The following is a 114,157-nucleotide window of genomic DNA, read 5'->3' as shown; positions in this document are numbered from 1 at the left end:
TTCCCCAGGTCGGTGACCTGCGGCTGGAGCAGGCCATACCGCATCTCCGGTCCGGTCCACTCCAGACGCCGCGACACCGACGTCACGTAGTTCGCCAACGCACCGTGCGTGACCGCGACACCCTTCGGCACACCCGTCGAACCCGACGTGTAGATCACATACGCGAGCCGCGACGGGTGAATCGGTGACGTCGCGAACGCCGCGCCGCCGGAGGCGGGCTCCTCGGTCACGACCAGGCGGGCTCCGCTGTCGGCGACCAGGAACGCCAGCCGCTCGGCGGGAAGCTGCGGATCCAGCGGCAGATAGGCGCCACCGGCCCGCCACACTCCCAGGATCGCCGCGACCATCGGCGCGCCCGGCGGCAGGCACAGCCCGACGACGGACTCCGCCCCCACACCCGACGCGACCAGGGAACCGGCGAACCGGTCCGCCCGCGCCGAAAGCTCCGCATAGGTGAGCGTCTCGCCGCCGGCGACCAGCGCGACCGCGTCCGGGACGGCCGCCACCTGAGCGTCGAACAGCTCCAGGACCCCGGAGACCGGCACGTCCGCCGCGGAGTCGTTCCAGCCGTGCACGACCAGATCACGCTCGGCCGGGCCGAGCACCGGCACCGAGCGGACCCAGACGTCCGGTTCCGCCGCGACCGCCTCGAGCACCCGGGTCAGCCGCTCGCCGAGGATCCGGACGGAACCGGCGTCGAAGAGGTCGGCGCTCGCGGTCAGCAGCCCCCGCAGGCCGGCCGGGCGCCCGTCGGCGTCGAACTCCTCGGTGAGCATGGTGTGCAGGTCGTACCGGGCGGGCGCAGGAAGCACCTCGCCGGAGCCGCTGATCGCGGCCCCGGGCAGGTCCAGGACGGCCCGCTCGGTGTTCTGCATGTTCAGCATCACCTGGAACAGGGGGTGGCGGCCCAGCGATCGGGACGGCGCCAGCTCCTCGACCAGCCGCTCGAACGGCACGTCCTGGTGGGCCAGCGCGCCGAGCGTGGTCTCCCGCACCCGGGACAGGACCTGCCGGAACTCCGGGTCGCCGGACAGGTCCGTCCGGATGACCAGCGTGTTGATGAAGAACCCGACGAGGTCGTCCAGCGCCTCGTCGGACCGTCCGGCGACCGGCACGCCGATCGGGACGTCCGGCCCGGCGCCGAGCCGCGACAGCATGACGGCCAGCGCCGACTGCACGACCATGAACAGGGTGACGTTCTCACCGCGGGCGAGATCCAGAAGCCGCCGGTGGGTCTCGGCGGGCACCGCCAGCGGGACCCGGCGGCCGTCCTTGCTCGCGATCTCGGGACGCGGCCGGTCCAGCGGCAGCGTCAGCTCGTCCGGCGCTCCCGCCAGCTCCCGCCGCCAGTAGGCGACCTGCCGCGACAGCACGCTGTCCGGATCGTCGCCGTCGCCGAGCAGCTCACGCTGCCAGAGGGTGTAGTCGGCGTACTGGACGGGCAGCGGCGCCCAGCCGGGGGCCTCGCCACGGGCCCTGGCCGCGTAGGCGGTGGAGACGTCCCGGGTGAGCCGCGCCGCCGACCAGCCGTCGGTCGCGATGTGGTGCATGACCAGCACCAGGACGTGCTCGTCCGGAGCGGAGCCGGGCGACTCGACGCGCAGCAGCAGCGCGCGGAACGGGATCTCGGTGGCCAGGTCGAACGGCTCCCTGACGGCCTCGGCCGTCACCGCCGGCAGCTCCTCGGCCCGGACGGTGGCGACCCGCAGGGCCCAGTCCAGCCCGTCCGGGTCCAGCACCCGCTGGTGAGGTTCTCCGTCCGCGACGGGGAACACCGTGCGCAGCGACTCATGCCGGAAGATCACGTCGCGGAGGGCGGCGTTCAGCGCGGCGGCGTCCAGATCGCCGCCGAGCCGGACGAGCCCGGGGACGTTGTAGGCCGGGCTCGGGCCCTCGAGCTGGGCCAGGAACCACAGGCGGCGCTGGGCGAACGACAGCGGAATCCGCTCCGGACGCTCCGCGGCGCGCAGCGCGATCGCGGGCCGGTCCGCGGCCGATTCCAGCCGCCGGGCCAGGACCGCGACGGTCGGCGCCTCGAACACCACCCGCACCGGCAGCTCGACGCCCAGCACGGTCCGCACCCGGGAGGCCAGCCGGACGGCCAGCAGCGAATGCCCGCCCAGCTCGAAGAAGCCGTCGTCGACCCCGACCGACTCCACGCCGAGCACCTCGGCGAAGATCCGGCAGAGGATCTCCTCCCGCACCGTCGAGGGCGCCCGGCCCGCGGTGCCGGTGAACTCCGGATCGGGTAAGGCGGCCCGGTCGAGCTTGCCGTTGGCCGTCAGCGGCAGCGCCGCCAGGTCCACGAACGCGGCCGGGACCATGTACTCGGGCAGGCTCAGAGCCGTGTGGGAGCGCAGTTCGGCCGCGGGCACGGGCCCGCCGGCCGCCACCACGTAGGCGACCAGCCGGTCCTCACGCGCGATCACCGCGGCCTGTGTCACCGCGGGATGCGCGGCCAGGACCGCCTCGACCTCGCCCGGTTCCACCCGGAACCCGCGGATCTTCACCTGCTCGTCGGCCCGGCCCGCGAAGACGAGCTGCCCGTCGGGGGTCCATTTCGCCAGGTCACCGGTGCGGTACATCCGCTCGCCCGAGCCGTACGGGCAGGCCACGAACCGTTCGCCCGTCAGCCCCGGACGGCCGACGTACCCGCGCGCCACCTGGACGCCCGCCGCGTACAGCTCGCCCGTCACGCCCACCGGGACCGGCCGCAGCGCCTCGTCCAGCACGAACAGCCGGGTGTTGGCGATCGGACGCCCGAACGGCACCGGGCCGGGACGCCCGGGGTCCACCACGCCCGCGGTCACCGTCACCGTGGTCTCGGTGGGCCCGTAGGTGTTGACCAGCTCACGCCCCTGCGCCCACACCCGCGCGGTCGCCTCGTCGATCGCCTCGCCGCCGACGAGCAGCCGGGTCACCCCGGACAGCACCGAGGGATCGACGACCCGCAGCAGCGAGGGCACCACCCATGCGGTGTCCACGGGGAGATCGGCCAGGGAGCCGGGCTCCCTCCGCTCCCCGTCCCCCGCCACCACCAGCGTGGCGCCGCAGGTCAGCGCGACCGCGACGTCGAGCACCGAGACGTCGAAGTTGAACGAGGCGAACTGGAGCACGCGCACGCCCGGCTCGACGGCGAACACCGAGGCAGCGTTCATCAGCGCACCGTGCGAGACCGCGACGCCCTTCGGCAGCCCCGTCGATCCCGAGGTGTAGAGCAGATAGGCGAGCCCGGCGGGCGGCACGGCCGCCGACGCCACGGGCTCGGCGCCCAGGGCCTCGCCGAGATCGGTCAGGACCGGACGGGCACCGCTGTCGGCGACCATGAACTCCAGCCGCTCGTCCGGAAGCTCCGGGTCCAGCGGGAGATAGGCCGCCCCCGCCTTCCACACGCCCAGGATCGCCGTGACCATGTCCGCCCCGCGAGGCAGGCGCAGGCCCACGACGGACTCCGCGCCCACGCCCGCCGCGACGAGATGGCCGGCGACGCGGCCCGCCCGGTCCGCGAGCTCGGCGTAGGTGAGCGAGACGCCGCCGGCGACCACCGCGACCTCGTCCGGCCGGGTCTGGACCTGGCGGTCGAACAGCTCCACGGCGCTCTCGGGCGCGATCTCGGCCGCGGTGTCGTTCCATCCGTGCAGGAGCAGGTCGCGCTCGTCGTCGTCCAGGACGGGCACCGCGAGCAGCCGGAGTTCCGGATCCGCGGTCACCGCGTCCAGGACCCGGCCGAACCGCCGCGCCAGGGACTCGGCCGTCGCGACGTCGAACAGGTCCGCGGCGGCGGTGATCCGGCCGCGCAGCCCGGCCGGGGCTCCGTCGGCGCCGAAGGTCTCGGTGAACCACGCGTCGAGGTCGAACTTCGCCGCCGGGCTCGCGTTGGGGATCAGCTCGACGGTGAGGCCAGGCAGCTCCAGGGCCGAACCGGCGGTGTTGTCCAGGGTGAGCATCACCTGGAACAGCGGATGCCGGGACAGCGACCGCGCCGGTGCCAGCTCCTCGACCAGGCGCTCGAACGGCACGTCCTGGTGGGCCATCGCGTTCAGGCTGGTCTCGCGGACGCGCGCGAGGACGTCCCGGAAGGTCGGGTCACCGGTCAGGTCGGCGCGGATGACGAGGTCGTTGACGAAGAAGCCGATCAGGTCGTACATCGCCTCGTCGGTGCGGCCGGCGATCGACGAGCCGAGGGGGATGTCGGTGCCCGCGCCGAGCCGGGACAGCAGCACCGCAAAGGCGCTCTGCAGGACCATGAACGGGGTGACGCCGCTCTCGCGGGCGAGGTCGGCGAGGCGTCCGTGCACGTCGGCCGGGACGTCCATCAGCACGGGATGCCCGAGGTGGCCCGAGGCCGCCGGGCGGGGCCTGTCGGCGGGGAGCGTCAGCTCCTCCGGGACGCCGTCGAGGGCCGACCGCCAGTAGCCGACCTGCCGTGCCATCCGGCTGTCCGGGTCGCCGCCGTCGCCGAGCAGTTCCCGCTGCCAGAGCGTGTAGTCGATGTACTGGACGGGCAGCGGCGCCCAGCCGGGAGCGGCGCCGTCCAGCCGGGCGGCGTAGGCCTCGGCGAGGTCCCGGCCCAGGGGCGCGTTCGACCAGGCGTCACTGGCGATGTGGTGCAGCAGCAGGACCAGCACATGCCGGTTCCCGGTGCCCGCGGTGTCGTCGATCCGGAGCAGCCGGGCGCGGACGGGGAGGTCGCGGGACAGGTCGAAGGCGTGCCGGCCCGCCCGCTCCACGGCCTCGGCGACCTCGCCGGGCTCGATCCGCTCGGTCTCCAGCCGCCACTCGAACTCGTCGCCGCCCAGGACGTGCTGGTGGGGTTCGCCGTCGACGGCCGGGAAGACGGTCCGCAGCGACTCGTGCCGGAGGATGACGTCCCGCAGCGCCGCCTCGAGCGCCAGCGGGTCGAGCTCACCGTTCAGGCGGGCCGCGATGACGTGGTTGTAGGTCGGGCTCGGACCTTCCAGTTCCGCCAGAAACCACAACCGGCGCTGCGCGAACGACAACGGAATCATCATGGCAATCCCCCTAAGCACGCTGAACGCCCCGTTGCCGCTGGGAACGGGCACCAAGATTCGCCGGCATCGAAATTCCAGCGCATCACCAGCGGCAGAACAAGGCGAGCAGTCGAACAGGGGGCGGCGGGCGTTCAACCGCCGGGCCGGGGCAGTTGAACGGCGCACTGTCCAGGGGGACGGGCAGTGCGCCGTTCGGCCGAGGCGGCCGGGTCAGGTCGTCGCGAGTGCTTCCGTCGGCTCCAGCCGGGAGGCCCGGATCGCCGGATAGAGGCCGGCGATGGCGCCGATCAGCACGGTCGCGCCGACACCACCGGCCAGGACCCACAGGGGGACGACCGTGGGCCACTTCTGTGTCATGGCATAGGTTCCGGTGACCAGATAGCCCAGGAGCGCGCCGGCCGCCCCTCCGATCATCGACAGCAGCAGTGACTCCCCGACGAACTGCGTGCGGATCTGGCCCTTCGTGGCGCCGAGCGACCGGCGCAGGCCGATCTCCGAGCGGCGTTCCAGGACCGAGATGACCATCGTGTTCGCGACGCCGATCCCGCCCACGAGGAGCGCGACCGATCCGAGTCCGAGCAGCAGCGAGGTGAAGGTCGCGTTCGTCGCGCGGCGCAGGCTCAGCACGTCGGACGGCCTCGACACGTCGACCTCGGTCGACGCCGACGGGTTGGCCGTGGCCGCGAGGACCTTGCGCACCGCCTCGACCTGCGACTCCACCGACCGCGTGTAGACGGTCGTCGGGTGCCCGTCGAAGGCGAGGTACTTCGTCGCCGCCGGCCAGCCCATGATCACCGAGGTGTCGAGTTCCGAGGCGAGCGCGGCGTTCTGCAGGACTCCGACGACGGCCCAGGTCCGGCCGCCGATGTAGACGGTGGGACCGCCGCCCAGCCGCTGGGCCGTGGTCGCTCCGAGCACCACCGCCGGGTACTTCTCGGTCGCCTCGTTGAGCCAGACCCCCCGGTCGAGCTCCACGCCGACCGCGGTGAGCAGGTCGAGCTTGGCGGCGACCACGGACAGGCCGTTGGTCTGCGCGACCGGGATCCGGTCGTTGCGGTAGGCGTGCACGGTGCCGACCGTTCCGATGGCCGTGGCCGACTGCACCGGGGCGATTCGCTTGATCATCGCGAGGGAGTCGTCGGGCAGCGTGGACTGCTTGCCGAACATCGTCTTGCCGGGTGAGACGGTCAGCATGTTGGTGCCGAGCTTCGCCAGCTTCCGGTCGAGGTCGGCGTGGCTGGAGGCGGAGATCCCGACCACCGAGATCATCGCCGCGATGCCGATCGCGATGCCCAGCGCCGAGAGCACGGCGCGCAGCGGACGCGAGCGCAGCCCGTAGCCGCCCAGCCGGATCAGGTCGGGCACCCGCAGCCGGGCGGGCCGCAGCTCCCTGTCGGCCCGTTCGCGGTCGGCCTGCGGAACGCTCCGCGGACGCTCTCCGACCAGGTTCGGGGAACCGGGAGGATCGGTCGTGGGCGCCATTTCAGACCACCTGCCCATCGCGCATCTGGACCTGGCGGGGCAGGCTGTCGGCGATCTCCCGGTCATGCGTGATGACCAGGATCGTCGTGCCGGCCGCGTTCAGCTCGTGGATCAGTTCCATCACCCCGGCACCGGACACGGAGTCCAGGTTGCCGGTCGGTTCGTCGGCGAGCAGCAGCGGCGGGTCGCCCGCGACGGCCCGCGCGATCGCGACCCGCTGCCGCTCGCCGCCGGAGAGCTGGTAGGGCCGGTGACCCAGCCGCTTGCCCAGCCCGACCCGGATCAGCGCCGCCTCGGCCCGCTGTTCGCGGTCCCGCTTGGCGGCACCGGTGTAGAGCAGGCCGTCGGCGACGTTCCCGAGCGCGTCCCGGCCGGCCGCCAGGTGGAACTGCTGGAACACGAAGCCGATGCGCCGCGAGCGCAGCGCCGAGAGCTGCCGGTCCGACAGCGCCGACACGTCGTACCCGTCGATGCGCACGGTGCCCGAGGACGGGCGGTCGAGCGTGCCGATCAGGTTCAGCATCGTGGACTTGCCCGACCCGGACGGCCCGACGATCGCCAGCAGCTCGCCGTAGTCGACGGCCATGTCCACCGACCGCAGCGCGGCGACCCCGCCGGGGTAGCTCTTGCTGACCCCGGCCAGCTCCACGACCGGGTGGCCGGCGACGCCGTTCGAGGAGGTCATGACGGCCTCGAGAGGGTTCACGACGGCATCACCACCTTCAGCCCGGCCTTGAGCCCCGTACCGGTGATCTCCACCTTGCCGTCGGCGAACAGGCCGGTCTCCACCGCCACGAACCGCTTCGTGGTGCCGTCGACCAGCTCCACGCCGTACCCGCCCTCGGTGAGGGCGACCAGCGCCGCCACCGGAACGGTCAGCACGTCGGGACGCTGCCCGGCGGTGAAGGCGACGCTGACGGCCGCCACGCCCTGGCTCTTCACGTCCTTGTCGAAGCTGATCGTCACCTGGAACTTCGTGGTGCTCGACTGGCCGTCCTCGGCCTTGGCGACCAGGGTCGTCACCTTCTTGATCTTGCCAGAGACGATCTTGCCGTCCGAGAGCTTGATCTGGACCGCGGAGCCCAGCTTGGCCAGCGGACCCGAAGTGGCGTCCAGGACGACCGTGGCCAGCGGCGACGTGCCGGTGATCTTCTCGATCTCGGTGCCCGGCGCGACCACGGCTCCGCGCTGGAGGCTGAGCGAGTCCACCCGGACCGTGCCGTCGGCGTAGACGATCTGGGACGGCTCGACCGAGCCCGTCTCCTTGAGGCCGAGGTCGTCCTGCCACTCCTCCACCGCGTAGGCCGTCGCCCAGCTGTAGCTGGAGTCCGGGGTGAAGCCGCGGTAGCCGAGCGCCCACAGGTTGAGCTCGAACTGCTTGACGTCGCTGCCCTTCACGCCCGTCTCGAGCGTGCGGTAGGGCGGCAGCGAGCCGTAGAGCAGGGTGACCGGCTTGTTGTCGAGGCGGTAGATCGACTTCCCGCGGGAGATCGTCGAGCCCTCCACGGGCAGCGCGGTGATCGTGCCGCCGACCCGCGCCGAGATCGTCGTGCTGTCGCCGTGGGCCAGGGTGCCGTCGTGGCTCTCCCGGTCGACGAGCGTCTGCTGCGTGATCTCGGCGGTGGGCGTCGCCTTGGTGCCGGACGGGCTGGGGCTGTCATCGGGATCCGACAGGCTGAAGACCGTGATCGCGGTGGCGACCGCACCGACCGCCAGCACACTGGACGCCACGGCCGCCGTGCGCCGAGTTCTCATTTTACTTTTCCTGACCGGTCGGGAAGTACTTCTGGCACTCCTGCTGGGCCTTCTTGACGGTGGGGTCGTCGTCGTTGATCCCGAGCTTCTCGTCGATGTGCAGGTTGCCGTTCGCGTCGGGGTCGGGGTAGTTCGCGACACCGTGCTCGCGCATGCACTTCGCGGCCTGCTGGACCTTGGCGATGTCCTCGGCGGGCGCCTTGCCCTTCGCGCCGCCGCCGGGGAAGTACTTCTTGCACGCCGTCTCGGCGGCTTCGACCTTCTTGGGGTCGGTGCCCTCGGGCTCGCTGACCACCAGGCCGCCGTCCGGCTGCGGGTCGGGGTACCACGTGAGGCCCTGCTCGCGCATGCACCGGGAGTACTTGATGGGCGAGGCCTCGCTGTCGCCCGCGGGGGCGGCGCTGCTCGAGGCTCCGGGATCAGCGCTGGCGACCTTGGGGTCCTCGTCCTTGCCGCAACCCATCGCTCCCAGGGAGAGCGTCAGGCCGAGAGCGGCGATCATCACCAGCGGGCGCCTTTTCCTGGTCGTTGTCTTCATGCTTCTTTTCTACGCATCGACCGGTCACACCACGGGCACAAAAGTGCTCGGCCGGCGGCCCCCGGCGCCCCGGGAAACGGCGAAGACGCCGCCGGGCGTCTCGACGGGTCGTGCTCCGTCGAGACGCCCGGCGGCGTCGCTGGTTCCGGTCGGTCAGGTTCCGGTCGGTCAGGTTCCGGTCGGTCAGGGACGGGCGTCCAGCCAGGCGCTGATGGCGTCCCAGGCCTGCTGGAGCATGGCGGGCTGCATCATGTCGACGTGGCGGCAGGGCAGTTCGACCTCGGTGACCTCACCGGCCACGTGGGGCCGCCAGCGGTCCCCTCGGGCGCCGGGGCGTTCGTCGTCCTCCGGGGCCTCCGGGTCGCTGCCGTGCCCGGCGGCCAGCAGCAGGACGTCGCCGTCGTAGACGCCGAGCGGGTGGGACTCCCGGAGATCCCCGTTGTTCTGGATCACCTGGGCCAGGACGGCCAGCTCCTCCTCGGTGAAGCCGCTGAACACCTCGCCGAACTCCTCCTGGAGCTGGGCGGTGATCCGGTCGAGGCGTTCGGCCGGCGACGTCTCCTGGTGTTCGGCGGGCCGGTCGGGGGCCGGTTCCGGTGGCCGCTGCCCGGATTCGGCGGCGGCGCGGGACAGATGGTGTCCCTCGCCGCCCCTGTTCGGGTAGGCGTCCATGATGACCAGGGCGCCGACCTCCTGCCCGGCGGCGCGGAGCTGCACGGCGATCTCGTGTACCGGGATGCCGCCGAAGGAGTAGCCGAGCAGGTGGTAGGGGCCGGACGGCTGGATCTCCCTGATCTGTTCGACGTAGGCCGCCGCCATTTCCTGGACGGAGCCGCTCAGCGCCGTCTCGCCGTCCAGGCCGGGTGCCTGGAGGCCGTAGAGCGGGACGTCTTCGGGGGCGAACCGGGCCAGCGGCATGTAGCACCAGCTCAGCCCGCCGGCGGGATGGACGCAGAAGAACGGCGGCCGGTCTCCCTGGGTACGGATCGGCAGGAGGGTGCGGAGGGAGCCGCTGACCGACGACAGGCTGATCCGGCTGATCAGACCGGCGGGGGTCGGGGCGGCGAACACGTTGCGGATGGAGGTGGAGAAGCCCTTCTCCTTGAGCCGTCCGACGAGCTGGACGGCCAGCATGGAGTGGCCGCCGAGGGTGAAGAAGTCGTCGTCGGACCGGACCGCCGCCACGCCGAGGATCTCGGCGAACGTCTCGCAGACCAGGTCTTCGAGTGCGGTCGCGGAGCCGCCGCGCCGGTCGTCGGGCTCGTGGGCGGGGTCGCCGAAGGTGGGTGCGGGCAGGGCCTTGCGGTCGAGTTTGCCGTTGGCGGTCAGCGGCAGGGTGGGCAGGGGGACGACGGCGGCCGGGACCATGTATTCGGGCAGCCGGGCGGCGGTCTGCTCCCGCACCTGCTCCAGGGGCAGATCCTCGCCGTCGACGGGGACGGCGTAGGCGATCAGCCTCTCCTCACGGACGATCACGGCGGCCTGGGCCACCTTCGGATGCGAGGTGAGAACGGCTTCGATCTCGCCCGGTTCGATCCGGTATCCACGGACCTTCACCTGGTCATCGGCACGCCCCAGGAACTCCAGCACCCCTTCGGCGGTCCACTTCGCCAGGTCCCCGGTGCGGTACATCCGCTCACCCGGGCCGAACGGATTCGCCACGAACCGCTCACCCGTCAAACCGGAACGGCCGACATAGCCCCGGGCCAGCTGAGCACCCGCGATGTACAGCTCCCCCGCCACACCCGGAGGAACAGGGTTCAAGCCCTCGTCCAGCACGAACAGACGCGTGTTGGCGATCGGACGGCCGATCGGCACCGAAGCACCCACCACCTGACCCGCCGACACCTCGAACACACAACAACCGACCACGGTCTCCGTCGGACCATACTCGTTCACGACCGTCGAACCCGGCGCCCGCTCCAACCACGAAGCCACGAGCGAACCCGGCAACGCCTCACCACCCACGACCCAGGTGCGAGCGGCGTTCGCCACCTCGTCATCGGTCAGGGACTCCGCCAGCAGCGCCAGGTGTCCGGGGACCGCCTTCACCAGGCTGAACCCGCCGCCGTCGCGCAGGACGTCCGCCAGGCCCTCGACGTCGCCGGAGACGCCGACCACGACCGCCGCACCCGAGATCAGCGGCACCACGACACTGGTGACCGTCAGGTCGAACGCGATCGAGGAGTGCAGCGGTGCGCTGCCGCCGGTCGTCGTCCGGTAGGCCTCGGCGGCCCAGGAGACGTAGTTGGCCAGGCCTCCATGGGTGACCGCGACGCCCTTCGGCGTCCCCGTCGAACCCGACGTGTAGATCACATACGCCAGGCCGTCCGGGTCGGCGGGCGCGGCCTCCGGTGCCGTCGCGGGCTCCGCTTCCACCTGCATCGCGGTCAGCGGGTCGTCGAGCAGGACCATCCGGGTCAGTCCCGAGACGGGAAGGTCCCCTGAGGTCTCCTCATCGGTCAGCAGCAGGACCGCGCCGCTGTCGGCCAGCATGAACGAGATCCGCTCGGCCGGGTACCCGGGATCGACGGGCACGTAGCCCGCGCCCGCCTTCCAGACCGCCAGGATCCCCGTCACCAGGTCCCGGCCCGCGGGCAAACAGAGCCCGACGACCGACTCAGCACCCACACCCTGACCCACCAGGAAACGGGCCAGCCGGTCGGAAGCCTCATCCAGCTCCCGATACGACATCTCGACACCCTCGGCGACCACCGCGACCGCGTCCGGAACCTCCACCGCACACGCCGCGAACAGTTCCACCGCGTTCCCCGGCGGAAGCTCGGCCGCCGTGTCGTTCCACTCCTCCAGCACCTGACGGCGCCGCGGAGCGTCGAGCAGATCGACGGCGTGCAGCCGGGTGTCCGCGGCGGCGGTCACGGTGTCCAGGACCCTCGCGTACCAGGCGGCCATCTGCCGCGCGGTCGCCTCGTCGAACAGGTCCTCGGCCACACCGACGAAGCCGCGCAGGCCCGCCGGACGGCCGTGGTCGTCGACCACCTCGCCGATCGAGACCTCGACGTCGAACTTCGCCGCCGCCGGCTCCGCGGGCGGTTCCCCGCCGGGCGCGTCGCCCGGCGGGGAGTGCTCGGTGTCCTGAAGGGTCATCATCACCTGGAACAGCGGATGCTGGGCCAGCGACCGGGCCGGTGCCAGCTCCTCCACCAGGCGCTCGAACGGCACGTCCTGGTGGGCGAGCGCGCCGAGGGCCCGCTCTCGCACCCGGGCGAGCACCTGGCGGAACTCGGGGTCGTCCGACAGGTCCGTGCGGATGACCAGCGTGTTGACGAAGAACCCGACGAGATCGTTCAGCGCCTCGTCGGAGCGGCCCTCGACCGCGAATCCGGTCGGGATGTCGGTTCCGGCTCCGGCCCGCGACAGCATGACCGCCAGCGCGGCCTGGAGCACCATGAACACGGTGGCGCCCTCTTCACGGGCGAGCGTCACGAGCCTCTGGTGCACCTCGGCCGGTACCTGGATCGGGACGCGCAGGCCGCGGTGGCCCGACTCGGCCGGGCGGGGCCGGTCGGCGGGGAGCGTCAGTTCCTCCGGCGCCCCGGCCAGGACGTCCCGCCAGTACGCCACCTGCCGGGACAGGAGGCCGTCGGGGTCGTCGGGGTCGCCGAGCAGGTCGTGCTGCCAGATCGCGTAGTCGGCGTACTGGACGGGCAGCGGCTCCCATCCCGGTGCCCGGCCGTTCCTGCGGGCCTCGTAGGCCGTCGCCAGGTCGCGGCGCAGCGGCTCCATCGACGAGCCGTCGGTCGCGATGTGGTGCAGCAGGAGCACCAGCAGGGCGTCGCCCTCGGCCGGGCGGAGCAGCCAGGCCCGGACGGGAACCTCGCGTTCCAGATCGAACATGTGCCCCGACACCTCGGCCACCCGTGCCCGCAGCTCGCCGGGGCCGGTCTCGACGATCTCGAGACGCCAGTCCAGCTCTCCCGGTTCCATGATCCGCTGGACGGGTTCGCCCTCGGCGGCCGACGGGAACGTCGTCCGCAGCGACTCGTGGCGGACGAGGACGTCCCGCAGCGCGGCGTCCAGCGCCTCGAGGTCCGCGTCGGCGGGCACCGGGACGGTGAGCGGGCTGTTGTAGGTCGCGTTCGGGCCTTCGAGCTGGGCCAGGAACCACAGGCGGCGCTGCGCGTACGACAGCGGGATCCGGTCCGGACGGGCGGCGGCCCGCACGGCCGGCCGGGTCCCTGCGGTGGTGCCCTCGTTCAGCCGTGCGGCCAGCCCCGCGACGGTCGGAGCCTCGAACAGGGTGCGGATCTCCACCTCGACGCCGAGGGAGGCGCGGATCCTCGACACCAGCCGGGCCGCGAGCAGGGAGTGCCCGCCGAGGTCGAAGAAGCTGTCGTCGACGCCGACCGTCTCCACGCCGAGGATCTGGGCGAACGCCAGGCAGAGGAGTTCCTCCAGCACCGACGCCGGTCCCCTGCCCCGGCCGGTGGCGGTCTCGGGGTCGGGCAGCGCGTCGCGGTCGAGTTTGCCGTTCGCGGTGAGCGGCAGTTCGGGCAGGGTGACGAACGCCGACGGCACCATGTACTCGGGCAGCAGCCGTCCGGCGTGCTCGCGGACGGCGTCGGCGGGGGGCTCGTCACCCACGAGGTAGGCGATCAGCCTCTCCCCGCGGACGATCACCGCGGCCCGGGTGACCGCCGGATGCGAGGTGAGAACGGCTTCGATCTCGCCCGGTTCGATCCGGTATCCACGCACCTTCACCTGGTCATCGGCACGCCCCAGGAACTCCAGCACCCCTTCGGCGGTCCACTTCGCCAGGTCCCCGGTGCGGTACATCCGCTCACCCGGGCCGAACGGATTCGCCACGAACCGCTCACCCGTCAAACCGGAACGGCCGACATAGCCCCGGGCCAGCTGAGCACCCGCGATGTACAGCTCCCCCGCCACACCCGGAGGAACCGGCCGCAGACCCTCGTCCAGCACGAACAGACGCGTGTTGGCGATCGGACGGCCGATCGGCACCGAAGCACCCACCACCTGACCCGCCGACACCTCGAACACACAACAACCGACCACGGTCTCCGTCGGACCATACTCGTTCACGACCGTCGAACCCGGCGCCCGCCCCAACCACGAGGCCACGAGCGAACCCGGCAACGCCTCTCCGCCCACGACCCAGGTCCTGGCGGCGTTCGCCGCCTGCTCATCGGTCAGGGACTCCGACAACAACGCCAGGTGCGCGGGGACGGCCTTCACCAGGCCGAAGCCTCCGCCGTCCCGCAGCAGGTCGGCGAGACCGTCGGCGTCTCCCGGGGTTCCGGCCACGACCGCCGAGCCCGAGATCAGCGGCACCACGACACTGGTCACCGTCAGGTCGAACGCGATCGAGGAGTGCAGCGGAGATCCACCGCCTGCCGCCATGCCGTAGGCATCAGCAGCCCAAGAGACGTAGTTCGCCAGGCCACCGTGGGTGACCGCGACTCCCTTCGGCGTCCCCGTCGAACCCGACGTGTAGATCACATATGCCAGACCGTCCGGGCGCGCCTCGATCTCGAGGGCCGTCGCAGGTTCCGCGGCCACCTGCATCGCGGTCAGCGGGTCATCGAGCAGGATCATCCGGGTCGCTCCCGAGACGGGAAGATCCCCCGACGTCTCCTCGTCGGTCAGCAGCAGGACCGCACCGCTGTCGGCCAGCATGAACGAGATCCGCTCCGCGGGGTAGGCCGGGTCGATCGGCGCGTATCCGGCGCCCGCCTTCCAGACCGCCAGGATCGCGGTGACCAGATCGGCCCCCGCGGGCAGGCACAGGCCCACCACCGACTCGGTGCCCACACCCTGGCCCACCAGGAAACGGGCCAGCCGGTCGGAGGCCTCGTCCAGCTCCCGATACGACACCTCGGCACCGTCCGCGACCACCGCGACCGCCTCCGGAGCCTCCGCCGCACGCGCCGTGAACAGCTCCACCGCGTTCCCCGGAGGAAGAACGACCGCCGTGTCGTTCCACTCCTCCAGCACCTGGCGGCGGCCGGTCTCGTCCAGGAGCGGCACCGTGTGCACGGAGGCGCCGGGGTCGGCCGCCAGCGCGGCGAGGACCCGTTCCAGCCAGACCGAGAACCGCCGCGCCGTCATCGGGTCGAACAGGTCGTCGGCGACGGTGATCGAGCCTTCCAGCCCGGCCGGACGGCCCTGGCCGTCGAAGAGCTCACCGGCCATCACGTCCACGTCGAATCGCGACGCCACCGGCACCGCGCCGGACTCCCGGGGACGTTCCCGCGATCCCTCCAGCACGATCCGCTCGTGGTTCTGGAAGGTCAGCATCACCTGGAACAGCGGATGCCGGGCCAGGGAGCGGACCGGGGCCAGCTCCTCCACCAGCCGTTCGAACGGCACGTCCTGGTGGGCGAACGCGCCCAGGGACGCCTCTCGCACCCGGGACAGCACCTGGCGGAAGTCCGGTTCGCCCGACAGGTCGGTGCGGATCACCAGCGAGTTCACGAAGAACCCGACGAGATCGTTCAGCGCCTCGTCCGACCGGCCGGCGACCGCGGCGCCCACCGGGACGTCGCGGCCCGCGCCCAGCCGCGACAGCAGTACCGCGACGGCCGCCTGCATCACCATGAACATGGTGACGCCCTCGTCCCCGGCGATCTCGGTGAGGCGGCCGTGCACGTCGGCCGGGACGCGCATCGGTGACAGATGGCCCCGGTGCGAGGCCTCCGCCGGGCGGATCCGGTCCACCGGCAGCGCCAGTTCCTCCGGGGCTCCCGCCAGCGTCTCGCGCCAGTAGGCCACCTGCCGGGACAGCAGGCTCGCGGGATCGGTCTCGTCGCCGAGGAGTTCGCGCTGCCAGATCGCGTAGTCGGCGTACTGGACGGGTAGCGGCTCCCATCCCGGTGCCCGGCCGTTCCTGCGGGCCTCGTAGGCCGTCGCCAGGTCGCGTCGCAGCGGCTCCATCGACCAGCCGTCGGTCACGATGTGGTGCAGCAACAGCACCAGGACCTGCTCTTCGTCGCCCGCGCGGAACAGCCATGCCTTGACCGGTGCCTCGCGGGACAGGTCGAAGCCGTGCTCGGAGGTCTCGTCGATCCTGCGGGACATGTCGCCGGCGGCGACGTCGGCGATCTCGAGGGTCCAGTCGAGTTCGTCCATGGTGAGAATGCGCTGGTGGGGCTCGCCGTCGACGGCCGGGAAGACCGTGCGGAGCGACTCGTGGCGGCCGATGACGTCGCGCAGGGCGGCGTTGAGGACGGGGACGTCCGCGGGGCCGGACAGGCGCATCGCGTTCGGGTTGTTGTAGGTGCCGCTCGGGCCGTCGAGCTGGGCGAGGAACCACAGGCGGCGCTGGGCGAACGACAGCGGGATCCGCTCGGGACGTTCTCCCGCGGTGATCGCCGCCCGGCCCGTTCCGGCCTCCGCCAGACGGGCGGCGAGCTCGGCCACGGTGGGCGCCTCGAAGATCGTCCGGATGTCGACATCGACACCCAGGACCGCACGGATCCGCGAGACGAGACGGACGGCCAGGAGGGAGTGACCACCGAGGTCGAAGAAGTCGTCGTCGACGCCGACGGTCTCGACGCCGAGGATCTGGGCGAAGGCGTCGCAGAGGAGGGCCTGTTCGGCGGTGGCCGGGGGGCGCCCGGCTCCGCCGCCGGACTGGTCCGGTGCCGGGAGGGCCTTGCGGTCGAGCTTGCCGTTGCCGGTCAGCGGCAGGGCGTCGAGGAGGACGATCGTGGCCGGGACCATGTACTCCGGCAGCCTCTCGGCGGCATGGGCTCGGATCGCCTCGACCGGCAGGTCGTCGGCGGGCACCACGTAGGCGACCAGCCGGTCGTCCAGGGCGATCACAGCGGCCTGGGCCACCGAGGGATGACCGGTCAGGACCGACGCGACCTCTCCCGGCTCGATCCGGTAGCCGCGGACCTTCACCTGGTCGTCGGCGCGTCCGGCGAAGACGAGCCTGCCGTCGGCGGTCCATCTCACCAGGTCGCCCGTTCGGTACATCCGCTCCCCGGAGCCGAACGGGCAGGCCACGAACCGCTGGCCGGTCAGGGCCGCCCGGCCCACATAACCCCGGGCGAGCTGCGCGCCCGCGACATAGAGCTCGCCGACCACGCCCGGCGCCACCGGAAGCAGCCCGTCATCGAGCACGTAGAAGCGGGTGTTACCGACCGGACGGCCGATCGTCACGGTGCCGCCGGTCAGCTCGGTCGTCGCCACACCGACCGTGGTCTCGGTGGGACCGTAGTGGTTGAACACCCGCAACCCGGCCGCAAGCGCCTCCTCCACCCATTCGGGACGGGCGGCCTCCCCGCCCAGGACCAGGGAGTGGCCCAGGGGCAGGCGCCCGGCCTCGATCGCCATCGCGTGCGAGGGCACCAGCTTCACCGCGTCGATCCGCTCCCGCCGCACATAGTCGGCGACGGCCTCCGCGTCCACGACGGCGTCCGGATCAAGAATGTGCACCTGGCCACCGGTCGCCAGCGCGGAGAACAGAACCGTGTTCCCCAGGTCGGTGACCTGCGGCTGGAGCAGGCCATAACGCATCTCCGGTCCGGTCCACTCCAGACGCCGCGACACCGACGTCACGTAGTTCGCCAGTGCTCCCTGGCCGACGGCGACGCCCTTCGGCACACCCGTCGAACCCGACGTGTAGATCACGTAGGCGAGTCCGTCCGCGACGAGCGCGGGAGCCATCAGCGGGGCATCCGTGCCCGCGAGGATCATCGGGTCGTCGATGGCGACCATCGGGATCCGGCCGACGGGAAGATCGTCCAGAACCTCTTCGGCGCCCAGCAGCAGCGAAGCACCACTGTCGGCCAGCACGAACGCCAGCCGCTCCACGGGGAGCTTCGCGTCGACCGGCAGGTAGGCGGCACCCGCCTTCCACACACCCAGAATCGCCGCGACCATCTCCTCACCCCGCGGCAGACAGAGCCCGACCACCGACTCCGCACCCACACCCTGGCCGATCAGATACCGGGCCAGCCTGCTCGCCCGGGCGTCCAGCTCGGCGTAGGTCACCGGCGAACCACCGGCCACCAGCGCCATCGCCTCCGGACGGAGCCCGGCCTGGCGCTCGAACAGCTCCACCACGCTCGCGTCCGGGCCCGGCACCGCCGTGTCGTTCCAGGCCCGGACGACCAGATCGCGGTCCGCGGCGTCCTCCAGCCGCACCCGGCTCAGCCGCAGCGCCGGGTCCTCGGTCACGGTCTCCAGCACGCGGACGAACCAGCCCGCCACCCGCTCGGCGGTGGCGGCGTCGAACAGGTCGACGGCGACCGTCACCGTGCCGTCGATCCCGGCCGGACGGTCGTCCTCGTCGAAGGACTCCGCGACGGGTACCCAGAGGTCGAACTTGACCATCGTCTGGGCGGCGCTGTCCCGTTCGGACGGGTCGCCGTCCTCGGACCCGGCCCGCCGGGTGCGGCCGGTGTCCGTCATGACCACCTGGACGAGCGGGTGCCGGGCCATCGACCGGGCCGGTGCCAGCTCCTCCACCAGGCGCTCGAACGGCACGTCCTGGTGGGCCATCGCCCCCAGGCTCGCCTCCCGCACCCGGGCCAGCACCTCACGGAACTCCGGATCGCCCGACAGGTCCGCGCGGATGACCAGGGTGTTGACGAAGCAGCCGACCAGGCCGTCCAGGGCCTCGTCGGTGCGGCCGGCGGTCGGCGAACCGATCGGGACGTCGGTCCCCGCACCGAACCGCGACAGCACCACGGTCAACGCGGCCTGCAACACCATGAACGCGGTCACGCCCTCGGCCCGGGCCAGTTCCACGATCCGCTGGTGCAGTTCCGCCGGCACCCGCCACGCGACCGTGTGGCCGCGGTGGCTCGCCACCGCCGGACGGGGCCGGTCCATCGGCAGCGCCAGTTCCTCCGGCGCTCCCGCCAGTGCCTCCCGCCAGTAGGCGATCTGCCGCGACATCAGGCTGCCGGGGTCGTCCTCCTCGCCCAGCAGGTCGCGCTGCCAGAGCGCGTAGTCGGCGTACTGCACCGGCAGCGGCTCCCAGGCGGGGGCCTCGCCGCGCGTCCGCGCCTTGTAGGCCGCCGACAGGTCGCGCAGGAGCGGCGCCTCCGACCAGCCGTCTCCGGCGATGTGGTGGATCGCCAGCACCAGCACGCGCTCGCCGGAGTCCGCCCGGAACAGCCAGGCGCGGATCGGCACCTCACGGGACACGTCGAAGGCGTGGTCGGACGCCTCGGCCACCGACCGGGCCAGGTCTCCGGCGGTGACGTCGACGGCGTCGACGCTCCAGTCCAGCTCGTCCAGGTCGAGGATGTGCTGGTAGGGATCTCCGTCGACGGCGGGGAAGACGGTCCTGAGCGCCTCGTGCCGGCCGAGGACGTCGCGCAGGGCCGCGTTCAGCGCCGGGACGTCGACCTCGCCGGGCAGCCGGACGGCGGTCGGCATCGTGTAGGTCGCGCTGGGGCCCTCGAGCTGCGCCAGGAACCACAGGCGCCGCTGGGCGAACGACAGCGGGATCCGTTCCGGGCGGTCCCCGGCGCGCAGGGCGATCCGGGTCCGTCCGGTGGTCTCGGCCAGCCGGGACGCCAGCAGCGCCACGGTCGGCGCCTCGAACAGGGTCCGCAGCGGCATCTCGACGCCGAGCAGGGTCCGGATCCTCGAGATCAGCCGTACGGCGAGCAGGGAGTGGCCGCCGAGGTCGAAGAAGCTGTCGTCGACGCCGACGGAATCGACGCGCAGGATCTGCGCGAACGCCGCGCACAGCAGCTCCTCCTGGACGGTCGCGGCGGCCCGGCCGGTGCCCGCCGTGTACTCGGGCGCGGGCAGCGCACGCCGGTCCAGCTTCCCGTTGACGGTCAGCGGCAGCGCGGGCAGGAACACCACGGCCGAGGGCACCATGTACTCCGGCAGCCGTCCTCCCACGGCGGTCTTCAGTTGCTGGGCGTCGATTTCGCCGGCGGTCACGACATAGGCGACGAGGCGCTTGTCTCCCGGCACGTCCTCCCGGACGATCACCGCGGCCTGCGTCACCGACGGATGACCCGAAAGAACCGCCTCGATCTCACCCGGCTCGATCCGGAAACCACGCACCTTCACCTGGTCATCCGCACGACCCAGGAACACCAGCTGACCCTCGGAGGTCCACTTCACCAGGTCACCGGTGCGGTACATGCGGCCGCCGGTGAAGGGCGAGGCGACGAAACGCTCTCCAGTGAGTCCCGGCCGTCCGACGTAGCCTCGGGCGACGCCGGTCCCGGCCAGGTAGAGCTCTCCTGGGACCCCGGCCGGGACCGGCCGGAGGCCGTCGTCGAGGACGTAGGCCATGGTGTTGCGCAGCGGCCGGCCGATGACCGGAACCCGTCCTCGCACCGGGGCCGAGAGCGCGTCGATCGTGCATTCGGTCGGGCCGTAGAAGTTGAAGCCGATCGTGCCGGACTCGGCGAACTCACGCCACAGCGACTCCTCGATCGCCTCGCCGCCCAGCATCACCACCTGCGGCCTGCCCTCGGTGAGCAGCCCCGCCGCCACCAGCTGCTGGGCGTAAGACGGCGTCACGTCCAGGAAACCGATCCCCCGCTCCGCGACATAGTCCACGAACGCCCTCGGGTCCAGCCTCACCACGTCCTCGAGGACATGCACCTCATGGCCGTCCGCCAGGAGCAGCACACCCTCCAGAGAGGTGTCGAAGGAGAACGAGGCGCTCAGCGCCACCCGCAGACGGCCACCGGCCGCGGCCACGAATCCGTCGCGGTGATGGGCCAGCAGGTTCACCACGCTGCGGTGCTCCACCACGACGCCCTTCGGCACCCCGGTCGAACCCGACGTGTAGACCACATAGGCCGCGCCGCTCTCGCGCAGGGCGTCCCGCCGCTCGTCATCGGAGACATCCGCCACGGGCATCCCGGCCAGAGCCGCCGTGGTCTCCGGCGAATCCAGCACCAAAGACAGCACACCTGTGGGCGGGACCACCGATCCCGCGGACACGACCAGCACCGGCGCGGCATCCCTGACAAGGAAGTCGATGCGGTCCTGGGGCAGCCCCGGATCGATCGACAGGAAGGCACCGCCCGCCTTCCAGACCGCCAGCATCGCCACCACCGTGCCAGCCGAACGAGGCAACACCAACGCCACCACCGACTCCGGCCCCACACCCGCCCCTATCAGCACCCGGGCCAGACGATTCGCCGCCGCATTCAGCTCCCCGAACGAGGCAGCGAACCCACCGAACACCAACGCGGTCGCCTCCGGCGTCCGCGCCACCTGCTCCTCGAACAGCACAGGGAACGTCTTCGCCGAAAGCTCCTCCGCCGTGTCATTCCAGACCCGCACGACCCGGTCCCGCTCCGCCGCGTCCAGAACGTCGACCGCGCTCAGCGGGGTCTCGGGAGCGGCCGCGACGGCCTCCAGCACCCGTGCCAGCCAGACGGCGATCCGTCCTGCGGACTCCGCCTCGAACAGGTCGGCCGCCACGGTGACCGAGCCCGAGAGCCCCGCCGGACGGTCTTCTTCGTCGACCTCCTCGACGATCGTCACATCGAGGTCGTACTGGACGGTCACGGCCTTCGGACCGGTGTTCTCCGGGCCCCGATCGTCGGCGTCCCGCACTACGCGCTCGTTGTTCTGCAGGGTCAGCATCACCTGGAACAGCGGATGCCGCGACAGCGAACGGACCGGAGCCAGCTCCTCGACGAGCCGCTCGAACGGCACGTCCTGGTGGGCCATGGCGCCCAGGCTCGCCTCGCGGACCCGGGCCAGGATCTGCCGGAAGTCCGGGTCACCGGACAGGTCGGTGCGGATGACCAGCGAGTTCACGAAGAACCCGACGAGGTCGTTGAGCGCCTCGTCCGCGCGGCCCGCCATCGGCGATCCGACCGGGATGTCCCTGCCGCCGCCGATCCGGGAGATCAGCACCGCGAGCGCGGCCTGCACCACCATGAACATGGTGACGCCTTCGGCGCGGGCCAGGTCGGTGAGCCGCTGGTGCACCTCGGCCGGGACGCGCAGCCGCATCGAGTGGCCCTCGTAGGAGGAGACCGCCGGACGCTGCCGGTCGACCGGCAGCGCGAGTTCCTCCGGGGCGCCCGCGAGGGCGTCCCGCCAGTAGGCGACCTGCCGGGACAGCAGGCTCTCCGGGTCGTCCGGGTCGCCGAGCAGGTCGCGCTGCCAGATGGCGTAGTCGGCGTACTGGACGGGCAGCGGCTCCCAGACCGGGGCCGCACCGCGCTTGCGCGCCTCGTACGCCGTCGACACGTCGCGGGTGAGCGGGGTCATCGACCAGCCGTCGGTCGCGACGTGGTGGAGCAGCAGCACCAGGGTCAGGTCCTCGGGGCCGGACCGCAGCAGCCAGGCCCGGATCGGTACCTCGGCCGAGAGGTCGAAGGCGTGCCGCGACACCTCGTCGACCCTCGCCCGGAGGTCCTCCGCGGGCACGTCGTCCTGCTGGACGGCCCAGTCCAGCTCCTCCGGTTCGAGGATGCGCTGGTAGGGCTCGCCGTCGACCGAGGGGAAGATCGTCCGCAGGGACTCGTGGCGGCCGATCACGTCCCGCAGGGCGGCGTTGAGCGCGGCCACGTCGGTGTCACCGGGCAGCCGCAGGGTGATCGGGCCGTTGTAGTCGCCGTTGGGGCCTTCGAGCTGGGCCAGGAACCACAGGCGGCGCTGGGCGAAGGACAGCGGGATCCGGTCCGGGCGTTCCGCCGCGCGCAGGGCGATCCGTGCCTGTTCGGTGCTGCCGGCGATCCTGGCGGCGAGCTGGGCGACGGTCGGCGCCTCGAACAGGGTCCGCAGGGGCAGTTCGACGCCGAAGACGGTCCGCACCCGGGAGATGAGCCGCACGGCCAGCAGGGAGTGTCCGCCCAGCTCGAAGAAGCCGTCGTCGATGCCCACGGTGGCGACGCCGAGGATCTGCGCGAAGACTCCGCACAGCAGCTCCTCCTGGACCGTCGCCGGTTCCCGGCCGTCGCCGCCGGAGTACTCGGGTGCGGGGAGGGCCCGCCGGTCCAGCTTTCCGTTGACGGTCAGCGGCAGCGCCGGGACGGTGACGACCGCGGACGGCACCATGTACTCGGGCAGGCGTCCGGCGACGAGGGCGCGCAGTTCGGCGCCGGTGATCGTGCCGTCGGCGGGCACCACGTAGCCGACGAGGCGCTTGTCCCCCGGCACGTCCTCCCGGACGATCACCGCGGCCTGCGTCACCGACGGATGACCCGACAGAACCGCCTCGATCTCACCCGGCTCGATCCGGAAACCACGCACCTTCACCTGATCATCCGCACGACCCAGGAACACCAGCTGACCCTCGGAGGTCCACTTCACCAGGTCACCGGTGCGGTACATGCGCTGCCCTGCCGCGTAGGGGCAGGCCACGAAGCGTTCGCCGGTGAGGCCGGCGCGGCCGGCATAGCCGCGGGCGAGCAGCGCTCCGGAGAGGTAGAGCTCTCCGGGGACTCCGACCGGGGCCGGTCGGAGGCCGTCGTCGAGGACGTAGGCGCCGGTGTTGCGCAGCGGGCCGCCCACGACCACGGCCGTTCCCTGGATCCGGGCGGACAGTGCGTCGATCGTGCATTCGGTCGGCCCGTAGAAGTTGAAGCCGATCGTGCCGGACTCGGCGATCTCCCGCCAGAGCGGTTCTTCGAGGGCCTCGCCGCCCAGCATCAGCACCCGCGGCCTGCCCTCGGTGAGCAGCCCCGCCGCCACCAGCTGCTGGGCGGAGGACGGCGTCACGTCCAGGAAACCGATCCCCTGCTCGGCGACGTAGTCCACGAACGCCCTCGGGTCCAGCCTCACCTCGTCCTCGAGCACGTGCACCTCATGGCCGTCCGCCAGGAGCAGCACGCCCTCCAGAGAGGTGTCGAAGGAGAACGACGCGCTCAGGGCGGCCTTCAGCCGCTCTCCGGCCGCCGCCACGAATCCGTCACGGTGATGGGCCAGCAGGTTCACGACGCTGCGGTGCTCCACCACGACGCCCTTCGGCACCCCGGTCGAACCCGACGTGTAGACGACGTAAGCCGCGCCGCTCTGTTCCAGACGGCCCCGCCGCTCGTCATCGGAGACATCCTCCACGGACAACGCGGCCAGAGCCGCCGTGGTCTCCCGCGAATCCAGCACCAAAGACAGCACACCCGCGGGCGGAGCCACCGATCCCGCGGACACGACCAGGACCGGCGCCGCATCCCCGATGAGGAAGTCGATGCGCTCCCGGGGCAGCGCCGGATCGATCGACAGGAAAGCACCGCCCGCCTTCCAGACCGCCAGCATCGCCACCACCGTGCCAGCCGAACGAGGCAACACCAACGCCACCACCGACTCCGGCCCCACACCCGCCCCTATCAGCACCCGGGCCAGACGATTCGCCGCCGCATTCAGCTCCGCAAACGAGGCACTGAACCCGCCGAACACCAACGCGGTCGCCTCCGGCGTCCGCGCCACCTGCTCCTCGAACAACACGGGGAACGTCTTCCCGGAAAGCTCCTCCGCCGTGTCGTTCCAGACCCGCACGACCCGGTCCCGCTCCGCCGCGTCCAGGACGTCGACGGTGCTGACGGGGGTCTCCGGCGTGGCCGACACGGCCTCCAGCACGCGGGGCAGCCATTCGGCGAACCGCTCGGCGAAGACCGGTGCGAACAGGTCGGCCGCCACGGTCACCACGCCCGACAGGCCCGCCGGACGGTCTTCTTCGTCGACCTCTTCGACGATCGTCACATCGAGGTCGTACTGGGCGGCGACGACCATCGGGGCGGCGGACTCCCGGCCGCGGCCGCCGCCCTCCCGGACCATGCGCTCGTTGTTCTGCAGGGTCAGCATCACCTGGAACAGCGGATGCCGCGACAGTGAACGGACCGGAGCCAGCTCCTCCACCAGCCGCTCGAACGGCACGTCCTGGTGGGCGAAGGCCGCCAGGGTCGTCTCGCGGACCCGCGAGAGCACCTCACGGAAGTCCGGATCGCCGGACAGGTCGGTGCGGATCACCAGCGAGTTCACGAAGAACCCGACGAGGTCGTTGAGCGCCTCGTCCGCGCGGCCCGCCACCGGTGAGCCGATCGGGATGTCCCTGCCGCCGCCGATCCGGGAGATCAGCACCGCGAGGGCCGCCTGGAGCATCATGAAGGTGGTGACGCCCTCGGTGCGGGCCAGGTCGGTGAGCCGCTGGTGCACCTCGGCCGGGACCCGGAGCCGCACCGAGTAGCCCTCGTAGGAGGAGACCGCCGGACGCTGCCGGTCCGCGGGCAGGGTCAGTTCCTCCGGGGCGCCCGCGAGCGCCTCCCGCCAGTAGGCGACCTGGCGCGACAGCAGGCTCTGCGGATCGGTCTCCTCACCGAGGAGTTCGCGCTGCCAGATGGCGTAGTCGGCGTACTGGACGGGCAGGGGCTCCCAGACCGGGGCCTGGCCGCGCCTGCGGGCCGAGTAGGCCGTCGAGACGTCCTGGGTGAGGGGCGTCATCGACCAGCCGTCGGTGGCGATGTGGTGCAGGAGGAGCACCAGGGTCGGGTCCTCGTCGCCGGTCCGGAGCAGCCAGGCCCGGATCGGCACGTGGACGGAGAAGTCGAAGGCGGATCGCGACACCTCGGCGACCGCCGCGCGCAGCCCGTCCGCGGGGACCTCGATCTCTTCGACGGCCCAGTCCAGCTCGTCCATCCCGAGGATGCGCTGGTAGGGCTCGCCGTCGACCGCCGGGAAGATCGTCCGCAGGGACTCGTGGCGGCCGATCACGTCCCGCAGGGCGGCGTTCAGCGCGGGGACGTCGAGGTCGCCGGGGAGCCGCAGAGTGATCGGGCTGTTGTAGTTGCCGTTGGGGCCTTCGAGCTGGGCCAGGAACCACAGGCGGCGCTGGGCGAAGGACAGCGGGATCCGGTCCGGACGCTCCACCGCCGCCAGAGCGACCCTGGCCTGCGCCGTGCTGTCCGCGATCCTCGCGGCGAGCTGAGCGACCGTCGGCGCCTCGAACAGAGTCCGGATCTCCACCTCGACACCGAGCGCCGCACGAATCCTCGACACCAGACGCGCCGCCAGCAGAGAGTGACCACCCAGGTCGAAGAAACCATCGTCCACGCCAACCGAGTCCAAGCCGAGGACCTGGGCGAAGGCATCACACAGCAGCTCCTCCTGCACCGTGGCCGGGGCCCTGCTCTCGCCCGCGCTACCGGCGCCCGCGTAGTCAGGGTCGGGCAGCGCCTTGCGGTCGATCTTTCCGCTGCTGGTCAGGGGCAAGGCTGACAGGACGACGAACACCGACGGAATCATGTACTCGGGCAGCCGCCGGCCGACGTGCTCCCGCACCAGATCGACCGGAAGATCCTCTCCGACCAGATAGGCGACCAGCCGCTCATCACGGACGACCACAGCCGCCTGAACCACACCCGGGTAAGCCGACAGGACCGACTCGACCTCACCCAGCTCGATCCGGAACCCACGCACCTTCACCTGATCATCCACCCGCCCGGCGAACACCAACTGGCCCTCAGCGGTCCACTTCACCAAGTCACCGGTCCGGTACATCCGCTCACCCGTGCCGAACGGAGACGCCACGAAACGCTCAGCCGTCAGACCCACACGACCCACATAACCGCGAGCCAGCAGAACACCGGAGACGTACAGATCACCCGGCACCCCAACCGGAACCGGCTGCAACGCCTCATCCAGCACGAACACCCGGCCATTGGCGATCGGGTGGCCGATCACGGGGGCGTCCCCCGCCGCCAGCGGCAGCGACATCGACGCACACACCGTCGTCTCCGTCGGACCATAGGCGTTGATCAGACGCCTGCCCTCAGACCACGGCCCCACCAGGCCTGGATCAAGAGCTTCACCGGCGGACACCAGGGTCCGCACCGAACTTAGATCCGCCGGGTCGAGCACGGCCAAAGCCGCAGGCGGCAGCGTCACATGGGAGACCTCGAAACCGGCTAGCACCTCGACCAGACCATTGCCCGGCAACAGCCTGTCCGCGTCCGCGACCACCAGGGCCGCACCCGAACACCACGTGACCAGGACCTCGGAGACGGCGGCGTCGAAGCTGGGTGAGGCGAACTGCAACACCCGATCCCCCACACCAACCGCGAACCGATCAGCCTGAGCCGTCACGAGGTTCACCGCACTGCGATGAGAAACCGCCACACCCTTCGGCACACCCGTCGAACCCGACGTATAGATCACATACGCCAAGGCGTCAGGGCGAACGGACACCGCGACGGGCTCCGACGGGCCGGACACATCGGCGACATCGACCGTCAGCACACCGGCCGACGGCAGATCGTCCAGCAGATCACCCGAGCTCACCACCACGATCGCCCCACTGTCCGCGATCATGAACCCGACCCGTTCGGCGGGCAGCGTCACATCGATCGGCAGATAAGCGGCACCCGCCTTGAGCACGCCCAGCAGCGCCACCGCCAGATCCACACCACGCGGCAGCAGCACCGCCACCAGCGACTCCGCGCCCACACCCAGACGATGCAGGTATCCGGCGAGCCGGTTCGCCCGGGCGTCCAGCTCGCCGAAGGACAGCGTCAGCCCGTCCGCGAGCACGGCGGCCGCGTCCGGATCCGCCGCCACCCGGGCGTCGAACAGGTCCAGCGCGGTTTCCGCGGCGATCTCGGCCGCCGTGTCGTTCCAGCTCTCCAGGAGGAGCCGCCGCTCGTCCGCGTCCACGACCGGGATCGAGCCGACCGGGAGGGCCGGGGTCTCCGTGACCGTCGCGAGCACGCGGGCGAGCCAGGCCGAGAACCGCTGTGCCATCGGGGCCTCGAACAGATCCGCCGCGACGGTGATCGAGCCGCGCAGCCCGGCCGGACGGCCTTCGGCGTCGAAGACCTCGCCGACCATCACGTCCACGTCGCAGCGGACCACGGCTTCATGCGTCGAGGTGGCGCTGGGCTGGGCGACCGGGAGGTCGACGGCGACGCGGTCGGTGTTCTGCAGGGTCAGCACGACCTGGTAGATCGGATGCCGGGACAGCGACCGCGACGGCGCCAGCTCCTCGACCAGGCGCTCGAACGGCACGTCCTGATGGGCGAGGGCGCCGAGCGTCGTCTCACGGACCCGCGACAACACCTCACGGAAGTCCGGATCACCCGACAGATCGGTCCGGACCACCAGCGAGTTCACAAAGAACCCGACCAGATCGTTCAACGCCTCGTCCGAACGCCCCGCCACACCCGAACCGATCGGAACATCCGTGCCCGCGCCAAGCCTCGACAGCGTCACCGCCAGAGCAGCCTGCACCACCATGAACATCGTGACACCCTCGGCACGGGCCAGCTCGGCCAGCCGCTGATGCACCTCCGGCGACACCCACAGCGGAGCCAGGTGCCCGCGGTGGCTCGCCACCGCCGGGCGCGGCCGGTCCACCGGCAGCGCCAGTTCCTCCGGAGCTCCCGCCAGGGCCTCGCGCCAGTAGGCGACCTGCCGCGACAGGAGGCTGCCGGGGTCGGACTCCTCGCCGAGCAGCTCACGCTGCCAGATCGCGTAGTCCGCGTACTGGACGGGCAGCGGCTCCCACACCGGGGCCAGGCCGCGCCTGCGCGCCGAATACGCCGTCGAGACGTCCTGGGTGAGAGGCGCCATCGACCAGCCGTCGGTCGCGATGTGGTGCAGGAGGAGCACCAGCATCGGGTCCTCGTCGCCGGGCCGGAACAGCCAGGCCCGGATCGGCACCTCGACGGAGAAGTCGAAGGCGTACCGCGACACCTCGGCCGCCGCCTCGGACAGGCCCTCCGCGGGCACCTCGACCTGCTGGAGGGCCCAGTCCAGCCCGTCCAGGTCCAGAATGTGCTGGTAGGGCTCGCCGTCGACCGCCGGGAAGATCGTCCGCAGGGACTCGTGGCGGCCGATCACGTCGCGCAGCGCTGCGTTCAGCGCCGCCACGTCGACGTCGCGGGGCAGCCTCAGGGTGATCGGGCCGTTGTAGTTCGCGTTCGGGCCCTCGAGCTGGGCGAGGAACCACAGGCGGCGCTGGGCGAACGACAGCGGGATCCGCTCCGGACGCTCCACCGCGGCCAGGGCCACCCGGGCCCGCTCCGTGGTGCCGGCCAGCCGGGCCGCCAGACCGGCCACGGTCGGGGCTTCGAACAGGGTGCGGATCTCGACCTCGACACCGAGCGTGGCGCGGATCCGCGACACCAGCCGGGTGGCGAGCAGCGAGTGCCCGCCGAGCTCGAAGAAGCTGTCATCGACGCCGACGGAGTCCAGGCCGAGGACCTGGGCGAAGGCGTCGCAGAGCAGCTCTTCCTGGACGGTGATCGGGCCCCGGCGCGCACCGGCACCTCCCGTGCCCGGGTAGTCCGGGGCGGGCAGGGCCTTGCGGTCGATCTTCCCGCTGCTCGTCAGCGGCAGGGCGGGCAGGACGACGAACGCCGACGGGATCATGTACTCGGGCAGGCGGCGGGCGGCGTCCTCCCGCACCAGGTCGACCGGAAGGTCGTCGCCGACGAGGTAGGCGACCAGCCGCTCGTCACGGACGACCACGACCGCCTGAACGACGCCGGGATGCCCGGACAGGACCGACTCGACCTCACCGAGTTCGATCCGGAAGCCGCGCACCTTGACCTGATCGTCCGCGCGGCCGGCGAACACGAGCTGCCCGTCGGGGGTCCACTTCGCCACGTCGCCCGTGCGGTACATGCGGCCGCCCGCCGCGTAGGGGGACGCCACGAACCGCTCGCCCGTCAGGCCGGCCCGTCCGACGTAGCCGCGCGCCAGCAGGACACCGGAGACGTAGAGGTCTCCGGGCACTCCGACGGGTACCGGGCGCAGCGCCTCGTCCAGCACGAACACCCGGCTGTTGGCGATCGGGAAGCCGATCACTGGGGCGTCCCCCGCCGCCAGCGGCAGCGACATCGACGCGCACACCGTCGTCTCCGTCGGACCGTAGGCGTTGATCAGGCGCCTGCCCTCAGACCACGGCTCCACCAGACTGGGATCCAGGGCCTCACCAGCGGACACCAGAGTCCGCACCGAACCCAGCTCAGCCGGTTCCAGCACCGCCAGTACCGCGGGCGGCAGCGTCACATGGGAGACCTCGAAACCGGCGAGCACCCCGACCAGACCGTTGCCCGGCAACAGCCGATCGGCCTCCGCGACCACCAGGGCCGCACCCGAACACCACGTCACCAGAACCTCGGACACGGCGGCATCGAAGCTCGGAGAAGCGAACTGCAACACCCGATCCCCCACACCGACCGCGAACCGATCAGCCTGAGCCACCACGAGGTTCACCGCACTGCGATGAGAAACCGCCACACCCTTCGGCACACCCGTCGAACCCGACGTGTAGATCACATACGCCAGGCCATCGGGACGCACCGCCGGGGACAGCGCGTCCGAAGGGCCGGACACCTCCTCGACGTCCACCGTCAGCACACCCGCCAACGGAAGATCATCCAGCAGGTCACCCGTGCTCAGAACGACGATCGCCCGACTGTCCGCGATCATGAACCCGACCCGCTCGGCGGGCAGCGTCACATCGATCGGCAGATAGGCCGCTCCCGCCTTGAGCACGCCCAGCATCGCCACCGCGAGCTCCACCCCACGCGGCAGCACGACCGCGACGAGCGATTCCGCACCCACGCCCAGACGGCTCAGATGACCGGCGAGCCGGTTCGCCCGGGCGTCCAGCTCTGCGTAGGACAGCGACAGCCCGTCCGCGAGCACGGCGGCCGCGTCCGGATCCGCCGCCACCCGGGCGTCGAACAACTCCAGGACGTTCCCCGCCGGAACCTCGGTCTCCGTGGCGTTCCCGCCGGTGAGCAGCCGGTTCCGCTCCTCCTCGTCCAGCACGGCGACGGTGTCCAGGGCGGCGTCCGGGGTCAGCCGCAGCGCGGTGACGAGGTGCTCGGTCGCCGTCAGGAGCATCCGGCCGATGGCCTGCGGGTCGATCGGGTCGATCGCCTCGACGGTGAAGCTGAGCCTGTCGCCGCCGAGGTCGTTGACCGCGATCGCGACGGGATAGCTCGTATAGGCACGGGCGAAGACCTTGCGGATCCCGCCGGCGGCACCGCGCGGCTCGGCCTCGTTCGTCTCGGCGCGGCTGCTGTAGCGGTAGTTGAACAGGGCCGAGAACAGCGGCAGCTCACCGCTCATCCCCGACGCCGCCTGCGCGACCGCGAGGGGCGCGTGCTCGTGCTCCAACAGCGCCGCGAGCTGGGCCCGCATCCCCTCCACCGCGTCCCGGACGCTCACCCGCGTCCCCGCCCGCACCGGCAGCGTATTGATGAACGGACCCATCACCCGGTCGGCACCCGCACCCGCGTTCATCCGCCCGAACAACACCGTCCCGAACACGACGTCGTCACGGCCCGCGAGGACGCCCAGGACGCGTGCCCACACGACGTGCAGCACGGTCGCGGGGCTGACTCCCATCAGCCGCGACACCTCGCGCAGTTCGGCCACCAGGTCGACCGGGATCTGGAGGCCGGTCGCCTCCACGCTGAGGCCGTCGCCGAGGATGTCGGTCAGCCCGAACGGCGCCGTCGCCTCGCTCACGTCGCCCAGCAGCTCGGCGAAATAGCGCTCGTGCTCCTCGCGGGCCACGCCGCCGCGCGCCTGCGCGACGAAGTTCCGGAACGGCATCGCCCGGGTCAGTTCCGAGGCCCGGCCGGACAGCACCGCGCGCAGCTCGCCCAGGAGGACGTCCATGCCCAGGTGGTCCTGGATCATGTGGTGCATCCGCATGAGGGCCAGGCAGCGTCCGCCGCCGATCTCGGTGACGGTCAGGTCGAGCAGCGGAGCGCGGCCGAGGTCCATCGACGAGCCCACCGCGGCGATCAACCGGGACACGAGCTCGTCACCGTCCGCGGGCCGGTCGTCCAGCACCTGGACGGAGTCCACCCGGACCCGCGCCCGCCGCCACACGACCTGGACGGGCTCCGGAAGCCCCTCCCACACCACGGCGGAGCGCAGGATGTCGTGCCGGTCCACGACCTGCTGGAGCCCGGCCGCGAAGGCGTCGAACCGCTCCCGCGAGTCGAACTCCAGCACCTGCAACGTCGCGTACGCGTCATCGCCGCCGGCGGCCAGCAGGTGGTGGAACAGCAGGCCCTCCTGCAGCGGAGCCAGCGGATAGACGTCCGCCACGTTCGCGGCACCGCCGTCGACGGACGCCGCGATCCGGTCGATCTCCGGCTGGGACAGCGTCACCAGCGGCAGCATCTCCGGCGTGATGTGGAGGGCGTCCTCAGGGATCAGGTTGTCGGGCACCTCCACCGACACCGAGCCCGCCGCGGCGGCGAGGCCCGCGGGGGTCGGCGCCTCGAACAGCGCCCGCACCGACACCGAGACGCCGGCCGACCGCAGCCGTTCCACCAGCGAGACCGCGAGCAGCGAGTGCCCGCCCAGCTCGAAGAAGTTGCCGTCGACCCCGACCGACTCCACCCCGAGGACCTCGGCGAAGACCCGGCAGAGGACCTCCTCCCGCACCGTCGCCGGGCCCCGGCCCTCGCCCGTGGAGAACTCCGGTTCGGGCAGGGCGGCCCGGTCGAGCTTGCCGTTCGTGGTCAGCGGCAGCACCGCCAGCTCCACGAAGGCGGCGGGGACCATGTACTCCGGCAGTCGCCGCGCCGCGTGCTCGCGGACCTCGTCGAGGGGGATCCCCTCCCCCACCAGGTAGGCGACCAGCCTGTCGTCCCGGACGAGCACCGCTGCCTGCGTCACGTCCGGGTGCCCGGTCAGGACGGCTTCGATCTCGCCCGGCTCGATCCGGAACCCGCGGATCTTCACCTGCTGATCCGAACGCCCCGCGAACACCAGCTGCCCGTCCGACGTCCACTTCGCCAGGTCACCCGTACGGTACATCCGCTCACCCGAACCGAACGGACACGCCACGAACCGCTCACCCGTCAGGGCGGCCCGGCCCACATAGCCGCGCGCCACCTGGACACCCGCGACATACAGATCACCCGCCACTCCGGCCGGGACCGGCTGCAACGCCTCGTCCAGCACATACAGCCGGGTGTTGGCGATCGGACGCCCGAACGGCACCACACCGGGACGCTCAACGTCCACCGGCGCCGCAGCCACCATCACCGTCGCCTCAGTAGGCCCATAGGTGTTGATCAGTTCGCGACCCTCGGCCCAGGCCTGCGCGGTCGCCTCGTCGATCGCCTCGGCACCCACCAACAGCCGCGACACCTCCGGCAGCGCCCCGGGTTCGAGGACCCGCAACAGCGACGGCACGACACTCGCCGCCTGCACCGGAAGATCCGCCAGCAGAGCGGGTTCCTGCCGCTCCTGATCGCTCGCCACCACCACCGTCGCACCGCTGCTCAGCGCCACCGCGACATCCAGGACGGAGGCGTCGAAACTGAACGACGCGAACTGCAGCACACCCACCCCGGGCTCCACCGCGAACACCGCCGCCAGGTTCGCCAGCGAACCATGCGACACCCCGACACCCTTCGGCACACCCGTCGAACCCGACGTATAGATCACATACGCCAGCCGACCAGGCAACACCGCAACGGGCGCCGCAGGATCGGACGCCAACGCCTCATCAAGATCGGTCAGGACCAGACCGGCCCCGCTGTCGGCCACCAGGAAGTCGAAACGCTCGGCAGGAAGCTGCGGATCCAACGGCACATACGCCGCCCCCGCCCTCCACACACCCATGATCGCCGCGACCATCCCCGCGCCACGCGGCAGACGCAAACCCACCACCGACTCGGCACCGACACCCGCCGCACCCAGCCACCCGGCGATCCGATCCGCCTGATCGGCAAGCTCCGCATACGTCAGCGAAACCCCATCAGCGACCACCGCCACCGCGTCAGGCCGCTCCACCACATGACGCCCGAACGCCTCCACGACACCGCCACTGGAGAACTCCGCAGCCGTGTCGTTCCACCCGTGCAGAAGAAGATCACGCTCGGCCTCCTCCAGCACCGGCACCGCCAGCACCCGCAGCTCCGGAGCAGCCGTCACCTCGGTGAGCACCCGCTCCAGCCGCTCGGCGACGGCCCTGACCGTGGCGGGATCGAACAGCTCGACCCCGGCCACCAGCATGCCGCGCAGCCCCGCCGGACGCCCCTGCTCGTCGAACACCTCCCCGACCGTCACCTCCAGGTCGAAGCGCGCCGCGACCGTGCCGTCGCCGGTCGTCACCGCGGGATCGGCGGCACGCGACCTGGGCAGCTGCGCGACGGCGCGCTCGTTGTTCTGCACCGTGAGCATCACCTGGAACAGCGGATGCCGCGACAGCGACCGCGACGGAGCCAGCTCCTCCACCAGGCGCTCGAACGGCACGTCCTGGTGAACGAGGGCGCCCAGAGTCGCCCCCCGCACCCTGGACAGCACCTCACGGAAGTCCGGGTCCCCCGCGAGGTCGGTGCGGATGACCAGCGAGTTCACGAAGAACCCGACCAGATCGTTCAACGCCTCGTCCGAACGCCCCGCCACCGCCGAACCGATCGGAACGTCCGTCCCCGCACCGAGCCGCGACAACGTCACCGCCAACGCGGCCTGCAACACCATGAACGTCGTGACACCCTCGGCACGAGCCAGATCCACCAGCCGCCGATGCACCTCCACCGGCAGGTCCAGCGGGGCGCGGTGGCCGCGGTGGCTCAGCACCGCGGGTCGCTGTCGGTCGGCCGGCAGCACCAGTTCCTCCGGGGCACCCGCCAGCGTCTCCCGCCAGTACGCCACCTGACGTGACAGCAGGCTCTCCGGATCGGTCTCCTCGCCGAGGAGCTCGCGCTGCCAGATCGCGTAGTCGGCGTACTGGACCGGCAGCGGTTCCCACGCCGGAGCCTCACCGCGCGAGCGGGCCTCGTAAGCCGTCAGCAGGTCGCGGGCCAGCGGCGCCATCGACCAGCCGTCGGTCGCGATGTGGTGCAGCAGCAGCACCAGCGTCGACTCCTCGGAACCCGAGCGGAACAACCACGCCCGGACCGGAACCTCGACGGAGAAGTCGAACGCGTACCGCAGCACCTCGGCCACCGAGGAGCGCAGCTCGTCCGGGGACACCTCGGCCTGCTCGACGGCCCAGTCCAGCTCGTCCAGTCCGAGGACGTGCTGGTAGGGCTCGCCGTCGACCGCCGGGAAGATCGTCCTGAGCGATTCGTGGCGGCCCAGCACGTCGCGCAGGGCGGCGTTCAGCACGGTGACGTCCACATCGCCGGGCAGCCGCATCGGGATCGGGCTGTTGTAGGTCGTGCTCGGCCCTTCGAGCTGGGCCAGGAACCACAGGCGGCGCTGGGCGAACGACAACGGCACCCGTGCCGGGCGCACCACCGCGGACAGGGGTGCCCGCGCCCGTTCCGTGCCCTCGGCGATCCGCGCGGCGAGCTGCGCCACCGTCGGCGCCTCGAAGAGGGTCGGGAGGTCCACTTCGACGCCGAGCGCCGCCCGGATCCGGGACGCCAGCCGCACGGCCAGCAGGGAGTGCCCGCCCAGGTTGAAGAAGCTGTCGTCGACCCCGACCGAGTCCAGGCCGAGGACCAGGGCGAAGGCGTCGCAGAGCAGTTCCTCCTGCACCGTGACCGGCCCCCGGCCCGCGCCGGCGCGCCCGGGTTCCGGCAGCGCCCTGCGGTCGATCTTCCCGCTGCTCGTCAGCGGCAGCGCGGGCAGCACGACGAACGCCGACGGGACCATGTACTCCGGCAGGAGCCGCGCGGCGTGCTCACGCGCCGCGGCGACGGAGGGATCGTCGCCCACGAGGTAGGCGACCAGCCGCTCGTCACGGACGACCACGACCGCCCGCGCGACACCGGGACGCCCGGACAGGACGGCCTCGATCTCGCCGAGCTCGATCCGGAACCCGCGGAGCTTCACCTGGTCGTCGACGCGGCCGGCGAAGACGAGCCGGCCGTCGGCGGTCCACTTCACCAGGTCGCCGGTGCGGTACATCCGCTCGGCCGCGCCGAACGGGCAGGCCACGAAGCGCTCGCTCGTCAGCCCCGCCCGGCCGACATAGCCGCGGGCGAGGGGCACCCCGGCCACGTACAGGTCGCCCGGCACCCCGACGGGGACCGGCTGCAACCGCTCGTCCAGCACGTACACCCGGCCGTTGGCGATCGGCAGGCCGATCACCGGCGCGTCGCCCGCCGCCAGCGGCAGGGACATCGAGGTGCACACGGTCGTCTCGGTCGGACCGTAGGCGTTGATCAGGCGCCTGCCCGCGGACCAGGGCTCCACCAGGCCCGGATCCAGGGCCTCGCCCGCGGACACGAGGGTCCGCACGGAGCCCAGGTCCGCCGGGTCGAGGACCGCCAGCACGGCGGGCGGCAGCGTCACGTGCGAGACACCGAAGCCGGAGAGCACCTCGACGAGGCCTCCGCCGGGCTTCAGCCGGTCGGCGTCCGCCACGACCAGGGCGGCGCCGGAGCACCAGGTCACCAGGACCTCGGAGACGGCCGCGTCGAAGCTCGGCGACGCGAACTGCAGCACCCGGTCCCCCGCACCGACCGCGAACCGATCGGCCTGGGCGACCACGAGGTTCACCGCACTGCGATGGGTGACCGCGACGCCCTTCGGCACACCCGTCGACCCTGACGTGTAGATCACATAGGCCAGCCCGTCGGGACGCACCACCACGGGCGGTGCCTGCGACGGGCCGGAGACGTCCGCGACGTCCAGCGACGGCACGCCGGCCAGGGACAGCCCGTCGAGAAGGTCCGCCGTGCCGAGGACCACGGCCGCCGCACTGTCAGCGATCATGAACCCGACGCGCTCGGCGGGCAGGGTCACATCGATCGGCAGATACGCCGCCCCCGCCTTCAGCACGCCCAGCAGCGCCACCGCCAGATCGACGCCGCGCGGCAGAACCACCGCCACCAGCGACTCCGCACCCACACCCAGACGGCCCAGATGACCGGCGAGCCGATCGGCCCGCGCGTCCAGCTCGGCGAAGCTCAGGGAGACACCGTCGGCGAGCACGGCCGCGGCGCCCGGATCCGCCGCCACCCGCGCGGCGAACAGGTCCAGCACGGTCCCGGCCGGAATCTCGGCGGCCGTGGCGTTCCAGTCCTCCAGCACCAGGCGCCGCTCGGCGGCGTCCACCACCGGCACCGCGTGGACGGGCAGTTCCGGAGACTCCGTCACCGCCGCCAGCACCCCGGTCAGCCAGCCGGCGAACCGCTGCGCCATCGGCGCCTCGAACAGGTCGGCCGCCACCACCAGCATCCCGCGCAGACCCGCCGGACGGCCCTGGGCGTCGAAGGTCTCCCCGGCCATCACCTCCACGTCGCACCGGCCGGCGACCTCGAGCATCGAGGAGGCGTCATCGTCCCGCTCCCCGGGCAGTCCCACGACGACCCGGTCGACGTTCTGCAACGTCAGGACGACCTGGAACAGCGGGTGCCGCGCCAGCGACCGCTCCGGTGCCAGCACCTCCACGAGCCGTTCGAAGGGCACGTCCTGGTGGGCGAGGGCCCCCAGGGTCGTCTCCCGCACCCGCGCGAGCACCTGCCGGAAGTCCGGGTCCCCGGCGAGGTCGGTGCGGATGACCAGCGAGTTCACGAAGAACCCGACCAGATCGTTCAACGCCTCGTCCGAACGCCCCGCCACCGCCGAACCGATCGGAACGTCCGTCCCCGCACCGAGCCGCGACAACGTCACCGCCAACGCGGCCTGCAACACCATGAACGTCGTGACACCCTCGGCACGAGCCAGATCCACCAGCCGTTCGTGCACGTCGGCGGGCACCCGCAACGGCGCCACATGGCCCCGGTGGCTGGCCGCCGCCGGACGCGGACGGTCGGCGGGAAGGTTCAGCTCCTCGGGCGAGCCCGCCAGCGCCTCCTGCCAGTAGGCGACCTGCCGCGACAGCAGGCTCCGCGGGTCGGTCTCCTCGCCGAGCAGCTCGCGCTGCCAGATCGCGTAGTCGGCGTACTGGACCGGCAGCGGCTCCCACACCGGGGCCTCGCCGCGCCTGCGCGCCGCGTAGGCCGTCGAGACGTCCCTGGTCAAAGGCGCCATGGACCAGCCGTCGGTCGCGATGTGGTGCAGCAGCAGCACCAGCGTCGACTCACCGGCGTCCGAGCGGAACAGCCACGCCCGGACCGGAACCTCGGCGGAGAAGTCGAACGCGTGGCGGGAAGCGGCGGAGACGGCCGCCGGGAGTTCCTCCGCGGGCACCTCGGCCTGCTGGAGGGCCCAGTCCAGCTCGTCCGGCCTGAGAATGTGCTGGTAGGGCTCGCCGTCGACGGCAGGGAAGATCGTCCGCAGGGACTCGTGGCGGCCGATCACGTCCCGCAGGGCGGCGTTCAGCGCGGCCACGTCGACCTCACCGGACAGCCGCAGGGTGATCGGGCTGTTGTAGGTGGCGTTCGGGCCCTCCAGCTGGGCGAGGAACCACAGGCGGCGCTGGGCGAACGACAACGGGATCCGCTCCGGACGCTCCACCGCACTCAACGCCACCCGGGCCCGCTCCACATCGGCACCCTCCAGACGCACCGCCAACCGCGCCACCGTCGGAGCCTCGAACAACGTCCGCAACGGCAACTCCACACCGAAAACCGTCCGCACCCGCGAAATCAACCGCACCGCCAACAGCGAATGCCCACCCAACTCGAAGAAACCGTCATCCACGCCCACCGAATCCAGACCGAGGATCTGCGCGAACACCCCGCACAGCAACTCCTCCTGGACCGTCGCCGGTTCCCTGCTCTCGCCGCCGGAGTACTCCGGCGCCGGGAGGGCCCGCCGGTCGAGCTTCCCGTTGACGGTCAGCGGCAGCACCGGCACCACGACGATCGCCGAGGGAACCATGTACTCCGGCAGCAGCCGCGCCGCGTGAACGCGCAGGTCGGCGCCGGTGACCGTGCCGCCGGCGAGGACCACGTAGCCGACCAGGCGCTTGTCGCCCGGCGCGTCCTCCCGGACGATCACCGCGGCCTGCGCCACGTCCGGATGCCCGGCCAGGACCGTCTCGACCTCGCCCGGCTCGATCCGGAAGCCGCGCAGCTTCACCTGGGCGTCGGCCCGCCCCACGAACACCAGCTGACCGTCGTTGGACCATTTCGCCAGGTCACCCGAGCGGTACATCCGCTCCCCTGCCGAACCGTAGGGGTGGGCGACGAACCGTTCCCCGGTCAGTCCCGCACGTCCCAGATATCCGCGCGACACCTGCGCCCCGGCGACGTAGAGCTCACCGGTCACGCCCGGTGCGACGGGCCGTAGCCGCTCGTCGAGGACCAGCATCGACGTGCCCGGCAGGCCGCGCCCCACCACGCTCCCGGACTCCTCCCCCGTCACCTGCCAGTGCGTGGAGTGGACCGTCGTCTCGGTGATCCCGTACATGTTCACCAGGCGCGGGCCGCCCGTGACCGACCAGCCGGCCACGCGCGCGGGGTCCAGGGCCTCACCGGCGAACACGACCAGGCGCAGGTGTTCCGGAGGCAGCTCCCGCACCGCCGAGAGCTGGTAGAACGCCGACGGCGTCTGGCTGAGGACCGTCACCCCCTCCCGCTCGATCAGCCCGGCGAACTCCTCCGGGCTGCGCGACACCTCGTAGGGCACCACCACGAGACGGGCACCGTGCAGCAGCGCCCCCCACATCTCCCACACCGACACGTCGAACCCGAACGAGTGGAAGCAGCTCCACACGTCCGCAGAATCCAGCGACAGCAGATCACCGGCGGCCTCCAGCAGGCCGACCACGTTGCGGTGCGTGACCACCACGCCCTTCGGCGTCCCCGTCGAACCCGACGTGTAGATCACATAGGCGGCCGCGTCCGGCGACACCGGGACGTGATCCGGCAGGCCGTCCACCCCGGCCGCCGCCTCCGGACCGTCCACCACGATCATGGGCACCGGCCCCGGCACCAGCGACGCGCACGACCGCGACGTCACGACCGCGGCGACCCGGGCGTCCGACAGCACGACGCCCACCCGCTCCGCCGGCGACCGCGGGTCGACCGGCACGTACGCCGCACCCGCCTTCACCACCGCGAGCAGCGACACCACCACGTCGAGCCCGCGTTCCAGCACGACCCCCACCATCGAGCCCACGCCGACGCCGGACGCGCGCAGATGACCGGCGAGCCGATGCGCCCGGGCGTCCAGCTCGCCGTAGGTGAGCGTCGTCCCGTCCGCCGAGACGGCGATCGCGCCCGGATCGGCCGCCACCCGGCGGGCGAACAGCTCGGTGAGCGTGATCTCGGGAACGGAGGCCGCCGTGTTCCAGCCCGACAGCAGCAGCTCGCGCTCGGCGGCGTCCACCACCGGCACGGTGCCGACCGGCGCGTCCGGCGCCTCCGTCACCGCTTCCAGGACCCGCGCGAAACGCCGCGCGAACACCCCGGCCGAGCCCTCGTCGAACAGGTCGGCGCTGACCGCCACCGACCCGCGGAGCCCCTCGGGGCGGCCCTCGTCGCCGAACACCTCGGTGACGTTGACGTCCACGTCGAACCGGGCCGCGCCGGTGATCGTGCCCTCGGGCGCGGCCCGGCCCCCGGCGGGGTCCAGGGCGGACTGCTGGTTGTTCTGCACCGTCAGCATCACCTGGAACAGCGGATGCCGGGCCAGCGACCGGGACGGCGCAAGGTCCTCCACGAGGCGTTCGAACGGGACGTCCTGATGGGCCAGCGCCCCCAGTGTCGTCTCCCGCACCCGCGCCAGGACCTGCCGGAAGTCCGGGTCTCCGGACAGGTCCGTGCGGATGACCAGGGTGTTGACGAAGAAGCCGACGAGATCGTTCAGGGCCTCGTCGGAGCGGCCCGCGATCGCCGATCCGATCGGGACGTCGGTGCCCGCGCCGAGCCGCGACAGCGTGACCGCCAGGGCGGCCTGCATGACCATGAACGTCGTGACGCCCTCGGTCCTGGCCAGGTCCACGAGCCGCCGGTGCACCTCGCCGGGCACCTGGACGGCCACCCGGTGTCCCCGGTGGCTCGCCACCGCCGGGCGCGGCCGGTCCACGGGCAGGGTCAGTTCCTCCGGCGCGCCGGCCAGGGCGTCGCGCCAGTACCCGACCTGCCGCGACAGCAGGCTGCCGGGGTCGGACTCCTCGCCGAGGAGTTCACGCTGCCAGATCGCGTAGTCGGCGTACTGGACGGGCAGCGGCTCCCACGCCGGGGCCTCACCGCGCCTGCGCGCCTCATAGGCGGTCGAGACGTCCCTGGTCAGGGGCGCCATCGACCAGCCGTCGGTCGCGATGTGGTGCAGCAGCAGCACGAGCACGCATTCCTCGGCGCCCGACCGGAACAGCCAGGCCCGGACCGGCACCCGCACGGCGAAGTCGAAGCCGTGCCGGGAGGCCTCGGCCACCGCGGCCTGTGTCCCGCCTTCCGGGACCTCGACGACCTCGAGGTTCCAGTCCAGCTCCGACGGGTCGAGGACGTGCTGGTAGGGCTCGCCGTCCACCGAGGGGAAGATCGTCCGCAGGGACTCGTGGCGGCCGATCACGTCCCGCAGGGCGGCGCCCAGGGCGGGGACGTCCACGTCGGCGGGGAGGCGCAGGGTGATCGGGTTGTTGTAGGTCGGGTTCGGTCCTTCGAGCTGGGCGAGGAACCACAGGCGGCGCTGGGCGAACGACAACGGGATCCGCTCCGGACGCTCCACCGCACTCAACGCCACCCGGGCCCGCTCCACATCGGCACCCTCCAGACGCACCGCCAACCGCGCCACCGTCGGAGCCTCGAACAACGTCCGCAACGGCAACTCCACACCGAAAACCGTCCGCACCCGCGAAATCAACCGCACCGCCAACAGCGAATGCCCACCCAACTCGAAGAAACCGTCATCCACGCCCACCGAATCCAGACCGAGGATCTGCGCGAAAACGCTGCGCAGCAGTTCCTCCTGGACGGATGCGGGCCCCCGGCCGTCGGCGCTGGAGTACTGCGGGTCGGGCAGCGCGGCCCGGTCGAGCTTGCCGTTGGCCGTCAGCGGAAGGGCGGGCAGCACCACGAACGCGGCCGGGATCATGTACTCCGGCAGCCTCCGCGCCGCGTAGGCGCGCAGCTCGGACACGTCTCCCACGGCATAGGCGACCAGCCGGTCCTCCCGGACGATCACCGCGACCTGTTCCACCGACGGATGCCCCGACAGCACCGCCTCGATCTCGCCCGGCTCCACCCGGAACCCGCGGATCTTCACCTGCTGGTCCGACCGCCCGGCGAACACGAGCTGACCGTCAAGGGTCCATCGCGCCAGGTCACCGGTGCGGTACATCCGCTCCCCGGAGCCGAACGGATCCGCCACGAACCGCTCACCGGTCAGGGCGGCCCGGCCCACGTACCCACGCGCCACCTGCACGCCCGCGACATAGAGCTCGCCCACCACCCCGGCCGGGACCGGCTCCAGATTCTGGTCGAGCACGTAGAGCCGTGTGTTGGCGATCGGCCGCCCGAACGGCACCACGCCGGGACGGTCCACGTCCACCGCGCCCGAGGCCACCATCACGGTCGTCTCGGTCGGCCCATAGGTGTTGACCAGCTCACGGCCCTCACCCCAGGCGCGGGCCGTGGCCTCGTCGATCGCCTCGGCACCCACCAGCAGCCGCGACACCTCCGGCAGCGCCCCGGGTTCGAGGACCCGCAACAGCGAAGGAACAACGCTCGCCGCCTGCACCGGGAGCCCGGCCAGCAGACCAGGTTCCTGACGCTCCCTGTCCCCCGCGATCACCAGCGACGCACCGCTGCTCAGCGCCACCGCGACGTCCAGCACGGAGGCGTCGAAACTGAACGACGCGAACTGCAGCACACCCACCCCGGGCTCCACCGCGAACACCGCCGCCAGGTTCGCCAGCGAACCATGCGACACCGCGACGCCCTTCGGCACACCCGTCGACCCCGACGTGTAGATCACATACGCGAGCTGTGCCGGAAGCACCGGAGCCACCGGCCCCGGCTTCCCGGTCAGCGCCTCCTCGACGGTCGCCACCGCCACCGGCAGGAACCCGCTTCCCTCGGTCAGCACCAGATGGGCACCGCTGTCGGCGACCAGGAACTCCAGCCGCTCGGCGGGAAGCTGCGGATCCAGCGGCACATACGCCGCCCCCGCCCTCCACACACCCAGGATCGCCGCGACCATCCCCGCGCCACGCGGCAGGCACAACCCGACGACCGACTCCGCACCCACCCCAGCCGCACCCAGCCACCCGGCGATCCGATCCGCACGGTCGGCGAGCTCCGCATACGTCACCGACACCCCATCAGCGACCACCGCCACCGCGTCAGGCCGCTCCACCACATGACGCCCGAACGCCTCCACGACGCCGTCACCGGAGAACTCCGCGGCCGTGTCGTTCCAGCCGCGCAGAAGCAGGTCCCGGTCGGTCTCGTCCAGCACGGCGACCGTGTCCAGGGCTGTGTCGGGCGTCAGCCGCAGCGCCGTGACGAGGTGCCCGGTCGCGGTCAGCAGCATCCGGCCGATCGCCTGCGGGTCGATCGATCCGACCGTCTCGACCCCGAACCCCATCCGGTCGCCGCCGAGATCGTTGACCGCGATCGCCACCGGGTAGCTGGTGTTCGCCCGCTTGTACACGGTGCGGATGCCGCCCACGTCGTCGCGCGGCTCCTCGGGCTCGCCCGACCGGCCGCGGCTGTTGTAGCGGTAGTTGAACAGGGCGGAGAACAGCGGCATGTCGCCGCTCATCCCCGACGCCTGCTGCGCGACCGCGAGGGGCGCGTGCTCGTGCTCCAACAGCGCCGCGAGCTGGGCCCGCATCCCCTCCACCGCGTCCCGGACGCTCACCCGCGTCCCCGCCCGCACCGGCAGCGTATTGATGAACGGACCCATCACCCGGTCGGCACCCGCACCCGCGTTCATCCGCCCGAACAACACCGTCCCGAACACGACATCATCACGCCCCGCGAGGACGCCCAAGACGCGCGCCCACACCACATGCAGGACCGTCGCCGGGCTCACCCCCAGCAACCGCGACACCTCCCGCAGCTCCGTCACCAGGGCGTGCGGGATCGGCAGGACCGCGGACACCACGCTGAGGCCGTCGCCGCGGACGTCGGTCAGTCCGAACGGCGCCGTCGCCTCGCTCACGTCGCCCAGCAACTCCGCGAAATAGCGCTCGTGCTCCTCGCGGGCCACGCCGCCGCGCGCCTGCGCGACGAAGTTCCGGAACGGCATGGCGGGAGCGAGTTCGTCCACGCGGCCGTTCAGCACCTTGCGCAGCTCGTCCAGGAGGACGTCCATGCCGAGGTGGTCCTGGATCATGTGGTGCATCCGGAACAGCGCCAGGACGCGTCCGTCGCCGGCCTCGGTGACGTGCAGGTCGAGCAGCGGCGCGCGGCTCAGATCCATGATCGAGCCGACGGCGGCCGTCAGCGCGGCGGCCCGGTCGGCGCCGGGATCCCCGGCCGTCTCGACCGCCTCCACCGGCACCCGCGCCCACCGCCGGACGACCTGGACGGGCTCCGAGAGCCCCTCCCACACCACACCGGTCCGCAGGACGTCATGGCGGTCCACGACCTGCTGCAACCCGGCCGCGAAGGCCTCGAACCGTTCCCGCGAGTCGAACTCCAGCACCTGCAACGTCGCGTAGGCGTCATCGCCGTCGGCCGCCAGCAGATGGTGGAACAGCAGGCCCTCCTGCAACGGAGCCAGCGGATAGACGTCCGCCACGTTCCCGGCGCCGCCCTCCACGGAGGCCACGACCCGGTCGATCTCCGGCTGGGACAGGGCCACCAGCGGCAGCATCTCCGGCGTGATCCGCCCGGCACCGTCCGGGATCAGGTTCTCCGGAACCGGCACCGCCTCCGGAGCAGCCGCCCCCGCCAGACCCGCGGGCGTCGGAGCCTCGAACAGCGCCCGCACCGACACCGGCACACCCGCGACCCGCAGCCGCTCCACCAGCGACACCGCCAGCAGCGAATGCCCGCCCAGCTCGAAGAAATTGTCGTCGACGCCCACCGACTCCAGGCGGAGGACCTCGGCGAAGACCCGGCAGAGGATCTCCTCCTGCACCGTCGCCGGGCCACGGCCGACGGCACCGGCGAACTCAGGAGCGGGCAGCGCGGCCCGGTCGAGCTTGCCGTTGACCGTCAGCGGAAGGGCGGGCAGCACCACGAACGCCGACGGGACCATGTAGTCGGGCAGCCGCAGCGCCACGTGCTCGCGGAGCACCTCGCCGGGCAGCTCGTCGCCCACCACGTAGGCGACCAGCCGGTCCTCCCGGACGATCACCGCGGCCTGCGCCACACGCGGGTGGGCGGCCAGCACCGCCTCCACCTCGCCGGGCTCCACCCGGAAGCCGCGGATCTTCACCTGCTGGTCCGACCGCCCGGCGAACACGAGCTGACCGTCGGCCGTCCACCGCGCCATGTCTCCGGTGCGGTACATCCGCTCCCCGGCCCCGTACGGAGACGCGACGAACCGCTCGCCCGTCAGCCCGGCCCGGCCCACGTACCCGCGGGCGACCTGGACACCGGAGACGTACAGGTCACCCGCGACACCGGCCGGGACCGGCTGCAGGCCCTGGTCCAGCACGAACAGCCGGGTGTTGGCGATCGGCCGCCCGAACGGCACCGCACCGGGACGGTCCACGTCCACCGGCGCCGCGGCCACCATGACGGTCGTCTCGGTCGGCCCGTAGGTGTTGACCAGCTCACGGCCCCGCGCCCACTCCCGCGCCGTCGCCTCGTCGATGGCCTCCGCGCCCACCAGCAGCCGCGACACCTCGGGCAGCGCGGCCGGATCGAGAACCCGCAGCAGCGACGGAACGACGCTCGCCGCCTGCACCGGAAGATCGGCCAGCAGGCCGGGCTCCTGCCTCTCGCGCTCCCCCGCCACGACCAGGGAGGCGCCGGAGCTCAGCGCCACCGCGACGTCCAGCACCGAGGCGTCGAAACTGAACGACGCGAACTGCAGCACACCCACCCCGGGCTCCACCGCGAACACGGACGCCAGGTTCGCCAGCGAACCATGCGAGACCGCGACGCCCTTCGGCACACCCGTCGACCCCGACGTGTAGATCACATACGCGAGCTGAGCGGGTAAGACGGGGACCGGCAGGCCCGGCTCGGCCGCCAGCGCCTCATCGATGACGACCACGGGCACGGGCAGCGACACGGCCTCCTCGGCCAGGACCAGCCGGGCGTCGCTGTCGGAGATCAGGAAGTCGAGCCGTTCGGCCGGAAGCCGCGGATCCAGCGGCACGTACGCCGCCCCCGCCTTCCACACGCCGAGGATCGCCGCGACCATCTGGACGCCCCGCGGAAGGCACAGCCCGACCACGGTCTCCGGGCCCACTCCCGCCGCGCTCAGGAAACCGGCGATCCGGTCCGCCCGGCCCGCCAGCTCCGCGTACGACAGCCGCTCACCGTCGGCGGTCACCGCCACCGCGTCCGGCCGCTCCAGGACCTGACGTTCGAACAGCCCCACGACGCCTTCGGCCACGAAATCGGCCGCCGTGTCGTTCCAGCCGTGCAGCAGCAGATCACGCTCGCCGCCGTCCAGCACCGGCACCGCCCGCACCCGGATCTCCGGATCAGCGGTCACCGCCTCCAGCACCCGCACCAGCCGCTCGGCCAGCACCTCCACCGAGCCCAGATCGAACAGATCGGCCGCGGCCGTCACCGAGCCGCGCAGCCCGGCCGGGCGGCCCCGCTCGTCGAAGACCTCCCGGATCGACAGGTCGAGGTCGAACCGGGCCGGAACCGTGGCGGCCCGCTCCTCGGGGGCCTGCTCCCCACCGGGAGTCCGCCCCGCCTGCTCCAGCGTGCCGCGGTCCCGGTTCTGCACCGTGAGCATGACCTGGAACAGCGGATGCCGCGACAGCGACCGCGCCGGTGCCAGCTCCTCCACCAGGCGCTCGAACGGCACGTCCTGGTGCTTGAACGCGCCGAAGCTCGCCTCCCGCACCTGCCGCAGCACCTGGAGGAACGACGGATCACCCGACAGGTCCGCGCGGATGACCAGGGTGTTGACGAAGAAACCGACGAGGTCGTTGAGACCCTCGTCGGTGCGGCCCGCCACCGGGGCGCCGATCGGGATGTCGGTGCCCGAGCCGAGCCGTGACAGCAGCACCGCCAGCGCCGCCTGGAGCACCATGAACGGTGACGCGCCCTCCCGGCGGGCGAGGGCGGCGAGTGCGCGGTGCACCTCCGCGGAGGCCGACAGCGGCACCCGGTGGCCCCGGTATCCGGCGACCGGCGGACGGGGGCGGTCGGCGGGAAGGGCGAGTTCCTCGGGCACGCCGGACAGCTCCCGCCGCCAGTAGTCCACCTGGGTGGACAGCAGGCTCTCCGGGTCGTTCTCATCGCCGAGCAGCTCCCGCTGCCAGAGCGTGTAGTCCGCGTACTGCACCGGCAGCGGCGCCCAGTCCGGCGCCGCCCCGCCCGCGCGCGCGGCGTAGGCGGCCGCCAGGTCCCGGCCCAGCGGTGCCCACGACCAGCCGTCCGCGGCGATGTGGTGCACCAGCAGGAACAGGAAGTTCTCCTCCCCCGACTGGAAGAGGCAGGCGCGGATGGGGACCTCCGCGGCCAGGTCGAAGGTGTACCAGGCCGCCTCCGCGACGGCCTCGGGAACCCGCTCCACCCGCCGTACCTCGAGCTCCCAGTCGAGCCCGGCCATCGGGAGGACGTGCTGGTAGGGCTCTCCGCCGGAGACTCTGAAGACGGTCCGCAGCGACTCGTGCCGCTCCAGCACGTCCCGCAGGGCCGTGCCGAGGGCCGGAACGTCGACCACCCCGTTCAGCCGGACGGTCTGATGCAGGTTGTAGACGGAGCCCGAACCCTCCAGCCTGCTGAGGAACCACAGTCGGCGCTGCGCGAACGACAACGGAATCATCGGTTCGTCTCCTTATGCATCCGCGGCCACGTTGCTGAACGCAGAATCATCAATGCGGTCCCCCTAGCCGGCCTCGAAATTCCAGCGCATCGCCAGCGGCAGAACAAGGCGAGCAGTCGAACAGCGGAAGGGGCTGTTCAACCGCCGGACCGGCGCAGTTGAACAGCGCAATGGCCGGTCACGGCTCCGGCGCGTACTTCTGGCAATCCTGCTGCGCCTTCTGGAGGGCGGGGTCGTCGGGAGAGATCCCCATGCCCTTGTCGATGTTGATGCTGCCGTTCTCGTCGGGGTCGGGGAACTTCGCGAATCCGTGCTCCCGCATGCACTGCGACACCTTCCGGAGCTTGTCCAGCTCGTCGGAGGTCTTCTTGTTGCCGCTGCCGCCGCCCCAGGGGGCGTACACCTCGCATTTCTTCTGGGCCTGCTGGTACTTGGCCCGGTCGAGGCCCTGCGGCTCGTTCGCGCTCAGGTTCCCCCCGGCGTCGGGGTCGGGGTACCAGGAGAAGCCCTGGTCGCGCATGCATCGCGAGAACTTCAGAGGCGAGGGCCCGTCGTCGTCGGCGGATCCCGCGACCTTGTCCTTCCTGACCGGGTCGCCGTTGTCGTCCCCGCCGCATCCCCCGATTCCCATGGCCAGTGCCAGGGCGAATACGGAAAGGACCAGAAGCGGGCGGTGTCTGCTCGTCATTGTCGCCATGGTTCAAGTTCTACGCTCAGGCCAGTCACACGACGGGCACAAAAGGCGGCTACCCGGAAATCGCGGGCTGCCTTTCCGCCGGGAAGTCCACCCGGATCGCGAGACCGCCTTCGGACCGGGCGCGCACGCTCAGCTCCGCCGAATGCGCCAGGGCGATCGTCTGCACGATCGACAGGCCCAGGCCGTGGTGGCCGTCGCCCGCGGTGCGCTGGAGCCGCTGGAACGGATGGAGCAGCCGGTCCACCATCTCCGGCGGGACGGGCGGCCCCGTGTTGGTCACCGCCACGAAGCAGCCGTCGCCCGTGACCCCGGTGACGACCTCCACCCGGCCGTCCGGGATGTTGTAGCTCATCGCGTTGTCCACCAGGTTGGCGACCAGCCGCTCCACGAGGGCGGCGTCACCGGTGACCCGTGCCGGCCGGACCCACTCCCCGATGGTCAGGTTCTGCTTGCAGGCCCTCGGCTCGGCCGCGCGCAGCACGTTTCCGACGAGCTCGGAAAGGTCGACGGGCTCGGGACGGTCCAGGCCTCGTTCGCTGGTCGCCAGCACCAGCAGCGACTCCAGCAGCTTGGCCTGCTGCTCGCTGACGACCACCAGATCGGCGAAGCGCTCCCGGTAGGACTCCACCGTCGCGTCCGGATCGATGATGGCCTCCTCCAGCAGGGCGTGCTCCAGTGTCAGTGGCGTCCTCAGCTCGTGGGCGGCGTTGGCGACGAACCTCTTGTGCGAGTCGAGCGCCGTCTCCAGCCGGCCGAGCAGCCCGTCCACGGTGTCGGCGAGGGCCCTCAGCTCGTCGCGCGGCCCGGTGAAGGCCAGCCGCTCGTGCACGTTCCGCGCCGAGATGAGCTGGATGCTGTCGGTCATGGTCCGCAACGGCCGCAGCACCCGGCTGGCCACCAGCCAGCCCAGCACCGCCGAGATCACCGACATGATCGCCAGCGCGATGCCCGACTTCACGAGGAGCTGGTGCCCGAACTCCGCGTGCTGCTGCGCGGCGCCCAGCCGGGCCGCCTCGATGAGCCGCCGTTCGGTCTCGGTCAGCGGGACGCCCTCCGGCGTGCCGTCGCCCACGAAGATGTTGCTGAAGCTCTGGTCACCCGAAGGCGAGGTGTTGAAGCTGGACATCGAGACGCCCGCCCCGCTCTGGGTCACGAGGAAGTAGGTGAGGGCCAGCAGGACAGCGCCGGAGACCAGGAACATCACGCTGTAGAGCAGGGTCAGCCGCAGAAGGACCCGCATTCCGGAGATCCTGTTCCTCAGGCCCATGGCAGGTCCCAGCCCTTCAAATGCGATAACCCCCTCGGGGGACCGTCTCGATGACCGGAGGATCACCGAGCTTCGACCTCAGCCGGTTGATCGTGGCCTTGACCGTCGTGGTGAACGGATCCGTGGCCTCGTCCCACACCCGTTCCAGCAGCTCCTCCGCGGAGATCACCCGGCCCCGCTCGGTGAGCAGGTACTCCAGCACGGCCAGTTCCTTCGGATTGAGCGGCAGCCTGACCCCGGCCCGGGTCGCCACCCGCTGCGCCGGATCGAGCCGCAGCTCACCGTGCTCGAGGACGGGTGGCACCGCGGTCTGGGACCGCCGGCCGAGCGCCCTGATCCGCGCCACCAGCTCGGGATAGGCGAAGGGCTTGGGCAGGTAGTCGTCGGCGCCGATGGTGAGGCCCTCGACCCGGTCGGCGATGGTGCCGGCCGCCGTCAACATCAGCACCCGGGCGCGCGGGGTGTCCCGATCCGCCTCCCGCATCAGCTGCCTGCACACGTCGTCGCCGTGGACGCCGGGCAGGTCGCGGTCGAGGACCACGACGTCGTAGTCCACCTCGTAGGCGCGTTCGAGCGCCGCCGTCCCGTCGTGGGCGACGTCCACCGCCATGCCCTCACGCCGCAGCACCCGTGCCACCGAATCCGCCAGCAGCACCTGATCCTCGACCACCAGGACCCTCATCCGTCTTCTTCCCGATCTGTTCCGAAACTGTCTCCGACCGCGGCAGCGTAACGATCGCCAGACTACCGACACGGTCGTCACACGGCCGTCACAGCGCGCTCCCACGCTCCCGCGCCCGGGGTTCCGCGCCCGGGGTCACGGTCTCAGCGCGTCAGCGCCTCTTCCTCCGCCTGGATCTCCAGGAGTTTCGCGCTGAGGTCCCCGCGGCTGCGGACCCCGAGCTTGCGGAGCACCCGGGTCATGTGCTGCTCGACCGTGCTGAGCGTGATGAACAGTTCCTCGGCGATCTCCCGGTTGGACTGGCTGCGGGCGGCCAGGCTCGCGACCCTGAGTTCCGCGTCGCTGAGGCCCAGCGCGTTCTCCTGCTCGGCGGACGCGGTGTCGCGGGCCGTCCCGGCGGGAGTGCTCGGCCTCGCCTGCTGCCTCATGCCCAGCTCCCGCATCAGGCGCTGCGCCTTGCGGTTCAGCGATCGCGCCTGCTTCTCGTGGCCGAGCTTGTAGTGCGCCCGGCCGAGCTCCTCCAGCGCCTGGGCCTCCTTCAGCCGGTGGCCCTGATCCCGGAAGATGTCGACGGCCTCCTGGAGCAGCGGCAGCCGCTTCTTCGGCTCGCAGGCGCCCGCGAGAACCCGCAGCGAGACCCCCCGCATCCACGTGCGGCCGGGTCCGAGCAGCGCCATCTGCTCCTCCACCAGCTCCCTGGCCCGCTGGGCGTCGCCCAGCTCCAGATACGCCTCGGCCGCATCCGTCCGCCACTGGACGAGGGCGTGCAGCTCGATCCCCAGGTCGCTCATGAGCTCCCCGCAGGCGTAGAAGTCGTCGAGCGCCGCGTAGGGGTTGCCCGACGCGAGATGGAAGTGGCCGCGCGCCCAGAGCAGCATCACCCCGCCGGGCGTCGCGTAGGCCGCCTCGGGCACCGGGACGCCGAGGAACGCCGCGGCCTTGTCGGGGTGGCCGAGCAGGGACTCCGCGTAGATCAGGGCGCTCAGCGGGGCCGTCACGGGCACGCCCCATCCCTGGGCGGGGACCAGCTCCAGCGCGCTGCGCGCCGACTCGGCGGCCTCGGCCAGCCGGCCCATCCGGATCTCGACGAGCGCCCGGACGGCCACCAGGATCGCCTGCCAGACGGGCGAGCGGTGCGTCACCGCGTCCTTCTCCAGCTTCCGGCACCAGGAGTCCGCCGTGGACAGCTGGTCCACGAGGATCAGGGAGATCAGCGCGGCCACGATGACCGTCATCGTGTTGTCGTTGAACGGCGTCGTCTGGAGCGCCTGCTCGGCGCGGACCACGATCTCGCCGCTCTCCTCCTCGCACACCACCGCGGCCAGCAGGGCGGACGCGCGCAGCGGCGGGCTCTGCATCGGCGTCAGCGGCTCGAGGGAGGCCTCGATCGCGCTCTGGCGGTCGATGCCCGGCAGGCCCGGATAGCCGTAGACCATCCACAGCCGGACGAGATCGAGTTCGTGCGGGACCCGGAAGCCGGCCGCGGACCGCTTGCGCGAGGTGTCCGCCTCGATCAGGACCTCGAGCACGCGCAGCGCGTCCTCCGTCCGCCCGAACCACAGCAGGCAGCCCGTCACGACCCGGGCGTCCCGCGCCCCCAGCCGGCCCTGCGCCGCGGCCTCGGCCAGTTCCGGCAGGTAGTGCTCGGCCATCCGGGGATTCACCCGCCAGGCGGCGCTGACGATCGCGGTCTTGATCTCCAGGCTCGCGGCCTCGTCGGTGCAGAGGTCGCGGGCGACGCGCAGGCAGTCGAGCGCCAGCGTGACGTCGTTCTCGGCCAGCGCCCGCTCGGCCCCCTCGCGCAGCGTCGGCAGCACCCAGGGCGCCGTGATCCGCTGCGCCTGCACCAGATGGGCCGCCACGACGGTCGTCGTCGCGCCGTGCTCGTGCAGGACCCACGCGCTGCGCGCCTCGAGCCGGGGACGCTGGTAGTGGTTCACGCGCTTCTTCACCGCGGCGCGGACGGCCTCGTGCCGGAACCGCCCGTCGGGCAGGAGCAGCCCCATCTCCGCCAGCGCCGTCAAGCCGCCGTCGACGACCTGCACGGGGCTGCTGAGCACCTCGGCTATCCGCACCCTCGAGGCCTCGTCGCCGAGGATCGACGCGGCCCACGCCGTCCATCGCACGGCGGCGTCGCTGCGGTACAGGCAGATCTCCACCGCCTCGGTGAACAGCTCACCGGGGAGGACGGGCCCGGTCTCGGTCCCCGCGGCTCCGGCCCTGTGATCCTCGAGCAGGGCCCTGACCAGCAGCGGGTTCCCCCCGCTCAGCTCGTGGAGGTCGGCCGGCGAGGCACCGGTCCCGTCGGCCCCGGCCAGCTCCGCCACCTCCTCCGCGGAGAACAGGCCGAGATTGATCGTGGAACACCAGGGCAGGTGGAGCAGCTCCGCCTGGAAGTCCGGATCACCCGGCTGGCTGCTGCTCTCCCCCAGGACGAGCAGGATGCGCGAGGCGTCGAGCCGGTAGGCCAGGTACCTGAGGAACTCCTGCGAGGCGGGATCGCCGTGGTGGATGTCGTCGATCAGCAGCACCAACGGCCGCTCACGCGCCAGCGCGAGCACCGCCCGGCACAGCGCCGACAGCTCTCCCGCGGCCGACCCGAACCTCAGGCGCGTCTCCTCCAGCAGCTTCATCAGGGACCTGGAGTCCGGAGACGCGGACTCCACCCCGTGCAGAAGCTGGCCGATCACACCCAGCGGCAGGGTGCGTTCCGCGGCCGAGCCCGTCGCCTGCAGGAGCAGGGCTCCCGACGCGGCCACATGTTCACCGAACGCCCTGAGCAGAGCGCTCTTCCCGATGCCCGCCGGCCCTCTGACCAGCGCGATGCCCGCCTGACCCGCTATACATGCCTCGTAGTTCTCGAGGAGAGCCGACATTTCTCTGCCGTCTTCCCTAAGTTCCACGTCTGTGTCACCCCCGATGCAGACCGCCGCCCGCTCGTGCAGGCGGCACACTACCCAGCGATCGTCCGGCCGTGAATCCCCTCAGCCCACCGCGCTGCGCCCCGCTCCCCTGAGCAGGGCGACAGCGCCCCATGACGGTCACAACACCCCTCATGGACGGACCGAGCACCCGCGACCGGCTCCGCCGAACCCCGTACCTCGGCGCCCCCGAGATGACGCCTCCGCATACTCCTCGTCAATATTGATCATTTACGGTGCCGAGTATTGCACGGCGAATTCCGCAGAGCCATCTCGTTGGATTAGGAAAACAGCGAGGGACCGTTCCCAAATCCGCGCCCGGCGCGCCATGCCGCGGGCGGGACCGGTCCCACCAGGGACGGCCCGGCACGGGCCTCGCCCGGGGCGGGGGCCACGTGCGGCCGCCCGCCGGGGTCGGCCAGATCCGGCGCCATCACCACGAAACACCCCTCACTGACGCGCGTGTCATACAGCACACACCCGACGAGGACGCAACAGGCATGGCCGAACGGGATCTTCCACCCGGACCGCCCGGGATCGCCTCCGGCCGGCCCGGCGAGATCATCGGTTCACCATTCCCGGCGGCGCGCTCCCCCGCACCGTCGGCATTTCCCCGGGAATTGCTCCGGCCATTCCCACGCCGCCATTGACAGGAAGTGGACCCGGCGGCCGCTCCGGCGAGGCCGGTGACGCGTTCCCGCCCGCGTCTGGTCTCCGGCGGAACACGCGGTTACCGTGAAGATCCCCTCCGAAGGAGCCCCGCGTGCCCTCCTCGCCGGTGAACGACTCCATCAACCTGATCAGTGGCGACTTCTGGGGGCGCGATCCCCACGACGAGCTGCTCTGGATGCGCGAGAACGCCCCCGTCTACTGGGATCCGCACGCCGGGGTCTGGGGCGTGTCCAAGCACGAGGACGTCCGGGCGCTGTCCCGCGCTCCGGGGGCCTTCTCCAACGCCGAGGGCATCCGGCCCGACACCGGGCCGACCCCGATGATGATCGACATGGACGATCCGGCCCACAAGCTCCGGCGCAAGCTCGTGAGCAGCGGATTCACCCCCCGCCGCGTCGCCGACCAGGAGGGCTACCTGCGGCGGGTCTGCGACGAGATCATCGACGAGGTCTGCGAGCGGGGCGAGTGCGACTTCGTCGGCGAGATCGCCGCGATGCTGCCCCTGATCGTCATCGGGGACGCGCTGGGCGTCGCCCCCGAGGACCGCAGGACGCTGCTCGCCTGGTCCGACGACATGCTGAGCGCGCTGACCGGAGGCGACGATCTCGACCTCCTCGTCAGAGCCGCCGACGCGTTCGCCGGCTTCACCGACTACGCCGGCGGCGCGATCCGGGAACGGCGCGGCCGCCCGCGCGACGACCTGCTGAGCACGCTGGTCCACGCCGAGGTCGACGGCGCCGCCCTCGACCACGACTCGCTGGTCCACGAGTCGCTGCTCATCCTGATCGGCGGCGACGAGACCACCCGGCACGTGATCTCCGGCGGGATGTACCAGCTGAGCCTGCATCCCGGCCAGCGACAGGCGCTCATCGACGACCCGTCCGGGATCCCCGCCGCGGTCGAGGAGATGCTGCGGTGGGTCTCCCCCATCAAGAACATGAACCGCACCGCGACCCGCGACTTCGAGCTGCGCGGCCAGACGATCAGGGAGGGCGACAAGGTCCTCCTGCTCTATCCCTCCGCCAACCGCGACGCCGACGTCTTCCCCGACCCGTTCCGCTTCGACGCCCGCCGCACCCCCAACGACCACGTCGCCTTCGGCAACGGCCCCCACTTCTGCCTGGGCAACAGCCTCGCCCGCCTGGAGCTGAAGGTGATGTTCGAACGGCTGCTGGCGCGGCTGCCCGACCTCGAACCCGTCGACGGCCCCGAACCGTCGCACCGGCCCGCGAACTTCGTCTCCGGCTACGAGTCGCTCAAGGTGCGCTTCTCCCCCGCCCCGAAGTCGACCCGATGAAACGCGATGGGAGCCTCGCCCGTGCCCTCATGTAAAGAAGTCGCCGCCGACCTCGCGGCGACCGCGGGACTGTACTCGAGCCTGGCCGGGATCGTCGCCGGATTCGCCTTCGCGACGGTGCTGGCGCTGGTCACCACCCGGCTCGGCCGGGAGGAGGCGCGGACCGGCCGGCTGAACCCGGTCGTGCTCGTGCTCATCGCGACGTTCCTCGCCCTGGTCCTGACCAGCCTCGGCAACGCCGTCCTCGCGGCGACCACGATCTCCGGAGGACGCGCGGCGAGCGAGGTCTCGGTGCTCGGCTCCGGCTTCGTCAGCGCCGGGATCCTCGCCCTCTACGCCATCCTCCAGGCCCTCGAGGCGGTGGGCGACGAGGCACGGGAGCTGTCCCTGTTCGTCCGCAGGACCATCGGCCGCGTCGTCACCCCGCTGTTCATGTTCTACATCTCCTCGGAGGTCGGCATCTACCTCGACCAGCGACACGGCGACGGCCACGGCCTCACCCCCCTCGACGTCCTCGGCCTCACCCTCGTCACGATCCTCCTGGCCATCGGCGCGGTCCTCTACCCCCTCTGGGCCCGTGGCCGCGCCCTGGGCCTCCTGCCCGGCACACCCGTGAGCGTCCGCGACTTCACCCGCGTCTTCCTGGCCGTCAGCTTCCTGTCCACCGCGACCTTCGCCTGCATGGACCAGTTCATGACGCCCTGCGCCTCCGCCCACCCCCTCCTCGAAGCCGCCGTCCTCCTCGTCACCTTCCTCTCCCTCGCCTTCGCCTCCCACCACCTCGCCGTCGGCGAGGCCGTATCGATTCCACAACGACCGGAAGCGGAGAGGCGTTGATGCGTACAGTCTCCGCAGGGGCCGTCCACACGGGAGCGGGGGCATGTGAGCGAGATCTTGCTTTGTCACGGCATCGGAAGAAGGACCCGGAACCGGCAGAGCATGCACGAGCAATGGTGCGAGGCCCTCAATACGGGACTGCACGACAGCGGGCTCGACCGTGTCGCCGCCGACCGGGTCACCGCGGTCACCTATGCGAACTGCTTCCGCTCCGCCGGCACGAAATCGATCGGCGACCCGGACGACGAGGACCGGATTCCCGCGTTCGGCCTCGTCCATCTGCGTGATCCGCTCGAACTCGAACTCCTCGAGGCCTTCGCCTCCGGAGTCCCCGACCCCGAGGGCTCGCCGACGAAGGGACTCCCCCAGGACGCGCTGCGCAGGCTCCAGCGGAGCAGGTTCCTCGGCGACCCTCCGGCCAAGGTCATCATCTGGATGATCAAGCAGGTCCGCGACTACCTCACCGACGACGCCCTCCGCAGGTGCGTCCAGGACCGCTTCGCCGCGGCGGTGACGCCCGGGACCCGGGTGGTCGTCGCCCATTCACTGGGCAGCGTCGTCGCCTACGAGACGCTGCTGGCCCACCCGGAATGGAAGATCGACACGCTGGTGACCATCGGCTCGCCGCTCGGCCTGAAGGCCATCGGCGACCGGCTCCGGCCGCCGGTCTCCGAGAAGACCCCCGGAGCGTGGCCCGGGGTCCGTCGCTGGCTGAACGTCGCCGCGGAGGAGGACCCGGTCGCCCTGGTCAAGAAGCTGAAGCCCCTGTACGGGAAGGACGTCGAGGACCTGCCCGTCCTCAACGGCCGCCTCTCCGCCCATCTCGCCACGCGCTACCTGACGACCCACGAGGTCGCCAACGGGATCGCCGATGCCCTCCGGCCCCGCTGAGCAACGCGTCGACGAGCTGCACCGGCTCTGCGTGATCGCGGGAACCCAGACCTTCGGCACGGGGGTCGAGAACCTCGATCACGTCCCCGACGAGCTGGCCCTCGTCCGCAGCGTGCTCAGGGACGACTGCGGCATGGAGGTCCACCCGCGTCCCGGACTTGATCCCACCTCCCCCGCCGACTTCCTCGACGGCCTGCACGCCGCCATCGACCGGGCACCCGACGTCCTCGTGCTCTACTACACCGGCCACGGATTCCTGCGGCAGGACACCGAGCTCCTCCTGCCCCTCGCGAACGGCGACCCCGGCCGTCCGGCCACCGTCCTGCCGGCCCAGGCGCTGCTGACGGAGCTGCAGGCGGCGGAACTCGGCGAGGTCGTGGTCATCCTGGACGTCTGCGACTCCGACGCCGCGGCCGACGACCTCAGGCTCTGGGAGATCCGGACCGGGGCCGCGGGCAGGGCGACGGGCAGGGTCCACCTCATCACCGCGGCGAGGAAGGTCGAGAAGGCGCAGCAGCTGGCCTTCGCCCGGGCGTTCACCGCGGCGATCCAGTCCCCGGGCATCTCCCCGAACGACCGGTACATCCCGCTGAAGAAGCTCGAAGCGGAGATCCAGCACCGCCTCGGCGACCTCTACCAGAACGTCACCTACCACCCACCGCGCGGCGCGGAGGAGAGCCGGGCGTTCCCCAATCCCGACAGCGGCCGGCGGCAGACCTCCCGGCCGCTGGAGGCGAGGGCCGAGACCGGCTGGGTCTTCTGCGGCCGCGACCGCGCCGTCGAGCAGGTCGTCGCGTTCCTGGCCTCGACGGGCACCGGCGGACGCTGCTGCGCGATCACGGGGAAATCGGGCACCGGCAAGTCCATCCTCCTCAAGTGGATCGCCTCGGCGTCGAGCCGCCGCCCGTTCCCCACCTCGGACCCGGACGCGGTCTCGGTGGTCCCGGAGGGCTGCGTTCATCTGCGGCTGGACGCGCACGGCCAGGAGGGCTACACCCTGCTGTCCCAGGTGGCCCGGCGATTCGGCGTCGAGAAGGAACCCGGAGAACCGGGATTCTTCGACGAGCTCGACACCGCGCACGGGCCGAAGGCCATTCTCATCGACTCGATCGACAAGGCGCGTGAACCGGACGAACCGATCAGTGAGGTCCTCGCCCCGCTGGCGGAGCTCTCCTCGGTGCGGCTCGTCGTCGCCTCCGGCGCCCCGCCGCGAGGCCTCCCCGCAGAGGAGATCTGCCTCGATGACGCCGTCCATTCCGACAGCGCGGAGATCGCCCGGCTGGTCCGATCGGTCCTGGTCAAGCACGCGAATTCCGTGCATCATGAGGCGACGGAGAACGACCTCGGGGAAATGGTCCGCTGGGTGGTGGAGCGTTCTGAGAGCGTGTTCCGATGGGCTTACCGTTACGCGATCGACCTTGCCTACCAGACCTTCGAGGAAGTTCGTGCCTTGATGCCGGACTCGATCACCGACCGCTACGCCCACCGGCTGAGAAGGATCTCCCCCGAAGGGGATCCCCACTGGGCCAGGGACCTGCTCGCGCCGCTCGCCTACGCCCTCGGCGCGGGCATGCCGGACCACCGCCTCTGGTCCGAGGTCGCCCACCGGCTCCGCGCCCGCCGCGCCAGCGAGGCCGAACTGGAACATCTGCTGTCGCAGGCCGCCGACTACCTCGACGAGGCATCGGATCCCGGACCCGACGGAGGCTGGCGCCTGAGCTCCGACGTCGCCGACTACCTGATCCAGGATGCCGACACCGCCGCGGCGCACACGGCGTTCACCGAGGCCATGATGGCCGCGCTGCCCGGCGGCGAGACCACCGGCTGGTTCAGGGCCGACACCTACACCCAGCGCAACTTCGCCGAGCACGCCCTGCTCGCCGGCGCCCTCACCCCCTTTCTCGACGACCCCGAGTTCCTGCTCGCCATGGACGCCCACCGGCTGCGGCGGGCCCTGACCCTCGACGGGCGGGACAAGGCGCGCAAGGTGCGGGAGCTGTGCGAATCGGTGACCGTCCACGGCTCCCACACCGAGAACCTCTCGCAGATCGCGCTCCTGGCGGCCGCCTTCAGGCTTCCGGAACTCGCCGACGCCGCCCGCCGCAGGACGACGGGCTGGACCGCCTCCCTGGCCGACCGGCACGGCTCGGACGCCGTCGACGTGGTCGGGCCGGCCGAGGCCCGGCGTCTCGTCATCGGGACGCTCGACGGCCGCCTCCTGGCCTCGGGCCCGATCGGCGGCCTGGAGCCCCTCGTGCAGGGCGCCGACCCCGTCTCCGCCTTCGGCACCCGCCTGGTCCACGGCGTTCCCTACGTCGCCGTGGGGCACTGGAGCGGCACCGTCGACATCCACGATCTGGTGAGCGGGGAGACCTCCACGATCGACGACCTCGACTCCAGGATCGTCGCCTGCGACTTCGGTGAGCGCGGCCTGGTCGTCGCCACGGCACGAGGCTGGCGGATGCACGAACTGGGCGTCGGCGAGGGGCCGCTGGTCCCGTCCGGCGGCCACGCCCTGTCGGCCGTCGCCCAGGCCGACGTGGACGGTGAATGGATCGTCGTGGGCGCCTGCACCGACCGGGTCCGGGTCTGGGCCGCGGACGGCACGTTCCTGCGTGAGTTCAGGACCGGTCAGCGCCGGGCCCTGACGTCCGTGGTGGTCCTCGATGACTCGATCTTCGTGGCGAGTGACGACGGCACCGTGTTCCAGTCCGATGTATACGGATATGACGGTCACATCCTGTTCGAGGAGTTTCTGAGCGCGGAACGCGTCACCACGCTCAGCCTCATCCGCGACGAAGGGAATCCGCGGCTATTGGTGACCGGAAAGAATGGAACCGCCATCATCGCGACATTTGACGGACGCGACCCATCGCACCTTGTTACCATGCATGTCGGACTTGCGATCAACGCCGCCGTTCTGCCGAATGACCGGGAATTGGTCATCTGCAGCGATGTGGGAACGGCGCGCCTCCACATTTGACGATCAGGTATGGGAGAGTCGTGCGGCGCTCGGAAAGCCAGGAGAAAGCCTACGACGCGACACTCGCCCTCCATGCTCTGACGGCCTTCCTCGACAACGGCGACGCCTCCGATCCCGCACATCTGCTCCGCCTGATCCGCACCCTGCGGCAGCGGGTGGAGTCGCTCAAACCGGGCACGCCGGTCCCCTCTCGCCCCCGGCGCGTCGACACCGCGTCCGAACCGCCGTGCGGCTTCGGCGCACTCCTGTCCGAACTGCTCGAACCGGGCTCCGGGCGGCTCTCCGCCGATCTCGTCCGGGCGCTCGCGGACGACAAGGTCGTCGCGGAGGTCTACGCCATCGAGGAGAGGTTCGAGGAGCTCTACGGCGACGAGCGGCCGTCCCAGGCGCTCCCGCCGCCGCCGAACGGCCCGGCGGCGCACCACGTCCCGATCGTCGCGGCCGGCGGCTGGACCGCCATGGCCGCGGTCGAGGCCTCCTACACCACCGGAGACCCCGCCGCCGTCCCCCCGGCCGGGACGGCGTCCTCGGGGTCCCGGGTCTGGTCGCCGCTGAGCGAGGCGTTCCTGCTCGCCGCGGACGAGGCCCTGGCGGGAGCGCGCGGCCTGCTCGCGCGCCTGGGCCGTCCGCAGCCCGCCCGGGTGGGCGCGGTGTTCGACACCACCGGGATCCTCGCCCCGTCCACCGTGCCGGACGGCCTCGGCGCGGGCACGATCGCCCTGACCTACATCGCCCGGCAGGCCGGACTCGGCACCCCTGCGGAACTGGACGTCCTCGTCCTCGCCCAGGTCTCCAAGGACGGCCTCTGCACGCCCGTCACCGATCACACCGGCGCGGCGGACCTGGCGCGCTCCGCCGGGCTGCGGGTGCTCCGCTGCGTCACCGGCGGCTGGGAGATCGAGGGAGCGGCCGGCGGCCCGGGCTCGAAGAGCCGGGACGCCTCCCTCGCCGGCGCCGCGCAGCTGCTGTGGGACGAGGAGTGGACGGAGGCCAAGGACTCCTGGTCGGCCTCGGCGCTGAAGAGCCACAACTGGCGGGTCCTGCGCGTGGCCGGCAAGGGCGCCCAGCAGATCTCCGCGAGCGGCACGCCCTGGGGCGTCCCCGTCGAGGGCGTCCAGTGGGTCGAGGCGCCCCAGGTCGACGCGCTGGCGAGTCAGCTCCTGCTCCAGCCGCACCTGTCGATCGTCCTGGGCGGCCAGCCCGGCAGCGGCAAGACAGTGATCGCGGGCAAGCTCACCCAGCGGCTGATCAACGCCAGATGGCAGATCCTCGTCCTGCGCCCCGACGACAACTGCCTGCCCGCCGAGGGCGACCTCTCCGTCATCGTCGGCTCCGCCCTGAACCTCAGCAGGCTCGTCCCGAACGACAAGACGCTCGTCATCATCGAGGACCTGCACCCGCTCGGCGGGGGGAGCCTCGCGGCCCTGTCCGATCTGGCCTCGGTGCTGGGCGTCAGCGTCCTGGGGCTGCTCCGCTTCTCCGAGGGCCTGGTCGAGGAGTGGGACACCCCGTCCATCTCGGCGATCGAAGCGGTCGTCAGCCCGGACGACGTCGCGGACCTCGCCCGGAAGATGGCCGCGGAGTTCCCCAAGCTCTACGAGGTTCCCGACGACCTGATCGAGCCGCTGGTCGACCTGGCCAATCGCGACCTCTGGCTGCTGAGCCGGCTGATGAGCGACATCGCGCGGAACAAGCGCGCGGGCACCTTCGCCACCATCAGCGAGACGCTGGTCCACCTGATCACCGCCCGTCTCGCCGGGCTGGAGGGCTTCGAGCAGGACCGGGATCAGGTCCGGCTGGTCGCGGCCCTGTCGATGCTCGGCCAGCCGACCCCCGAGGGGCATCTGAGCGCGACGGCCCTGAAGACCCTGGCCTCGCTGGGCGCCCATCCCCTGTTCGGCCTGGTCCGGCTCCCGAGCCGGGAACTGGCCCGGCTGGTGTTCGACCGCACCTCCGCCGACGGCCAGGCGGACGACCACGAGGTCCAGGCCGTGCCGGTCATCCTTCCGCACCTGGCGCGGCTGCTGAGGGAGCGGCGGTCCGGCCTCGCCGTGGACCTGCTGAAGCGGCTGCGCGTCTACGACCTGAACGCCCTGGACAAGTCCGGCGGCGACCAGGTGTGGGAGGAGATCGTGCGCTGGTCCGCGGCGGCCGCGCCCCCCACGGTCGCCGCGGCGCTGTCGCACCTCGACTCGTTCGCGTCGGACTTCCGGATCTCCGATCTCCTCCCGGACCTGATGCGGCGGACCGCGACGGTGCGGGACCTCGACGCGCCACGGCTGTCGTCGGTCGTGGAACTGCTGCAGAAGCACCGTCTGGCGCTCCAGGACACCGAGGCGATGCGCTCCTTCGTGGAGTGGCTCGCCGATCCGGAGACCGGGCTGGGCGCCGTCCTGCGGCGCCCTGCGAGGATCGGCGAGCGGTACAACGCGGTGCTGAGGCTCTTCCGCCTCCACGAACCCGAGATGCCCGCGATCATCATCGCCCAGGCCCCGGTGCTCGTCCAGGGCATCGACAAGACCTCCGCGGTCGACCTCGTCCAGGTGCGCAGGCTCGACATCCTTCTGGCCCGCTGCTACCGGGTGGTCGAACGCGGCGACGGCTGGAAGCCCGGCGAACGGGTCAACGAACAGCTTCCCCTCGAGCATTTCCCCGAGGTGTACGACCTGCGGGATCACCGCCCGCCGAGCGGCTCCGGGCTCGGGGCGCTGCTGGCCCAGCTCTCCCTCCGTCTCCACTTCGACCCGAGGATCGACTGGGACGAGCTCATCCAGGGGAACGAGGGCCTGCTCCGCTCCGCCTTCACCCGGGCCACGGCGCCGGAGATCTCGATGGTGCTGGGAGATCTGTCCGCCAACCACCGGGGCTTCTGCACGAAGCTCATGCACCGTCTCGCCGTGAGCGGGGCGATGCGCAGCCTCATCCGCACGGCGGCACCGGCGGACGCGGCCAACCTCATCGCGACGGTCGGCCGCATCCACAAGGACACCGCGAACAAGATGCTGCACGAGGATCGTGCGGAGGACCTCGCCCGGGTGCTCGCCACCCGGATCATCAAGCTCAAGGACGGCAAGGGCGCCGGGCTCCTGCTGAGCCGGACCCACGAGGCCGACGAGCTGTTCTGCTCGTCGGGGCCGCGGTTCGCCTCCCTGCTCGCCGAGGAGCTCGGTGAGGAGTTCGCCGTGCGGCTCGTCAGCAAGGAGCGGCGTCCTTCGATCCTCTACTACTTCCTCAAGGGCATCTGGCAGGCCGACGCCAGCTACCGCAAGGTCGTTGAGGACGACGCCTTCAACCTGATCGTCAGATCCCTCGGCTCCGCCTACCGCGTCAACCGGCCCTGGGCGGCGCAGCTCGCCGTGCTGCTCGCCGCGGACGACTACCTCGGCGAGGAGTTCCTCCAGCGGATCTCCGAGGCCGTGCCTCCCAAGATCCTCGCCCGCCAGATGACCCAGCCGAGGCTGCGGGTCGACGCCGCGCTCCACATGCACCGGCTGGGCCGGGCGATCAGCCCCGACCTGCCCCGGCTCTACGCGGAGGTCCAGGGCCGCGACGAGCTCTGGCGGCGGCCCCGCAGGCTGGAGCGGGCCTCCGACGTGGCGCAGCGGCTGTCCGTCATCTCGACGACCCTCCGGATGTCCGACCCCGGCTGGTCCAACGCCCAGATCCTGCAGCGGTTCAAGCAGAACGCGCCGGACTGGGACTGGGGCGAGGAGATCAGCAAGGTCCGGACCACATCGGATCTCACCGCGTCGCTGAACTCGCTGCAGAAACTGGATCCGGGGACCGCGAGCGCCGCGCTCGAGACCCTGAAGGCCGTGCCGGAGGGCCGCAGTTACAGCGCGCTGGAGGACGTGGCCGTCCGGTCCGCGTCGCGCCCTCCTGACCTGGCCGAGCTGCTGCACTGCGTCGAACGCATCGAGAAGGAGCAGGGCCGGAAACTCCTCTCCCACATCCGGCAGAAGCGGCACTTCTGGACCGCTTTCACCGAAGAGATCCGCTACATGCAGGATCCGGTCACCCAGGGACGGGTGGGACGCCACCTGGCGGACCTCGGGGTGACCCCGCAGACCGGCGACTCCGAATGGATCAAGAAGCTGCTGAACGGGCGGTGGCTCGGCCTCGTCGGCCAGCTCGCCAGCCCGAGGGCGCTCTGCGGGCTGCTCAGGCTGTCCTACATCTGGGACGAGCAGTGGGGGCACCAGCTCGCCGCCAACGCCAACCAGGGCGCCGTCCTCGCGCGGATCAAGAAGGGCGCGGCCGAGGACCTCAGGGAGGTGCCGCGCCTGCTCGAGATCCTCACGCGCTGCGGCCAGAACGACCTGGCCCAGGCCGTCATGGACCAGATGACCCAGTTCCCGAAGGACGAGCTCGCCCGGTCGCTCGGGCTGCATCGCGCGACGGAGCTGCTCCGCCGGTACCGCGAGGACAGGCCCGCCGACGTGCAGCTGTTCGGCCCCGCCGTCGGGCGGGCCGTGGAACGGGCGAGCCGGCGGCATCTCGTGCTCGACCACGGCGCGCACTGGGCCTCGATCGGCTGGGCGGCCCAGACGCTCGGCGAGTGCGGTCTCGGTGACGCCCTGCCGGACGCCGTCCCGATCCTGCCGGTGAACGCCGCCTTCGCGGCAGAGATCTGCTGGGCGGCGACCTGGATGCCGGAATCGGAGTGGACCCGGGCGCAGGTCGCGGAGCTCCTGGACATCGCCGTCCGCCAGGACCGGTCCTCCACCACGGGCAGCAGGCTCGCCTACGCGCTCGTGGCCGGGGCCAGAGCCGGACGGACCGCCGCGTTCTTCGAGGACACGGCTCACTGGAGCCAGGTGACCGAGGCACCGCTGGGCACCCTGTGCCTCGCCTACCGGGAGGCGTCCGGGCATGCCGCGCTCGGCGTCCTGACGCGATCGCTCAAGCCCGCGCTGCACAAGCGGCTGAAGTCCCCCGTCCACCGGATCGACCCGTGGCGCGCGGAGCTGCTCCAGCTCCTCGGGCCCGCCCAGCGGTTTCCCGGTGCCCCCTCCCCGAGCGCGCTGTTCCGGGCGAAGCCCGGACCCGACCAGGGTCCGCCCTCGCCGTGAAGTTACCTTGGACGTACGAAGGGTCGCAGATCGTTCTCGGGGAGGTCGTTCGTGAAGTGGGCAGTCGGGTGGTTCGTGGTGGCGGCGGCGGCCGTCGTGTACGTGTTCTGGGTGCTGGCGGACGCGGGGACGTTCGCGCTGGAGGACCTGGCCTCGGGGACCAAGTGGCAGGCGATCTTCGGTGGGGTGGTGGCGGCGCTCTCGCTGGGGCTCGCGTTCGTCAACGACATCGAGTCGCGGCCCGATCCTGAGGTCGCCCCGCACCACTGAGACCGTCGCGCCCCCGCCCCGGACCGGGTCAAGGTTCCTTGGGGCGGGGGCGCGCTTGTGTTGGGGTCCTGGCTGGAAAGCCATGATCATGACAGGGACGCCGCGCGAGGAGTACGAGACGGGGAAGCTCCTGCGCCGAGCCGTTCCCCGCTCGTCCCACGCCGCGTGGTCGCCGCCGGGGAACCGGCGCAATCCCGTGCTGACCGTGCTCGCCCAGGACGAGCGGCGGCTGCCCGACCTCGTGCCGCTCCGCCACCGGCGCATGGCGGCCTCGCCGTTCGCGTTCCTGTGCGGCGCGGCCGCGGTGATGGCGGGCGATCTGGCGTCCACCCCCTCGACGGGGCTGGGCGTCCAGGCCTGCGGTGACGCCCACGTCATGAACTTCGGCTTCTACGCGAGCCCCGGTCGCTCACTGGTCTTCGATCTGAACGACTTCGACGAGACCCTTCCCGGCCCCTGGGAGTGGGATCTCAAGCGGCTGGCCGCCAGCCTGGCCGTCGCCGCCCGCGACCAGGGCTTCGGCGACGAGGACGCGCGCGACCTCGCGCGGAGGGCCGCGGCCGCCTACCGGCTCCGGATGCGCGAGCTCGCCGCGATGCCCGACCTCGCCGTCTTCTCCACGGTGACCAGGGGCGACGAGGTCATCGAGCAGATCATGAAGCGCGGCCTCCGCGACCGCCCCAAGAATCTCGACCAGACCCACCGCCGCGACAGGCTCCCCGCGGTCGGGACGCTCACCGCGACCGTCGACGGCCGGCTGCGGATCGTCGAGGATCCGCCGCTGCTGGTCCGCGACGGCACCGAGTCGACCGAGGACCTGGTCAAGCACTCGCTGGCCGAGTACAGCCGGTCCCTCCGCGAGGACGTCGCCGAACTGCTGTCGCGGTACCGCTTCGTCGACGCCGCCCGCAAGGTCGTCGGCGTCGGCGGCGTCGGCACCCGGTGCTACGTCGTCGTCCTCCAGGGCCGCGACGCCCACGACCCGCTGGTCCTCCAGATCAAGGAGGCCACCCGGTCCGTCCTCGAACCCCACCTGTACTCCAGCGCCTACCGCAACCAGGGCCGCAGGGTCGTCGTCGGCCAGCGGCTCCTGCAGTCCGCCAGTGACGTCTTCCTCGGCTGGTCGGCCGACGGCCCCGGCAACTACTACTGGCGCCGGCTCCGCGACCTGAAGTCCGACATCGACCCGACCACGATGAACCCCTACGGCCTCACCCTGTACGCCGAGCTCTGCGCCCGGACGCTCGCCGTCGGCCACGCCAACACCGGCCGGCGGATGCGCATCGCCGGCTACCTGGGCACCTCCACGGTCTTCGACGAGGCGATCGCGGAGTTCGCCATGGCCTACGCCGACCAGACCGGGCGCGATCACAAGATCTTCACCACGGTCAGCTGACCCCGCGTCCCGGCCGTGACCCGGGTGAATACACTGGTGAGCGTCCCCGGGACCCACCGGGGCCCCGGACGAGACGCGCCGTACCCGGACCGCACGACGACGCCCAGGAGGCGTCGCCATGTCCCAGCTCGTCCAGATCTCGGGTTCCCTGCTGGTCCTCGCGGGTTTCGTCCTGAGCCAGCGCGGCGTCCTCGACGCCCGGTCCCCCCGCTACCTGCTCGCCAACCTCGCCGGCTCCTCGATCCTGGCCGCCGAGGCGCTCGTGCTGCGGCAGTGGGGCTTCCTCCTCCTCGAGGGCGTCTGGGCGGCCGTCTCCGCCGCCTCCCTGCTGTCCCTGCTCCGCACCGCCCGCCGCTGAGGCTCAGCGCAGCGGGATCCGGAAGTCGTCCTCGACGGGCGGGGCCAGCTCGTGCGCCCGGCAGCCCGACGCGCCGATGCAGCGGATACGCAGCTCGCCGGGGGTGACGTCGATGCGCAGGAAGCTCTTGAAGAACGGCGGGAGGTCGGAGTCGGCCGTCTCGGAGAAGAGCTTGTGGTAGGCCTTGCGGACCGGCAGGCGGAACCAGGAGGTCAGCCTGCCGGTGGCGCCCGGCACCCCGAGCAGCGACGCGATCATCCTGGCCCGCCGGCCCGGCTTCACGTCGTCGGCCTCGGGCCTGCTGGGCGGGATCCCGAGCCGCTCGGAGACCGCGGCCGCCGCCTCGGGATAGGAGATGTCGAAGAACCGGCGCAGGCCCAGCCAGCGCAGCCGCCGCCCGTAGAGCCGGCTGTAGAAGACCAGGGAGTCGCCGCGCAGCGGATAGCAGGTGAAGGTGTCCTCCACCACCGTCGAGGTCCTGGCGATCGTGTGCGTGGCGTGCATGAACGCCCCCGACCCGCCCGCCACCACGTACTGGACGATCTCGTCGCGGCCGTCGCGCTGGAGGACGATCGGGTAGCGCTGGTAGTTGTGGATGTCCCCGCCGATCACCGCGACGTAGGAGAACTCCCGGACGATCTCGTCGACCGTCCCGCCGCCCTCGATCGAGCCCGGCTGGTGGACGTCGTCCTTGTAGATCGGCTTTCCGGTGATCAGGAGCTTCGGGCGCGGGTCCGCCGACACCCGCCGCAGCCACGCGCCCTGCTCCCGGTCGAGGCGCCCCTGGATCCCGGTGTCGATCCCGATGATCCGCAGTTCGGGGCTGTCGATCACCCAGTAGGGCCCCGGCTGGACGGCCTGCTGCTCCACCATCGACCGCAGCTTGCGCCCCTCGGCGAGCTTCTCCTCGTCGGCGGGTTCCGGCCGCCGCCACAGCTTCCGCGCGACGAACCCGAGGCTCCCGTGCCACCAGTCGCCCGGCGAACCGTCCCCCTGACGGTCGCAGAACACCCGCATGAACCCCTCGAGCCCGTCGTACCAGTCGTGGTTGCCGGGGATCGCGTAGATCGGCTTGCGGTAGTCCTGGTAGGGCTTGAAGAACTTCTGCGGATAGTCGTTGACGCTCCCGATCGGGTAGATCACGTCGCTGGCGATCACCGCGAAGTCGGTGTCCTGCCCGATCTTCAACATGCCCGGGACCACCGCGAACTGCGACTGGTCCCCCTCTCCTGTGTCGCCGAGCAGCAGGAAGGAGAAGGTCGTGTCCGGTTCGCTGCGCAGCAGCATGTCGCCGGGTTCACCGATCCAGCGGCGCCTGATGTCGTCGACCGGGTCGCCGAACCGCTTGGCGATCACATCGTTCCTCGACCGCCACAGCACCGACGGCCGCAGCCACGACAGCGCCTGCTGCGGGCCGAGCTCGCGGTAGTGGCCGTCCTCCTGGCAGCCCCATCCGGCGCTGGCGGAGGAACGGTGTGAGTTTCGGGGGGTCGTCACCCTCCAAGGTCATCACGTGCGGCGCCCCCGCGGCAAGGAATCCCGGTTTCCGCCCGAATCGTTAGTGCCGGGGGTGCTGGTACTGGCCGGTCAGCGGGATGTCCTCGGCGGGCGAGGGCGGGATCACGTCCTGGGGCGCCGTGACGGGCGCCGGGGCGTGCCTGCGGCCCCTCGGCTGCTGCGGCAGGCCCTGCGCGAGCGCCTCGATGAACGGAGTGATCTCCGTCGACGCCAGCCGGAAGGTGGCCACGCAGGTGCCCTGGTTCCAGAGGCTGAGGACCACGACGTCGGCGTCGGGGTGCCAGCTCAGACGCATCGCCCGCTGGTCGCCCCGGGCGTCGAAGAAGACCTCTCCGGTCTTCGGAAGGGGGGTGGCGCTGGACATCCGACCATAATGTCGCTGGTCAGAGGACCTGTCCACCCCTCAGGAGGCCCCAAAGCGCTGATCGGTCGAGACCACCTCGCGCCCCAGCGGCATCAGGGAGATGGGGATCATCTTCAGGTTGGCCCAGCCGAACGGGATCCCGATGATCGACACGAACAGCGGGATGCTGGTGAGGATGTGGCCGAGCGCCAGCCACCAGCCGGCGAAGACCACCCAGATCACGTTGCCCACGAAGGACGGGGCCCCCGCACCCGGCTTCTCGACCGTCGTCCGCCCGAACGGCCACAGCACGTAGCCCGCGATGCGGAACGAGGCGATGCCGAACGGGATCGTGATGATCAGGATGCAGCAGACGACCCCGGCCACGAAGTAGCCGAGGGCCATCCAGATCCCGCAGAAGACCAGCCAGAGGATGTTCAGGACGAACTCGATCACCTTCATGATCCCAGCTTACGGACGAATCACGCGCAGCGCCGAGGGCAGGACCCCGACCGTGACCGGAAGCCTGCCGGGCAGCTCTCCGTCGCAGCCGTAGGGAAGATCACGGGAGGCCTCGATCCTGACCTCCGTGCCGCGCAGCACCTCGACCTCCGGACGGCCGACGTGCGATCCGGTCTCCAGCTCGTTCATGACCGTCACGAACAGCCGGCGCGAGCCGTGCCTGATGATCACGACGTCGATGAGCCCGTCGTCGACGACCGCGCCCGGGGCGATGCGGCGGCCGAAGCCGTAGTAGCCGGAGTTGGCGGCCACGACCGTGTAGGCCCTGCGCTCCATCGGGGTGCCGTCGACCGTCACGGTGTAGGTCGTGGGCCGCCAGCCGGCGAACGCGCGCAGCGCCCCCCAGGTGTAGGAGGCCTTGCCGCGCAGCAGCCGGGTGTCGTTGGCGTAGGTGTTGGCGACGGCGTCGACGCCCGCGTAGACGCTGCCGAGCGCGGGTTCGCCGTTGACCGTCAGGACGTCGACCGGGGTCGCCTCGCCGTGCAGCAGCAGCTCGGCGAGCTCCTCGATGCCGGTGGGCAGGCCGAGCTGGCGGGCGAAGTCGTTGCCGCGCCCGGCCGGGACGATCCCGTAGACGGCGTCGGTGCCGGCGAGCGCGCCGCCGACCCCGCCCGCCATGCCGTCGCCGCCGACGCCCAGGACGACGTCGCCGCGCGCGGCGGCCGTCCGGGCGAGGTCGCGGGCGTGACCGAGGTCGCGGCTGTACTCGACGGTCAGCGTCGCTCCGGCCTCGCGCAGGCGGCGGGCCAGGGGGATGAGCGTGCGGGCGGACGCCGAGCCGCCCGCGGTGGGGTTGACCACCGCAGTGAAAGTCCTCACGGGACCAGAATGCCCGGATTGAGGACTCCGTGGGGGTCCAGCTCCGCCTTGATCGCCCTCAGGACGCCGACGCCGAGCGGACCGATCTCCTCGGCGTAGGCGGCGAGATGGTCGGAGCCGACGCCGTGGTGGTGGCTGATCGAGCCGCCCGCCGCGATGATCGCCTCGTTGACGGCCGTCTTGGCGGCCGGCCAGTCGATCTCGGGGGTGACGATCGTGAAGTACAGCGACGCGGCGCTCGCGTAGACGTGCGAGATGTGGCACATCACGAGATGGCCCGGGAGGGCGTCGCGCACGGCCTGGTAGAGCACCGGCAGGTTCGACCAGAACGTCGTGGTCTCGAGGGTCTCGACGAACGCGCCGACGTCCAGGAGGGAGTCGCGCAGATAGGGGGCGGCGAACCGGCCGTGCGCCCACGACTCTCCCGGCTCCTCCCCGAGCGGCGTGCCGCCGAGCGCGGTGAGGACCGTTCCGGCCCCTGCCCTCCGGGCCGCGACCTCCTCCGGCTCGCCCTCGAAACCGGCGATCGCCAGGCAGCCGCTGCCGCCCTCGCCGATCGAGCTCGCCCTGGCGAGACCGACCAGGGTCTCGGTCTCGTCCGACAGCCGGAGCACGGTCGGGACGGGTCCGTCCTGGATGAGGGCGCGCAGCGCCGCCGAGCCGGTGGCGAAGTCGGGGAAGCTCCAGCCCTCGTAGACCTTGACCGCGGGCACGGGCCTGATCCGGACCGTCAGCTCGGTGATCACGCCGAAGGCGCCCTCGGAGCCGAGGAACAGCTGGCGCAGATCGGGTCCCGCGGCCGACTTCTGGGCGCGGCCCATCGTGATCGTGCCGGCGGGCGTCGCGACCGTCAGGCCGACGACCAGGTCGTCGAAGCGGCCGTATCCCGCGGAGGACTGGCCGCTGGAGCGCGCGGCGGCGAACCCGCCGACGCTCGCCCACTCGAACGACTGCGGGAAGTGGCCGAGGGTGAAGCCGTGCCCGCCGAGCAGTTCCTCGACCCGCGGCCCGCGCAGGCCGACCTGGAGCGTCGCGGTCCTGGAGACCTCGTCGACGGCCACGAGGGCGTCGAGGCGGCGCAGGTCGAGGGCCACGAAGGCGTCCGCGGCGGGGGCGAGGCCGCCGACCACGGAGGTGCCGCCGCCGAACGGGACGACGGCGAAGCCGTGCTCGGCCGCCAGAGCGAGGATCGCGAGGACGCCCTCGTGGTCCGCGGGCAGCACGACCGCGTCCGGGGTGTGGACCGTCTCGCCCTGCCGGACCGCCAGCAGGTCGGGGGTCGACTTGCCGCGCGTGTGCCTGACCCTGGTCTCGGCGTCGGTGCGGACCTCGCCGTGCGCGGCGAGGTCCGCCAGGGCCTTCCCCGCCAGCCGCGGCGCGGGTGGCACGATGTCCCCCAGCGCGACGGGCGGGAGGTCGCGCGGCTTGACGCCGAGCATGTCCCTCAGCAGCGCCACGACCTGTTCGGGCAGTGGCGCCGCCTTCCCCGGGTCGCCCCAGCCCGACCACAGCATGTCGCTCATCACCGGCTCCTCACGGATATGTGCTCTCACGGTCGTGTTGTGGTTCACTGTGACACATGACGTCGATTCGTCACAACACCCGCCGCGTCGACGAGGACGTCGTCCTCGACGCCGCCCGCGCCTGCGTCCTGGCCGTCGGCGTCCGCCGCACGACCCTGACCGACATCGCCCGCCGCGCGAACGTCTCCCGGATGACGCTCTACCGGCGCTGGCCCGACGTCCAGACCATCGTGGGCGACCTCATGACACGCGAGTGGCTGGCCCTGGCCGAGGCGGTGATCGCCGGGGCGACCGGTGACGCCCGCACCCGGCTGGTCGACACCCTCACCAAGGGCACCCGCCTTCTGCGCGAGCACCCCCTGCTGCGCAAGATCATCGAGGTGGACCCCGAGCTGCTGCTCCCCTACGTCCTGACCCGGACGGGCGCCTCCCAGGAGGCGTTCCTCGAACTGATCGAGGGCGAGCTGGCCAGGGGGCACGCCGACGGCTCCATCCGCACCGACGCCCCCCGCCGGCAGGCCCGCACCCTGCTGCTGATCGTCCAGTCCTTCGCCCTCTCGCTGCCCACCATGACGGGCCCCGGCGAGCTGGCCACCGAGCATTTCGACGCCGACCTGCGCCGCGTCCTCACCCTCACCCTCAGGCCCTGACGGAGAAGCCCATGGAACCGAAGAGCTCCCTGAACGCCGCCCGCAGGGCACGCGAGCTGGCCGAGGACGACGTCACCGACGTCCTCGTGATCGGCCTGGGGATCACCGGGGCCGGGGTCGCGCTGGAGGCCGCCTCCCGCGGGCTCAGCGTGACCGCCATCGACGCCCACGACCTGGCGTTCGGGACGTCGCGGTGGAGTTCGAAGCTCGTCCACGGCGGGCTGCGCTACCTGGCCTCCGGGCAGGTCGACGTCGCCTACGAGAGCGCGGTCGAGCGCGGCACCCTCATGACGCGCACCGCACCCCACCTGGCCAGGGCGATGCCGTTCGTCATGCCGCTGACCCCGCTGGTGCCGGGCCGCAACGCCGCGCTGGCCGAGATCGGGCTGCGGGCGGGCGACCTGCTGCGGGCGGCGGCCAGGACCCCGCGCCGGGTCCTGCCGGGTCCGCGTCGGCTGTCGGCGGCCGAGACCGTCGCGCTGGCACCCGCGCTGCGCCGGGACGGGCTGCGCGGCGGCCTGCTCTCCTGGGACGGGCGGCTCTGCGACGACGCCCGGCTCGTGACGGCCGTCGCCAGGACCGCCGCCGCGCACGGGGCCCGGATCATCACCCGGTGCCGGGCTCTGGAGGTGACGGGCTCGGGCGCGCGGGTCAGGGACGAGCTCACCGGTGCCGAGAAGGACATCAGGGCGCGGAAGGTGATCAACGCCGCCGGCGTGTGGGCGGGCGGGCTGGTCCCCGGCGTGCGGCTGCGGCCGTCCAGGGGCACCCACCTCGTCCTCGACGGATCCGCGCTCGGCGGCCTCAAGGCGGGCATGCACCTGCCGATCCCGGGGTCCACCAGCCGGTTCGCGCTGGTCCTCCCCCAGGGCGACGGCCGGATCTACGTCGGCCTCACCGACGAGCCCGTCGAGGACATCCCCGACGTGCCCACCGTTCCGGAGGCCGACATCGGCTTCCTGCTCGACCTGCTCGGCACCGTCCTGGACGCGGGCGTGCGCCGTTCCGACGTCGTCGGGGCGTTCGCCGGGCTGCGCCCCCTGCTGGACGCCGAGGGCACCACCGCCGACATCTCCCGCAGGCACGCCGTCCTCACCTCACCCGACGGCGTCGTGACGATCGTCGGCGGCAAGCTGACGACCTACCGGCGGATGGCCCAGGACGCGGTCGACGCCTCCCTCCCGGACAGCGGGCCGTCCCGGACGGCCGCCCTCCCCCTGGTCGGGGCCGCCCCGGCCGCCGATCTCGCCCGCCTCGACGCCCCCGCCCGCCTCCTGCGCCGCTACGGCACCGAGGCCGCCGACCTCGTGGCCCTGGCCGCCGACGACCCCTCGCTGCTCGAACCGGTCCTGCCGGAAAGCCCGTTCCTGCGGGCCGAGCTCGTGTGGGCGATCATGCATGAAGGCGCCCTGGACGAGCATGACGTCCTTGACCGCAGGACGCGTATCGGGCTGGTCGAAAAGGACCGTGCCACTGCGCTCCCGCAGGTCGCCGCCCTGTTTGACGAAAGATCATCAACGGTATGAGGTGTGTCACGGACACTGGCAGGGCAGGACGAAGTTAGGTTAGGGTGGCCTAACTTGCCGGGGAAAGGGGTCGCTCGTGTCGCACGGAAAAAGCTGTGAGCACTGCACGGGATCCCACACCGGAGAGTTGCCCTGCCTCGCCACCGCCACCACCAAGGCGCGCGCGTGGCTCCTGCTCGAGCATCCCGGCCCCTGGGCCGAGCGGATCGAGCAGATGGGGCTCCCGATCGTGGCGGAGGCCACGAGGGCGGGGGTACGCCCCCAGCTCATCCGCAGGCCGGGCCGGCGCCACTCCGGCCTCCCGCTCCGGGTCTTCGTCGGCTACTCCGGCGAGACCCCCTGGCTGGAGAGCCGGGTCATCACCGACCCCGCGGAGCTCGACTCGCTCGATCTGGCGAAGGTGGCCCGGGGGGAGCGCCCGTTCTGGGGCGAGCTCACCGACGAGGCCGTCCTCCTGGTCTGCACCCATGCCAAGCGCAACGTGTGCTGTGCCAAGACGGGCGGACCGCTGGCGCGGCATCTGGCGAAGCGGTACGGCGACAAGGTCTGGGAGACCAGCCATGTCGGCGGGGACCGCTTCGCGGCCAATCTGGTGTGCTTTCCGCACGGTCTCTACTACGGCGCGCTCGAGGCGCGCAGCGCCGAGACCGCGGTGGAGGCCTACCTGCGGGGCGAAGTGGTGCTCGAACACCTGCGCGGCAGGGCCGGGCTCCCGGAGTCCGGGCAGGCCGCGGAGCACTTTGTGCGCCAGCACACCGGTATGCTGGATGTAAATGCGGTGCGGGTCACATCTGTCACTGGAACCGGTCCGTTCGAGGTCATGGTCACCGCGGGTGATATCACCTGGTCAGGCGTGGTCGAAGCGGTAGAAACCTCCGGAACCTGTGGGTCCGAGTGCAGTGAGTCCGTCCAGACATACCAAATGAGGGACCTCACTCTTCACAGCGAGGCCGCCCTCGTGTAACCTCTTTTAGGCCCCACTCGGGGATGCTGCGCCGCGAGCCAACCCAGATTTGGGAACACAGCGGCAACTCCAGACGTTGGAAATTAGGACGCCGCAAACTCGGTTTCGTTGCGTGCGTTCGCAACGTCTATGTCCTTATTTGCTCAGAAAACAACTGAGGTGGGTGTTTCATGGCTCAGGTACGTCGGCAGGCTAACCTCCCGCGGCCCAGCTGGGGCTGGCAGGACGCCGCCGCGTGCCGGGGGGAAGACCTTGTGCTCTTCTTCGGTCCCGACGGCGAACGTCAGCCCGAACGAGAGATTCGCGAGCGCAAGGCCAAGCAGGTCTGCATGGGCTGCCCCGTCCGCACGGATTGTCTCGACTATGCCGTCTCCCGTCCCGAAAAGTACGGTACGTGGGGCGGGCTGAACGAGGACGAGCGCGCTTCGGAGCGTCGCCGCCGCATGCGCCGCGCCAACGCCGCCTAAGGGCACCAGCCGCCCGAAGGCACGACAGCGCGTCTGCAGATCACACTGCGCACCCCGGCACCGGTCTCACGGAACCCGCTCACGCCGAGCTGGTTCCGGGTCTCGGTCAACCACAACGTTCACGGCCTCGCAAGCCCTATTGCGGGGCCGTTTGCGTTTCCCAAGCACAGCCTAACCCCGTCTGGGAGCGGTTTCGACCAACCGCCATACCAGACTGGTCCAGACCACTGCCGCTCAGGGTCCCTTAACAACACGAAAGGCCCGTGCCACCAAGGCAACGGGCCCCACGCTCGGCTCTGACCGCCGATCAGGCGGCCGACAGCCAGTTAAGAGCATTGGTCCGGGTGACGAGCTCCAGGGTCTCCTCGTCGACACCCGCGGCGCGCAGCGCCGGCAGGACGCCGGTGAACAGCACCCCGTAGCCGGGCCCGTCATAGTGCCTGAGCTGCTCCATCCGGGACAGGCCGCCGCTCAGCAGCAGCCGGGAGGCGTGCCCCGCCTCGATGAGGTCCACGGCCGCCCTGGCGGATTCCGGCGACGACAGCGCCAGGTTCCCGAAGGAGACGTAGGCCCCGGTCTCGGCGATCTTGCGGTGCACCGCGGGGTCCTCGACCAGGTCCTGCTGGCCGACCGCGACCCGCTCGGGCGAGACGCCCTCCGCCATCAGAAGCTCGAGCTGGGCGAGCCCGGCCCTGCCGTGGGTGGCGATCGGGAGCCCCGACTCCACCGAGGCCTGGGCGGCGGCCCGCAGGACCCGTTCCTCCCGCTCGGTGGGCTGGTCCCCCCAGGTGCCGATCTCGCCGATGACGCCCGGCAGAACCGACGTGCCGTCCATGCCGTACCCGATCTCGGCCATCATCCGCTCGGCGAGGCGCTCGACGGTCAGGTCCCTGATCGAGGCGGGGTGGAACGGCTCGCAGAAGAAGCCCGTCCCCGCGACGACCGCCACGCGGCTGCCGGCACTGATGCGGGCCAGGGCCGAGGCGTCCCGGCCCATCCCCACGCAGCTCAGCTCGACGACCAGCGAGACATCGTGCTCCTTGCGCAGACCGGTCAGCTCGGCCGTGACGTGCATCTCCTCGTCCAGCCAGCGCCGGGGGTCGGATCCCTCCCCGACGGGCCACCGCAGGTCGACGCGCAGGTGCTCGTGGGCGAGCACACGGCCGGAGAGCGCGGACAGGGGCGCGGGGCCGGTGACCGTGCGGATGCGCGCTTCCGTATCAGTGGATTCAGTGGGGTCAGGAGCCGTCATAAATCGGGAGATTACGCGAAGTTTGCCCGATTTAGAGGTATTACCCCAGATTCTTTACCTGGCACTCGAGCTGGGCCTTGGCCCGTGCTGCCGAGGTCTCCCCCGCAGGCCAGAGCCTGTCGATCTCCGCGTTCAGGCACGCCCCGACCAGGACGGCGAACGCCGTGACGTACAGCCACGCCATGACGGCGATGGGCGCCGCGAGCGAGGCCGTGGCCGAGACCCCGGAGACCGTCCCGGACAGGTACTCGCGCAGGATCACGCTGCCGGCGATCCAGAAGACCAGCGCCAGGACCGCTCCGGGCGTCTCGCGCCACCAGGCCGTGCGCACCGGCACGCTCAGGTGGTAGAGCAGCGACAGGAAGAAGATCGACAGCGTGACGACGACCGGCCAGTAGAGCATCGAGACGAAGTGCGCGCTGCCCGGTATCCAGGCCCGGACGAGCTGCGGCCCCGCGATCAGCATCGGGATGACGACCACGGCGACCAGCAGGCCGACGATGTAGAGGAAGAAGGACTTGAGCCGCGCCCGGATGACCCCCCGGACTCCGTCGAGCCCGTAGGCGATCGAGATCGTGTCGACGTAGACGCTCAGCGCCCGCGACCCGGCCCACAGGGAGATGAGGAAGCCCAGGGAGAGGATCTCTATGTGCTTCTTGTTGAGCACCTCGTCGACCATGGGCGCCACCACGTTGTTGACGGCGTCCTGGGTGAGGAAGGTGCCCGACTTGTTCTTGATCCACAGACTGAGCTCGTTCACCGTGCTCTCGCCGAACGCCCCGCGCAGATAGCCCGCGCTGGAGATCAGTCCGAGGATCAGCGGCGGGAGCGACAGCAGCGCCCAGAACGCGGCCTCCGCGGCGAGCCCGGTGATCCGGTACTTGAAGGCCGTGATCGAGGTGCCTTTGGTGAGCTGCCACAGCACCCTGTGCACGCGCGCACGCCGGACCAGCGCCAGCACCCTCCTGGGTGCGGCGGTGGCCGAGGAGTCCGCGACCTGCGGGGCGGCAGTCGTCACAGGCACCACGGTAGAGCCTTCCACGCCCGGATCATGCCGCCTCGCCCAAGTCGATAGATCAGATTCAGCGTGCCTTCTTGGTATGATGTCTGACACACCCCCGCTGTTCGGGGCACGTGTAACAGTAGGTGACAATTAGTCATGATCTGCATGCCGTGCCGGGAGCGCCGCCATCCCGAATGCCGTGGCGGAACCTGGTGCGACTGCCAACACCATGTCCCGGATGCGGCCGAGGAAACAAGCGAGGCACCCCTCAACTGGGTGAGGCAGGGGTGATCATGACGCTCTCCTGGGCCTCGACGCTCTGTCCACATGACGGACGCGGCTGGACAACCGGCCACACCGCGTGTCAAAGTCAGAGCATGACTGCTGCCCTCGACCCGATGCTGGCCAAGCGCCGGCACGTGGACTTTCTCCGGGTCCGCAGCGCCATCTGTCGGTAACGCCCCAACCACGCCCCGACCTGTTTCCCGGGCGCGTGGCGATGCCGGCGTCCCGTCTCACCTGTTCTGACAGCCCGCTTCGTCACGCCTGCCCTCCACCAGATATACGAGTCCTGGAGAGGACGCGCGCCGTGCCACCCCGTAGCAAGCGTGGAGAGGGCCAGTGGGCTCTCGGTTACCGCGAACCGCTGAACAAGAACGAAGAGAACAAGAAGAACGACGACGGGCTGAACGTCGGCCGCCGCATCGTCGACATCTACTCCAAGGGCGGGTTCGACTCGATCGACCCGGCCGACCTCCGCGGCCGGATGCGCTGGTACGGCCTGTACACCCAGCGAAAGCCCGGGATCGAGGGCGGCAAGACCGGGATCCTCGAGGACGAGGAGCTCGACGACAAGTACTTCATGATGCGCGTCCGCATCGACGGCGGCCAGCTCAGCGTGGCCCAGCTGCGGACCCTCGCCGACATCTCCAACACCTACGCCCGCGGCACCGCGGACATCACCGACCGGCAGAACATCCAGTACCACTGGATCGCCGTCGAGGACGTCCCCGCGATCTGGGACGCCCTGGAGGCCGTCGGCCTCGACACCATGGAGGCCTGCGGCGACACCCCGCGCGTCATCATCGGCTGTCCGCTGGCCGGGGTCGCCGAGGACGAGATCATCGACGCCACCCCGCAGGTCCACGACGTCCACCAGCGCTACATCGGGACCAAGGAGTTCTCGAACCTGCCGCGCAAGTGGAAGTCCGCCTTCTCCGGCTGCACCTCGCACTGCACCGTCCACGAGATCAACGACGTGGCGCTGGTCGGCGTGGTCAACGACCAGGGCGAGGCCGGCTACCAGGTGTTCGTCGGCGGCGGCCTGTCGACCAACCCGATGTTCGCCAAGCACCTCGGCGTGTTCGTCAAGCCCGAGCAGGCCCACGAGGTCTGGAAGGGCTGCATCTCGATCTTCCGGGACTACGGGTACCGCCGCCTGCGGCACCGTGCCCGGATCAAGTTCCTGATGGCCGACTGGGGTCCCGCGAAGTTCCGCGAGATCCTGGAGAAGGAGTACCTCGGCTTCTCCCTGCCCGACGGTCCCGCCCCCGCCGCGCCCGTCGGCCGCCGCGACCACGTCGGGATCCGCCCGCAGAAGGACGGCAACTACTACGTCGGGTTCGCACCGAAGGTCGGCCGGGTCAACGGCGACATCCTGCACAAGATCGCGGACATCGCCGAGCGGTACGGCTCCGACAGGCTGCGCACCACGGCCGAGCAGAAGATGGTCGTCCTCGACATCCCGCTCGAGAAGACCGAGGCCATCGCCGACGAGCTCGAGGCCATCGACCTCCAGGTCCGTCCGTCGGAGTTCCGCCGCCAGACCATGGCCTGCACCGGCATCGAGTACTGCAAGCTGGCCATCGTCGAGACCAAGGCCCGCGCCGCCGACATGATCGACGAGCTCGAGAAGCGGCTGCCGACCTTCGACCAGCCGCTGACGATCAACATCAACGGCTGCCCGAACTCCTGCGCCCGCGTCCAGGTCGCCGACATCGGGTTCAAGGGCCAGCTGGTCGTCGACGAGAACGGCGACCAGGTCGAGGGCTTCCAGATCCACCTCGGCGGCCAGGTCGGCGCGTCCTTCGGCAAGAAGGTCCGCGGGCTCAAGACCACGTCCAAGGACCTGACCGACTACGTCGAGCGGGTCGTCCTCAAGTTCGAGGAGCAGCGGACCGAGGGCGAGACGTTCGCCCAGTGGGTCGCCCGCGCCGACGACGCAGACGTCCAGTAACAGGGATCACGAAATGAGCGAGCGCGCGGTCCCGTTCTACTGCCCGTACTGCGGAGAAGAAGACCTACACCCCTTCGAGGGGGACGGGACCTGGCACTGCCGGGCCTGTGCCCGCAAGTTCCGCGTGAATTTCCTCGGGATAGGAGCCCCCCAGTGACCGTCATCCTGGACACCAGCAGACCCTCGCTTTCGCTCGAGGACATCGTCGACTCGGCCGCCACCGCGCTCGACGGCGCCAGCCCACTGGAGATCATCCGCTGGGCGTCCGCGACCTTCGGCGACCGGATCTGCCTGACGTCCTCGATGTCGGACGCCGCGCTCATCCATCTCGTGTCCAAGGTGAAGCCCGGGATCGACGTGCTGTTCGTCGACACCGGGTACCACTTCGCCGAGACGATCGGCACCCGCGACGCCGTCGAGGCCGTCTACCCGGTCAACGTCATCAACGTGACGCCGTCGCGGACCGTCGAGGAGCAGGACCGCGACCTCGGGCCGCGGCTGTACGGCCGCAACCCCGACCTCTGCTGCCACCTGCGGAAGGTCGAGCCGCTCGGCCGCGCGCTCGAGGGCTACATGGCGTGGTTCACCGGCGTCCGCGCCGATGAGACGCGTTCCCGCAAGGCGATGAAGGTCGTCGAGTGGGACCGCAAGCGCCAGATGGTCAAGGTCAACCCCATCCTCCACTGGACCGAAGCGGAGATGGACAACTACATCGAGGACAACGGCATCCTCGTCAACCCGCTGCACTACGACGGCTTTCCCTCGATCGGCTGCGAGCCCTGCACGTCGCGGGTCGAGCCGGGCGAGGACCCGCGCAGCGGACGCTGGGCCGGACTGGGCAAGGTCGAGTGCGGCATCCACATCTGACGCCGCCGCTGGTGGCCGTCGCCCACGGGTCGCGAGACCCGCGGGCAGCGGCGACGGTGGAGTCCCTGCTGTCCCTCGTGCGGGCCCGCGGCCTGGACGTGCGCACCTCCTACCTCGACCACTCACCGCCCAACCCCGTCCAGGCGCTGTCGGGTCTCGACGACGCGGTGGTCCTGCCGCTGCTGCTGACCGCCGCCTTCCACAGCAAGATCGACCTTCCGGGGGTGCTCGCGGCCGCCCGGCGGCGCAACCCGCGCCTGTCGGTCCGGGTCGCCGACACCCTCGGCCCGCATCCGCTGCTGCTCGACGCCCTGGAGCGGCGGTTGGCCGAGGCCGGGGTGGCGCCCCGCGCCGACACGGCCGTGGTCCTGGTCGCGGCGGGCTCCTCCGACGGCTCGGCCAACGCGGCCGTCGCGGGGATGGCCCGGGCCTGGCGCGGCAGCGGCTGGTGGGACGTCCGCCCCGCCTACGCCTCCGCGGCCTCCCCCACCCCGGCCGAGGCGATCCACGCCCTCCACGAGGCGGGCGCCCCTCGGGTGGTCGTCGCCTCCTACTTCCTGGCGCCCGGCTACTTCGCCGACAAGGTCGCCGCGGCGTCCTTCGAGGCCGGCGCCCTGGCCGTCTCCCCCGTGCTGGGCGACGCCCCGGAACTCGCCGACCTCATCCTCGCCCGTTACATCGAGGCCTCCTCCGCTCCGGCGCGGCCCCGGCCCCGGGTGGCGTCCGGCCGCTGAACCTCGCCTCATCCACCGTGGCCCGGCGGTTTCCGGGCGGTGGCCGCCGTCGGCCTGCCGAGGGTGCGCAGGAGCTCGGGGATCTCGCCCGCGGTGAGGTCGCCCACCCGGGCCTTCTCCGTCATGCCCAGCGAGGCCAGCGCCGAGCGGACCCTGGCCCCGGGATAGCGGGTGCGGAGCGTGGCACCGAGGTCGAGGCCGGCGGCGGGCGGCGCGCGCAGGGCCTTGGCCAGGGAGACTCTGCCCGACCTCAGCTCCTTCAGGTAGGCCGCGGGGGCCTTGGCCGGCCGGGCGGGCGTCGGGGTGACGCCCTTCGGCTGCGGGGGCGCGGCCGCGGGGCGGGCGGGGTCGCCGTACGGGGGCGGCGCGAGCGGTTCGGAGCCGGGTAGCCCCGCGACGGCCGGAGCCGAGCCCGGCGGCGGCGCCGGAAAGGCGGGCGGAACCTGGATGAGGGCGGCCAGGAGGCCGACGGCGGACCCGGCGGCGAAGGCGGCCGCGACCGCGGCGGGCCGCGCCTCCCTCGCGGCGAGGAACAGAGCGATCAGCGCGGCGCACAGCAGGATGCCGGAGGCGAGGCCGAGCTGGATCGGGACCAGCGCGGGCGGCGGCGGAAGGAAGATCGCACCGAGGATGCCGAGGGCCGGTGCCAGGCAGGCACCGGCCAGCCAGGGAAAGAGCCTCCGGTCGCCCAGGTCGAGGAGGATCGTCATCGCCAGTCCCGCCCCGAGCGCCTGGACCGTGATGGCGATCATCGACGTGGTCGTGAGACCGAAGGCCATCGCCCCCGACTCCAGGGCGCGGTGGGTCGTGACGGCGTAGGCGGCACCCGTCCCGGCGAACACCGCGATCCCCGCGACGCGCCGGGCCCGCTTGTGGCGGCCCGGCGCGTGCTCACCGCCGGGCCTGCGGCCGGTCCGGCGGGTCAGGAGGGCGGTCCCGGCGAAGCCCGCGGCGAGGGCGGCGAGCACCGGCCAGAACGGGAGGATCAGCGCCGCGGCGTCGCGCCGGGCGGCGGGGATCATGTCGGCGAGCGCCGCCGCCAGCAGCATCGCGGCGGTGGCGGCCAGCCACAGGCCGACCCGGCCGGAAAGGCGGCGGGCCAGCCACGCGCCCGCGAGGGTGGCCACGGCGATCATCAGGACCGCGATGCCCGCGGCCCAGGCGAGGGGAAGCATTCAGCGCCTCTCGTGCGGGAGTGGTCCGGAAGACCGGACCGGCGGATGAGCAGGCCCGGGCAGGTCGATCCCGGGCAGGTCGATCCCGGGATGGTCGGACCGGGCGGTCGGACCGGGCGGTCAGGACTTCGCGGTCAGGATCGGGGTGGTCAGGACTGGGGCGGCCAGACGGCCTTGCCGCGGGTGTCGAGGGGGCTGCCGGGTGCGGGCACCAGTGGCCTGGACGGTGTCAGCTCGTCCAGCAGGCTCTGGAGCTGGGCGAGCTGGTCGTGCAACCCCGCCGAGGCGGAGCCGCCGGTGCCGCGCAGGAACGCGTGGATGCGCTCCAGCCGCTGCTGGTCCTGGGCGGCACGTTCCAGCGCGGCGGCCCTTCCAGCGAGTTCGCGGTCCATCTGGTCGGCGCGGGTCCTGGCGTCGGCGACGATCTGCTCGGCCTGCCGCTCGGCCCGTTCCACCAGCTTGTCGGCCGTCTCCTGGGCCAGCGACATCAGCTGCACCGCGTCGCCCGCCGGACTGGGCGGCTCCACCCTGGCCAGCCGTGCGACGTCCGACAGGAGGCCGTCGATGGTCTCCTCCACCTCGTGGAGGAACGCGTCGACCTCGGCCATGTCGTAGCCCTCACGCAGCCGGACCGTGGCGAACACCTTGGCGCGCACCCGTTCCGGCGTGAGCCTTTCCCTGCTGTCCATCCGTCCTCCGTCCCCGAGCCCTGCGATAACTCTTCGTGCCCAGGTGACTACAGAGTCAAACGGAAGTAACAAAAGGGTTCCGTCCGCGCACGTCACGTCAGCCCCGGCTCCGCTCCCGGCCTAGAGTTGCCCCCCGTTCGGGAGCGATTTAGGAGCAGATATGCGTCTTGTCCTCGCGGGTGCGGCCGCCGCCGCCCTCGCCCTCGCGGCGGTCCCCGGGGCGGCTCAGGCCGCCGCGCCCACCGTGAAGATCGTCAAGGTTCTGTACGACCCCTCGGGAAAGGACACCCGGGAGAACGCCCAGCTCGTCCGCGAGTACGTGGTCATCAAGAACACCGGGCGCAAGGCCGTCAAGCTCAAGGGCTGGACCCTGAAGGACGTGGAGAACCACGTCTACCGGTTCAAGAACATCAAGCTGAAGGCGAAGGCGAGCCTGACCGTCCACACCGGCAAGGGCCGCGACGGCGCCAAGCACGTCTACATGAACCGCGGCTGGTACATCTGGAACAACATCGCCGACACCGCGACCCTCCGCAACGCCGCGGGCCGCAAGGTCTCCACGCGGTCCTGGAACCGCAAGCCCACGCCGCCGCCTCCCCCCGCGGGCAACGACCCCCGCTTCTCGACCTGCACCGAGGCCAAAGCCTCCGGTTACGGGCCCTACTACCAGGGCAGCGACCCCGAGTACTACTGGTACCAGGACCGCGACAAGGACGGCGTCGTCTGCGAGTAGCCCGGACGGGCGTCAGGCGCGCAGGAGGAGGCGGACGAGGTCGCCCAGCGGGCGGGGTGACAGGTCCGGATCGACGGCGCGCCTGATGCCCAGGCCGATCCCCAGGTCGAGGACGGCCTCCGCGAGCTCGGCCGCGGGAAGCGGCAGCTCGCGGGGGCGGGCCTTCAGCTCCTCCCCGATGAGGAACTCCAGGGCCGCGGCCGCCTCCCTGCCCCCCTGCGCGACGCGGGCGCGGACCTCGGGGGCCTTCCGGACGGCGTGGATGGCGAACTCGGCCTCCAGCAGGGTCCAGCCGGGGTCGCCGAGGGTGGCGTCGGCCCAGGCGTCGAAGGCCTCCAGCCGCTGGTCGATGGTGCCCTCGGAGGTGAAGGCCGTGTGGATCGCGTGGATCTGCTCGTTCCTGACCTGGGTGATGACCTCCTCGCACAGGTGGTCCTTGGTCGGGAAGTTGGAGTAGACGGCCCCCTTGGAGAAGCCCGCGGCGTCCGCGACCTTCTCCAGGCTGGTGGCGTGGTAGCCGTCGCGGAGGAAGAGCTCGCGGGCCGTGGTGAGCAGAAGCTCCCTGGTGCGGGCCCGGCTCTCGGCACGGGTCTGTCTCGGCATGGATACCGATGGTATCCAGATACCCATTGACAGTCCAGTTGGCGTCCAAATACCTTCGGTATCCGAACAGCCGGAGGACGCATGAGACCACCCCCTGTACTGCGACCGGGCGCCGTCGTCGCCGTGACCGGCGGCGCCCGCGGGATCGGCCGGACGGCCGCCGCACGGTTCGCCGCGCTCGGCCTGACCGTCCACATCGGCGACCGGGACGGCGCCGCGGAGACAGCCGCGCGGATCGGGGCGCACGGGCACGAGCTCGACGTCACCGACCGGGACTCCTTCGCCGCCTTCCTGGACGCCGCGGGCCCCGTCGACGTCCTGGTCAACAACGCCGGGATCATGCCGCTCGGTCCCTTCCTGGCCGAGAGCGACGCGGTCAGCCGGGCGACGTTCGACGTGAACACGTGGGGGCCGCTGCTGGGGATGCGGCTGGTGCTGCCGGGGATGCTGGAGCGCGGCCGGGGCCATGTCGTGAACGTCGCGAGCATGGCCGGGAAGGTCCCGTTCCAGGGGATGGCCGTCTACAACGCCAGCAAGTACGCGGCCGTGGGGCTCTCGGGGGCCGTCCGCGAGGAACTGGCGGGGACGGGCGTGACGGTCAGCGCCGTCCTGCCCACGGCGGTGCGGACCGGGCTGACCGACGGCGTCCCGCTCGGCGGGCCGCTGCCGACGATCGGTCCGGAGGCGGTGGCGCGGGCGATCCTGCGGTCGTGCCGGACGCGACGTGCGGAGTACCCGGTGCCGGGCTGGATGGCGCTGGTCCAGCCCGCGCTGGCGCTGGTGCCCGAGCGGCTCGTGCTGCTGGGCAAGCGGGCCGGCGGAGGCGACCGGGCGATGGCCGTCCACGCCAGGGGCGACCACGACCGGCGGGTGGCGGAGCAGGCGGAGATGAGGAGCGGATCATGAACGACCGGGTGATGGACTCCGAGGTGACGGACTATGAGGTGATCGCGGTCGGGGCCGGGTTCTCCGGGCTGTGCGTCGGGATCAAGCTGCTGGAGGCGGGGATCGAGGACTTCGCGATCCTCGACGCGGCCGACGGCGTCGGCGGGGTGTGGCGGCACAACACCTATCCGGGGGTCGCGGTCGACATCCCGTCGGCGACCTACAGCTACTCCTTCGCGCCGAATCCGTCCTGGTCGCGGGCGTTCGCGCCGGGGGCGGAACTGCGGGAGTACGCCGAGCGCGTCACCGACACCTACCGGCTGCGCGGCAAGCTGCGGCTCGGGGTCTTCGTGGAGAAGGCGGTCTTCGACGAGAACGCCGACCTGTGGCGGGTCCACACCGATGCGGGGGTGCTGACCTGCCGGTTCCTGGTCGGCGCCGTCGGGCCGCTGGACCAGCCGCGCGTCCCGGACATCGAGGGGGTCGGCACGTTCCTGGGCAAGGTCGTCCACACCGCCCGCTGGGACCACGACCACGATCTGACCGGCGAGCGGGTCGCGGTGATCGGCACGGGGGCGTCGGGGCTCCAGCTCATCCCGAAGATCGCTCCGCTGGCCCGGACGCTCGAGGTCTACCAGCGGACGGCCATCTGGGTCTTCCCCAAGCTCGACTTCCCGATCCCGGCACCGGTGCGGGCCCTGTTCCGGGTGGCGCCGTTCGTGCAGAAGGGCGTCCGGGCCGTGACGACCGCGGGCACCGAGGCGATCTTCGTGCTCGGGGTGATCCACCACCGGCGGCTGCCGTTCCTGTCGAAGATGATCGAGCGGGTCTGCCGGGGCCATCTGCGCCGCCAGGTGAGGGACCGGGCCACGCGCGAGCGGCTCACCCCCTCCTACAGCTTCGGGTGTAAGCGGCCGAGCTTCTCCAACAGCTACCTCAGCACGTTCAACCGGCCGAACGTCGAGCTCGTGACCGACCCCATCCAGAAGATCACGCCGCACGGGATCGTCACGGCCGACGGCACCGAGCGCGAGATCGACACCCTCGTGCTGGCCACCGGGTTCCGGATCCTCGAACTCGGCGCGACGCCCGCCTTCCCGGTGTTCGGCCTGGACGGGGTCGAGCTGGGCGAGTACTGGGACGGCAACCGGTACCAGAACTACGAGGGCGTCGCGATGCCGCAGACGCCGAACTTCTGGCTGATGAACGGGCCGTACTCGGTGACGGGAGCCTCCTGGTTCACCATGATCGAGGCCGGGACCAGGCACATCGTCCGGTGCGTGGCCGAGGCGCGGCGCCGCGGGGCCACCCGGATGACCGTCCGGCGCGGGCCGCACGACGCCTACACGGCCCGGATGCGCGAGGCCATCGGATCCACGATCTTCTCCCAGCCGGGCTGCGCGACCTCGAACAGCTACTACTTCGACCGGCACGGGGACGTCCCGTTCATCCGGGCGCAGTCGGGCGCCCGGCTGTGGTGGGACTCGGGCCACTTCGACCTCGACGACTACGCGTACGCCTCCTCGGCCGCGAAAAAATCCGAATAACGTTCGGTATATTGCGGGGATGACGCACGAGGTCTTCAACCAGGTTCCGCCGCTGGCCGGCCACGACGTCTCCGACGACGCGGCCCTCATCGACGGCCTGCACCGGGAGGGCGCGGGCTGGGCCGAGGAGGAGGTGCGCGTCCTCGGCCGCCTGGCGGGGACCGAGGAGGCCCAGGAGCACGGGCGGCTCGCCAACGAGCATCCTCCCGTGCTCCGGTCGCACGACCGGTACGGCAACCGGATCGACGTCGTCGAGTTCCACCCGTCCTGGCACTACCTGATGGAGACGGCCGTCGGCCACGGCCTCCACGGGCGTCCCTGGCGCGACCCGAAGCCGGGAGCGCACGTCGCCCGCGCCGCGAAGTTCTACTCCTGGCGGGTCGACGCCGGCCACGGCTGCCCGATCTCGATGAGCTACGCGGCCGTCCCCGCGCTCCGGCTCCAGCCCGACCTCGCCGCGGTCTACGAGCCGCTGCTGACGTCGGAGACCTACGACTTCGGGCTGCGGGCCCCGCTCGGCAAGGCGGGCGTGCTCGCGGGCATGTCGATGACCGAGAAGCAGGGCGGTTCCGACGTCAGGGCCAACACCACGACGGCCACCGAGCGACCCGACGGCAGCTACCGCCTGGTCGGCCACAAGTGGTTCACCTCGGCGCCGATGTGCGACCTGTTCCTGACCCTCGCCCAGGCCCCCGGCGGGCTGACCTGCTTCCTGGTCCCCCGTGTCCTGCCGGACGGCTCCCTCAACCCGCTCCGCCTGATGCGCCTCAAGGACAAGCTGGGCAACAAGTCCAACGCCTCCTCCGAGGTCGAGTACGACCAGGCCGTCGCCTGGCGCGTCGGCGACGAGGGCCGCGGCGTCCGCACCATCATCGAGATGGTCAACCTGACCCGCCTGGACTGCGTGATCGGCGCCGCCGCCGGAATGCGCCAGGGCCTCATCCTCGCCGCCCACCACGCCGCCCACCGGCAGACCTTCGGCAGGACCCTGTCCACCCACCCCCTGATGCAGAACGTCCTCGCCGACCTCGCCATCGAGTCCGAGGCCGCCACCACCGTCATGACCCGCCTCGCCGGCGCCACCGACCGCGGCGAGACCGCCTTCAAGCGCCTGGCCCTGGCCATCACCAAGTACTGGGTCTGCAAGCGCTGGCCCGCCCACACCGCCGAGGCCCTCGAATGCCTCGGCGGCAACGGCTACGTGGAGGACTCGGGCCTCCCCCGCCTCTTCCGCGAATCCCCCCTCAACTCCATCTGGGAGGGCTCCGGCAACGTCGCCGCTCTCGATCTCCTGCGGGCGATGGCGAAGGAACCGGAGACGCTGGAGGCGTTCTTCGCCGAGGTGGAGCTCGCCAGTGGCGCGGACGGCAACCTCGACGCCGCCATCCGTCAGGCCAAGGACTCCCTTCTCGACCTCGGCACCATCGAACTCCGGGCCCGCCGGATCGCCGAACGCTTCGCCCTCATCCTCCAGGCGTCCCTCCTGGTCAGGCACGGTCACCCGGCCGTGGCCGACGCCTTCTGCGCCTCCCGTCTCGGCGGCGACTGGGGCATCGCCTTCGGCACACTGCCGCCGGGCCTGAACCTCGCGACGATCATCGATCGGGCCACCCCGAAGATCGGCTGAGGGGGCGCGCGTCCATCAGCGCCGTCGGGTAGGAGTCCACGGTGCGGCGGGGAGCGCGGCGGAGGGAGGCCTTGATCGCTGGTGGGGGGTGAGGCGGGACAGGAGGAGGCCCGCGGTGGTGAGGGCGGTGGCGCAGAGCCAGAAGGAGCAGGTGAGGGCGGGGTCGGCCGGGGAGGGGTGGGCGGGGGTTCGGCCTGAGGCGAGGAGGGTGGCCACGATCTGGGAGCCGAGGGCGGCGCCGACGGAGCGCAGGAGCGCGTTGACGCCGTTGCTCTCGCCGGTCCTGTCCGGTGGGACGGCCTCGGCGATGATGTTGGGGACCGCGGCCATGCCCAGCCCGATGCCGGCGAGGACGGCGGTCGCCAGCAGGGTCACCGTCCAGCGGGAGCCGTGTTCGGTGGCGAGGAGTGCCAGGGCGGCCGCGGCGGTGAGCGAGCCGGTGGTCAGGGGGGTCCTGGGGCCGAGCCGGTGCCAGATCCGCCCGGACGCCGCTCCGGCGGCGAGCATGGCGACCGTGCCGGGGATGAGCAGGAGCCCGGCGCCGGTGGCGTCGAGACCGAACCCGGGGCCGGGGGACGCGGGGGCCTGCGCCAGCTCCAGGACGAGGACGAACGCGCCGAACATCCCGAAGCCGAACAGCAGCACCGTGACGTTCGTGATCCAGACGACCGGACGTGCCAGCACCCGCATGTCCACGAGCGGATCATCGGTCCGCAGCTCGTGGCGGACGAAGAGGGCGAGGACCGCCCCGCCGGCGAGGAAGAGCCCGAGGGTCCGCGGATCGCCCCAGCCCCAGGCCGGGGTGCGGGTGAGGGCGAAGAGCGGGACGGTCAGCCCGACCGTCACCAGCAGGACGCCGACGACGTCGATCCTTCCGGGCGAGCGCGGCCCTCCGCCCGGCAGCAGCACCGTGCCCAGAAGCGCGCAGCCCGAGATGATCGCCCCACTCCAGAAGATCCACTGCCAGGACGCGTGGTCGAGCAGGAGCCCGCCCAGGATGAGCCCGCCCCCGGCGCCGATGCCGGTGAGTGCGGACACCACGCCCAGCGCCACGGGGCGGCGGCGCGCCGGGAAGCCGTCGGCGATGATCCCGAAGCAGAGCGGGTAGATCCCGCCCCCGACGCCCTGCAGCACCCGGCAGGCCACCAGCGCCCAGACGTTCGTGACCAGGGCCGCGGCGACTCCGGCGGCGGTGAAGACCGCGAGCACGATGATCAGCATCCGCCGCTTGCCCGTCATGTCGCCGAGCCGGCCGATGACGGGCGTCAGGACGGCCGCCGCCATCAGGTAGGCGCTCATCACCCACGAGACGTCGCCCGGCGAGGCCTCCAGCGTCCGGCTCAGCTCGCCGATCGCCGGGACGACGGCCGTCTGCGCCACCGAGAACGCCAGCGCGGCAGCCGCCAGCACGGGCAGGACCCTCGGCCCCGCCGCCTCCTTCTCATCCATCGCGCCTCCCGCCCTCGGAGCCGGTCGCCTCGAGCAGCAGCCGGAGCGCGTCGCGGCGGACGAGCTTGCCGGTCTCCGTGCGGGGGATCGACGTCCACAGCGCGATGCGGTCGGGCGTCTTCGAGCCGCGCAGCCGGCTGCGGACATGGGCGCGGAGCGTCTCGGAGTCCGGCGTCGCCCCGGCGCGCAGGACGACGGCGCCCTCGATGCGCTGGCCCCACTCCTCGTCCGGGACGCCCACGACGATCGCGTCCTCCACGTCGGGATGGCCGAGCAGGACGTCCTCGATCTCCGCGGGGGCAATGTTCTCCGCGCCCCGGATGATGGTGTCGTCGGCGCGTCCGCCGATGAACAGGTAGCCGTCCTCGTCGAGCCGGCCCTGGTCGCGGGTGTCGAACCAGCCGCCGGCGTCGGTCGCGCTGCCGCTGCCGGTGTACTCGGCGGCGACCTGCCCGCCGCGCACCCAGATCCGTCCGGTCTCCCCGGGCGGGAGGTCCTTGCCGTCCTCGCCGCGGACGGCCAGCTCCACTCCGGGCACCGCCCGTCCCGCCGACGACAGCCGGGCGCGGATCGCCGGATCCTCGCTCGCCAGCGCCGCCCGGTGGTCGGCCGGGCCGAGCACGGCGATGGTCGAGCTCGTCTCCGTCAGCCCGTAGGCGTTGACGAAGCCGACGTGCGGCCAGCGGCGCAGGGCGGCCTCGATCACGGAGGCGGGCATCGGCGCGCCCCCGTAGGCGAGGCTGCGCAGGGAGGGCAGGTCCCCGCCGGGGCCCGAGGCCGCCCCGACGATGCGGGCGAGCATCGTCGGGACGACCAGGGCGTGCGTGACGCCCTCGATCCGGACGTGGTCGAGCCAGTCGGACGGGGTGAACTGCTCGAGCACGATCGTGCGGCGCCCGGAGTAGAGGTTGGTGATCGCGTTGGCGACGGCCGCGATGTGGTACGGCGGCACGCTGATGAGCGCGGCCTCGTCCTCTCCGGCGCTCGCGAACTCGACGGTGCCGAAGACGTAGGCGAGCAGGTTCCGGTGCCGCACGAGGACGCCCTTGGGCGCCGAGGTCGTGCCGCTGGTGTAGATGATCGCCGCGACCGCTTCGGGGTCGGCGTGCTCGTCGATGTCCTCGTCCGCCTCCGCGGGCGTCTCCAGCCACTCCTCGAAGGTCAGCGCCGTGATCCCCGCCTCGCGCAGGAGGGCGGCCTCCACCGGTCCGCCCAGGCCGAGGGCTTGGGGATGGCGGGCGAGCAGTGACCGGAGCTGTTCGCCGCCCAGCCGGTAGTTGACCGGCACGAGCGGCACCCCGGCCTGCGCGGCGGCGAAGAGCGCGACGGGGAAGGCCGGTCCGTTCACCCCCAGGTACAGCAGCGCGTCCGCCCCCGCCGCACGAATGCGGCGGGCCCCGGCGCGGCTCACCGCCCGCAGGCGCGCCGCGGTCAGCCCGGTCGACCGCCGCCCGACCAGCACCCGGTCCGCGAACCCGTCCGCCGCCATGTCCACGACCACACTTATCTTCAAGCTCGCTCTCCTCAGGTGAGAAAACACAGGTCAGCGCCCACAGGACGCGGCCGCGACCGGCATCGGGCTGTTGGCATCCGCAAGTGATGGAGTTAGACTCCGTACAACTTAGTTTAGACTGAGTCTAAATCACGCTGGTGCGACGCGCCATGTCCCACAGGAGGACCTGTTGGCCGAAACGTCCAAGCTCGGAACGCGCGGCATCTACGGCGCCGACCTCGAGCAGACCCTGCCGTACGGAATCTTCGACGGCGATCACCACCTGTACGCGCCCGACGACGCCGTCACCCGGCACCTGTCCCCCGAGATGATCGAGCGCGCGTGGCTGCCGGGAGAGCCCCAGATGCTCACCGAGGAGGAGCACGACGAAGAGGAGGACCACGAGCGCCGCACGCTCGGCGTCCACAGCCAGCCCGACGGCGGCCACGGCGGCGTCGACATCAGCGAGCTCCCCACCATGGAGGGGAGCATCCCGATCCCGGGCGCGATGCTCAACAAGCTCAACCCGATGAAGGACCTCGACCGCCTCAGCCGCGAGCAGCTCGTCGAGAAGTACAACGCGATGCGGCCCGCGTTCGAGAAGAAGGACCCGCGGCTGACGCTCATGGACTCCCAGAACGTCGAGGTCGCCGTCCTGCACGCCGTCGGCACCGGCTGGGAGAGCGCCTTCCGCCGCGGCGACATCGAGGCCGGCTACGCCGTCAACCGCGCCCACAACGACTGGCTCTTCGAGGACTGGGGCTTCACCCACGAGAACCGCATCCTCGTGCCGGTCCCCATCCCCCTGCTCGACGTCGACCTCGCCGTCGCCGAACTCGAGCGCTCGCTCGAGCGGGGCGCCACGTTCGTCGACCTGCCCCCCGGCCCCGCCTACCTCGGCCGCTCCCCGTTCGACCCGTACTTCGACCCGTTCTGGGCGCGCGTCAACGAGTCCAACATGCGGGTGGCCGTCCACCTCGGAGGCTCCTACGCCCGCATGGGCGGCGAGTGGAGCGAGGACCCCGAGGCCCGCTACTCCGACTTCGACGGCTTCCAGTGGGTCTCCTACTGGGGAGACCGGCCGATCATGGACACCGTGACGGCGATGGTCTACCACAACCTGTTCGGGCGGTTCCCGAACATCAAGGTACTCATCGCCGAGTTCGGCACCGTCTGGGTGCCCTACCTGCTGCGCAAGCTCGACCACGCGATGCTCCTGGGCCGCAAGCCCCGCTGGGGGACGCTCCCCGGACGGCCGTCGAGCGTCTTCAAGGAGCGCTGCGTCATCGCGCCGTTCCCGGAGGAGAACGTCGCCAAGGCCATCGAGTTCCTCGGCACGGACTGCCTCATCTTCGGCTCCGACTTCCCCCACTCCGAGGGCATCCCGGACCCGATGCAGTACGTCACCCAGCTCAAGGACCTCGACGACGCCACCATCCGCAAGATCATGCGGGACAATCTCGAGCGCTTCATCACCGTCGACTAGGGCCTGTCTCGACGTCGGCGCCCGCAGGGCGGCTGACGTCGAGACAGGCCTTAGCAGGTCGCCGTCCGAACGACGCGGTGTCCGGGCCGTCCTCGGTGAGGGGCCCGGGCGCCGCGAACGGGCCGCCCGCCGGGGCGGGCCCGGACCGAGGAGAACGCGAGACATGACCGACTCCACCCTGCCGCTGTCCGACGTCACGGTGCTGGACCTCACGCGGTTGCCGCCCGGGGGCTTCTGCACCGTCCTGCTGGCCGACCTGGGGGCGAACGTGATCCGCGTCGAGCCTCCGGGGAAGCGGCGGTTCGACGGGCCGATCGGCCTCAACCGGGGCAAGCACTCGGTGGCCGTCGACCTGCGGCATCCCCGAGGGCTCGACGTACTGCGCAGGCTCGTCGCCCATGCCGACGTCCTCATCGAGAACGAGCGTCCCGGCGCCATGGACGAGCGGGGCTTCGGCTACGAACAGGCCGCCGAAGCGTCCCCCGGGCTGATCTGGTGCTCGATCACCGGGTACGGGCAGGACGGCCCCTACGCCCGGAGGCCGGGGCACGACCTGGCCTTCGCCGCCCACTCCGGCCTGCTGGCGACCGTCCATCCCGATCTGCCCTGGCACCCCCAGCTGATCCTGCCGATCCCGGTCGGCGCGCTGATGGCGAGCGTGGGCATCCTCGCCGCGCTCCGCGAACGGGAGCGGACGGGGACGGGCTGCCAGCTCGACATCAGCCTGTCGGAGTCGGCGACCTGGCTGCTGTCGTCGGCCGACGGCGTCCTCAGCGGGCCGCGGGGCATCCCCGGCGGACCCGACCGGCGCCTGTACGCCTGCGCCGACGGCACCTGGGTGGCGGTGACGTCGGCCGAACCCCGCACCTGGAACGCCCTGTGCGAAGGGCTGGGGCTGCCGGACCTGAAGGACACCCTGCACCGGTGGGACGATCCCGACGCCGTGGGCGCACGGCTGGCGGAGCGGTTCCCCGAGCGCCGGGCGGAGGACTGGGCCGCCGATCTCGGCGCCCTGGGGGCGAGCGTCGTCCGGGTCAACCGCGGCGCCGACCTCGCCGACGATCCGCAGGTCAAGGCCAGGGGCCTGCTCCAGAAGGTCAAGGACGTCCTGGTGCCCCGCTCCCCCATCGGGATCCGCGACCGCACCGGGAAGCGGCGCGCTCCCGCCGAGACCTTCGCGCCTCCTCCGGTCGGCGCGCACACCCGGGCCGTCCTGGAGCGGACCGGGCTCGACGCGGCCGCGATCGACGACCTGGCCCGCAGCGGGGCCATCGGCACGGCGGATCCGCGATGACGCGGCCGGCGGATCCCGGCGCGGTGAGCCCGGCCGGGATCCTCCGCGAGCTCGGCCTCGCGGTGCGCCTGAACGGCGACGGCGACGGTGTTCAGGGCTCGGCGCGGATCACCCGGCACATGCACGTGCCGGGGACCGGGCGGCCGCGCCTGTCGATCCTTGCGTGGTGGGCCGACTACCTCGCCGGACGGCTCGCGATGGAGGTCATCGCGCCCCGGGTGCCCGTCACCCTGGACCTGGACGTCCATCTGTTCCGGCCCGCCCCCGGCACCGGCACGATCACCGGGACCGGCCGGACCCTGAAAGCAGGCAGATCGGTGTTCGTCGCCGCCGTGACCTTCGCCGACGAGCACGGCGACCCCTTCGCCGCGGCCACGGGATCGTTCATGGCCGTGCCCGACCCGTCGGCCCTGCTGCCCGCGGCCCCGCCGCCCGACGGACCCGGCGGAGCCGGGCTCGGGATGCCCTTCGCCGAACGGGCGGGCTGCGAGCTCCGTGCGCCGGGCGTCGCTGAACTGCGCCGCTCCGAGGACGGCCTCAACGCCTCCGGCACCCTGGCGGGCGGTCTCACCGCCCTCGCCGCCGAGGAGGCGATCCTCTCCCTCGCCCCGCCCGGCACCACACTGTGCTCGCTCGCGCTCCGCTACCTGGCCGCCGTGCGGACCGGGCCCTGCGTCGCGACCGCCCGTTCGCGTGACGGCCTGGCCCACGCCGACCTGCGCGACGCCGGAGGCGGTGACCGGCTGTGCGTCACCGCCGTCGCCCGGACCTTCCCTCCGGCCGGGCCCGGCGTCCTCAGGTCAGGCGGGTGAGCTTCGGCAGCCGGCCGGGGAGGGACACCACGTCCGCCTCGGCCAGCTCCGCGGTCTCGGCCGCGGACAGGCCGAGCTCGGCGAGGATCTCCACGGCCTGCGAGCCGATCGGCCCGGGATCAGCGCCGGCGCGCGGTGGGGTCTCCGACAGCCAGCGGGCGCCGATCCCCGGACGGGCGACGGCCCGGCCGCCGGGCCCCGGCTCGAAGTACACCAGCCCCCGTCCGTCGAGATAGCCGACGGCCTCGTCGATCGTGGCCACCGGATGCGCCGCGATGCCCGCGCCTGCGAGCAGGTCCGTCCAGTGCCGGGCCGTCCCGGTGGCGAACCTCCCGGCGAGCAGCAGCGCCGTCGGCCCGGCGGGATCGGGCGGGCCCTGCTCCCCGCCGCCGTCCGGGAGGGACAGCGCGGACAGCAGGGCGGCGGACTGGTCCGGCCGGGCCGCCAGGAAGAACCATCCGTCCTCGGCCCGGTAGAGGCGGTCGAGGGCGGACGTCCCGTGCTCGGACCTGACCGTGTCGGGCCCGGTGGCCTGCTGCGCCTCGATCGCGAGATGGACGCCCTGGTGCAGGGTCGACGCCTGCGCGAGGGACGCGCCGACCCGCACGCCGTCACCGTCGTCGCCGCGGGAGTACAGGGCGACGGCCACCGCGAAGGCTCCCAGCACTCCCGTCCCCGCGTCGTTGATCGGGGTCGGCTGGTAGAGCGTCCAGCCGAACCGGGCGCCGTACCGCCAGCTCATGCCGGTGGCCGCGTTGCACTGGTTCTCATAGCCCCGGCGGCCGGCCCAGGGCCCGGCCGATCCGTAGGCGCTGATGGAGCAGTGGACCAGCCGCCGGTTCACGGCCTGGAGCCGCCGGTGGCCGATGCCGTACCGCTCCTGCGATTTCGGCGTGAAGTTGGTGACGAGGACGTCGGCGGAGCGGACGAGGTCGGTGGTCAGCCGCTCCCCCGCCTCGCTGCGGCCGTCGAGGAGGATCGTGCGCTTGCCCCGGTGCAGGTGCCCGACGATCCCGTCGGTGACGGCGGGCACCGTGCTACCGACCTTGACGACCTCGGCGCCGAAGTCGGCCAGGAGGCGGGCCGTGGTCGGCCCGGCGACGGCCTGGCTGATGTCGATCGCCCTGACGCCCTCCAGCGGCGGCCCCGACGCTCCGCCCGGCTCCGGAGCGGAGCGCGGCGACAGCCAGCCGCCCGGCCCCGGCGCCAGGACGCCGCCGTCGCGGCCCGGCAGGTCGCGCGGGCGCGGCGGCGGGATCGCACCGGCCAGGTCGAAGCCGCGGCCCGGCAGCAAGATCCGGCCCGCGGCGGGATCCTGGAGCGCGATCGCGGCGCCCGACTCGGTCGCCTGCGGGCAGGCCATCCACTCCGCGGGCGTCCGCACCCGGGAGACCGGGACCTCGGCCTCGGTCGCGACCCGGTCCCACCAGGCGGCGGAGCGGCCGCGGACCAGCTCGGCGAAGGACGTCATGATCTCGTCCCTGCGCTCGGGCGCGAAGCTCCGCTCCGCGATGTCGATCAGCCCGGCGGCCTGCCAGTCCTCCGCCACGCCCGCGGCCGCCAGCAGCGGCACGACGAACTTCGCGTACGGCGACAGGTCGATCATCCCGCCGTCGGCGCACCGGTAGGTGAGGTCGCGCAGCATGTGGGCGTCGCCCATCAGGCCGTTCTCATAGACCCGCATCCCCAGCATGGTGCTGTAGGCCTCGCAGAACGCCTCGGCCAGCGGGACCCGGACGGTCTGGCCCCGGCCCGAGCGCCGCCGGGCGATGAGCGCCATGACGACCGAGACCGCGCCCATCAGCGCGCCGAAGTTCGACGCCGTCGTGATCGGGGTGAACAGCGGAGCCTCGCGGTCGGCGACCGTCGCGCGGGCGCGGCCGGTGGGATCCCAGTGCTGGCTCAGCGGCCGGTAACCCGCGACGGCGGCGTGCAGGATCCCCTCCCAGGCCGCGAGCGGGGCGTTGGCGTCGTCGGGGGCGAACCCGGGAAGCGAGCAGTAGACGAGGCGTTCGTCGGCGGCGCGCAGGACTCCGGCGCCGAGGCCGAGCCGGTCCATGACGCCGGGCCGGAAGTTCTCGATCACCACGTCGGCCCGGCCCGCGAGGTCGAGCGCCGTGGCCCTGCCCGCGGCCGTCTTCAGGTCGAGGGTGATCCGCCGCTTGCTGCGGTTGAGGTAGGCGTCGGCCGGTCCCGGGGCCCGCGCCGCCTCCGGCGAGTCCACGTGGACGACGTCGGCTCCGGCCTCGGCGAGCAGGAGCGCGGCGAGCGGACCGGCGATCCGGTGCCCGAAGTCCAGGACCCGGACACCGGTCAGCCCGGGCGAGGAGGATTCCGGCATCAGCCGACCTCCCGATCGCGGCCCTGCCAGTAGGGCGCGCGCAGCTTGAACTTCTGCAGCTTGCCGGTGGCCGTCCGCTCCAGCTCGGACCGGATCTCGACCGAGGTCGGGCACTTGTAGTGGGTCATCGACGCCCGGCAGAACTCGATCAGCTCAGCGGGCCCGGCCGAGGAGCCCGGCCGCAGCACGACCAGGGCCTTCACCGTCTCGCCCCACTTGTCGTCGGGCACGCCGATGACGGCGGCCTCGGCGACGTCGGGATGCCGGTAGAGACAGTCCTCGACCTCGATCGAGGAGACGTTCTCGCCGCCGGTGATGATCACGTCCTTCTTCCTGTCGATGATCGAGAGGAGCGGTCCGTCGAAGCGGCCGCCGTCGCCGGTCCTGAACCAGCCGTCCGCCAGGGCCTCGGCCGTCTCGCGCGGCTGCTGCCAGTAGCCGTCGAACACGTGGTTCGACCGGGCCAGCACCTCGCCGCCGGCGTCCGTCCTCAGGCGGACCCCGACGGCGGGCGCTCCCGCCTGGGACAGCAGCCGGGCGCGCTCCCCGGCCGCGAGGCCGTCCCAGTCGCTTCTGGCCCGGTTGACCGTGAGCAGCGGCGAGGCCTCGGTGAGGCCGTAGATCTGGATGAACTCCCAGCCGAGCTGCTCCTCGACGCGGGCGATGACCGCGCTGGGCGGCGGCGCCCCGGCGACGACGATGCGGACCCGGCCGCGCCCGGGGACCGGACGGCCCGTCTCGGTGCGGGCGGTGGCGGCGTCGAGGATGGCGGCGACGACCGCGGGGGCACCGCACAGGAGCGTCACTCCCTCGGTCTCGACCCGGCGCAGGATGTCCTCGCCGTCGATCTTCCGGATGACGATGTGGGTGCCGCCCATCGCGGTGAGCGCGTAGGGCGTCCCCCAGCCGTTGACGTGGAACATCGGGAGCGTGTGCAGCAGGACGTCCCGGTCGGTGATGGTCGTGTGCCAGCCGAAGGAGACGGCGTTGAGCCAGCAGCCGCGGTGGGTGAGCCTGACCCCCTTGGGACGCGCGGTCGTCCCCGAGGTGTAGTTGACCGTGCAGACGGCGTCCTCGTCGGGCGTCCACGCTCGGGGTTCGGCGCCCGGTGGTGCCTCGGCGAACAGCGCGGCGTCGTCCACGCCGTTCATGACGATCCGCTCCTTCGCCGTCACCTCCGACAGCGCCGCGTCCAGTTCGGGATCGACCAGCAGGACGGTCGCGCCGGAGTGCTCGACGATGTAGGACACCTCCTCGGCCCGGAGCCGGTAGTTGACCGGGACCAGGACGCGGCCGTAGGCGCTGACGCCGTAGAAGGCGATCAGGAACCGGCTCGCGTTCGGGGAGACGATCGCGACCCGGGCGCCCGCCGGGACCCCCATCGCGTCCAGAGCCAGCGCCATGCCGCGCGCCCTGGCGGCCACCTCCCGGTAGGTCAGGCGGCCGAGAGAACCCGGCACACCGGGCTCGTCGACCACCGCCGGATTCTCTGCGTAGACCGTCTCGGCACGCTCCAGGAAGTCGCCCACCGTCAGCGGAACCCTCATCTGCCCGTCCCTTCAGCCGTTGGGCTTGAAGCTAGCGAAATTTCGACTTAGTGTAAATATCGTACGACGGATGCCTGGCAGCGTCCCCTCCCCGGTGCGCGCCAGAGCGTCGTGGCTCACGATGGAAGGCTCCGATGACAGATCCCGAGTACAGGTACCTGACCTACGAATCGCTCGACGAAGGGGCGATCGCACGAGTGATGCTCAACCGTCCCCGCGAGCGGAACGCCCAGAACCGGGGGCTCCTCGTCGAGCTGGGCCAGGCCCTCCTGCGCGCCGAGGAGGACGACGCGATCCGCGTCGTGATCCTCGGCGGCCACGGCCCGATGTTCTCCTCGGGCCACGACATGGGGTCGCCGCAGGGACGCGAGGACATGGCGCCCGGCCCCGGACGGCACCCCTCGGCCGGGGTCAACGGCGGGACGCGCGGCGGCGCCGAGCGGCTGATGCTCCAGGAGTGGCACCACTTCTTCGAGAGCACCCGCCGCTGGCGCAACCTGCGCAAGATCACCATCGCGGCGGTCCACGGCCAGGTGTACTCCGCCGGCCTGATGCTCATGTGGGCCTGCGATCTCATCGTCGCCGCCGAGGGCACCACCTTCGCCGACGTCGTCGGCACCCGGCTCGGCATGTGCGGCATGGAGTACTTCGCCCACCCCTGGGAGTTCGGGCCGCGCCGGACCAAGGAGCTCCTGCTGACGGGCGACTCCCTGGGCGTCGACGAGGCGCACGCGATCGGCATGGTCTCCAAGGTCTTCCCGCCCGACCGGCTGCAGGACTCCGCCCTCGATCTCGCCCGGCGGATCGCGTCGGTGCCGACCATGGCCGCCCTGCTCATCAAGGAGTCGGTCAACCAGACCGTCGACCAGATGGGCTTCTACAACGCGCTGAACGCCTGCTTCAGCCTCCATGAGCTCAACCACGCCCACTGGGCCTGGACGCACGAGGACCGCATGCCGATGGGCGTCCCCGGCGACGAGGGCATCGCCGACTGGCGGACGGCCTCGGTGCGGCCCGCCGTCAAGCACCTCGCGGCGGCCCCCGACCCGGTGGCCTGAGCAGATGGGGACCTCCGCCGGAACCCTCGACAGCCCGGACGCCGACGCGAAGATCAGGTGCAGTGACCGCTCGCGCGCCGCCGCCCTTTCCCCGATCGGAACGGCCGGCACCCAGGACGGGTTCGTGCTGGTCGAGATGCCGCTCCCCTGGCCGCGCGATGTCGGGCGCACCCCCGAGGGCGTCGCGCTGGCCCCGCTCCTCGCGCCCCGCCGCCACCGGCTGCAGGCCGTCGTGCCCGCCGACCCCGCCGCTCCCCCGCAGGAGCGCGGCGTCATCCTCCACTCCCGGCCGCCGGGGCCGGGCTTCAACGGCTACCGCAGGCTCCGCGGCCGCGTGGGCGCGTCGCTGACCGCGACCGTCGCCGCGCTGCTCGAGGCTGCCGCCGACCCCGCGCCGTCGGAGTTCGACGCGCCGGGCGTCGACGTCCTCGTCTGCACCCACGGCACCCGCGACTCGTGCTGCGGCCGGCGCGGCGCCGCGCTCGCCGTCCGCGCGGCGGACGTCCCCGGCGCCGAGGTGCGGCGCACCAGCCACCTGGGCGGCCACCGGTTCGCGCCCACCTTCCTCGTGCTGCCCCAGGGCACCGCCTGGGGCTACGCCGATCCCGAGCTCGTCACGAAGGTCGTGCGGCGCGAGGTCCCCTTCGGCGAGGTCGCCGAGCACTACCGCGGCTGCACGGGGCTGGACGGCCCCCAGGTGCAGGCGCTCGAACTCGAAGTCCTCCGCAAGGTCGGCTGGAGCCTGCTCGACGTCCCCCGCACGGGGACCTTCGACGGGACCTGGGCCGACCTGTCGTGGCGGGAGGACGGGCAGACCGTCATCTGGGCGGCCGACGTGCGCGCCGGCCGGGCCGTTCCCATGCCCAGGTGCATGGAGCCGGCCACCCCGGACGGCGGCAGCGAAACCGAATGGGACGTCACAGCGGTCTACCGCTGCCAGTGACGCCCGGAAGATCAGGAGAAGGCACATGAGTTTCGCGTCCCTCAAGGTCGACAAGCTCCTCATCGGCGGTCGGCTCGTCGACGCCGAGGACAGGGCGACCTACGACAACATCAACCCGGCGACCGAGACCTCCCTGGGGGTCGCCGCCGACGCCTCCCCCCGGGACGTCGAGGCGGCCGTCGACGCCGCCAGGACCGCGTTCGACATGACCTCCTGGAGCACCGATCCGGCGTTCAGGTCCCGCTGCCTGCGCCAGCTCCAGACGGCGCTGGCCGACCACGCCGAGGAGTTCAAGGCGCTGTCGACGGCCGAGGTCGGGCTCCCCGCGCAGATCACCGGCTCCACGGTCGACATGCCCGTCGCGGGCATCGGCTGGGTGGCGGACCTGCTGGACCGCTACCCCTTCTCCGAGGACTACGGCGAGGGCGACATCGAGGGCTTCGCCTCCCACCGCTGGGTCGAGCGCGAGCCGTACGGCGTCGTCGGGGCGATCACCCCCTGGAACCAGCCGTTCCAGGTGAACCTGGCCAAGGTCGCCCCGGCGCTCGCCGCCGGCAACACGGTCGTGCTGAAGGCGGCCCCGACCACCCCGTGGAGCGCGGCGGCGATCGGCAGGCTCGTGGCCGAGCGCACCGACATCCCGCCGGGGGTGTTCAACGTCATCACCAGCGCGGCCAACGACCGCGGCGAGGAGCTGGTCACCGACCCCAGGGTCGACCTCATCAGCTTCACCGGCTCCACCGCGGTCGGCCGCCGCATCATGAGCCTGGGCTCGGCGACCGTCAAGAAGTGCTTCCTGGAGCTCGGCGGGAAGTCGGCGAACATCGTCCTCGAGGACGCCGACTTCGCCCGCGCCATCGGCATGTCGACCTTCATGGTCTGCCTGCACGGCGGGCAGGGCTGCGCGACGCTCAGCAGGCTGCTGCTGCCGCGCTCCCGGTTCGAGGAGGGGGTGGAGCTCGCCGCCCAGCAGCTCTCCCACATGCGCTACGGCGACCCCACCGTGATGGGCAACATCATGGGCCCGCTGAACAGCGCCCGGCACCGCGACCGCGTCGAGGCCATGGTGGAACGGGCGATCGCGGCGGGCGGCAAGCCGGTCCTCGGCGGGCGGCGCCCGGCGCACCTGGAGACGGGCTACTACTTCGAGCCGACCCTCTTCGCCGACATGCCCGAGGACAGCGAGATCGCCCGCGACGAGGTCTTCGGCCCCGTCCTGGTCGCCCTGCCGTTCGATGACGACGACGACGCCGTCCGCATCGCCAACGACAGCGTCTTCGGCCTGTCCGGCGCGGTCTTCTCCGGCGACCACGAGCGGTCCAAGGCCCTGGCCCGCCGGGTCCGCGCCGGGACGATGATCGTCGACGGGGGCATCTACTACGGCCACGACGTGCCCTTCGGCGGCTACAAGCAGAGCGGCATCGGCCGCGAGACCGGAAAGCTCGGCTTCGAGGAGTACCTCCAGGTCAAGGCGTTGTGCGAGCCGATCTGACCGTCCGCTCCGCCCTCCGGCGCGAGCGACCCCACCCCCCGTCCGTTCGGCGAAAGGAATCCGTGTGAGCACGGCGACCGAGATCTACTACGACCCCTACGACTTCGAGATCGACTCCGATCCGTATCCGGTGTGGAAGCGGATGCGCGACGAGGCCCCGCTCTACTACAACGAGCGGTACGACTTCTACGCCCTGTCCCGCTTCTCCGACGTCGAGGCGGCCTCGACGAGCTGGCAGACCTACAGCTCCGCCAAGGGCATCCTGCTGGAGATGCTCAAGAGCGGGCAGAAGGTCCCGCCGGGCCTGTTCATCGCGGAGGACCCGCCCGAGCACGACGCCCACCGGCTGATCCTCAGCCGCGCGGTGACGCCGCGCCGGGTCCTGGCGCTGGAGCCGAGGATCCGCGAGCTGTGCGCGGAGTACCTCGACCGGCATGTGGGAGGCGGCGGATTCGATCTCATCGCCGACTTCGGCGCGCACCTGCCGATGCGCGTCATCGGCGCGCTCGTCGGCATCCCCGAGGAGTCGCAGATCGACCTGCGCGACAACATCGAGGAATCGGCGCGGCTCAAGGCGGCCGAGATGCCCGGCGAATCGAAGATCAACACCATCGGGACGCCGTACGCGCCGTTCCTGGCCTACCGCCGCGAGCACCCGGCCGACGACTTCCTCAGCACCCTCATCGCCGCCCGCTTCACCGACCACGACGGGGTCGAGCGCGGGCTGACCGACGAGGAGATCCTCAACTACGTCGGCATGCTCTACGCCGCGGGCAACGAGACGACGGCCCGGCTCATCGGCTGGATGGGCAAGCTGCTGGCCGACCATCCCGACCAGAGGGCCGCGGTCGTCGCCGACCCGTCGCTGGTGCCGTCCGCGGTCGAGGAGACCCTGCGCTACGAGGTGCCCTCGCCCATCCAGGTCAGGTCGATGGCCGCCCCGGTCGAGCTGTACGGGCGGACGGTCCCCCAGGACGCCGCCCTGGTGCTGCTCACCGGCTCGGCCAACCGGGACGAGCGGGCCTTCGACGCCCCCGACACCTTCGACGTCCGGCGGAAGATCGACCGTCACATGACCTTCGGCTACGGCGTCCACTACTGCTTCGGCGCCGCCCTGGCCCGTCTGGAGGGCCGGATCGCGCTGGAGGAGCTGCTCAAGCGGTTCCCGTCCTGGGACGTCGACCTGTCCGGCGCGGAACTGATCCACACCAGCACGCTGCGCGGCTACCACAAGCTGCCGATCGTGCTCTGACCCCGCACCGGAACCGGCCGGGGGCGCGCAGAGCGCCCCCGGCCGGTTTCCCCTGCGTTCAGGCGTTCGCAGGACCTTCCGCCGGGACGGCCGCAGGATGACGGCGGGCACGGGAACCGTCCGCGGCTCCCCGACGGGCCGGGAGGGTCAGCCGGTGGAGCAGGACAGGTAGGGGCGTTCGAGGATGTGGACGCCGCAGGCGCTGCCGAGGCCGATCACGTGGGCGAGACCGACGCGTGCGCCCTCGATCTGCCGGGGGCCCGCCTCCTCGCGCAGGTGCTGGCAGATCTCCCAGATGTTGGCGATGCCGGTCGCCGCGATCGGATGGCCCTTGGACTCGAGGCCACCGCTGACGTTGACCGGGATCCGGCCGTCGCGCCAGGTCGCCCCGGAGTCGAACAGCTCGACGGCCCCGCCCGGCTCGCACAGCCGCAGATTGTCGTAGTGGACGAGCTCGGCGGTGGCGAAGCAGTCGTGGAGCTCCACGAGGTCCAGATCCTCGGGGCCGATGCCGGCCGCCTCGTAGGCCAGCGTCGCGGCCTGCCTGGTCAGGGTGTTGACGTCGGGCAGGACCTGGCAGCCGTCCTGCCAGGGGTCGCTCGTCAGCACGGACGCGCTGATCTTCACGGCGCGGCGCCGCTGCTGCAGGGAGAGCGTCTTCAGCCTGCTCTCGCCGACCACGATCACCGCGGCGGCTCCGTCGCAGTTGGCCGAGCACATCGGCCGGGTGTTCGGGTAGGCGATCATGACATCGTTCATGATCTCTTCGAGGGTGAACCGCCTGGAGTAGGCGGCCAGCGGGTTCAGCGTCGAGTGGGCGTGGTTCTTCTCCGAGATCCTCGCGAACAGCTCGAAGTCGGCGCCGCCGTACTTCGCGCCGTACTCCATGCCGATCTGGGCGAAGACGCCGGGCATGCCGTCCGTGCCGATCCGGCCGTCCAGCGGGGCGACCGCGCCGAAGCGCCCCTCCGGGGTCCAGGTGTCGCCCCGCTCGCGTCGCGGCGCCGACAGCAGGCCCGCGCCGGACAGCTTCTCGACGCCGACGGCCATGCCGTAGTCGGCCTCCCCCGCCTTCACCGCCATGATCGCCACCCGGAGCGCGGTCGCCCCGGTGGCGCAGGCGTTGGCGACGTTGTACACCGGGACGCCCGTCTGCCCGATCTGCTTCTGCAGGAGCTGGCCGAAGGACGAGCTGCCTCCGGTCAGGCTTCCCGCGGCGAGCACCCCGACGTCCTTGATGCCGATGCCGGCGTCGGCGAGGGCGTCCAGCGCCGCCCTCGACGCCAGGTCGACGACGTCCAGGTCCGGGTGCTTCCCGAACCTGGTCATCGCGACGCCCAGGATCCAAACGTCCTCCGCCATGGCGGACCTGCCTTCCTCCGTGAGTCCGCTCAGGCGGGCTCGAACCCGAATCCAACGGCCTGCGTCCCGGCGGCGTCGGTGCCCACGGGGACGGTGGTCAGCCGGACCTTCATCCCGAGCGTCACGTGATCCGGATCGGGATCGACGTTGACGAGGTTGCCCCGCACCAGGGTGCCGCCGCAGTCGACGACGGCCGCGACGAACGGCGCGGGGACGCCCGGCGCGGCCAGCGCCACGATCGTGAAGGTCCGGACGGTGCCCTCGCGCGGCAGCTCCGCGGCGTGGAAGCCGGTCAGCCCGCACGCGGCGCACGCGTTGCGCCGGTCGAAGAACCGGGCCCCGCAGCCGTCGCACTCGCGGACGACGAGGCGCGGCTCGCCCGCGAGGTCGAGATAGTCCACCAGCGGTATGCGCGGGGCGGGACCGTCCGTCGTGCGCTGCGGTGTGCCTGCCAAGGCGCCCTCCCGGGACTCATGCTCCACCATATTTAGACTCAGTATAACTAATCGCGCACCCATTGCACAGCCCCGTCCGCCCTCCGTGAATTGCCGGGCCAATTGCCATCGAGCACTTTCGGAGTAGTTCGACCCCGGCTAAGCTGACGATGAAGTGCATCTGATGAACAAAGGACGGTCCCCATGGACATTAAGGTCGGCATGCGCCTGTTCGCACAGAACTCGACGTGCGAAGTGGTCGTCATCAGGGCGGCGGAGAACACCGGGACGATCTCCTGCGCCGGCGCGGACATGCTCGCGGAGACCCCCGGAACCACACCTCCGCCTCCCGACGGACCCTCGGTTGAGCTGGGAAAACGCTACGCACGTGAGGACGGCACGGTGGAACTGCTGTGCACCAAGGCCGGGACGGGGCCACTGGCCGCGGACGGCCAGGTCCTCCAGATGAAGACCGCGAAACCCCTGCCCGCCTCCGACTGAAAAAGCGTCCGCCGAAGCCCTGGGACAATACGTCCCAGGGCTTCGGCGCTTTTACGATCCGGATCGGCGAATCATCGAATTCCTCGACGGAAAGGGCGCCAGATCGAAAAGGGAAAGGACACCGGGCGGAGCCTCGCAGACGCGCGGAATGGCGTTCACGACGCTCATGGCACTGGCCACGGCGATGCCGTCGCCCACGAAGTCCGGCTTCGACGACAGCGTCATCTCCAGCCGGACGCACGGCTCGCCCACGACCTCCGCCCGGTAGCCGTCGCCCTTGAACTCCAGCTCGGCGAAGTCCTGCTCGCGGAGCCGCTCGATGTGCTCGACGATGATCCGGTCCCGTCCACCGGCCACCGCCTTCACCTCGTAGTGCACGCCCGAGATGGTGCCCGCGGGGATGTGGCCCGAGGCGATGTCGAACGCCTCGTCGGCGTAGATCACCCGGTGGTCCTCGACGATCTCGTCGATCTTCACGTCGAGGGCGTCGGCCAGCAGGTGCAGCGTCGTGGCGTGGTAGCCGGCGGTCACCCCCGGCTGCAGCATCGGGGTGTCGGCGACCTCGGGCCGGCCGAAGCCGAAGAACTTGGTGATGCCGGGCCCCTCCCAGTGGGCGTTGTTCATGAACTGGGACATGCGGACGGTCTCCACCTCGCGCGAGAGCGCGAGCGCCGACAGCGCGAGGCCCGCCGTGCCGTAGCCGGGGTCCATGCCGACCGTGCAGAACGAGGAGCCGCCTTCGAGGCAGGCCTCCTGGAGCCGCCGGTACACCTCCTCGCTCTCCGCGCGCGGGTACACCAGGGTCGGCCACCACAGGTTCACGACGTTCTTGCCCGCGCGCAGGATCTCCAGCAGCCCGGCGAGGGTCCGCGACGGGTCCTCGACCCAGTCGCGTCCCGGCATGTGGCAGACGCAGTCCGCGGGCAGGGCGAGGAGCGCGGCGGCGTCACGGGTGGCGGTGACGCCGAGCGGCTCCCGCCCGCACAGCTCCCCGACGTCGCGGCCGTCCTTGTCGGGTGAGTGGACCCAGGCTCCGACGAGCTCCAGGTCGGGGTGGCCGATGATGCCGGCGATCGCCTCGCGGGCGACCACTCCGGTCGTCCATTGGATGACGCGGTAGGTCATGTCTGTTCTCCAGCGGTCTCGGGGGTGGTCGATCTCAATCCTGGGTGGTCCACTCGCGGGCGCTGCGGAGGACCTCGCTGAACGGCCTGCCCTTGTCGAAACTGGGCTCGCGGGGCAGGCCGAGCACCTGTTCGCCGATCGCGTTGCGCTGCATCTCGTTCGAGCCGCCGGCGATCGACCAGACCCGGCTGTTGAGGTACTCGCGCACGATGTGCTCGCCGTCCTCGTCGCCGGGATCCCAGGCCAGGGGCACGCCCTGGCCGATCTCCATCAGGAGGCGGGCGCGCTCGGGCGCGCGCAGGCCCTCCGACAGCTTCCAGTAGGAGGCGATGCCCCCCGGCGGCCTGCCGCTGGTCCGCATCAGCCCGCCGACCCGGATCCCGATCTGCGCCCGCGCCCACTCCGCGGCGTGGATCTTCGCGATGGCCTGGCGGGCGACGGGGTCCTGGTCCCGGCCCGCGGCCTTGGCCAGGCGCAGGAGGAAGGGATCGATCCGGTGCGGTTCCACGGCCGGCATGTTGACCGGATCGTCGCGGCCCGCCCCGCGCTCGACCAGCAGCATCGTCTGCGCCACCGACCAGCCCTGGTCGACCTCGCCGATGACCTCGTCCGCGCTCACCCTGACCTCGTCGAGGAACTCCTGGCAGAATTCGGCGCCGCCGGTGATCTCGCGGATCGGATGGATCGAGACGCCCCGGGCACGCATCGGCACGGCGAACCAGGTGAGGCCGCGGTGCTTGGGGGCGTCCCAGTCGGTCCTGGCCAGGCACATGCCGTAGTCGGCGTAGTGCGCGCCGCTCGTCCAGATCTTCGAGCCGGTCAGCACCCACGCATCGCCGTCGCGTTCGGCGCGGGTCATGATCCCCGCCATGTCCGATCCCGCGCTCGGCTCGGAGAACAGCTGCACGAACAGCTCGTCCCCGGCGAGGATGCGCGGGAGGTGCCTGGCCAGGAACGCGGGCGACCCGTGCCGGACGAGCGTCTTGCCGACGGGGCCGTAGGTCGTGCCGCCGGCGTGGCCGAGGTCGGGCAGCCGGTAGTGCAGGGCCTCCTCGGCGAAGACCCTGGCGTGCTCGGCCGTCAGCCCCTGGCCGCCGTACTCGGCGGGCCAGTCGATCCCGGCGTAGCCGGCCTCGTGGAGCCGCTTTTGCAGGGCTCGTTCCGGACGATAGTCCTCGGCGCACTCCCGTCCGCCGCCGCGCAGGTCGGCGGCCTTGCCGGGGTCTTTCGCTTCGAGGTTGGCCGCCAGCCAGTCCCTGGCCTGGCGGCGGTAGCTCTCGAGATCGGGTGCTGCGCTCACGGGGTGGTCCTCGTTCCGCTCGGTGTTCAGACTCCGGCCAGCCGGCAGACGCGCTCGCGGTGCCAGGTCGGCGATCCGTAGAGCGAGGCGTCGGCCGTCAGCCTGCGGAGGTAGAGATGGAAGTCGTGCTCCCAGGTGTAGGAGATGCCGCCGAAGAGCTGCCAGGACTTGTGGGCCACCTCCACCGCGGCGTCCCCGATCAGGGACTTGGCCAGGCTCGCCGCCTCCGCGGCCCCCTCGTCGGCCGCCTCGACGGCCCGGGCCGCGCCGGCCAGGCAGGCGTGGCTCGTCTCGACGGCGAGGCTGGTGTCGGCGAGCTGGTGCTTGAGCGCCTGGAAGGAGCCGATCGGCCGGCCGAAGGCGATGCGGTCCTTGCTGTACCGGACGCTCATGTCGAACAGGTGCTGCATCGCGCCGACCGTCTCGGCGCCGCCGAGGACGCAGGCCGTCTGCAGCTGGGCGTCGATCGCGGGCCCCGCGCCGCCGGGCGTCCCGACGACGGCCGAGAGCCCCGCCTGGACGGACTCGAACCGGATCCGGCAGAGCGAGCGGGTGAGGTCCAGGCCGTCCAGCATCTCGACGGCGATGCCGGGGGCCGAGGAGGGAAGGAGGAACTGGGTCGGGCCCTCGGGCGCCTCCGCGGTCACCAGGAGCCAGTCGGCGAGATGGGCGTCGACCACCAGGCCCTTGAGCCCGGAGAGCCGGTACCCGCCGCCGGCGGGGAGGCATTCGAGGCCGGCGCCGCCCGACCAGTCCCCCGCGGGATCGGCCATCGCCCAGGCCGCGGACGAGGCGCCCGCGACCAGGTCGGGCAGGATCTCCGACCGCTGTCCGGCCGTCCCCTCACGGGTCAGCGCCGCGACGGTGACGTTCGTGTCGACGAAGCAGCCGGGCTGCAGGTGGCGTCCCCTCAGCTCGGCGAAGACGGCCGCGTCGCACAGCCCCCGGCCGGAGACGCCTCCGCCGCCGAGCTCCTCGGGCGCCAGGAAGGCGAACCAGCCGAGCTCCGCGCCGCGCGACCAGTAGGCCGAGCGGGCCGAGGAGGGGAACTCGCCCGTGCCGTCGACCAGGCTGCGCACGACCTCCGGCGAGAGGCTCGACCGGATGAGGTTCTCGGTCGCCTCCAGGAGGAGCCGCTGATCGTGGGAGAGATCAGGATCCATGTTCGTTCCCTTCGGATGCCTGCTCGTGGCGGTACCTGGCGCATCATATTTAGACGAAGTATAATTTCTCCCCGGACGAGTTTCTAGTCTGAGTTCAAAATCGACGCGAGTGAGCGGAGAGTGCGCCATGACCGACCTTCAGATCTTCGGCTACACCGGGAAACGCGTTCTGGTCGTCGGAGGTGCGACCGGGATGGGCGCGGCCGCGGCACGCGCCGCGGCCGACCTCGGCGCCGAGGTGGTGGTGATGGACCGGGCGCCGGTCGACTTCCCGGTGGCCGAGACGATCACCGTCGACCTGCAGGACCGCGCCGTCCTGGACGCCGCCCTCGACCGGCTCGACGGCCCGCTCGACGCGGTGTTCTCCGCGGCCGGGGTCGCCGACGGCCCCGCGCTCATGCGGATCAACTTCATCGCCCACCGCCACCTCATCGAGCGCCTGGTCGCCGAAGGCACCCTGGGACGCGGCTCCGCGGTCTGCCTGATCTCCTCGGTCGCGGGACTCGGCTGGCAGAACCACCTGCCGAGGGTGGTGGAGTTCCTGTCCTCGCCCGACTTCGAGACCGCGGACAAGTGGATCGCCTCCCACGAGGGCACGAACACCTACACCTTCAGCAAGCAGGCCGTGAACGCCTACGTGGCGCGCGAGGCCTTCCCGCTGATGGCCAAGGGCGTCCGGATCAACGCGATCTGCCCCGGGCCGACCGACACCCCGCTGGCCCGCGCCAACTCCTGGCTCGACGGCTTCGGCGCCGACTACCGGCAGGCCGTGGGCACGCGGCCGCTGGACCCCGAGCAGATGGCGAACGTCATGCTCTTCCTCAACAGCCCGGCGGCCGCGGGGATCAGCGGGGTGAACCTGCTCGTCGACGACGGCCACATCATGTCGTCCATCGGCGGGTCGTGGGCGGCGGGCGGCCCCGTGGTCGACTTCCTGATGTCCGGCGCCTCCCGCTGACCCGAACGGCCCCGGAAGACACGGGAGAAAGGCGGCTCCGTGCCGGATGAGGCGTCCGCAGGCGACTACGCGGCGATGATCGAGGACCTGAGGGGGTTCCTCGACCGGCTGTCGTCCGCACGGCCGTCGCCGGAGGCCGTCCGCTGCCTCCGGGAGGCTCTCACCGGCTGGTCGGCGGAGCTCGACCGGAGCCAGGTGCCCGAACACGACCGCGTGTTCGGGCGCCTGGCCGGCCTGCCCGGCCGGGGCCAGACGATGTCGCCCCGGCTGGAGATCGTCGAGACCGGCCCGGACGGGAGCCGGGGCACGGTCAGGTTCGGCCGCTACCACCTCGGCCGCAACGGCGCCGCGCACGGCGGCAGCATCCCGCTCGTCTTCGACGAGATCCTCGGCCAGGTGGCCAGGGTGAACGGGCGGAGCCTTGCCAGGACCGCGTACCTGCGCGTCGACTACCGGTCGATCACGCCGATCGACCGGGACCTGGAGATCTCGGCCCGGCTCGTCAGCGTGACCGGCCGCAAGTACGTCGTCGCGGGAGAGCTGCGGGACGGCCCGGTCCTCTGCGCCGAGGCGGAGGCGCTCTTCGTCGAGCTCCGACCGGGCCGGCCGTAGGGCGACGAGCGTCAGGGGTGGCCGGTCTCCGGCAGGTCGACGGTGTTGCGCCGGTAGGCGATCTTCCAGCCGTCCGGGGTGCGGACGTGCCTGCTGTGGTGGTGGCCGAGCCAGACCACGCGGGTGAGGCCGTCGTCCTGGGTCCGCGCGACGGCGAACAGCATGGTCGAGTCGGCCTCGTCGCCGCGCAGTGTGATCCGCGGGTTGGTCTCCAGGTGCAGCACCGGGCGCGGGCCTGCCGCGATGACCGCCCCGAGCATCTCCTTGATCGCCTGACGGCCCGCCGCGACCCGGCCGGTGCTCATCTCGAACTCGGCGTCCTCGGCCCAGAGCGCGGCCCAGGAGTCGAGATCCCGCTGGTCGAGCAGCTCGCCGTAGTCGACGAGGCTCTGCAGGATCTCCTGGTGGTCCTCCAGCCGCCTGACGCGCGCTTCGAGGTTCTGGCTGTCGTCCATGCTCGGCTCCTCGCCGTCGGGATGTCGCTAGCGGGTGAAGCGCTCGAGGACGTCGCCGATCGGACGGCCCCCGGCGACGTCGGCGCGGAGTCGCACGACCGCCGCGGGCGCGGAGAATCCGACCGCTCCGGTCAGGCGGCCGTCGCGGGCGTACAGGGCGATCGTCTTGGCCTTCGGCCCCCACGCGACCAGGTGCAGGTCGGGGCCGAGGGTGCCGAGGCCCTGGAGTTTGAGGTCGTACTGGTCGCTCCACCAGAAGGGCGGTCCTGCCGGGGGCGGCTCCTGGCCGAGGATCGCCGCGGCCACCCGGTCGGCCTGCTCGCCCGCGCTGGTCCAGTGCTCGTGCCGCACGCCGTCCCAGCAGGCGACGTCGCCGACCGCGTAGACGCCCGCCGCGATCCCGCCGGTGGCCGAGAGGGCCCGGCCCGCGGCGTCGCAGCGGACGCCGTCGCCGAGGTCGAGGCCGCCGCCGCGGAGCCAGCCGGTCGCGGGGACCGAGCCCACCGCCTCGAGGACCGTGTCGACCGCCAGCCCGGTGCCGTCCGACAGCGACAGGCCCGCGGCGGTGCGGATCGCGGTCGTGCCCATGTGCAGCTCGACGCCGTGGCCGCGGTGCAGATCCGCCAAGAGCCCGCCGACGCGCTCGCCGACCACCCGGGCGAGCGGACCGGGAGCGGCGTCGACGAGATGGACCTCGACGCCCAGCGCCCGCGCCCCGGCGGCGACCTCGCAGCCGATCAGGCCCGCCCCGACGATGCCCAGGACCGCGCCGGGCCGCAGCTCGGCGCGGAGTGATCGGGCGTCGTCCAGGGTCCGCAGCACCCTGCCGCCGAGTCCGGGGATCCGGCGCGGCTCGGCCCCGGTGGCGATGACGAGCGCCTCGTACGGGTGCGTTCCCTCCCCGGTCCTGATCAGGCGGCGATCGGCGTCCAGGCCGAGGACGGGCAGCCCGAGCCTGAGACCGGCCCGCAGCGCGGGGTAGCCGTCCGCGGGCCGCAGCCAGACCTCGTCGGCCTCGCCGCGCAGGACCTGCTTGGACAGCGGCGGACGGTCGTAGGGCGGATGCTCCTCTCCCCCGAACAGCTCGATGCCGCCCGTGAAGCCCCGCTCCCTGAGCCGCTCGACCGTCCGCAGCCCGGCCAGGCCCGCTCCCACGACGGTGACGCTGCCGGGAGTCCGATCAGTCGCGGGCACCGGCACCGTCCTGCCCGAGGTAGGCCCGCTCGATGCGGCGCAGGTTGCGGCGCGCCTCGTCGGCGGTGCCCGACCAGACGACCGCGCCGCGCTGGAGGATGTAGGCGCGGTCGGCGACGGCCAGGGCCTTGCGGGCGTGCTGCTCGACCAGCAGCACCGTGGCGCCCTGGTCGGCGGCCTCGCGCAGGGCCCGCATCAGCCGCGAGACGATCATCGGGGCGAGGCCGAGGGAGAGCTCGTCGGCCAGCAGCACCGACGGCCCGGCCGCCAGCGCGCGGGCCGTGGCCAGCATCCGCTGCTCTCCACCCGACAGCAGACCGGCCCTGCGGCCCAGCAGGGGCCGGAGCTCAGAGAAGAGCTCCAGCGCCCGCTCGACCGGACCTGCGCCGATGCGCAGGTTGTCCAGCACCGACAGCCGGGAGGTGATCGAGCGCTCCTCTGGCACCACGCCGAGGCCGTCGCCGACCCTGCGGTGCAGGGGCGCCTTCGTCGGCGCCCCCCGCCACAGGACGTCGCCGCCGAGGCCCGGCAGCGCGCCCGCCATCGTCAGCAGGGTCGTGGTCTTCCCCGCCCCGTTGGGCCCGAGGACCACGACGACCTCGCCGGGGTGGACGTCGAGGTCCACCCCCCGGACGCACGGGACTCCCCGGTAGCCGGCGTGCAGGTCCCTGGCCTGCAGCACCGGCGGTTCGTCAGTGAGCATCGCCGACCGCCCCTTCCTTGATCGCGTGTTCCTCGCCGAGGTAGGCGGTGATCACACGCTGGTCCTTGCGGATCTCCTGCGGGGTACCGGTAGCGATGACCGCGCCGAAGTCCATCGCGACGATCCGGTCGCACACCCGGTTGAGGAGCGGGACGTCGTGCTCGACGAGCAGGATGCCGATGCCCCACTCCTCGGCGAGCCGGCGCAGCATCAGGCCCAGCTCCGCGGTCTCGGTCTCGTGCAGCCCGGCGGCGGGCTCGTCGAGCAGCAGGATCGACGGCTCCGCGGCGATGGCCCGGGCGATCGCCACCTGCCGGCGGCGGCCGTAGGACAGCTCCGACGGCAGCCGGTCGAAGTCCTCGGCCAGCCCGAACATGGCGATCGCCGACCGGGCGCCGGGCGTCAGCGCCGACTTCCGCGGCCACAGCAGGTCGGTGAGGTAGGCGGCCGGGTCGCGCGGGTCCGAGGCGGTCCTGAGGTTCTCCAGCACGGTGAGCTGGTCGAACAGTTCCAGCGACTGGAAGGTGCGGCCGACGCCGCGGCGGGCCCGGCGGTGCGGCTTCATCCCGTCGACGCGTTCGCCGCCGAGCAGGATGGTCCCGCCGCGCAGCCGGGTGAAGCCCGTCACCGCGTCGATGAAGGTGGTCTTGCCCGCTCCGTTGGGGCCCATGACCCCGACGATCTCTCCCGGCCGGACCTCCACCGACACCCCGGTCAGGGCGTGGACGCCGCCGAAGCTCACCGACACCCCGCTGACCTCG

62 protein-coding genes and 1 riboswitch (1 of these 63 only partly in view) are annotated in these 114,157 nt (G+C 71.8%); of the genes, 29 read left to right on the top strand and 33 right to left on the bottom strand.

Translation table 11 applies throughout. From position 1 onward, the window contains the following. The 10 genes from ABD785_RS27780 to ABD785_RS27735 form a co-directional block, all read right to left on the bottom strand. A partial coding sequence (locus tag ABD785_RS27780; RefSeq protein WP_344833984.1) for an amino acid adenylation domain-containing protein occupies positions 1–5,012 on the bottom strand: 5,012 nt, incomplete at its 3' end. Positions 5,013–5,222: 210 nt separating this feature from the next. After that, on the bottom strand, positions 5,223–6,494 hold the full coding sequence (locus ABD785_RS27775) for an ABC transporter permease (RefSeq protein ID WP_344833981.1): 1,272 nt from the start codon (positions 6,492–6,494) through the stop codon (positions 5,223–5,225). Between the two features lies 1 nt (position 6,495). Continuing rightward, positions 6,496–7,179 (bottom strand): ABC transporter ATP-binding protein, encoded by a 684-nt coding sequence (locus ABD785_RS27770; RefSeq protein WP_344833990.1) that lies wholly within the window; start codon positions 7,177–7,179, stop codon positions 6,496–6,498. Positions 7,180–7,196: 17 nt separating this feature from the next. Next, a complete protein-coding gene (locus ABD785_RS27765; RefSeq protein ID WP_344833978.1) occupies positions 7,197–8,249 on the bottom strand; it encodes a peptidoglycan-binding protein in 1,053 nt (350 codons plus the stop codon). Position 8,250: 1 nt separating this feature from the next. Continuing rightward, complete coding sequence (locus ABD785_RS27760; RefSeq protein ID WP_344833975.1) at positions 8,251–8,787, bottom strand: hypothetical protein; 537 nt, start codon at positions 8,785–8,787, stop codon at positions 8,251–8,253. A gap of 183 nt (positions 8,788–8,970) precedes the next feature. Continuing rightward, complete coding sequence (locus tag ABD785_RS27755) at positions 8,971–47,397, bottom strand: non-ribosomal peptide synthase/polyketide synthase (RefSeq protein WP_344833972.1); 38,427 nt, start codon at positions 47,395–47,397, stop codon at positions 8,971–8,973. A 178-nt stretch (positions 47,398–47,575) separates the two neighbouring features. Further along, positions 47,576–48,085 carry a hypothetical protein gene (locus ABD785_RS27750; RefSeq protein ID WP_344833970.1) on the bottom strand — a complete coding sequence of 170 codons (510 nt, stop codon included), beginning with the start codon at positions 48,083–48,085 and terminating at the stop codon, positions 47,576–47,578. Positions 48,086–48,143: 58 nt separating this feature from the next. Beyond that, positions 48,144–49,334 (bottom strand): sensor histidine kinase, encoded by a 1,191-nt coding sequence (locus tag ABD785_RS27745; RefSeq protein WP_344833967.1) that lies wholly within the window; start codon positions 49,332–49,334, stop codon positions 48,144–48,146. Positions 49,335–49,377: 43 nt separating this feature from the next. Then, positions 49,378–50,043 (bottom strand): response regulator transcription factor, encoded by a 666-nt coding sequence (locus ABD785_RS27740; RefSeq protein WP_344833965.1) that lies wholly within the window; start codon positions 50,041–50,043, stop codon positions 49,378–49,380. A gap of 143 nt (positions 50,044–50,186) precedes the next feature. Then, positions 50,187–52,919 (bottom strand): helix-turn-helix transcriptional regulator, encoded by a 2,733-nt coding sequence (locus ABD785_RS27735; protein ID WP_344833962.1) that lies wholly within the window; start codon positions 52,917–52,919, stop codon positions 50,187–50,189. Between the two features lie 808 nt (positions 52,920–53,727). Here ABD785_RS27735 and ABD785_RS27730 point away from each other — a divergent pair. From ABD785_RS27730 to ABD785_RS27695, 8 genes are all read left to right on the top strand, one after another. Beyond that, complete coding sequence (locus ABD785_RS27730) at positions 53,728–54,933, top strand: cytochrome P450 (protein ID WP_344833959.1); 1,206 nt, start codon at positions 53,728–53,730, stop codon at positions 54,931–54,933. Between the two features lie 6 nt (positions 54,934–54,939). Then, the gene (locus ABD785_RS27725; protein ID WP_344833957.1) at positions 54,940–55,770 is read left to right on the top strand and encodes a hypothetical protein; all 831 of its coding nucleotides are present in this window, start codon (positions 54,940–54,942) and stop codon (positions 55,768–55,770) included. 102 nt (positions 55,771–55,872) lie between these two features. Then, a complete protein-coding gene (locus ABD785_RS27720; protein ID WP_344833954.1) occupies positions 55,873–56,661 on the top strand; it encodes an alpha/beta hydrolase in 789 nt (262 codons plus the stop codon). Further along, positions 56,642–59,644 carry a hypothetical protein gene (locus tag ABD785_RS27715; protein ID WP_344833951.1) on the top strand — a complete coding sequence of 1,001 codons (3,003 nt, stop codon included), beginning with the start codon at positions 56,642–56,644 and terminating at the stop codon, positions 59,642–59,644. The genes ABD785_RS27720 and ABD785_RS27715 overlap by 20 nt, the downstream gene beginning before the upstream one ends. 20 nt (positions 59,645–59,664) lie before the next feature. Beyond that, positions 59,665–64,716: a P-loop NTPase family protein gene (locus ABD785_RS27710; protein ID WP_344833948.1), complete on the top strand. Its 5,052-nt coding sequence runs from the start codon at positions 59,665–59,667 to the stop codon at positions 64,714–64,716. 51 nt (positions 64,717–64,767) lie between these two features. Continuing rightward, a complete protein-coding gene (locus tag ABD785_RS27705; protein WP_344833946.1) occupies positions 64,768–64,986 on the top strand; it encodes a hypothetical protein in 219 nt (72 codons plus the stop codon). Between the two features lie 88 nt (positions 64,987–65,074). Next, positions 65,075–66,382, top strand: coding sequence for a DUF2252 domain-containing protein (locus ABD785_RS27700; RefSeq protein WP_344833943.1), 1,308 nt, complete (start codon positions 65,075–65,077; stop codon positions 66,380–66,382). A 39-nt stretch (positions 66,383–66,421) separates the two neighbouring features. Then, positions 66,422–66,488: riboswitch (guanidine-III (ykkC-III) riboswitch) on the top strand. 12 nt (positions 66,489–66,500) lie between these two features. Next, positions 66,501–66,740, top strand: a complete 240-nt coding sequence (locus tag ABD785_RS27695) for a CBU_0592 family membrane protein (RefSeq protein WP_344833941.1) — start codon at positions 66,501–66,503, stop codon at positions 66,738–66,740. A 3-nt stretch (positions 66,741–66,743) separates the two neighbouring features. Here ABD785_RS27695 and ABD785_RS27690 read toward each other — a convergent pair whose 3' ends face one another. The 5 genes from ABD785_RS27690 to ABD785_RS27670 form a co-directional block, all read right to left on the bottom strand. Next, on the bottom strand, positions 66,744–68,237 hold the full coding sequence (locus ABD785_RS27690) for a metallophosphoesterase family protein (protein ID WP_344833938.1): 1,494 nt from the start codon (positions 68,235–68,237) through the stop codon (positions 66,744–66,746). A gap of 61 nt (positions 68,238–68,298) precedes the next feature. Beyond that, complete coding sequence (locus ABD785_RS27685) at positions 68,299–68,622, bottom strand: hypothetical protein (protein ID WP_344833936.1); 324 nt, start codon at positions 68,620–68,622, stop codon at positions 68,299–68,301. A gap of 39 nt (positions 68,623–68,661) precedes the next feature. Beyond that, entirely contained in the window at positions 68,662–69,063 is a 402-nt protein-coding gene (locus tag ABD785_RS27680; RefSeq protein WP_344833934.1) for a YccF domain-containing protein, read from the bottom strand. A gap of 9 nt (positions 69,064–69,072) precedes the next feature. Next, positions 69,073–69,942, bottom strand: coding sequence for a diacylglycerol/lipid kinase family protein (locus ABD785_RS27675; RefSeq protein WP_344833932.1), 870 nt, complete (start codon positions 69,940–69,942; stop codon positions 69,073–69,075). Next, positions 69,939–71,456 (bottom strand): FAD-binding oxidoreductase, encoded by a 1,518-nt coding sequence (locus tag ABD785_RS27670; protein ID WP_344833987.1) that lies wholly within the window; start codon positions 71,454–71,456, stop codon positions 69,939–69,941. Before ABD785_RS27670 ends, ABD785_RS27675 begins: the two co-directional genes overlap by 4 nt. 65 nt (positions 71,457–71,521) lie before the next feature. On the opposite strand from ABD785_RS27670, the gene ABD785_RS27665 reads away from it, so the two are divergent. The 4 genes from ABD785_RS27665 (at position 71,522) to ABD785_RS27650 (ending at position 75,072) form a co-directional block, all read left to right on the top strand. Continuing rightward, a complete protein-coding gene (locus tag ABD785_RS27665) occupies positions 71,522–72,115 on the top strand; it encodes a TetR/AcrR family transcriptional regulator (protein WP_344833930.1) in 594 nt (197 codons plus the stop codon). An 11-nt stretch (positions 72,116–72,126) separates the two neighbouring features. Further along, entirely contained in the window at positions 72,127–73,641 is a 1,515-nt protein-coding gene (locus ABD785_RS27660; protein ID WP_344833929.1) for a glycerol-3-phosphate dehydrogenase/oxidase, read from the top strand. A 76-nt stretch (positions 73,642–73,717) separates the two neighbouring features. Further along, positions 73,718–74,605 carry a ferredoxin family protein gene (locus ABD785_RS27655; protein WP_344833928.1) on the top strand — a complete coding sequence of 296 codons (888 nt, stop codon included), beginning with the start codon at positions 73,718–73,720 and terminating at the stop codon, positions 74,603–74,605. Between the two features lie 170 nt (positions 74,606–74,775). Beyond that, a complete protein-coding gene (locus ABD785_RS27650) occupies positions 74,776–75,072 on the top strand; it encodes a WhiB family transcriptional regulator (protein WP_106399257.1) in 297 nt (98 codons plus the stop codon). A 307-nt stretch (positions 75,073–75,379) separates the two neighbouring features. On the opposite strand, the gene ABD785_RS27645 is transcribed toward ABD785_RS27650, so the two are convergent. Together ABD785_RS27645 and ABD785_RS27640 are read right to left on the bottom strand one after the other, a co-directional pair. Next, positions 75,380–76,324, bottom strand: a complete 945-nt coding sequence (locus ABD785_RS27645; RefSeq protein ID WP_344833925.1) for a phosphotriesterase family protein — start codon at positions 76,322–76,324, stop codon at positions 75,380–75,382. Positions 76,325–76,364: 40 nt separating this feature from the next. Continuing rightward, positions 76,365–77,342 (bottom strand): YihY/virulence factor BrkB family protein, encoded by a 978-nt coding sequence (locus ABD785_RS27640; protein WP_344833922.1) that lies wholly within the window; start codon positions 77,340–77,342, stop codon positions 76,365–76,367. 574 nt (positions 77,343–77,916) lie between these two features. On the opposite strand from ABD785_RS27640, the gene ABD785_RS27635 reads away from it, so the two are divergent. The 3 genes from ABD785_RS27635 to ABD785_RS27620 all read left to right on the top strand — a co-directional run bounded on the left by ABD785_RS27635 (position 77,917) and on the right by ABD785_RS27620 (position 81,164). Then, entirely contained in the window at positions 77,917–79,563 is a 1,647-nt protein-coding gene (locus ABD785_RS27635) for a nitrite/sulfite reductase (RefSeq protein WP_344833919.1), read from the top strand. 153 nt (positions 79,564–79,716) lie between these two features. After that, positions 79,717–80,430 (top strand): phosphoadenylyl-sulfate reductase, encoded by a 714-nt coding sequence (locus tag ABD785_RS27625; RefSeq protein WP_344833913.1) that lies wholly within the window; start codon positions 79,717–79,719, stop codon positions 80,428–80,430. Then, positions 80,412–81,164, top strand: coding sequence for a sirohydrochlorin chelatase (locus ABD785_RS27620; RefSeq protein ID WP_344833910.1), 753 nt, complete (start codon positions 80,412–80,414; stop codon positions 81,162–81,164). The genes ABD785_RS27625 and ABD785_RS27620 overlap by 19 nt, the downstream gene beginning before the upstream one ends. 8 nt (positions 81,165–81,172) lie before the next feature. On the opposite strand, the gene ABD785_RS27615 is transcribed toward ABD785_RS27620, so the two are convergent. Beyond that, complete coding sequence (locus tag ABD785_RS27615) at positions 81,173–82,339, bottom strand: hypothetical protein (protein ID WP_344833908.1); 1,167 nt, start codon at positions 82,337–82,339, stop codon at positions 81,173–81,175. 149 nt (positions 82,340–82,488) lie between these two features. Beyond that, the gene (locus tag ABD785_RS27610; RefSeq protein ID WP_344833905.1) at positions 82,489–83,028 is read right to left on the bottom strand and encodes a DivIVA domain-containing protein; all 540 of its coding nucleotides are present in this window, start codon (positions 83,026–83,028) and stop codon (positions 82,489–82,491) included. A gap of 160 nt (positions 83,029–83,188) precedes the next feature. Here ABD785_RS27610 and ABD785_RS27605 point away from each other — a divergent pair, with 160 nt between their 5' ends. Further along, positions 83,189–83,761 carry a lamin tail domain-containing protein gene (locus ABD785_RS27605; protein ID WP_344833901.1) on the top strand — a complete coding sequence of 191 codons (573 nt, stop codon included), beginning with the start codon at positions 83,189–83,191 and terminating at the stop codon, positions 83,759–83,761. A gap of 12 nt (positions 83,762–83,773) precedes the next feature. Here ABD785_RS27605 and ABD785_RS27600 read toward each other — a convergent pair whose 3' ends face one another. Beyond that, entirely contained in the window at positions 83,774–84,364 is a 591-nt protein-coding gene (locus ABD785_RS27600) for a TetR/AcrR family transcriptional regulator (protein WP_344833898.1), read from the bottom strand. Positions 84,365–84,445: 81 nt separating this feature from the next. On the opposite strand from ABD785_RS27600, the gene ABD785_RS27595 reads away from it, so the two are divergent. Genes ABD785_RS27595 through ABD785_RS27585 form a run of 3 tightly spaced genes read left to right on the top strand, consistent with a single transcriptional unit; the run spans position 84,446 to position 88,423 of the window. Further along, positions 84,446–85,270, top strand: coding sequence for an SDR family oxidoreductase (locus tag ABD785_RS27595; RefSeq protein WP_344833895.1), 825 nt, complete (start codon positions 84,446–84,448; stop codon positions 85,268–85,270). Beyond that, complete coding sequence (locus ABD785_RS27590; RefSeq protein ID WP_344833893.1) at positions 85,267–86,796, top strand: flavin-containing monooxygenase; 1,530 nt, start codon at positions 85,267–85,269, stop codon at positions 86,794–86,796. Before ABD785_RS27595 ends, ABD785_RS27590 begins: the two co-directional genes overlap by 4 nt. Positions 86,797–86,815: 19 nt before the next feature. After that, on the top strand, positions 86,816–88,423 hold the full coding sequence (locus tag ABD785_RS27585) for an acyl-CoA dehydrogenase family protein (protein WP_344833890.1): 1,608 nt from the start codon (positions 86,816–86,818) through the stop codon (positions 88,421–88,423). A 15-nt stretch (positions 88,424–88,438) separates the two neighbouring features. On the opposite strand, the gene ABD785_RS27580 is transcribed toward ABD785_RS27585, so the two are convergent. Together ABD785_RS27580 and ABD785_RS27575 are read right to left on the bottom strand one after the other, a co-directional pair. Beyond that, positions 88,439–89,872, bottom strand: coding sequence for an MFS transporter (locus tag ABD785_RS27580; protein WP_344833887.1), 1,434 nt, complete (start codon positions 89,870–89,872; stop codon positions 88,439–88,441). Beyond that, positions 89,865–91,385 (bottom strand): class I adenylate-forming enzyme family protein, encoded by a 1,521-nt coding sequence (locus tag ABD785_RS27575; protein WP_344833884.1) that lies wholly within the window; start codon positions 91,383–91,385, stop codon positions 89,865–89,867. The genes ABD785_RS27580 and ABD785_RS27575 overlap by 8 nt, the downstream gene beginning before the upstream one ends. 169 nt (positions 91,386–91,554) lie before the next feature. Here ABD785_RS27575 and ABD785_RS27570 point away from each other — a divergent pair, with 169 nt between their 5' ends. The 3 genes from ABD785_RS27570 (at position 91,555) to ABD785_RS27560 (ending at position 94,956) form a co-directional block, all read left to right on the top strand. Beyond that, positions 91,555–92,850, top strand: coding sequence for an amidohydrolase family protein (locus tag ABD785_RS27570; protein WP_344833882.1), 1,296 nt, complete (start codon positions 91,555–91,557; stop codon positions 92,848–92,850). A gap of 163 nt (positions 92,851–93,013) precedes the next feature. Next, positions 93,014–94,144, top strand: coding sequence for a CaiB/BaiF CoA transferase family protein (locus ABD785_RS27565; RefSeq protein WP_344833880.1), 1,131 nt, complete (start codon positions 93,014–93,016; stop codon positions 94,142–94,144). Beyond that, a complete protein-coding gene (locus tag ABD785_RS27560; protein WP_344833877.1) occupies positions 94,141–94,956 on the top strand; it encodes a PaaI family thioesterase in 816 nt (271 codons plus the stop codon). The genes ABD785_RS27565 and ABD785_RS27560 overlap by 4 nt, the downstream gene beginning before the upstream one ends. Here ABD785_RS27560 and ABD785_RS27555 read toward each other — a convergent pair. Then, on the bottom strand, positions 94,940–97,297 hold the full coding sequence (locus ABD785_RS27555) for a CoA transferase (RefSeq protein WP_344833874.1): 2,358 nt from the start codon (positions 97,295–97,297) through the stop codon (positions 94,940–94,942). The genes ABD785_RS27560 and ABD785_RS27555 overlap by 17 nt on opposite strands. Further along, a complete protein-coding gene (locus ABD785_RS27550; protein WP_344833872.1) occupies positions 97,297–98,844 on the bottom strand; it encodes an AMP-binding protein in 1,548 nt (515 codons plus the stop codon). Before ABD785_RS27550 ends, ABD785_RS27555 begins: the two co-directional genes overlap by 1 nt. A 134-nt stretch (positions 98,845–98,978) precedes the next feature. Between ABD785_RS27550 and ABD785_RS27545 the strand changes: the two genes are divergently transcribed. The 4 genes from ABD785_RS27545 to ABD785_RS27530 all read left to right on the top strand — a co-directional run bounded on the left by ABD785_RS27545 (position 98,979) and on the right by ABD785_RS27530 (position 103,589). Then, positions 98,979–99,902 (top strand): enoyl-CoA hydratase, encoded by a 924-nt coding sequence (locus ABD785_RS27545; RefSeq protein WP_344833871.1) that lies wholly within the window; start codon positions 98,979–98,981, stop codon positions 99,900–99,902. 4 nt (positions 99,903–99,906) lie between these two features. Continuing rightward, positions 99,907–100,845, top strand: coding sequence for a sucrase ferredoxin (locus ABD785_RS27540; RefSeq protein WP_344833869.1), 939 nt, complete (start codon positions 99,907–99,909; stop codon positions 100,843–100,845). A 25-nt stretch (positions 100,846–100,870) separates the two neighbouring features. Continuing rightward, positions 100,871–102,337 carry an aldehyde dehydrogenase family protein gene (locus ABD785_RS27535; protein WP_344833867.1) on the top strand — a complete coding sequence of 489 codons (1,467 nt, stop codon included), beginning with the start codon at positions 100,871–100,873 and terminating at the stop codon, positions 102,335–102,337. 64 nt (positions 102,338–102,401) lie between these two features. After that, on the top strand, positions 102,402–103,589 hold the full coding sequence (locus ABD785_RS27530; protein WP_344833866.1) for a cytochrome P450: 1,188 nt from the start codon (positions 102,402–102,404) through the stop codon (positions 103,587–103,589). A 147-nt stretch (positions 103,590–103,736) separates the two neighbouring features. Here ABD785_RS27530 and ABD785_RS27525 read toward each other — a convergent pair whose 3' ends face one another. Beyond that, on the bottom strand, positions 103,737–104,951 hold the full coding sequence (locus ABD785_RS27525) for a thiolase family protein (protein WP_344833864.1): 1,215 nt from the start codon (positions 104,949–104,951) through the stop codon (positions 103,737–103,739). 29 nt (positions 104,952–104,980) lie between these two features. Continuing rightward, on the bottom strand, positions 104,981–105,406 hold the full coding sequence (locus ABD785_RS27520; protein ID WP_344833861.1) for a Zn-ribbon domain-containing OB-fold protein: 426 nt from the start codon (positions 105,404–105,406) through the stop codon (positions 104,981–104,983). A 183-nt stretch (positions 105,407–105,589) separates the two neighbouring features. On the opposite strand from ABD785_RS27520, the gene ABD785_RS27515 reads away from it, so the two are divergent. Further along, a complete protein-coding gene (locus tag ABD785_RS27515; protein ID WP_344833858.1) occupies positions 105,590–105,886 on the top strand; it encodes a hypothetical protein in 297 nt (98 codons plus the stop codon). A 51-nt stretch (positions 105,887–105,937) separates the two neighbouring features. Here ABD785_RS27515 and ABD785_RS27510 read toward each other — a convergent pair whose 3' ends face one another. Genes ABD785_RS27510 through ABD785_RS27500 form a run of 3 tightly spaced genes read right to left on the bottom strand, consistent with a single transcriptional unit; the run spans position 105,938 to position 109,474 of the window. Continuing rightward, on the bottom strand, positions 105,938–107,011 hold the full coding sequence (locus tag ABD785_RS27510; protein ID WP_344833856.1) for an NAD(P)H-dependent amine dehydrogenase family protein: 1,074 nt from the start codon (positions 107,009–107,011) through the stop codon (positions 105,938–105,940). A 34-nt stretch (positions 107,012–107,045) separates the two neighbouring features. Continuing rightward, positions 107,046–108,311: an acyl-CoA dehydrogenase family protein gene (locus ABD785_RS27505; RefSeq protein ID WP_344833855.1), complete on the bottom strand. Its 1,266-nt coding sequence runs from the start codon at positions 108,309–108,311 to the stop codon at positions 107,046–107,048. Between the two features lie 26 nt (positions 108,312–108,337). Continuing rightward, positions 108,338–109,474, bottom strand: a complete 1,137-nt coding sequence (locus tag ABD785_RS27500) for an acyl-CoA dehydrogenase family protein (protein WP_344833853.1) — start codon at positions 109,472–109,474, stop codon at positions 108,338–108,340. Between the two features lie 127 nt (positions 109,475–109,601). Between ABD785_RS27500 and ABD785_RS27495 the strand changes: the two genes are divergently transcribed. Both ABD785_RS27495 and ABD785_RS27490 read left to right on the top strand, forming a co-directional pair. After that, entirely contained in the window at positions 109,602–110,432 is an 831-nt protein-coding gene (locus ABD785_RS27495) for an SDR family oxidoreductase (protein WP_344833850.1), read from the top strand. Positions 110,433–110,471: 39 nt separating this feature from the next. After that, a complete protein-coding gene (locus ABD785_RS27490; protein ID WP_344833849.1) occupies positions 110,472–111,044 on the top strand; it encodes a PaaI family thioesterase in 573 nt (190 codons plus the stop codon). An 11-nt stretch (positions 111,045–111,055) separates the two neighbouring features. Here ABD785_RS27490 and ABD785_RS27485 read toward each other — a convergent pair whose 3' ends face one another. The 4 genes in view from ABD785_RS27485 to ABD785_RS27470 are tightly spaced (at most 27 nt apart) and all read right to left on the bottom strand, a layout consistent with a single transcriptional unit that may run on beyond the window. Continuing rightward, complete coding sequence (locus ABD785_RS27485) at positions 111,056–111,499, bottom strand: nuclear transport factor 2 family protein (protein WP_344833846.1); 444 nt, start codon at positions 111,497–111,499, stop codon at positions 111,056–111,058. Between the two features lie 27 nt (positions 111,500–111,526). Then, positions 111,527–112,693: an NAD(P)/FAD-dependent oxidoreductase gene (locus ABD785_RS27480; RefSeq protein WP_344833844.1), complete on the bottom strand. Its 1,167-nt coding sequence runs from the start codon at positions 112,691–112,693 to the stop codon at positions 111,527–111,529. Beyond that, the gene (locus ABD785_RS27475; protein ID WP_344833841.1) at positions 112,680–113,396 is read right to left on the bottom strand and encodes an ABC transporter ATP-binding protein; all 717 of its coding nucleotides are present in this window, start codon (positions 113,394–113,396) and stop codon (positions 112,680–112,682) included. Before ABD785_RS27475 ends, ABD785_RS27480 begins: the two co-directional genes overlap by 14 nt. After that, a protein-coding gene (locus ABD785_RS27470; RefSeq protein WP_344833837.1) for an ABC transporter permease subunit crosses the window boundary here: on the bottom strand, positions 113,386–114,157 show its final stretch. 1,949 nt of this gene lie beyond the right edge of the window; only the last 772 of its 2,721 coding nucleotides appear in the window; the start codon falls outside the window, past its right edge — the gene reads right to left on this strand; its stop codon occupies positions 113,386–113,388. Before ABD785_RS27470 ends, ABD785_RS27475 begins: the two co-directional genes overlap by 11 nt.

Source organism: Actinocorallia longicatena, from assembly GCF_039534125.1.
In the GTDB taxonomy this organism is placed as follows: Bacteria; Actinomycetota; Actinomycetes; order Streptosporangiales; family Streptosporangiaceae; genus Actinocorallia; species Actinocorallia longicatena.
The sequence above is the reverse complement of the archived record's forward strand: the minus strand, read 5'-3'. Positions and strand labels throughout refer to the sequence as shown.

What these genes read in the sequence shown, in the direction of transcription:
- ABD785_RS27775 (WP_344833981.1), bottom strand. Translation starts at nt 6,494, where the DNA reads ATGGCGCCCACGACCGATCCTCCCGGTTCCCCGAACCTGGTCGGAGAG.
- ABD785_RS27770 (WP_344833990.1), bottom strand. Translation starts at nt 7,179, where the DNA reads ATGACCTCCTCGAACGGCGTCGCCGGCCACCCGGTCGTGGAGCTGGCC.
- ABD785_RS27765 (WP_344833978.1), bottom strand. Translation starts at nt 8,249, where the DNA reads ATGAGAACTCGGCGCACGGCGGCCGTGGCGTCCAGTGTGCTGGCGGTC.
- ABD785_RS27760 (WP_344833975.1), bottom strand. Translation starts at nt 8,787, where the DNA reads ATGAAGACAACGACCAGGAAAAGGCGCCCGCTGGTGATGATCGCCGCT.
- ABD785_RS27755 (WP_344833972.1), bottom strand. Translation starts at nt 47,397, where the DNA reads ATGATTCCGTTGTCGTTCGCGCAGCGCCGACTGTGGTTCCTCAGCAGG.
- ABD785_RS27750 (WP_344833970.1), bottom strand. Translation starts at nt 48,085, where the DNA reads ATGACGAGCAGACACCGCCCGCTTCTGGTCCTTTCCGTATTCGCCCTG.
- ABD785_RS27745 (WP_344833967.1), bottom strand. Translation starts at nt 49,334, where the DNA reads ATGCGGGTCCTTCTGCGGCTGACCCTGCTCTACAGCGTGATGTTCCTG.
- ABD785_RS27740 (WP_344833965.1), bottom strand. Translation starts at nt 50,043, where the DNA reads ATGAGGGTCCTGGTGGTCGAGGATCAGGTGCTGCTGGCGGATTCGGTG.
- ABD785_RS27735 (WP_344833962.1), bottom strand. Translation starts at nt 52,919, where the DNA reads ATGTCGGCTCTCCTCGAGAACTACGAGGCATGTATAGCGGGTCAGGCG.
- ABD785_RS27725 (WP_344833957.1), top strand. Translation starts at nt 54,940, where the DNA reads ATGGGAGCCTCGCCCGTGCCCTCATGTAAAGAAGTCGCCGCCGACCTC.
- ABD785_RS27720 (WP_344833954.1), top strand. Translation starts at nt 55,873, where the DNA reads ATGCACGAGCAATGGTGCGAGGCCCTCAATACGGGACTGCACGACAGC.
- ABD785_RS27715 (WP_344833951.1), top strand. Translation starts at nt 56,642, where the DNA reads ATGCCCTCCGGCCCCGCTGAGCAACGCGTCGACGAGCTGCACCGGCTC.
- ABD785_RS27700 (WP_344833943.1), top strand. Translation starts at nt 65,075, where the DNA reads ATGACAGGGACGCCGCGCGAGGAGTACGAGACGGGGAAGCTCCTGCGC.
- ABD785_RS27695 (WP_344833941.1), top strand. Translation starts at nt 66,501, where the DNA reads ATGTCCCAGCTCGTCCAGATCTCGGGTTCCCTGCTGGTCCTCGCGGGT.
- ABD785_RS27685 (WP_344833936.1), bottom strand. Translation starts at nt 68,622, where the DNA reads ATGTCCAGCGCCACCCCCCTTCCGAAGACCGGAGAGGTCTTCTTCGAC.
- ABD785_RS27680 (WP_344833934.1), bottom strand. Translation starts at nt 69,063, where the DNA reads ATGAAGGTGATCGAGTTCGTCCTGAACATCCTCTGGCTGGTCTTCTGC.
- ABD785_RS27670 (WP_344833987.1), bottom strand. Translation starts at nt 71,456, where the DNA reads ATGCTGTGGTCGGGCTGGGGCGACCCGGGGAAGGCGGCGCCACTGCCC.
- ABD785_RS27665 (WP_344833930.1), top strand. Translation starts at nt 71,522, where the DNA reads ATGACGTCGATTCGTCACAACACCCGCCGCGTCGACGAGGACGTCGTC.
- ABD785_RS27660 (WP_344833929.1), top strand. Translation starts at nt 72,127, where the DNA reads ATGGAACCGAAGAGCTCCCTGAACGCCGCCCGCAGGGCACGCGAGCTG.
- ABD785_RS27650 (WP_106399257.1), top strand. Translation starts at nt 74,776, where the DNA reads ATGGCTCAGGTACGTCGGCAGGCTAACCTCCCGCGGCCCAGCTGGGGC.
- ABD785_RS27645 (WP_344833925.1), bottom strand. Translation starts at nt 76,324, where the DNA reads ATGACGGCTCCTGACCCCACTGAATCCACTGATACGGAAGCGCGCATC.
- ABD785_RS27615 (WP_344833908.1), bottom strand. Translation starts at nt 82,339, where the DNA reads ATGCTTCCCCTCGCCTGGGCCGCGGGCATCGCGGTCCTGATGATCGCC.
- ABD785_RS27610 (WP_344833905.1), bottom strand. Translation starts at nt 83,028, where the DNA reads ATGGACAGCAGGGAAAGGCTCACGCCGGAACGGGTGCGCGCCAAGGTG.
- ABD785_RS27605 (WP_344833901.1), top strand. Translation starts at nt 83,189, where the DNA reads ATGCGTCTTGTCCTCGCGGGTGCGGCCGCCGCCGCCCTCGCCCTCGCG.
- ABD785_RS27600 (WP_344833898.1), bottom strand. Translation starts at nt 84,364, where the DNA reads ATGCCGAGACAGACCCGTGCCGAGAGCCGGGCCCGCACCAGGGAGCTT.
- ABD785_RS27595 (WP_344833895.1), top strand. Translation starts at nt 84,446, where the DNA reads ATGAGACCACCCCCTGTACTGCGACCGGGCGCCGTCGTCGCCGTGACC.
- ABD785_RS27590 (WP_344833893.1), top strand. Translation starts at nt 85,267, where the DNA reads ATGAACGACCGGGTGATGGACTCCGAGGTGACGGACTATGAGGTGATC.
- ABD785_RS27585 (WP_344833890.1), top strand. Translation starts at nt 86,816, where the DNA reads ATGACGCACGAGGTCTTCAACCAGGTTCCGCCGCTGGCCGGCCACGAC.
- ABD785_RS27580 (WP_344833887.1), bottom strand. Translation starts at nt 89,872, where the DNA reads ATGGATGAGAAGGAGGCGGCGGGGCCGAGGGTCCTGCCCGTGCTGGCG.
- ABD785_RS27565 (WP_344833880.1), top strand. Translation starts at nt 93,014, where the DNA reads ATGACCGACTCCACCCTGCCGCTGTCCGACGTCACGGTGCTGGACCTC.
- ABD785_RS27560 (WP_344833877.1), top strand. Translation starts at nt 94,141, where the DNA reads ATGACGCGGCCGGCGGATCCCGGCGCGGTGAGCCCGGCCGGGATCCTC.
- ABD785_RS27555 (WP_344833874.1), bottom strand. Translation starts at nt 97,297, where the DNA reads ATGCCGGAATCCTCCTCGCCCGGGCTGACCGGTGTCCGGGTCCTGGAC.
- ABD785_RS27550 (WP_344833872.1), bottom strand. Translation starts at nt 98,844, where the DNA reads ATGAGGGTTCCGCTGACGGTGGGCGACTTCCTGGAGCGTGCCGAGACG.
- ABD785_RS27545 (WP_344833871.1), top strand. Translation starts at nt 98,979, where the DNA reads ATGACAGATCCCGAGTACAGGTACCTGACCTACGAATCGCTCGACGAA.
- ABD785_RS27540 (WP_344833869.1), top strand. Translation starts at nt 99,907, where the DNA reads ATGGGGACCTCCGCCGGAACCCTCGACAGCCCGGACGCCGACGCGAAG.
- ABD785_RS27535 (WP_344833867.1), top strand. Translation starts at nt 100,871, where the DNA reads ATGAGTTTCGCGTCCCTCAAGGTCGACAAGCTCCTCATCGGCGGTCGG.
- ABD785_RS27525 (WP_344833864.1), bottom strand. Translation starts at nt 104,951, where the DNA reads ATGGCGGAGGACGTTTGGATCCTGGGCGTCGCGATGACCAGGTTCGGG.
- ABD785_RS27515 (WP_344833858.1), top strand. Translation starts at nt 105,590, where the DNA reads ATGGACATTAAGGTCGGCATGCGCCTGTTCGCACAGAACTCGACGTGC.
- ABD785_RS27510 (WP_344833856.1), bottom strand. Translation starts at nt 107,011, where the DNA reads ATGACCTACCGCGTCATCCAATGGACGACCGGAGTGGTCGCCCGCGAG.
- ABD785_RS27500 (WP_344833853.1), bottom strand. Translation starts at nt 109,474, where the DNA reads ATGGATCCTGATCTCTCCCACGATCAGCGGCTCCTCCTGGAGGCGACC.
- ABD785_RS27495 (WP_344833850.1), top strand. Translation starts at nt 109,602, where the DNA reads ATGACCGACCTTCAGATCTTCGGCTACACCGGGAAACGCGTTCTGGTC.
- ABD785_RS27485 (WP_344833846.1), bottom strand. Translation starts at nt 111,499, where the DNA reads ATGGACGACAGCCAGAACCTCGAAGCGCGCGTCAGGCGGCTGGAGGAC.
- ABD785_RS27475 (WP_344833841.1), bottom strand. Translation starts at nt 113,396, where the DNA reads ATGCTCACTGACGAACCGCCGGTGCTGCAGGCCAGGGACCTGCACGCC.